General features: G+C 66.0%; 104 protein-coding genes and 1 tRNA gene (2 of these 105 only partly in view). 50 read left to right on the forward strand and 55 right to left on the reverse strand.

Annotated features, from left to right (window positions below; all coding sequences use genetic code 11):
* The 11 genes from ABIE19_RS02360 to ABIE19_RS02410 form a co-directional block, all read right to left on the reverse strand.
* Positions 1–291, reverse strand: the 5' portion of a protein-coding gene (locus ABIE19_RS02360) for a hypothetical protein (protein ID WP_354087511.1). Its footprint begins 54 nt before the window's first position; the window shows 291 of its 345 coding nt (coding positions 1–291); its start codon is at positions 289–291; its stop codon lies off the left edge, out of view.
* A gap of 12 nt (positions 292–303) precedes the next feature.
* Positions 304–1,419, reverse strand: a complete 1,116-nt coding sequence (gene flgI, locus ABIE19_RS02365) for a flagellar basal body P-ring protein FlgI (protein WP_354087512.1) — start codon at positions 1,417–1,419, stop codon at positions 304–306.
* A complete protein-coding gene (locus tag ABIE19_RS02370; protein ID WP_354087513.1) occupies positions 1,416–1,991 on the reverse strand; it encodes a flagellar basal body L-ring protein FlgH in 576 nt (191 codons plus the stop codon). The genes flgI and ABIE19_RS02370 overlap by 4 nt, the downstream gene beginning before the upstream one ends.
* Positions 1,988–2,542, reverse strand: a complete 555-nt coding sequence (locus tag ABIE19_RS02375) for a hypothetical protein (RefSeq protein ID WP_354087514.1) — start codon at positions 2,540–2,542, stop codon at positions 1,988–1,990. Before ABIE19_RS02375 ends, ABIE19_RS02370 begins: the two co-directional genes overlap by 4 nt.
* A 3-nt stretch (positions 2,543–2,545) precedes the next feature.
* Positions 2,546–3,313, reverse strand: coding sequence for a flagellar hook-basal body protein (locus tag ABIE19_RS02380; RefSeq protein WP_354087515.1), 768 nt, complete (start codon positions 3,311–3,313; stop codon positions 2,546–2,548).
* On the reverse strand, positions 3,310–3,870 hold the full coding sequence (locus tag ABIE19_RS02385) for a flagellar basal body rod C-terminal domain-containing protein (RefSeq protein WP_354087516.1): 561 nt from the start codon (positions 3,868–3,870) through the stop codon (positions 3,310–3,312). Before ABIE19_RS02385 ends, ABIE19_RS02380 begins: the two co-directional genes overlap by 4 nt.
* A 178-nt stretch (positions 3,871–4,048) precedes the next feature.
* Positions 4,049–6,085 (reverse strand): flagellar biosynthesis protein FlhA, encoded by a 2,037-nt coding sequence (locus tag ABIE19_RS02390; RefSeq protein WP_354087517.1) that lies wholly within the window; start codon positions 6,083–6,085, stop codon positions 4,049–4,051.
* A complete protein-coding gene (locus tag ABIE19_RS02395) occupies positions 6,078–7,151 on the reverse strand; it encodes an EscU/YscU/HrcU family type III secretion system export apparatus switch protein (protein ID WP_354087518.1) in 1,074 nt (357 codons plus the stop codon). Before ABIE19_RS02395 ends, ABIE19_RS02390 begins: the two co-directional genes overlap by 8 nt.
* Positions 7,148–7,903, reverse strand: a complete 756-nt coding sequence (locus tag ABIE19_RS02400) for a flagellar biosynthetic protein FliR (protein ID WP_354087519.1) — start codon at positions 7,901–7,903, stop codon at positions 7,148–7,150. Before ABIE19_RS02400 ends, ABIE19_RS02395 begins: the two co-directional genes overlap by 4 nt.
* Positions 7,904–7,905: 2 nt before the next feature.
* A complete protein-coding gene (locus ABIE19_RS02405; protein ID WP_354087520.1) occupies positions 7,906–8,145 on the reverse strand; it encodes a flagellar biosynthetic protein FliQ in 240 nt (79 codons plus the stop codon).
* 298 nt (positions 8,146–8,443) lie between these two features.
* A tRNA-Ser gene (locus tag ABIE19_RS02410) sits at positions 8,444–8,533 on the reverse strand.
* 146 nt (positions 8,534–8,679) lie between these two features.
* Here ABIE19_RS02410 and msrA point away from each other — a divergent pair.
* Entirely contained in the window at positions 8,680–9,342 is a 663-nt protein-coding gene (msrA, locus tag ABIE19_RS02415) for a peptide-methionine (S)-S-oxide reductase MsrA (protein ID WP_435521123.1), read from the forward strand.
* A gap of 2 nt (positions 9,343–9,344) precedes the next feature.
* Positions 9,345–9,686: an MmcQ/YjbR family DNA-binding protein gene (locus tag ABIE19_RS02420; RefSeq protein ID WP_354087521.1), complete on the forward strand. Its 342-nt coding sequence runs from the start codon at positions 9,345–9,347 to the stop codon at positions 9,684–9,686.
* 358 nt (positions 9,687–10,044) lie between these two features.
* Here the strand turns inward: ABIE19_RS02420 and ABIE19_RS02425 are convergent, their stop codons facing one another.
* From ABIE19_RS02425 to flgF, 8 genes are all read right to left on the reverse strand, one after another.
* Positions 10,045–10,773: a hypothetical protein gene (locus ABIE19_RS02425; protein WP_354087522.1), complete on the reverse strand. Its 729-nt coding sequence runs from the start codon at positions 10,771–10,773 to the stop codon at positions 10,045–10,047.
* 149 nt (positions 10,774–10,922) lie between these two features.
* Complete coding sequence (locus tag ABIE19_RS02430; protein WP_354087523.1) at positions 10,923–12,734, reverse strand: DUF885 domain-containing protein; 1,812 nt, start codon at positions 12,732–12,734, stop codon at positions 10,923–10,925.
* A 67-nt stretch (positions 12,735–12,801) separates the two neighbouring features.
* Positions 12,802–13,332, reverse strand: coding sequence for a hypothetical protein (locus ABIE19_RS02435; RefSeq protein WP_354087525.1), 531 nt, complete (start codon positions 13,330–13,332; stop codon positions 12,802–12,804).
* Positions 13,333–13,340: 8 nt separating this feature from the next.
* A complete protein-coding gene (locus ABIE19_RS02440; protein ID WP_354087526.1) occupies positions 13,341–13,781 on the reverse strand; it encodes a PDDEXK family nuclease in 441 nt (146 codons plus the stop codon).
* Between the two features lie 129 nt (positions 13,782–13,910).
* Entirely contained in the window at positions 13,911–14,645 is a 735-nt protein-coding gene (gene flgH / locus ABIE19_RS02445) for a flagellar basal body L-ring protein FlgH (protein ID WP_354087527.1), read from the reverse strand.
* A gap of 23 nt (positions 14,646–14,668) precedes the next feature.
* Positions 14,669–15,457 carry a flagellar basal body P-ring formation chaperone FlgA gene (gene flgA / locus ABIE19_RS02450; RefSeq protein WP_354087528.1) on the reverse strand — a complete coding sequence of 263 codons (789 nt, stop codon included), beginning with the start codon at positions 15,455–15,457 and terminating at the stop codon, positions 14,669–14,671.
* Positions 15,458–15,472: 15 nt separating this feature from the next.
* A complete protein-coding gene (gene flgG / locus ABIE19_RS02455) occupies positions 15,473–16,261 on the reverse strand; it encodes a flagellar basal-body rod protein FlgG (protein WP_354087529.1) in 789 nt (262 codons plus the stop codon).
* A gap of 14 nt (positions 16,262–16,275) precedes the next feature.
* On the reverse strand, positions 16,276–17,013 hold the full coding sequence (flgF, locus tag ABIE19_RS02460; RefSeq protein WP_354087530.1) for a flagellar basal-body rod protein FlgF: 738 nt from the start codon (positions 17,011–17,013) through the stop codon (positions 16,276–16,278).
* A 177-nt stretch (positions 17,014–17,190) separates the two neighbouring features.
* Between flgF and ABIE19_RS02465 the strand changes: the two genes are divergently transcribed.
* The 12 genes from ABIE19_RS02465 (at position 17,191) to ABIE19_RS02520 (ending at position 30,302) form a co-directional block, all read left to right on the forward strand.
* Entirely contained in the window at positions 17,191–17,844 is a 654-nt protein-coding gene (locus tag ABIE19_RS02465) for a flagellar basal body-associated FliL family protein (protein ID WP_354087532.1), read from the forward strand.
* 74 nt (positions 17,845–17,918) lie between these two features.
* The gene (gene fliM / locus ABIE19_RS02470) at positions 17,919–18,908 is read left to right on the forward strand and encodes a flagellar motor switch protein FliM (RefSeq protein ID WP_354088573.1); all 990 of its coding nucleotides are present in this window, start codon (positions 17,919–17,921) and stop codon (positions 18,906–18,908) included.
* A 1-nt stretch (position 18,909) separates the two neighbouring features.
* On the forward strand, positions 18,910–19,536 hold the full coding sequence (locus tag ABIE19_RS02475) for a DUF6468 domain-containing protein (protein WP_354087533.1): 627 nt from the start codon (positions 18,910–18,912) through the stop codon (positions 19,534–19,536).
* A gap of 163 nt (positions 19,537–19,699) precedes the next feature.
* Positions 19,700–20,668 (forward strand): MotE family protein, encoded by a 969-nt coding sequence (locus ABIE19_RS02480; protein WP_354087534.1) that lies wholly within the window; start codon positions 19,700–19,702, stop codon positions 20,666–20,668.
* A 147-nt stretch (positions 20,669–20,815) separates the two neighbouring features.
* Positions 20,816–21,592, forward strand: a complete 777-nt coding sequence (locus ABIE19_RS02485) for a DUF2726 domain-containing protein (protein ID WP_354087535.1) — start codon at positions 20,816–20,818, stop codon at positions 21,590–21,592.
* An 82-nt stretch (positions 21,593–21,674) separates the two neighbouring features.
* Positions 21,675–21,914: a DUF3297 family protein gene (locus ABIE19_RS02490; RefSeq protein WP_312063422.1), complete on the forward strand. Its 240-nt coding sequence runs from the start codon at positions 21,675–21,677 to the stop codon at positions 21,912–21,914.
* 81 nt (positions 21,915–21,995) lie between these two features.
* Entirely contained in the window at positions 21,996–23,432 is a 1,437-nt protein-coding gene (locus ABIE19_RS02495) for a M20/M25/M40 family metallo-hydrolase (RefSeq protein ID WP_354087536.1), read from the forward strand.
* Between the two features lie 170 nt (positions 23,433–23,602).
* Entirely contained in the window at positions 23,603–24,829 is a 1,227-nt protein-coding gene (locus tag ABIE19_RS02500; RefSeq protein WP_354087537.1) for a site-specific integrase, read from the forward strand.
* A gap of 762 nt (positions 24,830–25,591) precedes the next feature.
* The gene (locus ABIE19_RS02505) at positions 25,592–27,652 is read left to right on the forward strand and encodes a ParB/RepB/Spo0J family partition protein (protein WP_354087538.1); all 2,061 of its coding nucleotides are present in this window, start codon (positions 25,592–25,594) and stop codon (positions 27,650–27,652) included.
* Positions 27,653–27,822: 170 nt separating this feature from the next.
* Entirely contained in the window at positions 27,823–28,752 is a 930-nt protein-coding gene (locus tag ABIE19_RS02510) for a HEPN domain-containing protein (protein WP_354087539.1), read from the forward strand.
* A 207-nt stretch (positions 28,753–28,959) separates the two neighbouring features.
* A complete protein-coding gene (locus ABIE19_RS02515; RefSeq protein WP_354088574.1) occupies positions 28,960–29,076 on the forward strand; it encodes a YadA-like family protein in 117 nt (38 codons plus the stop codon).
* A 254-nt stretch (positions 29,077–29,330) separates the two neighbouring features.
* Positions 29,331–30,302, forward strand: a complete 972-nt coding sequence (locus ABIE19_RS02520) for a YadA-like family protein (protein ID WP_354087540.1) — start codon at positions 29,331–29,333, stop codon at positions 30,300–30,302.
* 716 nt (positions 30,303–31,018) lie between these two features.
* Here the strand turns inward: ABIE19_RS02520 and ABIE19_RS02525 are convergent.
* The 3 genes from ABIE19_RS02525 to ABIE19_RS02535 form a co-directional block, all read right to left on the reverse strand.
* Entirely contained in the window at positions 31,019–32,302 is a 1,284-nt protein-coding gene (locus ABIE19_RS02525; RefSeq protein ID WP_354087541.1) for a sugar MFS transporter, read from the reverse strand.
* A 38-nt stretch (positions 32,303–32,340) separates the two neighbouring features.
* Positions 32,341–33,471 (reverse strand): glycoside hydrolase family 5 protein, encoded by a 1,131-nt coding sequence (locus ABIE19_RS02530; RefSeq protein ID WP_354087542.1) that lies wholly within the window; start codon positions 33,469–33,471, stop codon positions 32,341–32,343.
* Between the two features lie 66 nt (positions 33,472–33,537).
* Positions 33,538–34,785 carry an MFS transporter gene (locus tag ABIE19_RS02535; protein ID WP_354087543.1) on the reverse strand — a complete coding sequence of 416 codons (1,248 nt, stop codon included), beginning with the start codon at positions 34,783–34,785 and terminating at the stop codon, positions 33,538–33,540.
* A 127-nt stretch (positions 34,786–34,912) separates the two neighbouring features.
* Here ABIE19_RS02535 and ABIE19_RS02540 point away from each other — a divergent pair, with 127 nt between their 5' ends.
* The 3 genes from ABIE19_RS02540 (at position 34,913) to ABIE19_RS02550 (ending at position 41,353) form a co-directional block, all read left to right on the forward strand.
* On the forward strand, positions 34,913–35,947 hold the full coding sequence (locus ABIE19_RS02540) for a LacI family DNA-binding transcriptional regulator (protein ID WP_354087544.1): 1,035 nt from the start codon (positions 34,913–34,915) through the stop codon (positions 35,945–35,947).
* Positions 35,948–36,069: 122 nt separating this feature from the next.
* On the forward strand, positions 36,070–38,787 hold the full coding sequence (locus ABIE19_RS02545) for a TonB-dependent receptor (RefSeq protein WP_354087545.1): 2,718 nt from the start codon (positions 36,070–36,072) through the stop codon (positions 38,785–38,787).
* A 70-nt stretch (positions 38,788–38,857) separates the two neighbouring features.
* Positions 38,858–41,353 carry a glycoside hydrolase family 3 protein gene (locus tag ABIE19_RS02550; RefSeq protein ID WP_354087546.1) on the forward strand — a complete coding sequence of 832 codons (2,496 nt, stop codon included), beginning with the start codon at positions 38,858–38,860 and terminating at the stop codon, positions 41,351–41,353.
* A 716-nt stretch (positions 41,354–42,069) separates the two neighbouring features.
* Here the strand turns inward: ABIE19_RS02550 and ABIE19_RS02555 are convergent.
* On the reverse strand, positions 42,070–43,170 hold the full coding sequence (locus ABIE19_RS02555) for a helix-turn-helix transcriptional regulator (RefSeq protein ID WP_354087547.1): 1,101 nt from the start codon (positions 43,168–43,170) through the stop codon (positions 42,070–42,072).
* 146 nt (positions 43,171–43,316) lie between these two features.
* Here ABIE19_RS02555 and ABIE19_RS02560 point away from each other — a divergent pair, with 146 nt between their 5' ends.
* The 3 genes from ABIE19_RS02560 to ABIE19_RS02570 all read left to right on the forward strand — a co-directional run bounded on the left by ABIE19_RS02560 (position 43,317) and on the right by ABIE19_RS02570 (position 46,617).
* Positions 43,317–45,299 carry a YadA family autotransporter adhesin gene (locus ABIE19_RS02560; RefSeq protein WP_354087548.1) on the forward strand — a complete coding sequence of 661 codons (1,983 nt, stop codon included), beginning with the start codon at positions 43,317–43,319 and terminating at the stop codon, positions 45,297–45,299.
* 162 nt (positions 45,300–45,461) lie between these two features.
* Positions 45,462–45,674 (forward strand): hypothetical protein, encoded by a 213-nt coding sequence (locus tag ABIE19_RS02565; RefSeq protein WP_354087549.1) that lies wholly within the window; start codon positions 45,462–45,464, stop codon positions 45,672–45,674.
* 784 nt (positions 45,675–46,458) lie between these two features.
* Complete coding sequence (locus ABIE19_RS02570; RefSeq protein ID WP_354087550.1) at positions 46,459–46,617, forward strand: hypothetical protein; 159 nt, start codon at positions 46,459–46,461, stop codon at positions 46,615–46,617.
* A 26-nt stretch (positions 46,618–46,643) separates the two neighbouring features.
* Here the strand turns inward: ABIE19_RS02570 and ABIE19_RS02575 are convergent, their stop codons facing one another.
* Positions 46,644–48,170, reverse strand: coding sequence for a peptidase S41 (locus tag ABIE19_RS02575; RefSeq protein WP_354087551.1), 1,527 nt, complete (start codon positions 48,168–48,170; stop codon positions 46,644–46,646).
* Between the two features lie 282 nt (positions 48,171–48,452).
* Between ABIE19_RS02575 and ABIE19_RS02580 the strand changes: the two genes are divergently transcribed.
* The 7 genes from ABIE19_RS02580 (at position 48,453) to ABIE19_RS02610 (ending at position 51,130) form a co-directional block, all read left to right on the forward strand.
* A complete protein-coding gene (locus tag ABIE19_RS02580) occupies positions 48,453–48,665 on the forward strand; it encodes a cold-shock protein (RefSeq protein WP_354087552.1) in 213 nt (70 codons plus the stop codon).
* Positions 48,666–49,167: 502 nt separating this feature from the next.
* A complete protein-coding gene (locus ABIE19_RS02585) occupies positions 49,168–49,506 on the forward strand; it encodes a hypothetical protein (protein ID WP_354087553.1) in 339 nt (112 codons plus the stop codon).
* A 4-nt stretch (positions 49,507–49,510) separates the two neighbouring features.
* Positions 49,511–49,759 carry a hypothetical protein gene (locus tag ABIE19_RS02590; protein WP_354087555.1) on the forward strand — a complete coding sequence of 83 codons (249 nt, stop codon included), beginning with the start codon at positions 49,511–49,513 and terminating at the stop codon, positions 49,757–49,759.
* A gap of 118 nt (positions 49,760–49,877) precedes the next feature.
* Positions 49,878–50,120 (forward strand): hypothetical protein, encoded by a 243-nt coding sequence (locus ABIE19_RS02595; protein WP_354087556.1) that lies wholly within the window; start codon positions 49,878–49,880, stop codon positions 50,118–50,120.
* A 48-nt stretch (positions 50,121–50,168) separates the two neighbouring features.
* Positions 50,169–50,369 carry a hypothetical protein gene (locus tag ABIE19_RS02600; RefSeq protein ID WP_354087557.1) on the forward strand — a complete coding sequence of 67 codons (201 nt, stop codon included), beginning with the start codon at positions 50,169–50,171 and terminating at the stop codon, positions 50,367–50,369.
* A gap of 278 nt (positions 50,370–50,647) precedes the next feature.
* Positions 50,648–50,830 (forward strand): hypothetical protein, encoded by a 183-nt coding sequence (locus ABIE19_RS02605; protein WP_354087558.1) that lies wholly within the window; start codon positions 50,648–50,650, stop codon positions 50,828–50,830.
* 12 nt (positions 50,831–50,842) lie between these two features.
* The gene (locus tag ABIE19_RS02610; protein WP_354087559.1) at positions 50,843–51,130 is read left to right on the forward strand and encodes a hypothetical protein; all 288 of its coding nucleotides are present in this window, start codon (positions 50,843–50,845) and stop codon (positions 51,128–51,130) included.
* Between the two features lie 400 nt (positions 51,131–51,530).
* On the opposite strand, the gene ABIE19_RS17485 is transcribed toward ABIE19_RS02610, so the two are convergent.
* Both ABIE19_RS17485 and ABIE19_RS02615 read right to left on the reverse strand, forming a co-directional pair.
* Positions 51,531–51,824 (reverse strand): DUF6894 family protein, encoded by a 294-nt coding sequence (locus ABIE19_RS17485; protein ID WP_435521124.1) that lies wholly within the window; start codon positions 51,822–51,824, stop codon positions 51,531–51,533.
* A 265-nt stretch (positions 51,825–52,089) separates the two neighbouring features.
* On the reverse strand, positions 52,090–52,386 hold the full coding sequence (locus ABIE19_RS02615) for a hypothetical protein (protein WP_354087560.1): 297 nt from the start codon (positions 52,384–52,386) through the stop codon (positions 52,090–52,092).
* Between the two features lie 233 nt (positions 52,387–52,619).
* Here ABIE19_RS02615 and ABIE19_RS02620 point away from each other — a divergent pair, with 233 nt between their 5' ends.
* Entirely contained in the window at positions 52,620–52,856 is a 237-nt protein-coding gene (locus ABIE19_RS02620) for a hypothetical protein (protein ID WP_354087561.1), read from the forward strand.
* 783 nt (positions 52,857–53,639) lie between these two features.
* Complete coding sequence (locus ABIE19_RS02625; protein WP_354087562.1) at positions 53,640–54,221, forward strand: hypothetical protein; 582 nt, start codon at positions 53,640–53,642, stop codon at positions 54,219–54,221.
* Between the two features lie 227 nt (positions 54,222–54,448).
* On the opposite strand, the gene ABIE19_RS02630 is transcribed toward ABIE19_RS02625, so the two are convergent.
* Positions 54,449–54,856, reverse strand: coding sequence for a hypothetical protein (locus tag ABIE19_RS02630; RefSeq protein WP_354087563.1), 408 nt, complete (start codon positions 54,854–54,856; stop codon positions 54,449–54,451).
* 488 nt (positions 54,857–55,344) lie between these two features.
* On the opposite strand from ABIE19_RS02630, the gene ABIE19_RS02635 reads away from it, so the two are divergent.
* Positions 55,345–55,500 carry a hypothetical protein gene (locus ABIE19_RS02635; RefSeq protein ID WP_354087564.1) on the forward strand — a complete coding sequence of 52 codons (156 nt, stop codon included), beginning with the start codon at positions 55,345–55,347 and terminating at the stop codon, positions 55,498–55,500.
* Between the two features lie 35 nt (positions 55,501–55,535).
* On the opposite strand, the gene ABIE19_RS02640 is transcribed toward ABIE19_RS02635, so the two are convergent.
* Positions 55,536–56,495, reverse strand: coding sequence for a helix-turn-helix domain-containing protein (locus ABIE19_RS02640; RefSeq protein WP_354087565.1), 960 nt, complete (start codon positions 56,493–56,495; stop codon positions 55,536–55,538).
* A gap of 610 nt (positions 56,496–57,105) precedes the next feature.
* On the opposite strand from ABIE19_RS02640, the gene ABIE19_RS02645 reads away from it, so the two are divergent.
* From ABIE19_RS02645 to ABIE19_RS02665, 5 genes are all read left to right on the forward strand, one after another.
* Complete coding sequence (locus ABIE19_RS02645; protein WP_354087566.1) at positions 57,106–60,918, forward strand: autotransporter domain-containing protein; 3,813 nt, start codon at positions 57,106–57,108, stop codon at positions 60,916–60,918.
* 184 nt (positions 60,919–61,102) lie between these two features.
* Positions 61,103–62,137 (forward strand): helix-turn-helix domain-containing protein, encoded by a 1,035-nt coding sequence (locus ABIE19_RS02650; RefSeq protein ID WP_354087567.1) that lies wholly within the window; start codon positions 61,103–61,105, stop codon positions 62,135–62,137.
* A 551-nt stretch (positions 62,138–62,688) separates the two neighbouring features.
* Positions 62,689–71,187, forward strand: a complete 8,499-nt coding sequence (locus ABIE19_RS02655) for an SdrD B-like domain-containing protein (RefSeq protein WP_354087568.1) — start codon at positions 62,689–62,691, stop codon at positions 71,185–71,187.
* Positions 71,184–74,813 (forward strand): hypothetical protein, encoded by a 3,630-nt coding sequence (locus tag ABIE19_RS02660; RefSeq protein ID WP_354087570.1) that lies wholly within the window; start codon positions 71,184–71,186, stop codon positions 74,811–74,813. The genes ABIE19_RS02655 and ABIE19_RS02660 overlap by 4 nt, the downstream gene beginning before the upstream one ends.
* Positions 74,814–75,987: 1,174 nt before the next feature.
* Entirely contained in the window at positions 75,988–76,056 is a 69-nt protein-coding gene (locus ABIE19_RS02665) for a hypothetical protein (protein WP_354088575.1), read from the forward strand.
* Here ABIE19_RS02665 and glyA read toward each other — a convergent pair.
* A complete protein-coding gene (gene glyA / locus ABIE19_RS02670) occupies positions 76,050–77,354 on the reverse strand; it encodes a serine hydroxymethyltransferase (RefSeq protein ID WP_354087571.1) in 1,305 nt (434 codons plus the stop codon). The two genes, ABIE19_RS02665 and glyA, sit on opposite strands and share 7 nt — an antisense overlap.
* Before the next feature lie 111 nt (positions 77,355–77,465).
* Positions 77,466–78,956: a MocR-like pyridoxine biosynthesis transcription factor PdxR gene (pdxR, locus tag ABIE19_RS02675; protein ID WP_354087572.1), complete on the reverse strand. Its 1,491-nt coding sequence runs from the start codon at positions 78,954–78,956 to the stop codon at positions 77,466–77,468.
* Between the two features lie 164 nt (positions 78,957–79,120).
* Here pdxR and ABIE19_RS02680 point away from each other — a divergent pair, with 164 nt between their 5' ends.
* Entirely contained in the window at positions 79,121–80,275 is a 1,155-nt protein-coding gene (locus ABIE19_RS02680; RefSeq protein ID WP_354087573.1) for a benzoate/H(+) symporter BenE family transporter, read from the forward strand.
* Between the two features lie 203 nt (positions 80,276–80,478).
* Here ABIE19_RS02680 and arsH read toward each other — a convergent pair whose 3' ends face one another.
* The 5 genes from arsH to ABIE19_RS02705 are packed head-to-tail and all read right to left on the reverse strand — an operon-like array spanning position 80,479 to position 83,506.
* Positions 80,479–81,225, reverse strand: a complete 747-nt coding sequence (arsH, locus tag ABIE19_RS02685; RefSeq protein WP_354087574.1) for an arsenical resistance protein ArsH — start codon at positions 81,223–81,225, stop codon at positions 80,479–80,481.
* Positions 81,222–81,659, reverse strand: a complete 438-nt coding sequence (gene arsN2, locus ABIE19_RS02690; protein ID WP_354087575.1) for an arsenic resistance N-acetyltransferase ArsN2 — start codon at positions 81,657–81,659, stop codon at positions 81,222–81,224. Before arsN2 ends, arsH begins: the two co-directional genes overlap by 4 nt.
* Positions 81,659–82,744 (reverse strand): ACR3 family arsenite efflux transporter, encoded by a 1,086-nt coding sequence (gene arsB, locus ABIE19_RS02695; protein WP_354087576.1) that lies wholly within the window; start codon positions 82,742–82,744, stop codon positions 81,659–81,661. Before arsB ends, arsN2 begins: the two co-directional genes overlap by 1 nt.
* Positions 82,744–83,166 carry an arsenate reductase (glutaredoxin) gene (arsC, locus tag ABIE19_RS02700; RefSeq protein WP_354087577.1) on the reverse strand — a complete coding sequence of 141 codons (423 nt, stop codon included), beginning with the start codon at positions 83,164–83,166 and terminating at the stop codon, positions 82,744–82,746. Before arsC ends, arsB begins: the two co-directional genes overlap by 1 nt.
* A gap of 7 nt (positions 83,167–83,173) precedes the next feature.
* Positions 83,174–83,506 (reverse strand): ArsR/SmtB family transcription factor, encoded by a 333-nt coding sequence (locus ABIE19_RS02705; protein WP_354087578.1) that lies wholly within the window; start codon positions 83,504–83,506, stop codon positions 83,174–83,176.
* 434 nt (positions 83,507–83,940) lie between these two features.
* On the opposite strand from ABIE19_RS02705, the gene ABIE19_RS17490 reads away from it, so the two are divergent.
* From ABIE19_RS17490 to ABIE19_RS02720, 4 genes are all read left to right on the forward strand, one after another.
* Entirely contained in the window at positions 83,941–84,180 is a 240-nt protein-coding gene (locus ABIE19_RS17490; protein ID WP_435521134.1) for a DUF6894 family protein, read from the forward strand.
* 1,017 nt (positions 84,181–85,197) lie between these two features.
* A complete protein-coding gene (locus ABIE19_RS02710; RefSeq protein ID WP_354087579.1) occupies positions 85,198–85,491 on the forward strand; it encodes a DUF736 domain-containing protein in 294 nt (97 codons plus the stop codon).
* A gap of 511 nt (positions 85,492–86,002) precedes the next feature.
* Positions 86,003–86,527, forward strand: coding sequence for a plasmid mobilization protein (locus ABIE19_RS02715; RefSeq protein ID WP_354087580.1), 525 nt, complete (start codon positions 86,003–86,005; stop codon positions 86,525–86,527).
* Positions 86,524–87,531: a relaxase/mobilization nuclease domain-containing protein gene (locus tag ABIE19_RS02720; RefSeq protein ID WP_354087581.1), complete on the forward strand. Its 1,008-nt coding sequence runs from the start codon at positions 86,524–86,526 to the stop codon at positions 87,529–87,531. Before ABIE19_RS02715 ends, ABIE19_RS02720 begins: the two co-directional genes overlap by 4 nt.
* On the opposite strand, the gene ABIE19_RS02725 is transcribed toward ABIE19_RS02720, so the two are convergent.
* The 17 genes from ABIE19_RS02725 to ABIE19_RS02805 all read right to left on the reverse strand — a co-directional run bounded on the left by ABIE19_RS02725 (position 87,532) and on the right by ABIE19_RS02805 (position 102,208).
* Positions 87,532–88,845, reverse strand: a complete 1,314-nt coding sequence (locus tag ABIE19_RS02725) for a type II toxin-antitoxin system HipA family toxin (protein ID WP_354087582.1) — start codon at positions 88,843–88,845, stop codon at positions 87,532–87,534.
* Complete coding sequence (locus ABIE19_RS02730; RefSeq protein ID WP_354087583.1) at positions 88,842–89,186, reverse strand: helix-turn-helix domain-containing protein; 345 nt, start codon at positions 89,184–89,186, stop codon at positions 88,842–88,844. The genes ABIE19_RS02725 and ABIE19_RS02730 overlap by 4 nt, the downstream gene beginning before the upstream one ends.
* Positions 89,187–89,365: 179 nt before the next feature.
* The gene (locus ABIE19_RS02735) at positions 89,366–89,989 is read right to left on the reverse strand and encodes an LPD7 domain-containing protein (protein WP_354087584.1); all 624 of its coding nucleotides are present in this window, start codon (positions 89,987–89,989) and stop codon (positions 89,366–89,368) included.
* The gene (locus tag ABIE19_RS02740) at positions 89,986–91,842 is read right to left on the reverse strand and encodes a type IV secretory system conjugative DNA transfer family protein (protein ID WP_354087585.1); all 1,857 of its coding nucleotides are present in this window, start codon (positions 91,840–91,842) and stop codon (positions 89,986–89,988) included. Before ABIE19_RS02740 ends, ABIE19_RS02735 begins: the two co-directional genes overlap by 4 nt.
* Positions 91,808–92,815, reverse strand: a complete 1,008-nt coding sequence (virB11, locus tag ABIE19_RS02745; protein WP_354087586.1) for a P-type DNA transfer ATPase VirB11 — start codon at positions 92,813–92,815, stop codon at positions 91,808–91,810. The genes ABIE19_RS02740 and virB11 overlap by 35 nt, the downstream gene beginning before the upstream one ends.
* Positions 92,815–93,948, reverse strand: coding sequence for a type IV secretion system protein VirB10 (gene virB10, locus ABIE19_RS02750; protein ID WP_354087587.1), 1,134 nt, complete (start codon positions 93,946–93,948; stop codon positions 92,815–92,817). Before virB10 ends, virB11 begins: the two co-directional genes overlap by 1 nt.
* Positions 93,945–94,769: a TrbG/VirB9 family P-type conjugative transfer protein gene (locus ABIE19_RS02755; protein WP_354087588.1), complete on the reverse strand. Its 825-nt coding sequence runs from the start codon at positions 94,767–94,769 to the stop codon at positions 93,945–93,947. The genes virB10 and ABIE19_RS02755 overlap by 4 nt, the downstream gene beginning before the upstream one ends.
* Positions 94,766–95,449 (reverse strand): VirB8 family type IV secretion system protein, encoded by a 684-nt coding sequence (locus ABIE19_RS02760; protein WP_354087589.1) that lies wholly within the window; start codon positions 95,447–95,449, stop codon positions 94,766–94,768. The genes ABIE19_RS02755 and ABIE19_RS02760 overlap by 4 nt, the downstream gene beginning before the upstream one ends.
* A gap of 213 nt (positions 95,450–95,662) precedes the next feature.
* Positions 95,663–96,583, reverse strand: coding sequence for a TrbL/VirB6 family protein (locus ABIE19_RS02765; protein ID WP_354087590.1), 921 nt, complete (start codon positions 96,581–96,583; stop codon positions 95,663–95,665).
* 1 nt (position 96,584) lies between these two features.
* Positions 96,585–96,812, reverse strand: a complete 228-nt coding sequence (locus ABIE19_RS02770; protein WP_354087591.1) for a hypothetical protein — start codon at positions 96,810–96,812, stop codon at positions 96,585–96,587.
* Entirely contained in the window at positions 96,809–97,534 is a 726-nt protein-coding gene (locus ABIE19_RS02775; RefSeq protein ID WP_354087592.1) for a TrbJ/VirB5 family protein, read from the reverse strand. The genes ABIE19_RS02770 and ABIE19_RS02775 overlap by 4 nt, the downstream gene beginning before the upstream one ends.
* Positions 97,531–99,906: a VirB4 family type IV secretion/conjugal transfer ATPase gene (locus tag ABIE19_RS02780; RefSeq protein ID WP_354087593.1), complete on the reverse strand. Its 2,376-nt coding sequence runs from the start codon at positions 99,904–99,906 to the stop codon at positions 97,531–97,533. The genes ABIE19_RS02775 and ABIE19_RS02780 overlap by 4 nt, the downstream gene beginning before the upstream one ends.
* Positions 99,899–100,234: a VirB3 family type IV secretion system protein gene (locus ABIE19_RS02785; RefSeq protein WP_354087594.1), complete on the reverse strand. Its 336-nt coding sequence runs from the start codon at positions 100,232–100,234 to the stop codon at positions 99,899–99,901. Before ABIE19_RS02785 ends, ABIE19_RS02780 begins: the two co-directional genes overlap by 8 nt.
* 174 nt (positions 100,235–100,408) lie before the next feature.
* Positions 100,409–100,711, reverse strand: coding sequence for a TrbC/VirB2 family protein (locus ABIE19_RS02790; protein WP_354087595.1), 303 nt, complete (start codon positions 100,709–100,711; stop codon positions 100,409–100,411).
* On the reverse strand, positions 100,708–101,322 hold the full coding sequence (locus tag ABIE19_RS02795) for a lytic transglycosylase domain-containing protein (protein WP_354087596.1): 615 nt from the start codon (positions 101,320–101,322) through the stop codon (positions 100,708–100,710). Before ABIE19_RS02795 ends, ABIE19_RS02790 begins: the two co-directional genes overlap by 4 nt.
* A 26-nt stretch (positions 101,323–101,348) precedes the next feature.
* Complete coding sequence (locus ABIE19_RS02800) at positions 101,349–101,642, reverse strand: helix-turn-helix domain-containing protein (protein ID WP_354087597.1); 294 nt, start codon at positions 101,640–101,642, stop codon at positions 101,349–101,351.
* 59 nt (positions 101,643–101,701) lie between these two features.
* A complete protein-coding gene (locus tag ABIE19_RS02805) occupies positions 101,702–102,208 on the reverse strand; it encodes an XRE family transcriptional regulator (RefSeq protein ID WP_354087598.1) in 507 nt (168 codons plus the stop codon).
* Between the two features lie 200 nt (positions 102,209–102,408).
* On the opposite strand from ABIE19_RS02805, the gene ABIE19_RS02810 reads away from it, so the two are divergent.
* From ABIE19_RS02810 to ABIE19_RS02835, 6 genes are all read left to right on the forward strand, one after another.
* Entirely contained in the window at positions 102,409–103,020 is a 612-nt protein-coding gene (locus ABIE19_RS02810; RefSeq protein WP_354087599.1) for a GntR family transcriptional regulator, read from the forward strand.
* Positions 103,021–103,093: 73 nt separating this feature from the next.
* Positions 103,094–103,330, forward strand: coding sequence for a hypothetical protein (locus tag ABIE19_RS02815; protein ID WP_354087600.1), 237 nt, complete (start codon positions 103,094–103,096; stop codon positions 103,328–103,330).
* A gap of 56 nt (positions 103,331–103,386) precedes the next feature.
* On the forward strand, positions 103,387–104,010 hold the full coding sequence (locus ABIE19_RS02820) for a lasso peptide biosynthesis B2 protein (RefSeq protein ID WP_354087601.1): 624 nt from the start codon (positions 103,387–103,389) through the stop codon (positions 104,008–104,010).
* The gene (locus ABIE19_RS02825; RefSeq protein ID WP_354087602.1) at positions 104,007–105,740 is read left to right on the forward strand and encodes an asparagine synthase-related protein; all 1,734 of its coding nucleotides are present in this window, start codon (positions 104,007–104,009) and stop codon (positions 105,738–105,740) included. Before ABIE19_RS02820 ends, ABIE19_RS02825 begins: the two co-directional genes overlap by 4 nt.
* Before the next feature lie 112 nt (positions 105,741–105,852).
* The gene (locus tag ABIE19_RS02830) at positions 105,853–106,353 is read left to right on the forward strand and encodes a pyridoxamine 5'-phosphate oxidase family protein (protein WP_354087603.1); all 501 of its coding nucleotides are present in this window, start codon (positions 105,853–105,855) and stop codon (positions 106,351–106,353) included.
* A gap of 186 nt (positions 106,354–106,539) precedes the next feature.
* The gene (locus ABIE19_RS02835) at positions 106,540–107,145 is read left to right on the forward strand and encodes a cysteine hydrolase family protein (RefSeq protein ID WP_354087604.1); all 606 of its coding nucleotides are present in this window, start codon (positions 106,540–106,542) and stop codon (positions 107,143–107,145) included.
* A gap of 554 nt (positions 107,146–107,699) precedes the next feature.
* Here ABIE19_RS02835 and ABIE19_RS02840 read toward each other — a convergent pair.
* Together ABIE19_RS02840 and ABIE19_RS02845 are read right to left on the reverse strand one after the other, a co-directional pair.
* Positions 107,700–109,178 (reverse strand): S41 family peptidase, encoded by a 1,479-nt coding sequence (locus ABIE19_RS02840; RefSeq protein ID WP_354087605.1) that lies wholly within the window; start codon positions 109,176–109,178, stop codon positions 107,700–107,702.
* A gap of 193 nt (positions 109,179–109,371) precedes the next feature.
* Entirely contained in the window at positions 109,372–109,653 is a 282-nt protein-coding gene (locus ABIE19_RS02845) for a hypothetical protein (RefSeq protein ID WP_354087606.1), read from the reverse strand.
* 289 nt (positions 109,654–109,942) lie between these two features.
* Between ABIE19_RS02845 and ABIE19_RS02850 the strand changes: the two genes are divergently transcribed.
* The 4 genes from ABIE19_RS02850 to ABIE19_RS02865 all read left to right on the forward strand — a co-directional run bounded on the left by ABIE19_RS02850 (position 109,943) and on the right by ABIE19_RS02865 (position 111,914).
* A complete protein-coding gene (locus tag ABIE19_RS02850; protein ID WP_354087607.1) occupies positions 109,943–110,239 on the forward strand; it encodes a hypothetical protein in 297 nt (98 codons plus the stop codon).
* A 218-nt stretch (positions 110,240–110,457) separates the two neighbouring features.
* Positions 110,458–110,634 (forward strand): DUF1328 domain-containing protein, encoded by a 177-nt coding sequence (locus tag ABIE19_RS02855; RefSeq protein ID WP_354087608.1) that lies wholly within the window; start codon positions 110,458–110,460, stop codon positions 110,632–110,634.
* A gap of 145 nt (positions 110,635–110,779) precedes the next feature.
* On the forward strand, positions 110,780–111,424 hold the full coding sequence (locus tag ABIE19_RS02860; RefSeq protein ID WP_354087609.1) for a YoaK family protein: 645 nt from the start codon (positions 110,780–110,782) through the stop codon (positions 111,422–111,424).
* 82 nt (positions 111,425–111,506) lie between these two features.
* A complete protein-coding gene (locus ABIE19_RS02865; RefSeq protein ID WP_354087610.1) occupies positions 111,507–111,914 on the forward strand; it encodes a DUF2177 family protein in 408 nt (135 codons plus the stop codon).
* Here the strand turns inward: ABIE19_RS02865 and ABIE19_RS02870 are convergent.
* Positions 111,911–112,405 carry the 3' portion of a DUF1295 domain-containing protein gene (locus ABIE19_RS02870; RefSeq protein ID WP_354087611.1) on the reverse strand. Its footprint extends 255 nt past the window's final position, so the window shows 495 of its 750 coding nt (coding positions 256–750); its start codon lies beyond the right edge, outside the window — the gene reads right to left on this strand; the stop codon is at positions 111,911–111,913. The two genes, ABIE19_RS02865 and ABIE19_RS02870, sit on opposite strands and share 4 nt — an antisense overlap.

Genomic DNA, 112,405 nt, shown 5'->3' on the forward strand with positions numbered 1-112,405 from the left:
TTCGACCAGGGCGCTGTAGCGGCCGGCCGTCGAAGCGGAGGTCGCCAGTTCCAGGTCAAGCCTCAGGCTCGCATCATGCGGCCAGTCGCTTTCGGCGGCGAAGCGGATCGGCGTCGCCTTGACGGCCTCGGGGCCGCCGGTCGCCGCTTGGGCCAGGGCGGCTTCGAAACTGACCCGCATCGGCCGATACGAAGGCGTGTTGGCGTTGGCGACGTTATTGGCGGTCGCCGCCGCGCGCGCTGAGAGGCCGTCCAGGCTTTTGGCCAGAATGGCGGTGGTCAGAGGGTCCACGTCGATGCGCTCCTATTGAACCACGATTTCGGCGTGCAGGGCGCCGGCGGCCTGCACGGCCTGCAGGATGGAAATCTTGCCGCGCGCATCGACGCCGAGGCGCGACAGGCCTTCCATGAGGTCACCCACGGTGGAGCTGGGGAAGACCATGGTGGCGTCCTTGCCTTCGGTCACGTCGATGCGGGTGTTGGCGACGATCAGACTGGACACGCCGTCGTTCAGACCGCCGAAGACCACGGGTTGCGACGCCTCGTTCCTCTGGCTGACGGAGACGCGGATGTCGCCCTGGGAGATGGCGACGCCTGAAATGCGCACGCCGGCCCCGGCCACCACCGTGCCGGCTCGCTCGTTGACCACGATGCGGGCCGCTTCCTCCGGCGTGATGCGCGTGTTCTCGATCAGGGCCAGAAGCCGGAAGCGGTCCGGCACGGCGGAGGCGTCGATTTGCACGCGATTGGCGTCGGTGACCCAGGCGCGAGCCGAGGTGGCGGCGTTGACGGCGTCCGCGACCTTGACCGCATTGCCGACGTCGGGGCGACGCAGCAGGAAGACCATGTCGGAGGAGCCCGCCTGCGGATTGGCGAGGCCGCGCTCTACGGTGGCGCCGCCCGTGATGACGCCTGCGGATGGGAAGTTGCGCTGTTCCGAATTCTGTTGGCTGGAGAATTGATGGCCGCCCACCACCAGGGCGCCCTGGGCCAGGGCGTAAGGGGTCTGATCCGCCGCCAACAAGGGCGTCATCAGCAGCACGCCGCCCGCCAGGCTGCGCGCGTCTCCGACCGAGGTGACGGTGACGTCGATGCGGTCGCCGGCGCCGGTCGCTGTGGGCAGGACGGCGGTGACCATGACCGCCGCGACGTTGCGGCTGCGGATATCGGCCGGATCGATATTGGCGCCCAGGCGACCGACGGCGTTGCTGATCGCCTGCTGGGTGACGGGATTGCGCGGGGAATCGCCCGTGCCGGTCAGGCCGGTGACCAGGCCGTAGCCGATCAGGGCGTTGTCCCGCCAGCCGTCGAAGCGACCCAGATCGCCGATGCGCACGGTCTGGGCCGCGGCGCCGGACGCGGCCGAAAAGGCCAGGCAGGCCGCGGCTAGGGTCGCTGAAATGATCCTGCGACGGCTCATGACAGACCCAGCCAGGCGAGCGCGCGATTGAGGAAGCCGGGGGAGGCGCTGCGCGACAGGGCGCCGTGGCCCGCGTAGGCGATCTCCACGTCGGCCAGACGCGAAGACAGGACCGTGTTGTTGGCCGACACGTCGGCCCGACGCACCCGACCCTGCAGCCGGATACGGTTGCGTTCCCCGTCGATGGCGATCGTCTGTTCTCCGACCACGACCATGTCGCCGTTATTCAGAACCTCATGCACGGTCACGGTGATCTGTCCCATCAGACGCCCTGAACGGCTGGCCTCGCCCCGGCCGTCGTAGCGGCCTTCGAGACGCAGGGCGCCGGATTCGTCGAAGTCGCCGCCGCTTGCGCTTCCGCCCAGGCGGGTGTCCTTCTGGCTGCCGCTGCGCGCGGACTGTGAAGCGCTGGACGCCTCCATGATCAGGACCGTCAGGGCGTCGCCGACGCGAGCGGCGGAGCGATCTCCCGCCAGGCCCGCGAAGCCCGGATCCATGACCTGGGCCGTCGCCGGCGAGGCCGCGAGGAAGGCGGCCAGCGGCAGAAAGCATAGGGCGGCGCGACGGATCATTGCGCGTCTCCTGGAACCATGACGCGAAGGACCTCGCCCTCGGCGGTGCGGACGAAGAGGGGCCGGCCGGCGTATCCGTTCTGGAGCGCCGTGGTCTCGCGCTGGACGACGACAGGGCCGACCGTCAGGCTGACGACGACGGGGCTTAGGCGGGGCACGACGGGGGCTGTTTTCGACCGTACGGCCTCGACGTCGCCGCGAGCGGTCGTCGAGGGCGCCTTGTCCGAAGTCTCCGCCCGGGCGGCGAGGCGCAGCAGGACCGATTTCGATGGAGCGGCGGCGGGCAGATAGGGGGTGAGCGCCGGGAGCAGGGCGCGAGCGCGGGCCGCGACGCTCGCGGACGTCGTCTCCACGGAGCGTCGGCCGTCGACGGGGCGCCAGATCACCAGGGCGGCGGCGGGAGCCCTCATCTCGGACGGCAGGGACGACAGGTCCGCCATGTCGCCGAAACGCACGGCTTCAGCATCGCCGTCAGCGGTGGAATGAAATACGAGGGACGCCGCGGGCGAAGAGGTCGCGAGGCTCAACGCCAGCAATACTGAAACCGTCATCGCCTATCGCTTCAACCCGTTGGCGATGGCCATCAGCTGGTCGCCGGCCTGCAGGACCTGGGCGTTGGCGGCGTAGGCGCGCTGGAGCATCAGCAGGGCGACCATCTCGCTGGAGAGTTCGACGTTGGAGGCTTCGACGGCGCCCTGCGCCAGATGTCCGGCGCCGTCCTCGCCCGGGACCATGGTCTTCAGGGCGCGAGGGTCGAGGGCTTCATAGAGGCCGTCTCCGATCGGTTTCAGACCGCGATCGGCCTGAACCAGAACCAGGTCGATCCGTCCGAGTTCGACCGGCGCCGTGCTGTCCGGCAAGACGGCCGTCACCACCCCTGTGCTGGAGATCTTCAGCTCCTTGGCGCCTTCGGGAATCGTGATCAGGGCGCGCAGGGGCAGGCCCGCCTGGTTGGTCAGCAGGCCGTCGGCGTCGACCGACAGGCGGCCGCCGCGCCACAGCAGAAAGCGGCCGTCGGGTCCGAGCACCTCGATCAGACCGTCGCCGTCGACGGCCAGATCAAGCGGTGCTCCGGTGCGACGGATTTCACCGCCGGTGAAATCTCGTCCCGCGTCCTCGGCCGCGACGCCGGCGCCGACCAGACGCTCGGCGGTGGTTTGCTTCAACGGATCGACGCCGGCCGTCGTCACCAGTTCGCCGAAACGAATCTGGGCCCGCTTGAAGCCCGGCGTATTGAGGTTGGCGATGTTGTTGGCCGCTATCTCCAGGGCGCGTTCCTGGGAGCGGAGGCCGGTGGCCCCGATTTGGAAGACGCCGTTCATGCGGGGCTCTGGCTGAAGGTGGTGATGACGCGCCCCATGAGGTCGTCATAGGTGTTGATCAGTCTCTGGCCGGATTCCGCGCGGCGCACGGCTTCCATCAGCGCCATCATTTCCTGGCCGAGGACGACGTTGGAGGTCTCCAGCCATCCCTGGCGGAACAGGCGGTCGGTCGCGGAGGTCATGTCGTCGCCGGTGAAGCGCAGGCCGCCGTCGGGACCCGCAGCCGCCACGGCCTCGCCCGGATCGAACAGGGCGATGCGGGCGATCGTCTCTCCTTCGACCAGGACGGCCCCGTCGGCGGCGATTTCGAAGTCGCGCGTCCCGGGGCGAATGTCGCCGCCGCCTTCCGCGACCAGCGTGCGTCCTCCGATGCCGGTCAGGCGACCTTCGGAATCCATCTCCAACTGGCCGTTGCGAGAATAGACCACGCCGTCGGCGCCCTCGAAGGCCATGTAACCGGAGGTTGCGAGCGCGAGGTTCAGAGCGGCGCCGGTCTCTTCAAGCTTGCCAAGGGTCAGGTCGAGGCGACTCGCGCTCGAGGTCGTTCCCGCGAGCATGGCGCTGAAGCTTGAACGCGCCCTGTACCCAGGCGTGGCCGCGTTGGCGATGTTATGCGCTACGTCCTCAGCGCGGCTGGTCGCACGCGAAAGAACCAAGGACGCTGACTGTACAAAATCCCCCATAGGTTGAAGCTAACAGTCACGCTTTTACCCCGCAAGCACGAAGAACGTCGTTCTAAACGCCTTCGACCTGAACGACGCCGAAAGAGGTCAGATCGACCGTCTGCGGGGCCTCCGCGACGGAGACGATCGACAGCTTGGGCAGGGCGCGACGGGTGAAGGCGCGCACGTGTCGGCGCAACTCCGCGCCGCAAAGCAGGACAGGCGTCAGATTCTGGACGGTCATTTCATCCGACAACTGCGCCAGGCGTCGCAGCGCCTGTTCGGCCAGCCTCGGGTCCAGCACGACAGGGCCGGCGCCGTCGGAGCGGCGGACGCTGTCCAGGAACTGGCTTTCAAGGCGAGGCGACAGGCTGAGAACGGCCAGGCTGTCATGCGCGCCTCGCAGGCTGCTGAAGATGCTGAAGCCGATTCTCTGGCGCACCTTCTCGATCAGCTCCGAATGGTCCTTCGTGTGACGGCCCACGTCGACGAGGGCGTCCGCGATCACATCGACCTGACTGATGGAGACGCCCTCGGCCAGCAGGCCCTGAAGAACGCGCTGGATGTCCGAAACCGTCATGACGGCGGGAACGAGCTCCTCGATCAGGCCGGGCTGGCGGGTCCGAACGCCCTCGAGCATGGCGACCACGTCGGCGCGGGTCAGCAGTTGCGGCTGGGCTGCGTTCACGATCTCGCCCAGGTGGGTCATGAGGACCGTGACGGGATCGACCAGGGCGTATCCGGCGGCGCGGGCGTCGTCGCGTTGCGTCTCGTCGATCCATACGCCCGGCAGGCCATAGGCTGGATCCCTGCCCTCGACGCCGGGGATGTCGATCTTGGTTTCCGCGCTTCTGATCGCGAAGGTCAGGTTGGGATGGATGCGGCCGCGTCCATGGCGTGCGCCCTGGATGACGACGTCGTACTCCTGATCTCCGATGCCGACCCCGTCGCGGAAGCTGATCGCGGGGAAGGCGAAGCCCGTGCGTTTTTCCTGATCCTCGCGCAGGGCTTGGATGCGGTCGCCCAGCAGCGGCTTGAGGTCCTGCCAGGCCTCGGACAGTTCGCGGCCCAGGACGATCTCGACGGCGGCGCCGGCCGAGCCGGTGCGGCGCTCGCCCTCGGCGGCGTGGGTGTCGATCTCGCTTTCGGACAGCTTTTGCGACGGCTTGCGGCGCGTCAGCACCCAGCCGCCGACGCCGACCGCCAGCAGGACGAGCGCCGGCCATTTCGGCATGCCGGGCATGGCCAGCAGCAGGACCAGAGCCCCCATCACAAGCAGGGCGATGCGCGGAACGGACGTCAACTGGGCCACGATTTCCGTGCTCAGGTGACGATCGGAGGAGGATCGGGTCACGATGATGCCCGTCGCCACCGAGACGACCAGGGCCGGAATCTGGGTGACGATGCCGTCGCCGATCGTCAGCAGGCTGAAGGTCTGGAGCGCCGCGTACCAATCCATCCCCATCTGGGCCACGCCGATGATCCAGCCGGCGATGATGTTGATCAGCAGGATGACCACGCCGGCGATGGCGTCGCCCTTCACGAACTTGCTGGCGCCGTCCATCGAACCGTAGAAGGAGGCCTCGCGCTCCAGGGCCTTGCGGCGCTGGCGGGCTTCGTTCTGGTCGATCAGGCCCATGTTGAGATCGGCGTCGATGCTCATCTGCTGGCCCGGCACGGCGTCCAGAACGAAGCGGGCGGCGACTTCGGACACGCGTTGCGCCCCGGACGTCACGACGATGTACTGCACCACCACCAGGATGAAGAAGACCACCAGTCCGACCACGAAGCTGCCCTGGACCGCGAAGTCGCCGACCGCTCCTATGACCTCGCCGGCATGGGCGTCGGTCAGGATCAGGCGCGTGGCGGCCACATTGAGCGACAGCCGGAACAGGGTGGCCACCAGCAGCAGGGACGGGAAGGTCGAAAAGGCCACGGGCTTTTCGACATAGAGGGTCAGCAGCAGGATCGTCAGCGCGAAGGCGAAGTTGGTGATGATCAGCAGGTCCAGCAGGGCCGGCGGGATCGGGGCGAACAGGACCACCAGGATCGACACGACGGCGCCGACCAGGATCAGGTCCTGATTGCGGGCGAACGGAGACTTAGTCATGGAGGCTTCCGGACCTGCGGTTTCGGTCAAGTGAGAGATAGAGGTCCGCCACTTCGCGGAAGGCGTCTTCCGGAATGGGGCGGCCTAGGGCGCCGCCTCGATAGAGACGGCGCGCCAGGGCGGGGGCGTGGATGACGGGCACGCTGCGGGCGAAGGCCATGCGCCGCAAGCGAAGGGCCAGGGCGTGGCTGCCGCGCGAGACCACGACCGGGGCGTCGCCGACGGCCGGATCGTAGCGCAGGGCCACGGCGAAGTGGACGGGGTTGACGATCACCATGTCCGCCCCCGGCAGGTTTTTCAGGCTCTGGCTCGTCTGCACGAACTGTCCATGCAGTTGCTTGCGCTTCTGGCGCAGCCGGGGGTCGCCCTCGCGGTCGCGATGTTCGCGCTTGATGTCGCGGCGGCTCATGCGCATCCGCTTCAGATAGTCTCGGCGCGCCAGACCCTGGTCCAGGGCGACGATCAACAGGGCCGCGCCGCAGGCGGCGGCCAGAAGACGGGACAGGGACGCCTGAACCGCGACGCCCAGGGACTGGGCGGACGTCAGGGCCGGCGCGGCCTCCACCGCCGCGCGCACGGCCAGTCCGGCGACGACGATATAGAGTGCCGCCTTGAAGACGGTCTTGGCGGTTTCGATCAGCATGCGCACGGAGAAGACGCGCTTCAGCCCCTTGGCGGGGTTGAGGCGATTGAAGTCGAACCTCAGGGGCTTCATCGAAAAGACGGGGCCGGTCTGCAGGAACTCCAGCACCAGAACCAGGGCGAACACCGCGCCCACGGCGGCGATCAGCACCGGCAGCAGGGGGCGAACCATCAGGGCGGCGATTTCGGCGTAGGTCTGTCCGCCTGTGGCGTCGACGGATACGGCGGCCAGAATCCGTCGCGCGCCGTCGCCCGTCACGGCGGTCAGCCGATCGCTTGCGAACCAGGTGAAGCCCACGGCGGCCGTCAGCGCGGCGAAGAAGCCCAGGTCCATGCCGCGCGCGACATTGCCCTCCTTGCGGGCGCGATCCAGCTTGAAGGCCGTGGGCTTTTCCGACTTGTCCTGCTCGGCGCCTTCGCTCATGCGAAAAGCTCGGGAATGACGGACAGCGCCATGGCGTTAAGGCGCAGGAGCAGGCTGGCCGACACGCCCAGGGTCAGGGGCAGGACGACCAGCAGCAACATGGTCTTCGCCTGAAAGCCCAGGACCAGGGCGTTCATCTGGGGCGCCGTGCGTGAAAGAAGGGCGATGCCGACGTCGGCGAGAAAGAGGGCGAGGATCGCGCCGCCCGCCACCCCCATGGCGGTCATGAAGGCCACGGCCGTGAAGGCGCCGATGCGCGCCGGAGAGGGGACGGTGAAAACGGATCCCGGAGGGACTAGGTCGAAGGTGACGGCGAACACCTTCAGAAGGTCGAAATGCCCGTCGGTCGCGAAGAAGGCGGCGCCGGCCAGCAGGGCGAACAGGGTCCCCACGAGCGGCGTGCGCGCCTGCGAGCTGGGATCCACTAGGGTGGCCAGGGCCATGCCCGACTGGACGTCCACCGTGCGTCCGGCGAAGTAGATGGCGGCGAAGGTCAGCTGGAAAGCCAGAACGATCAGCCCGCCCGCGGCCAGCTCCGTCATGCCGGCGGCCAGCAATCCGCCGGCGGAGAGCGGCGACGCGGCCTGAACCACGCCGGACGACGCCAGGGCGGCGCCCAGACCCAGGGCGATCAGGGCGCGCGCGACGCCGGGGGCGCGCACCAGGGTGAACGGCGGCGCGAAGGCCAGGACCGGCGCGATTCTCAAGGCGACGAGAAGGCTCGTCTGAAGCCAGCCGACGAGAGGGTCCATGCTTATTGAATGGTCGGGATGGTGCGTATGGCCTCAATCGCGAACTGGACCATGCGTTGAATCATCCAGGGGCCGACCAGGATCAGCATCAGGGCCGCGGCCAGCAGTTTTGGAATATAGCTGAGCGTCATTTCCTGCAGTTGGGTCGCGACCTGCAGGACGCTGATCACCAGGCCGACTATCATGACCACCGCCACGGCGGGGGCCGCAATGATGACCACGGACCACAACATCTGGTCCATCAATCCGAGCGCCTGATCCATGCTCTAAGCTGTACGCCTTACCCCAAACCCGGAGGCAAGAAGGCCGGATCGATCGCAAAAGGCAAGGGCGGCGTCGCATTTTCAGCGAACTTCGATCTCAGACGATCGGGAAGAAGCCGCCGTATCGACGTCCGCGCCGAGGCAATTGCTTTTCGCGCATCTGAGCCTCATCACCCAGCCGGCTCGGGACGCAGGAATTCAAGCCCTGAAGCATGGATGGCCGGCGGTACGGGTGAAATGGATTTTGCGGCTTAAGTGTCTGATTTTAAACGGATCGTGGCGGACAGAGAGGGATTCGAACCCTCGGTACGCTTTCACGTACACACGCTTTCCAAGCGTGCGCGATCGACCACTCCGCCACCTGTCCGTTTCCACGACGTCGCCGTGCAACCGCCGGACGGTCGATCCAGCGGAGCGAGGCTGATAGAACAGCCTGACCCCCTCGGCAAGCGCCCTGTGAGGCCCCATATGGGGTGAAGTCGATTTTGCCCCCGAATTTGCGAGATTTTTCTGATGTTGCTCCAGAAAGCGTCTGAACTGCCGACCGTCGAGACGGCCCTGCCGGGGCGGGATGCGCCGCTGGCGACCGACCAGAATCACTTTGTCCTGGGCCATGCCCTGAAGGGCCCCCATCCGGAGGGGTTCGAGACGGCGGTCTTCGGCATGGGCTGCTTCTGGGGCGTGGAGCGGGTGTTCTGGAAACTGCCGGGGGTGTGGGTCACGTCGGCCGGCTATGCGGGCGGGATCACGCCCAATCCGACCTATGAAGAGGTCTGCTCGGGCCGGACCGGCCATACCGAGGTGGTCCAGGTCGTCTTCGATCCGAAACAGATCGCCTACGGCGACCTGCTGAAGGCCTTCTGGGAAAACCACGATCCGACCCAGGGCATGCGCCAGGGCAACGACCGGGGCACGCAGTACCGCTCGGCGATCTATACGACGAACGCGGCCCAGCAGGCGGAGGCGGAAGCGTCGCGCGACGCCTATCAGGCGGCGCTGACGGCGGCGGGGCAGGGCGCGATCACGACCGAGATCGAACCGGCCGGTCCCTATTACTTCGCAGAGGACTATCACCAGGGCTATCTGGCCAAGAACCCGGCCGGCTACTGCGGCATCGGCGGGACCGGCGTGGTCTGCCCGATCGGCCTGGGCGTCGATCTGGGCGTGGAGGCCTGACCATGGATCGCGCGGGGGTGGGACGGGTCTGCCTGGCTTTGCCGGGGGCGGTGCTGGAGCACCCCTTCGGCGACGACCACGACGCCTACAAGGTCGGGGGCAAGATGTTCGTCATGGTCGGGGCCATGGGCGGGGTCTCGTTCAAGGTCTCGGACATCGCCTATGAGGTGCTGACCGAGAGCGGCCGCGCCCGGCCGGCGCCCTATCTGGCGCGGGCCAAGTGGGTGAACCTGCCGGACATCGGCGACTGGCCGGACGCGGACCTGGCCGACCATATCCGCTCGGCCCACGCGATCATCGTCGGCAAGCTGACGAAGAAGGCGCGGGCCGAACTGGGGCTGTAGTTTCCTCCCTGTCGCTTGGCGATGGGCAGGCGGTGCGACACGGCGGCAAGAGTGCGCCGACCCGGGTCGGTCGGGGCGGCGATGTCAAAGAACGCGCGCGGCCTGGCCGGGATCTGAATCGGGGCGAACAAAGGCGTCTCTCGAGCAAGAGCGCGTTTAGATTCAGTGGTTTGAGGGTTGCTGATGCGATGGCTGGCGACGGATCGCATCAGCGCTCACGCCATCATCGTCGGCAAGCAAACCGCTGGGGTCGTAGAACCTGATCGCTGATGATCTGCTTGGTGTTATGGAGGTGGATCTGCTGAACGTCCGCTATGGGTGGTTAGCGGAAATACGCGTTCTGGAAACGGCAGGCCGCCTAGTCGCAGGCCGAATGGGGGGCGTTACCGGGAGCGGTCCCGCAAATGTATCCCGCCATTTTGGCCGGATCGATTTCATAGCCGTGGAAGCCCCGGACCAAGTCCTCCTTGTTCGGAAGCGAGCCTGTCTGGGCGACCGGCACGCTCAGTGTCTCAGGCCAGCGCTCAACGGCCCGTGACATCAGTCGTTCACGGAAGCGCCGCGCCAGCGCAGGGTCTTCACCTTGGGTGAAGGATATCCACGCATGGCCTAGGTGAGACATGTCGGAGACATAAGCCTCGGTTTGGCGGAGATCACCGCCGCGATAGACCGTTGCCTGGATTGACCTGCGAAGTTCGGGTGACATCTCCGCCCAGCGCTCCATTTCCTTTGCCGTCTCGACATTGAGGTTGAGGCCCTCGGCTCTCGCCTCAGCGGTGAGGATGGTCAGGAAGTTGGCCCGGTCGACCGCAGAGGTCAGCGGCACCTCGAATGCAGCCACTGTCCTGAGGCTTTCAGACTGGGGGATAGGCTGGCAGGCTCGTATGCATCCGGCAGGCAATGAGATGGCAAGCAGCACCGCAGCAGTCGCGCCTATCGGGAAGTGCGACGAACCCGCTCGCCGTGAGAGCGGTCCCCATCGGCGCGCTAAAATCCAGACAAGCCAGACCACGAGCGTGCCGCCGAGCGTCGCCATGGCAGCGAAGCCGAGCACCGCTGGGATGATAAAGATGATCTCACTGCCCATTAGCGAATACCGCCTCGACCTAAGCGCTCCAGTCTAGTCCGTGGTGTCTGAGGTGGGCCAGAAATCTAGCACCGCTACAACTCGGCACGAGCAGGCTCGCTTGATGACCGCAACGGGTCGTTTGCGGCGGTCCAACTTTCGGAGGCGGCCTACCTGGCCTTCTGCTCGGCGATCCAGCGGTCCATGCGGGCGTCCAGCAGGCCGAGGGGCAGGGGGCCGTCGACCAGGAGGGCGTCGTGGAAGGCGCGCACGTCGAACCGATCGCCCAGTTCGCGCTCGGCCTTCTGGCGGATCTGGCGCAGGCGGATCTCGCCGATCTTGTAGGCCGTGGCCTGGCCGGGCCAGCCGATGTAGCGCTGCAGCTCGGTCTCGATGTTGTGCGGGGCCAGGGCCGAGTTGTCGCGGAAGCAGGCGCGGGCCTGCTCCTCGGTCCAGCCCAGCCAGTGCAGGCCCGTGTCCGCGACCAGGCGGCAGGCGCGCCACATCTCATAGCTGAGACGGCCGAAGCGTTCGTAGGGCGTGCGATAGATGCCCATCTCCTCGCCCAGGAACTCGGAATAGAGGCCCCAGCCCTCGATGAAGGCCGTCACGTCGGCGCCGCGCCTGTAATAGGGCTGGTCCGCCGCCTCCTGCTGCAGGGCGATCTGCAGGTGGTGGCCCGGTACGGCCTCGTGCACGGTCAGGGCGGGCAGTTCGTACAGGGGGCGCTGGTCCAGTCGGCCGGTGTTGACGATATAGCCCCCGGCCACGCCGTTCTTCATCGATCCGGGGTTGTAGCGGCCGGTGGTGTAGGTCGCCTCGATCTCCAGCGGGACCGGACGCACGCCGTAGGGCAGGCGGGGCAGGGTTCCGAACAGGGCGGGCAGGCGGTCGTCGGCGCGCTTGGCGATTTCCGAGGCCTTCTCCAGCAACTGTTCGCGGCTGGTCGCATAGAATTGCGGATCGGTGCGCAGGAAGTTCAGGAAGCCGGCGAAGTCGCCGGTCCAGCCGGCGGCGCGCATCTCCTCCTGCATGCGGGCGCGGATGCGGGCGACCTCCTGGCGGCCGACCTCGTGGACCTGGTCGGGGGTCATGTCCGTGGTCGTGTCGCTGCGCACCATGAAGGCGTACAGATCCTTGCCGCCGGGGCGGTGGACCAGGCCGGGCTCGACCGGCGCCTTGGGCAGGTAGTCGTCCTGGAGCATGGCGCGCCAGGCCTGACGGCGGGCGGTCACGGGCCCCTGGATCAAGTCCAGGGCGCGGCGGCGAAGGGCCTCCTGATCCGCCGCCGGGATATTGGACGGCAGGGTCTTGAACGGCTGCATCAGCACGTCGTCGGCGGGGGCGGCCTCCAGGTCGCGCACGGCCTGGCCCAGGGCGCTTTCGACGACCGATCGGGCCTGGATCATGCCGGTGGACAGGCCACGCCGGGCGTTGGCGACGGCGCCGTCGTAATAGGCGGGCGTCGCCTCCAGCCGGGCCAGCCAGGCGTCGGCGTCGGCGCGCCCGGCGATGCGGGTCGATCCGGCCAGATAGGACAGGAGCTGGCCGGGGCCGCCCTCGGAATCAAAGGCCAGTCGCGAGGTGTCGAGAGAGAGGCGCTCGATCTCGCGACGGATCAGATAGCGGGCGAAGTCATGGTTCAGCCGCTGCTCGGCGTTCAGGGCGGCGGCGTCCACGGCGTCCAGCCGTGTCAGCAGGGCGGTCAGGGGCGCGCGCCGCGCCAGTTCGCCTTCACGGCTGTTGTCGGGCAGGCGGGACAGGGCGTCGCGGTCGCCGTCCATGCCGGAACTGATCGGATCGACACGGCGCAGATAGGCCTCGTAGTCGGTCAGAATCTGCGCCAGGACCTCGGCCGCCGCCGGGGTCGACGTCTGGGTCTGACGCGCGGGCGCGGCGCCCTCCGTCGCCTCCCGGGCCAGGGCAGGCGTCGCCGCCGTGAAGGCCGCCAAGGCGACGCCGATCAGAAAAAGCTTGTCCATACTGTCCTCCCTCAAGCGGGTCGAACAGACAGGCCCGGGTCGCGCCGGTCAAGCTTTCCGGAGCATGTCAGCCCTGACTACAGAGGGCGAAGAAGCGGTCGATCTGCTTTTCGGAGCCGGGCTGGGCGACGAAGGGGGTGCGGTAGTCCGCGCCGTAGGGCGCCAGCCAGCCCAGGCGGCGGAAGCGCAGGAAGACGGGATCGGTGGCGCGCGCCTGGGCCGTCAGGTCCAGTCCCTCGTGCAGGGCCGAGGGCTCGGCCTGGGCCGGATAGGTCTCGGTGTCGCCGCCGGACTCCAGCGAGACGGCCTTGGGATGGCCCTGGGCGACGGTGAGCAGAATCTGCAGGGCGCCCGAACCGGGACGGCAGGACAGGTCCATGGGGGCGTCGTCGGTCTCCGCCACGCCGTAGGTCAGGCTGGCCTCGTCCGCGTCGGCGTTCAGGTGCCAGTCGTAGCCGGGCGTGGGCATGGGCGCGCCGCTGGAGGCGCCGGACAGGTTGGCGGCGGTCGGGGCGCAGGCCGTCAGGGCCGAGACCGCCAGCAATGCGGCGATCGGCATAAGACGGCGCGGGGCGGCGTGGGGCCGGAAGACGGACATGGGGCTCCTCAGCCTGTGCATTGTTCGGCGAAACGGCGCAGCTTGGGCAGATTCGGGCGGTCGATCTCCACCGTCGTCGACTGTTCCCCGGCGGCGACGGTCAGGACGCCCCCGGCCATGAAGGCGACGAAGACCGGCTGGTCCGTGCGCAGGCTGGTCTGCAGCCGGTCGCGCCGGGTCTGGACCTGGGCGTCGGCGCGGGCCGATCCGGCGGTGACCACGGCGAAGCCCTCGGCCGGGGCGGCGCCGTACAGCGTCACACGCACGATGCTGGACCCCGGCGCGCACTCCAGGGTGGCGCGCAGGCGCGGCGTGTCGGGGATCTCATTGGCCAGGACCAGGGGGCCGTCGTTCCCCGGATAGAGGGTCCAGGTCCAGGCCTCGGCCGCCTGCGTCGGCGGGGCCAGATGAAGCGCCAGGGCCAGGGCCGGCGCGATCAAGGCGGTCATGATTCATGCCCCCGCTGTCTCAGTTCCACCGTCGAACTGTGGTGAGGCCCGGCCGCATGCGCAATAGCCGAACCCGTTCCGCGTTCGCCGAACGAAACGCGGAAGCGGGAACCTGGGTTCACATGTCCGTCAGAAGGGGCTGAAGCGCTCGACCAGGGACTGGGCCGCGGGCGTGGCCTGCATCCGGCTGATGTCGCCGCGACCGCCGTAGCTGATGCGCGCCTCGGCGATCTGGGTGTGGCGGATGGTGTTGGCGCTGGAGATGTCCTCGGGGCGGACGATGCCGGCCACCGTCAGCTCGCGCACCTCGCGGTTGGTGCGCACTTCCTGCCGACCCTGGATGACCATGTTGCCGTTGGGCATGACCGCCGTGACCACGGCGGCGACGGTCAGGTTGACCCGCTCCGCCCGGTTGACGCTGCCCGAGCCCGAGGCGCTGACGTCGCCCTGGGTGCCGATCATGTTGGCCGGGTCGAAACCGCCGGGCAGGGCGCGGCCCAGGCTGTTCTCCAGGCCGAAGAAGTTGGTCACCCCGCCCGAGGCGCTGTTGGTGCGGTTGCGATTGGTCGAGTTCTGGGTCTGGGCGCGGTCGTTGATGTCGATGTTGACCGTCAGGATGTCGCCGACGCGGCGCGCGCGCTGGTCGCCGAAGAAGCTGCGGGCACCCGCGCGCCACAGGCTGTTGGAGCTGGCGGCGGCGGCCGAGGGGGCGGGCAGATAGGCCTGCTCGACCGGGACCAGGGCGGCGGGATAGCCGATCGGGGCCAGTTCCGGCCCCTTCACGGCCTCGATGGCGGTGGAGCAGGCGCCCAGTCCCAGGGCGGAGGCGGAGAGGGCGGCGGCGAGGATCAGGGCTTTACGCATGACGGGATCTTTCTGCTGCGCGCTCAACGGGCGGCGAACTGTTGCGGGTTGCGGCGGGCGGCCTGGGCGGCGGGGCCGGCGACGGCCCGGCCGGGCGCCACGGCCACGGCGTCGATGGTGCGGCCCGACTGCATGTTCAGCACCGGGACGGGATCGCCGGCCGAGGCGTCGCGCGTGGCCTTGCCGGTGACGGTCAGCTCGACCCCGCCGACCATATAGGCCACCTCGACCATGTCGTTGCGGGCGATGACCTGGGGCGCGGCCAGGTCGCGAACGGCGACGGCGGAACCGGCGCGCAGCGCGCGGCGGGCGGACAGGCCGATCACCTGCTCGGCGTCGCGCGGGGCGCCGCTGGGCGCCTGGTGCGCCTGGACCGTGGACCAGACGACGTCCTCGGGCTGGACCGTCTCCCCGGCGGACAGGCTGCGGGCGTAGGTCAGGACCTCGACCATGGCGCCGGCGCGGGCCGAGATGTCGGCCGACGCGGGCCGGGCGGAGTTCTCGGCCGAGAGGGCGCCGCCCACGGGCGCCGCGCCCTGGCGCACCACGATGCGGCGCAGGCCCTGCGGGTTGCTCCATTCCAGGCCGGCGCCGCGCGCCACGGCCTGGACCTGGGCCGCCTCGAAGACGACCGTGGCCCCGGCGCGACGTCCGACCAGCACCTCGGCGGCGGCGCCCGCCCCGTCGAACAGGTCGCCCAGGGTGACGCGGCCGTCGTCGTCGACGGGATGGGGGATCAGGTCGACCGGCCCGGCCAGGGCGGGCTGGGCGGCCATGAGAAGGACGGCGGCGAGGATCAGGGCGCGTTTCATGGCTCAGTCCCTTCCCTAGCTCTTCACCTGGGCCGAGACCGACAGCATCTCGTCCGCGGTGGTGATGACCTTGGAGTTCATCTCATAGGCGCGCTGGGCGACGATCAGGGCGGTGATCTCGCTGACCGCGTCGACGTTCGAAGCCTCGGTATAGCCCTGCATCAGGGTGCCGTATCCGACCTCGCCCGGGACGCCGACCGTGGCCGGGCCCGAGGCCGCCGTCTCCAGCAGCAGGTTGTCGCCGATGGCTTCCAGGCCCGCCTCGTTGAAGAAGGTGGCGATCTCCAACTGGCCCACCACCTGGGGCTCGGTCTGGCCGGCGGTCTTGACCTGGACCTGGCCCGACTTGGAGATGGTGACGTCCGTCATGTCCTGGGGAATGGCGATGGCCGGCTCGACCAGATAGCCGTCGTCCGTCACCAACTGGCCCTCGCCGTTGACGGTGAAGTTGCCGGCGCGGGTGTAGGCGATCTCGCCCGAGGGCATGGTGATCTGGAAGTAGCCCTTGCCGTCGATGGCGATGTCGTAGTCGTTGCCGGTGCGGCTGGGGCTGCCCTGTTCGGTGATGCGATAGACGCTGCCCGCCTTCACGCCGGCGCCGATCTGGATGCCGGTCGGGACCACATTGCCCTGGCTGGAGGACTGGGCCCCCATGCGCTCGACGTTCTGGTAGAGCAGGTCCTGGAACTCGGCCCGCTGGCGCTTGTAGCCGACCGTGTTCATGTTCGCGATGTTGTTGGAGATGACCTCCACGTTCAGCTGCTGGGCGGCCATGCCCGAGGCGGCGGTGCGAAGTGCGCGCATGTCTCAGTTCTCCCTTACGAAACCCGGCCCAGCCGCTCGACCGAGCGGCGCGACAGGTCGTTGGTGTTCTCGATCATCTTGGTGACGCGCTCGTAGGCGCGGCTGATCTCGATGAGATTGGTGATTTCCAGCAGGGTGTTGACGTTCGACGACTCCAGCATCCCCTGGCGGATCTGGGCGTCGGGGGCGTCGGCCGGCCGGGCGTTGGAGGTGTTGCGGTACAGGCCGTCGCCGGACTTCTGCAGCACCGACAGGGTGTCGAAGCGCACGGCGGTCAGGCGGCCCACCGGCTCGCCCTGCTGGGTGACGGTGCCGTCCGGCGCCACGCTGGCGGGGCCGCGTTCCGGGTCCAGGACGATCTCGCCGCCGTCGCCCAGAACCGGCAGGCCCTGCTTGGTCGTCAGCACGCCCTCGGCGTTGGTGGTGAAGCCGCCGTCGCGGGTATAGGCCTCGCCGGTCCCGCTCTGGACGCGGAAGAAGGCGCCTTCGCCCTCGATGGCGAAGTCCAGGGCGCGGCCGGTCTGCTTGACCGACCCCTGGGTGAAGTCGCGGCCCACGCCCTTGTCCAGGACGAAGCTGGCCGAGGGGCGGATGGCGTCGTTGCGGGCGCGCTGGCCGATCTCGGTCCCGACCATCAGCTGCTCGACCTTGAAGCCGCTGGTGTCGGCGTTGGCGATGTTGTTGGCCACGATGTCCAGCTCGCGGCGCAGGGTCATCTGGCGTGACAGTCCGATGTAGGCGGCGTTTTCCACGGGGCGGCTCCTTCGCCTCTCCTGTCGCAACGACCGTGCCATCATGGTTAATCCAGGCGTGGCAAGGGTTTGAGGACTTTTGACCCCTTCGGCGCCCGGCAGGATTTGCCGATCGTAAACGCCTCGTTAACCAAAACGGCCCATCTACGAGACTGCAAGGATCGGGGCGGCGTGCGCATGCTGAAATTGAAGCTGGGCAAGAAGAAGAGCGAAGCGCCGACGGGCGACGACGCCAATCTGCCCGCCGTGTCGGAAGGCGAGGGCGCCGAGGGCGAAGGCGCGCCCGCCAAGAAGAAGATTCCCCTGCTCTTCATCATCATCCCGGCGGCCCTGGTCGTCCTGGGCGGCGGCGGGGCCGCGGCCTTCTTCCTGATGAAGCCCAAGGCTCCGGCGGCCGAGGGCGCCGCCGACCACGGCAAGGCCGAGAAGAAGGACGAGAAGAAGAAGGACGAAAAGGGCGGCCACGGCGGCGGGGCCGAGGGCGAAGGCGCGGCGGCGGCGGGCGTGATCGCGGCCGGTCCGGACGGCGTGACCTTCTACACCCTGCCCGACATGATCGTGAACATTCAGTCGGCCGACGGCCGTCCGACCTATCTGAAACTCAAGCTGACGCTGGAGATGAAGGACGCCGCCCTGGCCTCCCACCTCCAGGCCGAGGCGCCGCGCATGCAGGACATGTTCCAGAGCTTCCTGCGCGAACTGCGTCCCGAAGACCTGGCGGGCTCGGCCGGCTCCTATCAGCTGCGGGCCGAGATCCTGCGCCGCGTCAACCTGATCGCCGCCCCCGGCAAGGTCGACGCCGTGCTGATCGAAGAGATGCTGGTGCAATAGGCATGACCGACGTCGTGGCGCCCGAGAACGAACTGGACCCCTTCGGCGGGACGGAAGTCGACCCCGGCGCGGTCATGTCCGAACGGGTGCTGAACCAGGACGAGATCGACAGCCTGCTGGGCTTCGACTCCGGCGGCGGCGACGATTCCGAGCGCAGCGGCATCCGCGCCATCATCAACTCGGCCCTGGTTTCCTACGAGCGCCTGCCGATGCTCGAGATCGTCTTCGACCGCCTGGTGCGGTTGATGACGACCAGCCTTCGCAACTTCACCTCCGACAACGTCGAGGTCAGCCTCGACACCATCAGCTCCATCCGTTTCGGCGACTATCTGAACTCCATCCCCCTGCCGGCCATCCTGGCGGTGTTCCGGGCCGAGGAGCTGGACAACTACGGCCTGCTGACGGTCGATTCCAACCTGATCTATTCGATCGTCGACGTCCTGCTGGGCGGGCGTCGCGGCACGGCGGCCCTGCGGATCGAAGGGCGGCCCTACACCACCATCGAGCGGGTGCTGGTGCAGCGGATGGTCGAGGTCATCCTGAACGACGCGCGCCAGGCCTTCGAGCCCCTGACCCCCGTCCACTTCAACCTGGACCGGCTGGAGACCAACCCCCGCTTCGCCGCCATCGCGCGCCCGGCCAACGCCGCCATCCTGGTCAAGCTGCGCATCGACATGGAAGACCGCGGCGGCCGGGTCGAGCTGCTGCTGCCCTATTCGACGCTGGAGCCGATCCGCAAGATGCTGCTGCAGCAGTTCATGGGCGAGAAGTTCGGCCGCGACAACATCTGGGAAGGCCACCTGGCCACCGAGCTCTGGACCACGGAGACGGAGGTGCGCTGCGTGCTCGACGAGCAGCAGATTCCCCTGTCGCGGGTTCTGAACCTGAAGGTCGGCGACACCCTGATGCTGAACGCCACGCCCGAATCCGACGTCTCGGTGCGCGCGGGCTCCATCCCGCTGACCACAGGCAAGATGGGCCGCAAGGGCCGCAACATCGCCGTCCGCGTCGAGGCCCCGATCACCACCGACGCCGCCGCCCGCATCACCCGAGGGAAAAGCTGACATGACCGGCATCATTCTCGATTCCATCCTGATGCTCCTGCTCGTCGCCGCCATCGGCTACGGCATCAAGCTGGAGCGGAAGCTGAAGGCCCTGCGCGAGGGGCAACTGGCCTTCGCCGGCGCCGTGACGGAGCTGAACGCCGCCGCCGGCCGCGCCGAACAGGCCCTGGCCACCCTGCGCGCCTCGGGCCAGGAGACGGACCTGCTGCACGACCGCATCATCAAGGCCCGGGCCGTGAAGCAGGAGCTGGAGGTGCTGATCGCCCGCGCCCCCGCCGGCCTGCCGCCGCGCGGCGCGACCCCGGTCGAGCCCCGGCAGGAGCCCGCCGCCCCGCAGGTCCAGGCCCAGGTTCAGGCCCCGATTCAGGCCCAACCGTCCGCCGTCGCCCCCCTGCTGGACGACGAGTCGCGCGCCCGCCGCATGGCCGCCCTGATGGAGCGGATCGAGGGCGCCCGCGCCGCCATGAAGACGCCGGCCCCCCGTCCTGAAGTGCGTCCTGAATCTCGCCCGGCCGAGAGCGCCGACCGCCTGGCCCCGGTCATGCAGGCCCTGGCCGCTAACCATGCTGCGCAACAGAGCTTAAACCGTGCCCGTCGTAGCCTGGACGAAGACCTCTTCGCCGCTTGATCTTTTAAGAGCCCCTATGTCCGGCGCGCGGCGCCGGACGACTTGAGGGGCGACGTTTCTTTTCTGGCCCCCATGTCCGACGCGCGGCGTCGGACGACTTGAGGGGCGAAGTTTTCGACCCTGTGCCTGTGCGGCGTCCGAACCGCCCTTCCCGAGTAGACCGATGAGCAAGCTGCCCCGTCTTCTGCCCCTGATCGCCGTCGCCATCGGCGGCGTCGTGGCCGTGCGCGCGGCGGGCGTGGCGCCGGAGCTGTTCCAGGGCGCGACCGCCTGGGCCCAGGAGGCCGTGGGCGGAGAGGGCAAGCCCGCCGAGCCCGCCGCCAAGGCCGCGCCCGCCGCCGCCGTCTGCGCCCTGACGCCCGAACAACTGGCCCAGCAGGCGGGCATTTCCCCGGCCGAACTGCGGATCATCCAGTCCCTGTCCAAGCGCCGCACCGAGCTGGACGCCCGCGACGCCGACTTCGCCACCACCCTGCCGCTGATGGTGGCCGCCGAGCAGAAGCTGGACGCCAAGCTGCAGGCGCTGGAGGCCTTGAAGGGCGAGATCGCGACCCTGGTCGGCCAGGTCGACGAGAGGGAAAAGGCCGAGACCGACCGCCTGGTCGCCGTCTATTCCGCCATGCGGCCCAAGGAGGCGGCGGCCGTCTTCGCCACCCTGGACGACAGCGTGCGCCTGCCGGTCGCGGCGGCCATGCGCCCCCGCACCCTGGCCGCCGTCATGGCCCAGATGCAGCCCGCCGCCGCCCGCGAACTGACCGAGAAGCTGGCCAAGCGCTTCCAGGCCCAGCAGTACGCCGCCCGCGCCGCCGCTGCGACCGTGCGGGTCGGGGCGGCCGCGACGCCCGCCGCCGTTCCGACCGCAGCCCCGGCCGCGGCCCTCGCGCCCGCCCCGACCCGCACGGCCGCGCCCGCCGCCGCGACCCCTGCCGCGACCCAACCGGCGACCCAGCCCGCCGCCCGCCGTCCGGCCGCCCAGCCGTCTTCGCGCCCCGCCCAGCAGCGACCCGCATCGGCGCGACCCGCTCAGGCCCGCCAGGCCGCCCCCGCGCCCGCCGCCGAGGCCGGCCCGCGCCCCTATGCGCCCGGCGACGCCGCCGCCCAGCCCGCGCCCGCCCGCCAATCGGTTCAGTAGGCGGGAAGGCGGCGTCTTCGCTCCTGATGGGGCGAGCCGCCGCATCGACCTGATGATGTTGTTGTGAACATCGTCGTTAATATAAAGCTCTTGGTAACGCCTGCGCCGCCTTGATTACGGTCAAGCTTGGTCGTGTGGAGGTGTTTCGTGCCCTTGAGTCTCGTGTTGATCGGATCGGTTCTCGCCGTGGTCGTCCTCGGCGCCCTCGGCGTCTTCCTGGCGGGAAGGGAGGCGGATAGAGGCCGGGCCAAGGCCGAAGCCCTGCAGGTCGAGCAGGCGCTCAAGACTGAAATCCTGCACAAGACACAGACGATCAAGGCGCTCGGACAGCGCGAGGCTGCCCTGATCGCCCAGGTGGATCGCCTCGAGGCTGCGGAAAAGAAGGCTCGCGAAGATGCACAGCAGCGCAGGCTGCGGGCCATCGAGAACGACGTCACCCGGCACGACAATCAGATGCAGAACGTCGAGGGATGCGCGCTGCGTCCGTCCCGGCCCGTGAACAGGGAAGCGTCCGCCGTTCTCTATGCCCTGGAGGAGTGGCTTGAGGCCAAGTGCAGGAGCGAGGGTAGAAACAAGAGATGGCGACTGGCGTTCGAGGTCTCGATGGCGGCTTTCGTCAGGACGGATTTCGGTGCGGACGCCGAGGTGCAGGAACGCGCCTTCAGCGCCTATCGCGGCAAGCGGGTGGACTTCCTGCTGATCGATGCGAACGGCCTGCCCATGCTGGCTGTGGAGTACAACGGAACCGGACACGACCTCTCCGACGACGCCGAGGACCGAATGAAGGTCAAGCGCCGCGTCTTGGAGCGTGTCGGCGTGCCCTTGCTGGAGATTCCCGCCAGGACGACCAAGGCGGAGATGAAGCGCATGGTCGACGACATGCTGAAGGTTTCGGCGGCGGCGCCTTTGGAAACCGTGTCCTGACCGTTCTCCGAGGGGCGCACGGTTGTCGCGCGGCGCCTGCGCGGCTATTCAGCGCGCTTCGATTTTCATGAGGCCCTTCGCCATGTCCGACGCCCTGCCTGATCGCCTCTCGGTCGATCCCGACAGCCCCTTCCACGACGCCGACCTGCTGATGCGCGGCGTGGGCATCCGCTTCAAGGGCGAGGAAAAGACCAATGTCGAGGAATATTGCGTCTCGGAAGGCTGGGTCCGCCTGGCCGTCGGCAACCGCGTCGACCGTCGCGGCAAGGCCCTGACGGTCAAGCTGCAAGGCCCGGTCGAGCCCTTCCTCAAGGGCGAGTGATTTTGGCGGGGACCTGAGGCTTTCGGTCGCAGGTCCCACCCGCTAACGTGCCGCCTCTTTAGTGAGTCTGGGAGGCGCTCCATGTCGTTCAACACCCGTCTGACGGCCGCCGGCGCGATCGCGCTGGGCCTGATCGCCACGCCGGTCCTGGCCCAGGACGCCGGGACGGTTCGCGCCGCCGAACAGGTGCGCGACCAGGCGCTGCAATCCAATATCGCCCTGGACTACGTCACCCAGGTCACGACCCGCTTCGGCGCCCGCCCGGCGGGTTCGCCGTCGGAGCAGGCAGCCGCCGACTGGGCCGCCGACTACATGCGCGCCCACGGCTTCCAGAACGTCCGCATCGAGCAGTTCCCCCTGGTCGGCTGGGAGCGGGGCGAGGAGAGCGCCGAACTCCTGGGCGCCCGGCCCCAGAAGCTGGTCGCCGCCGCCCTGGGCCACTCCGTCGCCACCCCCGCCAACGGCATCGAGGCCGAGATCGTCTTCTTTGACGGCCTGGACGCCCTGCTGGCCGCGCCGGTCGGCTCGCTGAACGGCAAGATCGCGGTCGTGGACGGCGGCCAGATGGTGCGGATGCAGGACGGCTCGGGCTACGGCCCGCTGTCGCGCCTTCGCGGCGTCGGTCCGACCGAGGCGGCCAAGCGGGGCGCCCTGGCCTTCGTCATGCGCTCGGCCGGTTCGGACGAGCATCGCATGCCCCACACCGGCACCACCCGCTATGTCGAGGGCAAGGTGCCGCTGCCGGCCTTCGCCCTCAGCGCCCCCGACGCCGACCAGATCGCCCGCCTGATCCGCATGGGCGAGACGGTGCGCTTGCGCCTGAAATCCACGGCCCGCACCTATCAGACCCACAGCCAGAACGTGATCGGCGACATCGTCGGCGCGACCCGGCCGGAGGAGGTCATCGTCCTGGGCTCGCACATGGACAGCTGGGATCTGGGCACCGGCGCCATCGACGACGCGGCCGGCGGCGCCATCACCCTGGCGGCGGCCAAGCTGATCGCCGAGCAGGGCCGCCCGGCCCGCACCGTGCGCGTGGTCCTCTACGGCTCGGAAGAGGTGGCCCAGCCGACCGACACCGGCAACGGCGGCGGCGCCTATCTGCGCAACATCGGCGCTTCCGGCGTCGAGAAGCACATTATCGCGGGCGAGAGCGACTTCGGCGCCGACCGCGTCTACGCCCTGGGCCTGCCGCCCGGCGCCCAGAACAGCGACTTCGCCCGGATCGCGGCGCGGGTGCTGCGTCCCCTAGGCGTCCTGCCCTCGCCGGAGCCTGAACTGCACGGCGGCGTCGACATCGGCCCCCTGGCCGGGGCGGGCGTGCCGGTCTTCGGCCTGGCGCAGGACGGGACCCGCTATTTCGACCTGCACCACACGGCCGACGACACCCTGGACAAGATCGACCCGGCCCAGATGACCCAGAACGTCGCCGCCTGGGCCGCCCTGGTCCGCCTGATCGCCGATTCCGATGTGGACTTCCGCGTCCTGCGTTCGGCGGCTACACAGGCTAGGCCGTGACGGCCTGACGGGGCGAGCGTGGCGAAACTGGTAGACGCAGCAGACTTAAAAACCCAACACCGTTGATTTGCGTAATAAAATCAATCTGTTGTAGCGTTTAAGCTCTTACACATGCCTTACACACTTGCCGGTCACGGCGAGGAGGGATTGTGTCTGAGACTCATACGCTCATGGACGGCAAGCTCCATGTGTACCGGCGAGAGAACAGTCGGTTCTGGCAGTGCGCCACCTATCTGAACGGTCGCAATCACCGGCGGTCGACTAAGGAGACGAACATCGCCTACGCGCGCGAGTTTGCGCGCGACTGGTATTTGGACCGTGTCGCGGAGGATCGTCTTCGACGGCGCGGAGGGCTGGTCCTGCAGCCTGAGCCGCCCGTCCGCTCCGAGCCTGTTCCGAAGGCCCAGCCAGGCGAGAAGACCTTCCGCGAAGCGGCGGCGGTTTTTGAACGTGAGTACGAAGCCATGACCCTCGGCGAGCGCAATCCGTCCTATGTGGCGGGCAAGGGCCGGGTGCTGCGCCTCCACCTCAACCCCTTCTTCGGCGACCTTCCGCTGTCCCAGGTCACCGCCGGGCGGATCCAGGAATATCGCCTGCACCGCGTCACGCCGCCTCCGGAGCCCGTTCGGGCGTGGAAACGGCCCAGCCGGCAGACCCTGCACAACGAAATGGTGTGCCTTCGTCAGGTGCTGAAGACCGCCAACAGAAAGGGCTGGATCGCGGCCCTCCCGGACATGTCGAGCCCCTATCGCGCCTCGGGCAAGATCAGCCACAGGGCGTGGTTCTCGCCTCAGGAATACAAGCGCCTTTACCAGGCGACCCGCGAACGCGCCCGCAATCCAAAGAAGGAGCGATGGCGCCAGGAATGCGAACAGTTCCACGACTATGTGCTGTTCATGGTCAACACCGGACTACGTCCTGACGAGGCGCAGCGCCTGCAGTTCCGGGATGTCTCGGTCGTCGTCGACGACGCGACGGGCGAGCGTATTCTGGAGATCGAGGTCCGTGGCAAACGGGGCGTCGGCTACTGCAAGAGCATGCCGGGCGCCGTCCTGCCGTTCCAGCGGGTGAAAAAGAGGAAGGGCGGCGAGGCGTCCGATCTCGTCTTCGGGCTCGTGCAGCGTGAACTGCTGAACGCGATCCTCGACGAGCTGGATCTGAAAAAGGATCGGGAAGGCAATCCGCGCACGGCCTACAGCCTGCGCCACACCTACATCTGCCTGCGCTTGATGGAGGGTGCCGATATCTATCAGGTCGCCAAGAACTGCCGCACCAGCGTCGAGATGATCGAAAAATACTACGCGTCCCATATCGCGAACACCTTGGACGCTTCGGCCATCAATGTCCGCAAGCAGAAGCCGGCCAAACGGCGGACGGGGAGCGAGGAGGCGACCTAGGTCAAAGCTCGTCTTGGCTCGCGCGCGAGACGTGGCTATAGATTCAACTCGGCTCGCGGGCGTGGCGAAACTGGTAGACGCAACGGACTTAGGCTGAGGATTGAGTGCGCCGGGGGAAATCCCGGACGTAGAACCGCTCAAATTCGGGGAACCCTGTGAAATGGCGATCCCGAGCCAAGCCCGTCACGCGTGACGGGAAGGTGTAGAGACTAGACGGGCGGCGTCTAAGGCCTTGCGGCTATGACGAAGGGATAGTCCAGACCACGAACGTCTTCGGGCGGCGGCGAAAGTCGAAGTGGTATGAAAATCCGTCGGGCATTGCCCATGCCGGTTCGACCCCGGCCGCCCGCACCACCGAGACCCGCCCGCCGAGAGGCCCGATCCTTCCCCGACGACCGCGCTTCGAACCCACGCACAGGTGTCTGGTCGAGGAGGCGCGGCCCGTTTTGCATCGGCCGCAGACCCCCTTCGTGAACTTGAGGGACGCTGGGCGTCGCCATGTTCCGCGACCGCCCGATCCAGCGCTAAGGGCTCCGCCCTCGCGCGGGCCAGGGTGCGCGGCTACGCCGCCGGATCGGCCGGTCTCCCCCGCCTTCCGCGCGGACGACAAGGGCGACGCCGGGCGAGGGCTGGAAGCTTGTGCAGGCCGGGCGATCCCCCTCCGGCCGATCCGCCCTGGCCCTTGCTACCCCGGTCTCGCCGACGGGCAGGGTTTCAGGCGCGCCTTCTGCGTGCCTGCAACCCTTGCCCAAGGAGGCAGACATGACGGCTCAATCCACCCAAGTCCCTATCCCTGCGGCGGCTGACGCCGCCGCTTGCGAGGCGGCGCTGGCGCCTGTGCACGGCGCGCAGATCGTGGTCCCCCTGAACCGATTGAAGGCGTCGCCCAGGAACGCCCGAAGGGTGAAGCATTCCGAGGCGAGCCTTGAGGGGCTGGCGGCCTCGATCCAGGCCAAGGGGGTGTTGCAGCCGCCCGTGGTCGAGATCGAGACAGACGCCGGGGGCGTCGCTACGGGAAACTACCTAGTGACCATCGGGGAGGGGCGGAGGCTGGCCCTGCGGCTGCTGGTCAAGCGCAAGGCGATCAAGCGGACCCATCCGGTCCGCGTGACGGTCGATCTCGAGAACGACGCCCATGAAATCAGCCTCGACGAGAACGTCACCCGCGAGGCCATGCACCCCGCCGACCAGTTCGAGGCCTTCCGGCGGCTCGCGTACGAGCGGGGCTACGGACCCGAGGAGATCGGCGCCCGGTTCGGCGTGACCGCGACCGTGGTGCGTCAGCGTCTGAGGCTCGGGGCGGCGGCGCCCGAACTGATGGCGGCCTATAGGGAGGGGGCGTTGACGCTGGACCAACTGACGGCCTTCTGCGTCAGCGGCGATCAGGACCGGCAGCGGCAGGTGTTCGAGCAGATGGGGGACTATAGGCCCGTCTACGCTATCCGCCGCGCCATGACCGAGGCCAAGGTCGCCGCCGACGACCGGCGGGCGCGCTTCGTCGGCGTCGAAGCCTATGAGGCCGAGGGCGGGTCGGTCTTGCGCGACCTCTTCACCGAGGACGGCGAGGGCTGGCTGGAAGACCCGGCGCTTCTGGACCGGCTGGTCGGCGAGAAGCTGCAGCGCCTGGCTGAAAACCTGCGTCAGCGCGAGGGCTGGAAATGGGCCGAGGCGATGTCGGACTACGCCGAGGTCGGCGCCCTGGGCCGGGTCTATCCGGTCGAGGCGGTCCGGTCCGAGGCGGAGACGGCGCAGATCGCGGCCCTGTCGGAGGAATATGACGCCCTCGTCTCTGGAACTGCTGCGGCGGACGCCCTCTCGCCCGAGGCGGACGCCCGGCTCGAGGCGATCGACAAGGCCCTGCAAGCCTTCGGTCCGGACTTCGACTATCCCCCGGAAGCCAAGGCGCGCGCCGGAGTCGCGGTCCTGCTCGGCCACGATGGTCTGGCCCGCTTCGAGCGAGGACTGGTCCGGGCCGAGGAGGCTGTGGAGAGGCGAGGCCCCGGTCTCGAGGCGGCGGATTGGACCGGCGGAGACGAAGGGGAGGATGCGGCGCCCTCCGCTCCGGCGGACGCGGAGGCGGACGAGGGCTTGGCCCCCCTGTCGGAACGGCTGGTGATCGATCTGACCGCCCACCGCACCATGGGGCTGCGCGATGCCGTTCAGGCCGATGCCGACCTCGCCCTGACGGTGGTCGTCCATGCGCTCGCCTTGCAGGTCTTCTATCCAGCGTGGGGCGTCTGGACGCCCCTGCAACTGCGGATGGCCGTGACCGGTCTGGAACGGCTGGCGCCGGGGATCGGGGACGGCCCCGCCGGAAGGCGGGTGGCCGACCGGCTGGAAGCTTGGGGCGCGCGGCTCCCGGAGGAGGCCCGCGACCTCTGGGCGGTGCTGGCCTCCCTTCCGCCCTCGGCGCTTCTGGACCTGATGGCCTGTTGCGCGGGCGTCGGCCTCTACGCCGTGCGCGATCCCCGCGACCGGAAGCCGGACGCCTGGGCCCATGCCGAGGCGCTGGCGACCGTAGTCGGCCTGGACATGACCGGGACGTGGTCTGCGACGGCGGCGTCGTATTTCTCCCGGGTGTCAAAGGCGCGGGTGCTGGAGGCCGTGGCCGAGGCGACCACGCCCGAGGAAGCCGTGCGGATCGCCGGCTTCAGGAAGGGCGACATGGCTGAGGCCGCCGAGCGTCTGGTCGAGGGCAGGGGCTGGCTGCCGTCCGTGCTGCGCACCGCCCCGGCGGTCGATCCAGACGTCCCGGAGCCGGAAGGGGAGGCGACGGAGCCGCCGTCCCCTGACGACGACGCCTATCGGTTCGCCGCCGAATAGCAGGCCTCAAGCTCGCCGCGCCCCTTTGGAGGCGCGCGGCTCCTTGTCAGGGCCATGACGGACGCGAAGGCGTTGGGACGCCTCGGAGCCCCCCGCCCGGCCGAGGCGGGCTGGGACGCAGGAGCGTATTCAGCCTTGCCGTGCGCCATCGTATCGCGGAGACTCCCGCCATGAAGAAAAGCCTCGACCATCTGCCGCCGCGCAAGCAGGCTGAACTCCGTCAGGTGGTCGAGACCGTGCGCGCGGCGTTCGAGGAGGCCGTTTCGACGCGGCGCGCGGACCGGCTGAAGAACGGCAAGATCCTCAAGATCATCCTCTATGGAAGCTATGCGCGGGGCGACTGGGTGCACGACCCGGTCGGGCGCTACTTCTCGGACTTCGATTTGCTGATCGTGGTCGATCATGAGGACCTGACCGACCACGAGTTCTGGCATGAAGCCGAGAACCGCACCATGCCGGTCGGCCCCGACATCCGCACCCCGGTCAGCCTGATCGTCCATTCGCTCGACGACGTGAACGACCAGCTGGATCGTGGGCGCTATTTCTTCGCCGACATCGTGCGGGAGGGGGTGGTGCTCTATGACACGCCGGGCGCCAGGTTGCACAAACCGGCGGACCTCAAGGCGCGGGTCGCCTTGGAAGAGGCTGAGCGGCACTATGAGAAATGGATGGCGAGCGCTGCTAGTTTCAAAAAGGTGGCGGCTCTCTGCGTCTCCGAAGGTGAGCTGAACTTGGCCGCTTTCAACTTCCATCAGACGGCCGAGCACCTTTATCATGCGGTGCTACTGGTCATGACGCTCTACAGCGGCAAGGCGCACAACCTTGCCTTCCTGCGCAAGAAGGCCGAGGCCATTGACGCCCGTTTGGCGGAAGCTTGGCCTCGCGAGACCAAGTTCGAGCGCCGCTGCTTCGAGCTTCTGCGCGAGGCCTATGTGAAGGCCCGCTATTCCGAGCACTACAAGATCAACAGCGAGGAACTGGCTTGGCTTACGGAGCGGGTGGGGGTTCTGCGCGAGTTGACGGACCAAGTCTGCAAAACTCGCCTCGCCGACCTGCGTGGCGCAGTCACGACTGACGATGGAGCGTTAGGTTCGCCGTAAGGCCTCCCAGCCAATGACCGTTGTTGACTCATTGCCGAAGTTGGGGAAGTCCGCTGCCTAGCAATGTCGCGGGGCCGCGGCGACAGCCAGCCGATCCAGCCCTCGCGCCTTGGGCCTTCGCGCAGCATTCCGGAGCGGCGGATCAGTTACTCAAGGAAGAGATCGAAGTCGCAATAGCGTCGGTGCGCGGGTTGGCGGAAAACCGCCCTGGCCATCGGCGCCTCGCGCCTGATGAGCAGCGGACGCGTAACCCTGCGTGGCAGCGCCAGCTTCTCGCGAGGGGGCGGCTCGGGCGGCGGCGTGGGGATCGCCTTCAACTTCTGATCAGACACACGTTCAAATGAAGGACGCCCGTGGCCTGATCGTCGCGGGCGTTTTCTATGCGCCACACGCGAATCCATTGCTTTCATTCATATGGATGAAGCGCGTTGCGAAATTCTGTCGTCGAAATGGATGAACGCCCCTGAGGCCGCCATGCCGTCAGTGCTTTGAAATTTCCAATCGAGGACGCCAGAATACTCATGACAAAGCTCGGAATAATCAAAACTGCATTGGTATCATCTGCAGCCAGCCTAACGATGATCCTGGGACTGGGCGTTGCGGGAACCGCGCAAGCCCAAAATGTCGGTCCTGGCACCACCCTCAGCCTGCCCTGCGCCGCAAATTTCGACAGTACCGCATGCGGTGCTGTGAGCGCCGCTACCGGAGAGAACAGCACCGCCATCGGAGCCGCCAGCGAGGCTTCCGCTTTGGATTCGGTTGCGCTCGGCACCCTTTCCTTGGCGGATCGAGAACACACAGTTTCGGTAGGCCGGGTCGGTGATGAGCGGCAGATCGTCAACGTCTCCAACGGGACTGAGGCTACGGATGCTGTAAATCTGGGCCAGATGGAAGCTGGCGACGCGGCGACCTTGGCTGACGCCAATGCCTACGCAGACCGGGTTGCCAATAACGCCTTTCTCATTGCAGCTAGTTATACAGACACTCGCGAAGCGGAAATCCGTAGGGGTATGGTCGCCGGTGACGCCGCGACGCTGGCGGACGCCAACACCTATACCGACACACGCGAGACTGCGATCCGCACGGATATGGCCGCGGGGGATGCGGTTACATTGGCCGCAGCCAATACCTATGCTGATGCCGGAGACGCGGCGACGCTAGCCAGCGCCAACACGTATGCCGACGCTGGAGATATCCGCACCTTGGCCAGCGCCAACGCTTATGCGGACGGCGTCGGCGCCCGAGCGCTGGGTCAGGCCAACGATTACACCGACGCCCAGACCGCCCTGCTGTGGCAGGGGCTGGGCGATGCAAGGGTGAGGGCGGACGCTGGAACCGCCAGCGCAATCGCAGCGGCGAACATTCCCCAGCCCTTCCAGCCCGGCGGCAGCACGGTCGGCGCGGCTGTGGGCTATTGGCGCGGTGAAAGCGCCTTGGCCATCGGCGCCTCACACCTGATGAGCAGCGGCCGCGTGACCCTGCGCGGCAGCGCCAACTTCTCGCGCGGCGGCGGCTCTGGCGGCGGCGTGGGGATCGGCTTCAACTTCTGATCAGACAAGGGACAGAGTGAAGGAAGCCCATGGCCTGACGGGTCATGGGCCTTTTCATGTAGCGGTTTCGACCCCGACCGGTCGTCCCCCCGCGGGGGGCAAAGCCCGTTTCCTCGTAGCCGGCATCGAGTGAAAGTCGGAGGCGCGAGGCGATCACCCAATCGACATGTCCGCGATAGGACTCGACGCGTTCGTCGGGCCGCCATCCTTTCGCCAGACGCAGGCTGACGCCGGCGCTGAGAGTGCTGCTGAAACCATAAACCTATTGCCCGTCCAACTGCCAGGCATAAGGCCGCGCCTGCCTGCCCGGGCCGATCGATCGGAAACCCCACGTGGCTATGTGGAGCCAAACAACTAGGCGCCTCTGGTCAGTTCGTGTGGACGGCTTGCGCCAAGCTGAACACGGTATCGGTAAGAGTCGGCGGGCGACAGAGCTATTCAACAAAGCGCCGTCGCCCACAACGGCACTGACCCGCAGCAATCGGCCTATCTAGAACTAACTGTCGGCTGCTGGCGCACCTGCGACATCGCCGCATGGCGAAGCCTGTCTCTTCTGAGACGGTCCGTTTGCCAGATATACCTAGGAGACAGCGATGCGGATGGGCGAGATTCAGGACTGATGAATTCCTCAGATCCCACAGCCCATCAGTGGGGCAAAGAGATCTGAACAGTCCTCCGCTGGCTGGATAGAGCACAGCGGTGTCGGCTCGCCTGGACTAGTGGATCACGGCCTGGCCTTGGTCCGATTGCGTCCGGACCGCGCGGGCGCAAGCCAAGGCGAATACGATCAGCACGACGTAGCCGACCAGGGGAACGAAGAAGGCGGGCGTGACCGCACCCGTCGCATCGGCGATCGCCCCGGCGATCGGGGGCAAAATAGCCCCGCCGATGATGCCGAAGACGAGCAGTCCAGAGGTGGCCGAAGCCGAGGCGCTCGACCGTTCCAGGGTCAGGCTGAAGATGGTCGGGAACATGATGGAGTTGAAGAAGCCGATGGCCAGCGCCGCGTAGGCGGCCGTGATGCCGTCTGTCTGGGTCACCAGCAGGGCGAGCGCTGCAGCGATCATGGTGCAGGCGGACAACAGATAGCCGGCGGGGATATGCGTCAGAAGCGCGCTGCCGACGAAGCGACCGATCATGGCTGCGCCCCAGTAGTACCAGCCCACCATATGTCCCGCCTCGTGCGGCGCCAGACCGAGGCCTTCCGACGAGCTGATGAAGGGGATGAGCAGGGCGCCGATGGTCACCTCAGCCCCGACGTAGAAGAAGATGGCGGCGGCCCCGAAAACGGCCCAGCCCGAGCGGAAGGCGGCGAGGGGCGACACCATGCCATCATGGGGGCGGTCGGCGACCGAGGCTTCGATCCGTTTGCGGGCTGTCCAGATGAAGACGGCCACAAGGGCGAAGAAGGCGCCGACAGCCAGGAAGGCCAAATCGATCGAGCGCAGGGATTCGCCGCGTGTGGCGGGTGAGATGACGGCGTCGGCGGCGAAGACACCGCCGGTCAGCAGGATGGTCGAGCCGATCACCGGACCGAGGGTGGCGCCCAGCGAGTTGAAGGCCTGGGAGAAGGTCAGTCTCAGGTGGGCTGTCCGGGGCTCGCCCAGAGACGCCGACAGCGGATTGGCCGCGACCTGTAGCAGGGTCACGCCGCTGGCGATGACGAACAGGGACAGGAGCACAAGGGCGTAGACATCGACGATCGTCGCCACCGGAACAAGGATGCAGCCCAGCACCATAGCGGCGAGGGCCGCGATGATGGCGCGGCTGTAGCCCAGCTTAGACAGGACCCAGCCAGCAGGAATGGAGGCGACGCCGTAGGCGATGAACCAGGCCGAGGCCGTCAGCATGGCCTCGGCCGTGCTCAGGTCGAACACGCGCTTCACCGCCTGGATCAGGGGGTCGATGAGCGCCGTGACGAAGCCCCAGGCGAAGAAGAGGCTGGTGACATAGGCGAAGGCCAGGCCGGCGGGCTGGCGTCGAACGGGCTGGATAGTCATCCGGGCGGGTTCCTTCAGATTGGGGGGGGGGGCGAAGCCTAGAGGCAGTCCGCGTTGAACCGCTCTTCGCCGGCCCAGGTGCAGGCGCCGTCGATGCAGTCGATCAGGTTGTGGGAGAAGCTGTTGGTGGAATGGTCGAAGACCTGGAACCACCCGCCGTCGTCCCAGACCGCCGTGGGCATGCCCATGTCCGCGGCGTGGGTCTGGTTGAACCGGCTGTAGAAGAGGCGGACGTTGTTGCAGTTCATGGTCGGCAGCCGGCTGTGCCAGCCGACGCCCCACTCGCCGATGTAGACCGGCATGCCGGCGCCGGTCGTGGAGGCCCAGCGCGCCATGATCTCCATCGGGCCGCGGATGTCGGCGTCAGTCCAGGCGTCGGCGTAGTCGCCCTGGTTGTCGCCCGCGAAGGCCCAGGGGTTATAGTGGTGGAAGGTCGCCATCAGATAGGGATCGCGGCCATCGCCGACCGCGGAGAGGTTTGGCCAGGTCCGGGCCATTTCGTCTGCGCCGAACCACTGGTTGCCGCCGATGATGATGATCCGTTCGGCGTCCCGGGCCCTGATCCTGTCATAGGCCCGCCCGGTCATGCGCCGCAGAACGGCCGGCGACATGGGATCATGGTTGGCCAGGTGGGGTTCGTTCAGGATTTCGAAGATCAGGCGGTGATCGCGGTCGCCGAACCGGTCGCTGATGTCCGTCCACAACTGTTCCAGGACATCGCCGCGGCCGTCTTCCTTCAGACGCTTCTCATGGTGGGCGTTGAGGACCACGTAGAGGCCCGGCTTGGACAGGGCGTAGTCGATGACCGCCGTCAGGGCCGCAAGGCGAGGTGAGGCGAGGTCGATGCGCCCTGTGTCGGGGTCCGCGAGGGTCGTTCCGCCGACATCCTCGGTCCAGGTGACGGGTATCCGCAGGTTGCGAAACCCGCGCGCATAATAGGCGTCGATCTTGGGACGCGCCGCCTCCAGAGTGGGAGGATGCTGGGTGTTGTCGAACATCTGGCCAAGGTTGAACCCCTTGCCCATATGCGCGGCGGCCTCGCGCGCGGTCGACGCCGACAGGCTCTGCGCGATAGACGGGGCGGTGGCCATCGCCGCGGCCGAACAGCCTGGCGCTATGGTCAGCACGGCGGCGCCGAGCATGGCGGCGCGAGCCCAGTTTTTGCTCATCGAATGACCCTCCCCACGCCGTTGTAGAGTCATGATTTTGAAATTGACAGCGCTGTCGTATGTTTTCTATCGCGCCATTCGGACGCCCGCCACGGCAAGCCCGCCCAGCAGGGCGACCCCGGCGGAGACGATCATCAGCATCGACCAGTCGGACCGGTCCGGACCAAGGGCGGCGATGGCCAGCACGGGCGCCAGAATCGCGGGGAGGGTGTTGGTGAGGTTCATCAGGCCGAGATCGCGGGCGGTGTGGCGCCGTGAAGGAAGGATCTGGGCGACGAGAGCGGTGTCCACGGTGGTGTAGAGCCCGAAGCCCAGGCCGTAGAAGACATAGCCGAGCAGGGGGCCTGGCCACTGGGGATAGAAGGCGAAGATCAGAAGCCCCCCGGCGAGAAGGGCGGCCGCCAGCAGGATGAAGGGCTTTCGGCGGCCGAAGCGGTCCGAGATCAACCCTCCGGCGAAGCCCGCCGCCAGGGTCAGGAGCGTCGAGAAGGCGATCAGCCGGGCAAGACCGCTCTCCACGGTCGATCCGGGGAACTGTTCTGCATATCGCGCATGATCGGCGAGGTAGAAGAGCATGTAGGCGCTGACCACGCTTGCCGAGATCTGGAAGCAGAACCGGGACGCCCAGACGAAACCGAAGTCGAGGTTCCGGCCCTTCCCCTGGGGCGAGGCGAGCGCGACGGCCTTCTTGCGCAGACGGGCCGGCGGCGCCTCTTTCCAGACGAGCAGGAGCGGAAGAATGCAGAAGGCCACCAACAGTCCCAGGACGATGAGGCGTGTCGGAATATCGGACAGGAACGGGGCGGCGATCAGAACGCCGCTTGCGGCGCCCATGGGGGCGGCGATGCCGATGAAGGCCGCCACCTGGCCCTTCTGCTCGTGGGGCACTAGGTCGGCGAAAATAGCGTGAAGCGGCGCGAACAGAAGGTTGAAGGCGAACTGGAAGGCCATGACGCCCGCCAGCAGCCCGACTGGCGTTGAGGCTCTGGCGATCAGGCCGTAGGCGAGAAGGACGCCGACGAGACCGCACAGAATCCACGGGCGGCGTCGCCCGAAACGGACCCGGGTGCGGTCGCTGGCCCAGCCGGCGGCGAGGTTGGTGAGGCTGGCGGTCACGGCGCCCCAGAGCGACACAAGGCTGAGAAGGCCGATCTTGTCGGCGGGGGCGAGGGCCTCGGCCTGCATGGGGGTCAGCAGGCTGAGAAGGGGGACGAAAGCGATGAAGGCCCCCACATAGGCCAGGGTCAGAACGGCGATGAAACGGGGGGCGACCCGCGCGGCGGGGGCGGGCTCGACGTCGTCAACAAGCTGCATGACGCGGAACTGTGACGATTGTCACGGGCCTTCGCGAGCGAAATCTTGCGGGTCCATCGGCAATCGCGGCATAGGACAGGTTCGAAGCGGCGACGGGTTGCGTTCGTCAGCAGGGGCGCTGACCAGAATGGCTGCGACAATTTATGATGTGGCCGCCCTTGCCGGCGTTTCCATCAAATCGGTTTCGCGCGTGCTCAACCGCGAGCCCAATGTCAGCGCCGCCCTTCAGGCCAAGGTTCAGGCCGCCGTCGTCAGCCTGGACTACCAGCCGAACCTGTCGGCGCGATCGCTCGCCGGCGCCTCCTCCTATCTGATCGCGGCCTTCGTTGACGCCGATTTGACGCTCGAACACTGGCGCAGCGGACGCGGCAACGACTACCTCAGCCGGCTCCAGTTCGGCGCCCTCGAGGAGTGCCGCAAGGCCGGGTATCACCTGCTCGTCGAACTGGTGGACTATGGCGCTCCCAGCCTTGAGGCTCGGCTCGTGGCCCTGTTGCGGTCGCTGCGGCCCGACGGCGTGCTGCTGACGCCGCCGAACGCCGATGATCCGACCGTGCTGGATGTTCTTGAGCGAACGGGCACGCCTTTCGTGCGGCTGGGTGCGGAACGGGATCTCGGCCGGGGCATGCGGGTCTTCATGGATGATCGTCAGGCTGCGGCGGACATGACCGCCCATCTGATCGGCTTGGGGCATCGCAGGATCGGCTTCGTCTCGGGGCCGGACGCCTATCCGGCTAGTCGGGCGCGACGCGAGGGATATGATCAGGCGCTTCAGGCCCATGGCCTGGTCGCCGAGCCGGACCTTGTGGTCGAAGGCGATTTCACCTTCGCGTCCGGCCGCAGGGCAGGAGAGGCGCTTCTCACGACCGACCCGCGGCCCAGCGCCATCTTCGCCAGCAACGACGACATGGCGCTTGGGGTTCTCAACGCTGCGGCCTCGCTCGGCGTGTCCGCGCCGGGGGGCGTATCGGTCTGCGGATTCGACGATACGCCCAGCGCCATGTTCAGCACGCCCCCCCTGACGACAGTCCGCCAACCCGTCGCGGAGATGGCGGCGGCGGCGACGCGGATGCTGCTGGAAGCGGCCCGGGACCCGGACCGGACCGTCGAAAAGATCGACTACATTCTCGTGGAGCGCGCCTCGACCCAGCCGCCGGGTTGATTTCGGTCCATCGTTGACAGCGCTGTCAAATGAAGTCAGGCTCAAGGTGGGAAACGGGCTCATCGCTAGATGTGTCGTCACGCTGGAGCTCTGAAGAACAGGGCCCACGGGGAGGGAAGACTATGATCTGCTTCAGACAATCGCTTCTGCTCGGCTGTGCCGCACTGGCGATCTCAGCCGGTTCGGCTCTGGCTCAGGACCAGGCCGCACAGCCGACCGCCACGCCGCAGGATGAAACCACCGACCTCGGCGACGTGGTGGTGACGGCCGAGCGGCGCGAACAGTCCCTGCAGGATTACGCCGGGGTGGCCCAGGCGATTTCCGGCAAGGACCTGCGGGCGGTGGGCATCGACCAGATCGAGGATCTGCAGTCGGCGGTGCCGGGCCTGTCGATCTCCAACCAGGAAGGCAACGTCCAGATCTACATCCGGGGCGTGGGCACCGCGAACAACACCGAACTGGGCGATCCCTCGGCCGCGACCCACCTCAACGGCGTCTATCTGCCTCGGCCGCGTGGTCTCGGCGGCATGTTCTTCGATATTGCACGCGTTGAAATCGCCAAGGGACCGCAGGGCACCCTACGCGGGCGCAACGCCGTCGCCGGAACCCTGAACATCATCCCCAACATGGCCCGCCTCGGGGAACGGCTGGGCTATGTCCAGGGCGAAGTCGGCACGCTGGACACCACGGGCTATGAGGCGGCCATCAACCTGCCGATCGGGGATGTCCAGGCCGTACGCCTGGCCGTCTACGGCGTGGATCGCGGCACGGCCTACAAGAATGTCGGGGATGACAAGACGCTCGATCCGACGGGCATCCAGGAGCTTTTCTCCGCCCGCGCCTCCTACCTCTATCAGCCCAATGACCGGTTCAAGCTGAGCCTGATGGGCGACTACGAGTCCGAACGCGGCACAGGCTATCCTGCGACCAATATCCGAAACGGCCTAGTCAACGGCGGAAAGCCGGATGATCTCGAACTGCGCGACGTCCTGTTCCGCGGCCCGCAGGGACTGGTCGAGAACGACAACTGGGGCCTGGCGCTGAACGCCTCCTATGACTTCGGCGGCGCAGTGCTCGAATATTCCGCCAGCCGTCGCAGCGTCGACTACTACCAGGTCAACGCCGCCAACGAGGGCGTCGTGCGCCCCGGCTACGGCGCAGCCAACGTCGACTACGACAACTTCGGCACCCAGTATTGGCTGACCCTGTCGGAGTCCGACATTCACGAGCTTCGGCTGACCTCGTCGCCGGACGCCAGGACCGTCTGGTCTACGGGTCTGTTCTATTTCAAGGAGGAACAGCAGGTCGGCTTCCTGTCCGTCGTCGACAAGGGTCAGTTCTACTCTGGCACGGAGTTCACCTTCCCCGACGTGAAGTCTGACTCCTTCGCCGCCTATTTCGACGTGACCTATCCGGTTTCGGACCAACTGCGCATCAAGGGCGGCTTCCGCTACACAGAAGAGAACAAGTCGCGTAACGGCGTCGGCGGCAACTGGGCGTTGGGCCTGGGTTCGCTGGACTACAACTGCTGCTTCAACTCCCGTCTGGGCACTGAGGGTTTCCGCCCGATCTTCACCGGACGTGAAAGCTATGTCGCGCCGACGCCTGGCAATAATCAGGAAGCGGCCAAGTATTTCATGGGCGCCTTCCGTCCCGGCGCGCGCGACACCTTCCTGGATCAGATCGCCGGCGTCGCCGAGGGCTCGCGTCCGAACGGCACCTGCATCAACCGTCCCGACATCCAGCCTGGCGGCGGCGGTCAGATCTGCCCGGCGGACGGCCAGCACAGCTTCTTCCAGATCTCGGCGCCGGGCGCCCAGAGCGGTTCGTATGAAGACTCGTTCAGCGATTACCGCGTCGGTTTCGAGTACGACTTCACGGACGACAACCTCTTCTACGGGGCGGTTTCCACGGGTCACAAGTCGGGCGGTTTCAACGACACCATCACGGTCAACGGCGTGGCCACCGCGCCGACCTTCGCGCCGGAATCGGTGACCCTGTTCGAACTGGGGACGAAGAACACCTTCCGGCCGGCTAGCGGCCGCATCGATGTGAACGCCAACGTCTTCTACTATGACTACGCGGATCAGGTCTTCCAGACCCTGGTGTCCCTGGGCACCGGACCGGGCGGAGCCAGCGCCGGCTTCTCGCAACAGAACGTCAACGTCGCCCAGTCCACGATCAAGGGCTTCGAGCTGGAGACACGCTTCGACCTGCCGTTCCGCTCGCGCCTGGACATCATCACCGCCTATATCGACGCCAAGGCGGACAGCGGCGCGCTGACGGACACGCGTGGGACCGACTACGGCGACGGCACGCCCAACTTCAACATCGACATCGCCGACAACGACCTGCCCAACGTCTCGAAGGTCAATATCAACGCCCACCTGCAGAAGACGGCGGACCTGTTCGGCGGTCGCGCGGACTTCCATCTCCTGGCCAACTATCGGTCGTCCTACTACCTGAATATCTACAACGAGGCCCCGGTCATCCAGTTTGCCGACAGGCCTTCGGACGCCGCCGGCCAGGCCGCCTATGACGCTTTCAAGGCTTCCATGGCGGGGACGACCGTCAATCCGAATGCGCCGTTGTCCAGTCCCTTCCTGCGCAGCACTTCGGCGCGGGACGGCGGTTTCTGGGCGCGCCAGGAGGGCTATGTGACTGTCAATCTGGGCGCCGGTTGGGAGCCGTCGAGCGGCCGCTATCGCATCGAGGCCTATGTGAACAACGTCTTCGACAAGACGGTCGTCGAGAAGCAACTGGTGTCGGACGAGGTGGTCAACGTCCTCTTCCTGAACCAGCCTCGCACGGCCGGCCTTCGTCTGCGCGCCAACTTCTAGTCTCCTGAACTGGGGCGGCGCTGGTCTTCGGATCGGCGTCGCCCGTTTTTTCTTCAGTACGAGGTCCCGCATGTCAGCGTCCCGTCGATCGCTCGTGTCCGCCATCGCCCTTGCGGCCGTTCTCGCCGGCTGCGCGTCCGCTTGGCCTTCGGCAGCCGAGAACGTCAGCGCCCAGGCCGATCCGGCCGTCTGGCCCAGGGCGGCCAGCCCCCGCGCGATCACAGACGCCCGCACCGAAGCCATGATCGACGGCCTGCTGGCCCGTATGACCCTGGAGGAGAAGGTCGGTCAGATCGTCCAGGCCGATATCGCCTCCATCACGCCGGAGGATCTGGCGCTCTACCCCATCGGGTCCATTCTGGCGGGCGGTAATTCTTCGCCGGGAGGCAATGAGCGGGCGCCTTTGGAAGACTGGGTGGCCCTGTCGCGCGCCTTCAGGGCGGCGGCTGCGGCGCGACCGGGGGCGGCGGTGCCCCTTATGTTCGGCATCGACGCTGTCCATGGACACAACAACATCGTGGGGGCGACGCTCTTTCCCCACAACATCGGCCTGGGCGCCGCGCGTGACCCCGACCTGATCCGGCGCATTGGCGAAGCCACGGCCCAGGAGGTCGCGGCCTCGGGCGCCGACTGGACCTTTGGGCCTACCCTGGCGGTTCCGCGCAACGACCGTTGGGGACGGACCTATGAGGGCTATAGCGAGCATCCGGAAATCGGCGCGGCCTATGCCGGGCCGATGACCCTGGGACTACAGGGCGAACTGGTCGAGGGACGCCCGCTGGCGGCTGACCGGATCGCAGGCTCGGCCAAGCATTTCGTCGCCGACGGCGGCACGCAGAACGGCGTCGATCAAGGCGACGCCGTGATCTCGGAAGCCGAACTGATCGCCATCCACGCCCAGGGCTACGTCCCGGCGATCAATACGGGCGTCCTGACGGTCATGGCCTCCTTCTCGAGCTGGAACGGCGAGAAGATCACCGGAAACCGCTCGCTCCTGACGGATGTGCTGAAGGGGCGGATGGGCTTCGAGGGCTTCGTCGTGGGGGACTGGAACGCCCACGGCCAGGTCGAGGGCTGCAGCAATGAAAGCTGCCCGCAGGCGATCAACGCCGGGCTGGACATGTTCATGGCGCCGGACAGCTGGCGAGGTCTCTACATCAATACGCTGGCCCAGGCCCGGTCGGGCGAAATCCCGGCGGCGCGTCTGGATGACGCCGTCCGCCGCATCCTGAGGGTGAAGGCCAAGCTGGGCGTCTTCGACCGGGATCGCTCGCTTGAAGGACGAACCGACGTTCTGGGCTCACCTGCGCATCGCGCGTTGGCGCGTGAGGCCGTGCGTAAATCCTTGGTGCTGCTGAAGAACGACGGCGTGTTGCCGATCCGTGCAGGCGCTCGCGTCCTCGTCGCTGGGACCGCCGCTGATTCCATTGGTCAGGCCTCGGGCGGCTGGACCGTGACCTGGCAGGGCACGGACATCACCAACGCCGACTTCCCCGGCGGAACGTCGATCTGGGCCGGTCTGCGCGAAGCGGTGACCGAGGCGGGCGGCGTCGCTGAACTGAGCGAAGACGGCGACTACGTGCAAAAGCCTGATGTCGCCGTCGTGGTCTTCGGCGAGACGCCGTACGCCGAGTTCCAGGGGGACATCGAGACGCTCGACTTTGGTCCCGAAGAGCCCCTCGCCCTGTTGCGCCGTCTCAAGGCTGCCGGAATCCCCACTGTCTCCGTCTTCCTCAGCGGGCGTCCGCTCTGGGTCAATCCGGAGATCAACGCCTCGGACGCCTTCGTCGCGGCCTGGCTTCCCGGTACGGAGGGCGGCGGGGTCGCCGACGTGCTGGTCGGGGGCTCGGGTGGGCGCAAGCCTGTCGATTTCACAGGCCGGTTGTCCTTCTCCTGGCCGCGTTCGTCCGATCAGAACGTTCTCAACTTCGGTGACGAGAACTATGCGCCTCAGTTTGCTTATGGCTATGGGCTGAGCTACGCAAAGCCCGAGACTGTCGGCCCGTTGTCGGAAGACGGCGCCGCGACCATCACGAGAAGCAATCTCGACCGATATTTCCGCGACGGACGCGTTCAGTCGCCCTGGTCGCTTCTGCTCCGCGACAGCGGCGGCGATGCGCGGGTGGGGCAGGCGCTGTCGTCGGCCAGTCCGAGAGGGAACCTCTCGGTCCGCTCGACAGACGGAGCAGCCCAGGAAAGCGCCATGGCGCTTTCCTTCTCGGGAGAGGCGGAGGCCGTCATCTTCGGGCCGGCCGTGGACCTGTCTCGCCAGCGTAACGGCGACATGGTGCTTACAGCCGGGGTCAGGCTCGAAAGCCGGGTCGCTGGACCTGTTGAGCTGGGCTTCGGCAAGGATCGGATCGATATCGCGCCGCTGCTGCGTGACGCCAAGATCGGCGAGTGGCGGACGATTAAGATCAGGCTGGCCTGTTTTGACGCTGAGGCGGCAGGTCTGACGGCGGTGGAGACCCCCTTTGTCCTTGGCTCAAAGACCCCGCTCCGTATCTCCCTGGCGGACATCGGCCTCGTTCCCCACGACGCCGAGGCGATCTGTCCCTCGAGCTGAGAAAAGAACTCACTAAAGCGGTGAAGCCATGCGCCGGGACAAGCCCCTTTGGGGCGGACCTAATCGCCAGGGTCCAGGTGAGATTAGGGTGTTGCAATGTATGGACCGGAAGCTGGCCTCGAGGGCTGCCGGCATCTTCTGCTGGCGGCGCAGGGGCTGCCTGGGCCTCGACGACGATGGAATCGACTTCCACGACTGCCGGCGCCGCACCGAGCGACGGGGTCGCGACGGTGACGCCGAGGCCGTCGAGGGTGGAGAGGTCGAGGTAGCCTGACTGGGGCGCAGCGCCTGCAGCGGCAAGGCTCACAATCTTGCCTTCCTGCGCAAGAAGGCCGAGACCATTGACGCCCGTTTGGCGGAAGCTTGGCCTCGCGAGACCAAGTTCGACCGCCGTTGCTTCGAGCTTCTGCGCGAGGCCTATGTGAAGGCCCGCTATTCCGAGCACTAGAGGATTAGCAGCGAGGAACTGGCTTGGCTGACGGAGCGGGTCGGGATCCTCCACGATCTGACGGACCAAGTCTGCAAAGCTCGCCTCGCCGACCTGCGAGGCGCAGTCGCCGCTGACGATTGAGCGTCGGGTTTGCCGTAAGGCCTCCAACCCAATGACTGTTGTTGGCGCAAAGACGCCCGGATTTCGGCTGACTCAGACTCGTTCAATAGGGCGCTCCAGGGAAGTTCAGGCGCTGGCTTATTCCAAAACTACAAGCTGTCACGACCTAATCGTTCCGCACATTTGCGATCGGAATCTGGGCAAGCAGTTGAGCCAGATCCGCCATCCTCGACACGCCCGTCTTGGCCAGAACCGAGCGAACCTGACTGCGCAGCGTCGCCATGGATACGTCGCGCGCCACGGTGATGTCTCGCGGCGTCATTCCCGTCGCCAGCTCACTGACCAGACGGGCTTCGGCCGGACTGAGATCGAACAGGCCGTTGAGCAGTTCCGGCAACGGCGCGGCCTTCCGCTCGAGTAGGGACACCACCATCAAGGCCTGTCCGCCGGCAAAGATATCCTGCGCCGCGCCCCGTACGGGAAGCAGATGGATCAGCAGAGGAGGATGGGACCCGTCCGGCGCGGCGGGAATTGGGATGGACAGGCCGCCCGGCGGCGCATCCCGATTTCCGATCCGTTCCAGCCCTTGCCGGAAAACTTGGTTCCGCGCCCGATCCCGGATGGCGATCCGGCCCAGCGCAGTCGGCGACAGGATTATGCTCAGGCTGTCGAGAAGGGCGTTCGACCCGATGACTTTCCCGGTCGGATCGACTACGGCCGCCGCCAGACCCAGCCGCGCCAAGGTTTCTGTCATGGCGCTGGCGCGTTCCAGGCCCAACCGCGCGGAGATGAACATGGCGCGGTGCAGGTCGGGCCTCAGGCCATCCAGGGCGGCGACCTCGCCAGCGCTGTATGCGCCTTGATCCCGCATCCGCGCCAGTACAAAGGTCACCTGATCGCCGCTAGACAGCGGGATGACAGTCGCCAACCTCTGGCCGAAGCCGCGCGCGGCCAGGGGGGCCCAGACCGCATCAGCGACCGCCTCTTCCTCGCTCAACACATCGTCTACGGAGCTGAATGCCCCGGGTCGTGTATCCAGAGTCCAGCGAACGCTAGGGCTCATCCGCCAAGCATCGGATTGCAGGAAAGCCTCCAGCAGGTCGCTGGTCATGTCGGTGGAGATGCCCCGCGGGCTGAAACGGTCGCTGAATACGAACAGCGAGTTGGATCGTGAGTTCGAGATCCGGTTCATCCCGTCCAACGCCCCTGACCATTTCTCGGGGATCAACGCCGATTCATAGATGTGGTCGAGCAGGGTGTCGGACATTTCTTTTCCGCTGCGCCTGCCCCGCCCTAGGCAGGGGGCGACAAGATGACGGGTAGGAGTTTCGGCGCTGCGCATCCTTCACCTGGATGATGCGACGGTCAGGAGTCGATCCTAGCAGTTTTCCCAGATTTCGCTGGGAGAGTTCGATGATCAAGTTCCAACAGTCACGTGATACGCGCTGGGTGCTCCATGGTGCGGCGGCCGCTCTGGCTTTGGCAACGGTCGCAATGGCTGACACTGCTGATGCGCAGTCCACCTGCAGCCAAGCCGGCTTTGGGGTAAACGAGGATCCCGGCGAGCAAACCACGGAGGGAGAGAGCCAGACCGCCTGTGGTTCTCTCGCGAACACGAACGGCGGTGTCAATGCGACCGCCGTCGGTTACCGCGCCACTGCAAGCGGTGGTAACGGCAACACCGCAATCGGCGGTGAATCGAACGCCTATGGAACGGGCGCAGCCGCAAACACCTCGGTAGGATCTTATTCGACGGCACGGGGCAACGGCAGCAGCAACTCCGCTTTCGGAACGGGCGCGGACAGTTCGGGCGCAGACAGCTCGAACATCGCCATAGGCAGCGGCGCATCGGCGAGCGGCGACAACGGCTCAAGGATCGCGATCGGCACAATCAGCGCCGCTGGCGGTCAGAATGGCGTGGCCATGGGCTTCAACGCCCGTGCGGACGGATCCTTCTCGGTGGCTATCGGGGCCGGCTCGACAGCTACCGAGGCCATGACGTTCTCGGTCGGGTCAGCGGCGAACCGTCGCCGGATCGTGAACGTCGGAAACGGAGCGATCGCTGCAGGCAGCGCCGATGCGGTGACGGGCGACCAACTCTTCAGCACCAATGGCCGCATTTCGGCTTTGGAAGCCGGATCTGGCGCCGCCCTCGGCGTCGCCCAAGCGGCGCAGGCCGCCGCCGAGACGGCCCGGACCGAAGCCGCCTCTGCACAGACAACAGCGAACGGCGCGCTTGCACGGGCCTATATTGCCGAATCCACGGCCATCACCGCTCTCGCCAACGCCGCCACGGCCCAGGAGACGGCCGATACCGCGATCAATCGCGGCGACTCTATGGGGGAAAGCTTGGCCCAAGCTCTCGGCGGCGGCGCGACCTATGACACCATCAATGCCGTGGTGACCGCGCCCAGCTACGGCGTCGGCGGTGTCTTCTACAGCAACGCAGGCGACGCTTTCGCCGCGATAAATGCCACGGGGACCAACCACTTCCGCACCGACGGGTCGCTGGGCCTCGCCCAGGCCACCGGCGTCGGCTCGACCGCAATGGGTGGTGCGAGCGTCGCGTCCGGCAGTCGCTCGACAGCGGCCGGCGCCGGAGCTCAGGCGTCGGGCAATTCTTCCGTGGCGATGGGCGATGCGGCCCGCGCGACAGCCGCCGGCGCGGTCGCCATGGGCCAGAACTCGGCCGCGACGGGCGTGAACGCGATCGCCATCGGCGCTGGCGCGACAGCCACCGGTTCGGTCGCTGTCGGAGCCGAGGCCAGCGCGGCGAACGGCGGCGCGGCATTCGGGGACGGCGCCATCGCCACCGGTCTGAACGCCACCGCCGCAGGGCCAAACGCGCAAGCTTTGGCCGACAACAGCGTCGCCATCGGAACAGGCTCCATCGCCTCCGAGGCCAACACCCTTTCTGTAGGCTCGGCGACCAATCAGCGTCGCGTGACAAACGTGGCGGCCGGTCTAGCGGCGACGGACGCCGTGAATGTCGCCCAGCTTGGGGCTGCGAACGCCTCCGTCGCGGCAGCCTTGGGCGGCGGTGCGACGGCGGGCTCGACCGGCATGATCAGCTCCCCCCGCTATGAGCTTTACATGGGCACGTTTGACAACGTCGGTTCGGCCTTAGTCGGCGTTTCCAACTTTGCGTCGGACGCGCGCCTGGAGGCCCGTCGCGGGATCGCCGCCGCAATGGCGATGTCCTCGGCTCCGATGCCCTCGGCCCCGGGCAGGACCAGCTGGACCGTGAACGCCGCCGAGTTCAACGGGGAGACCGCTATCGGCGGGTCGATCGCACACCGCATCGGAGGTGGGGAGCGGCCGCTCGCCATCTCGGCGGGCTTCTCCCATTCAGGCCGTGAAAGCGCCTTTCGGGTCGGGATGAGTGGAGAGTTCTGACGCGGCTTTCCGAAGTTTGGCACGGACACTGCCACCCTTCTGTTGCGAGTGGGTCGTTTTGGACGATGAGATATTTATCCCTTCGGTGACGGGGCCGAACCAACCCGACATTCTCGACCTAAAGCGGTGCAGGAGGCGACCATGTCAGAAACGACACGAACCGTGGTCCGCGCCAAAGCGGGCGTGAAGCTGGAGCGCGTGGAGCAGGCGGACAAGAACGAGGTCAGTTTCTGGCTGACAACCCATCGTCTCCAGTCGGCGCGCTTGATCTTCAATGAAACGGAAGCGAACCGCGCCTATGCGCTTGAGGTGGAGGCGTTTCTGAAGGATCCGGTCATCCTCAATCTAATGAAGACCGGACACCTCGAAAGCTAAGCCGACTTCTCAGCCTGCCCGATCTCACGTTCAAGCAAATCGCAAAGGCGCAGGGCGGCTTGAGCGTGCTGGTGTTCTCGCGGTGCAGAATCTAGATCGGAGAGAATATTCTCGCTGAGCCCGTGAAGAAACTGATCTAAATTCTTGGCCCAGTCAGGGTCTCGGTGCGCTAGCGTACGACATAGGACCAACTCGAGTACGTCAAGCCTCGCGCGCGTGGCCTCCAAATCTGTGTCCACGTCGCTCTCCTAAGTAGGGGGGTAAGGCTCTCACCATCGAACGCCGGTGTCCACCCTGCTACACCAACCGAAGCATTCGGCGGCCGCCTCGCCGGCTTCAGTGACCGTGAAGTCGGAGGCGCCGTGGACGGCGATCAAGACTTGGATTGATGTCCAACCGGCCGAGGTCCTGTCGAAAACCGCCTTCCACCTCGTCGCCGTGGCCGATTTGGCTCGGAACAGCCCGCCGAGGGGCCTGCGGACCTAGGGATTGGACCGAACCACTCTGGTCGTCGCACTGGAGACCGAAGCCAAGCGGGCGATGGACGAACGCGAGGCCGCCATGGCGGAGATGGCTATGTGCACCACCTACCGCCGAGCTGTCGGCGCGCGGCCGTATGTCGACCGCCCCCGATGTCACGCGAGGGGTCGTATGCGTGCGAACCGGTTTTTGCCCTTTAGGTTGCGTGAGACCAACTGAGCTGGAGGCACTCTTTCGTGTAGCGCCGCTGTAGGAACAAGTGCGCAGCACGCTGCTTCCTTGGTGTGATCAAACGGAGAACACCATGACCGACGTCCAGCAACAACCAGAGCAAAATCCTGACAACGACCAGGATCCCGTCAACCAACCCAAGCCGGATCAGGACAACGATCGGGACACAGGCGGGCAGGACGAGGATCCCGCCAATCAGCCTGAAAATGCGGATAACTTGGACAACGACTGATCCGGATTGAACAAAGGCCTCGCCATTCATGGCGAGGTCCCATCCCCGGAGATGCCAATGCCTGAGGCCAGCCCTTGCACCCAGGTCTGAAGCGCTTGTTCATCCGCCATGCCGCCAGCGAAAACATGAGCTGGAACCTGCGGTTCGTTGTTGCCTCGAGCCCTGCCGCGATAGACCTTCATCGGCACCCACACCTTGGCCAGACCGCTAGGTAGGGCGTTTTCGCGCAGTTCCATGTAGACCGTATCGGCGTTCGTCTCCCGACCGATCTGGACGGCGCCCAACGTCTTCCACAGATCGACGGCGTCCAGGCAAGCCGACCCGCAACGGAAGTCTGTCAGAACGTAGACGTTGCCCTTCATCGGATTTTCCGGGGGGACGGCGTAGGTCGGCGGGGTTTCCTGCGGGGTGTGTTCTCGCCACAGGGGGGCGCCGGCGGCCATCGCGCCCTGCATTCCATCGATTGCATTGTTCGCCCAGGCGATCATCTGGGGGTCGCCGTTGGCCGCTTTCAGTTGATCCCGGAGGGTCCTGAGACCCGCGATGTTGGTTTCAGACGCCCGCCAATCCACACTCTCGATAGGAGCCATGAGATGGGTCGTCGCCCAGTCTCCGCCCCAGAGGGTCAGCGCTAGCCGTGCGCTCCAGTGCGAAGAACCGCCGCCGTTGTCGCGAACGTCGAGAACCACATAGGGAGCGGCGCGTAGACGAGCCTGGTTTTCCGCCGCCTCCGCCAGCAGGGCCGTCAGGGCCGCGTAGGCTTCGGAATTGGGATCGCCGTTGAACGACGGCATCGACAACCATATGCCGCCGTCATCCAACGTCTTCAGGCCGAAAGGAGGCGAAACCCGTTGGGTGAGGGCGGTGCGTCGCGCGCCGAGGTCCTGGGGTTCGATCGCTCGCCAGGTCAGGCGGTAGGATCGTTCGACGCCCTGGACCTCAAAGCGGCACCCCGACATCTCGGGGGTCCACGGATTGCTGGCGCTCATGAAGACCCAATCGCCGAACTGGAGCTTCTGCGCTTCAAGGAACCAGCGACCGCGGAAGGCGCCGACGCGGCGCTCGGCCAGGGCGGCGGCGTCCACGCCGTCGCAGGCGATCAGCTTGGCGCCCAGGGGCGGGCTGTCGCCATCCGCCTCGTCCCGGCTGGCGACGACCTGCTCGGCGCCGTCATAGAGGGTGAGGAAACCCGGCCAGCGCGTCGGGAACCCGCCTGGATTGGTCAGGCCGATGTCCACATGACCGTCGTCAAACCCGGCGATCAGGCCGCGCATGGTCCACCACCAACCGCCGACGTCCGTCGTCGTCTCCGCGCGTTCACGCGCCTCGGTCAAGCCTGCCTCGACGCGCTGACGGAAAGCCGGATTGCGATCGTCGTGCATGCCCGGATGGGTTTCTTCGATGATGCGGCCCACGGCGTCGACATCGTCTTTCAAGGTCGCGGACCAGTCGCGTGGGGAGGTCATCCACTCCGGCGTGGCCTGCTGGGCCCAGACCGGCGGCGCCACAAGCGCCAGGACCGCGGTGCACAGTCCCCATGGCCGCAGATTCATTTGAAAGTCCCTCCATTGGAGCGCGGAAGCTAGAGGGTGCGATTCGAAAAGCAATGACGGTCGGCGCGATGTTGGGGGATAGATGGAGCATCGACGCCGCACGGCGCGGGTTTCTCCTGCCTTGCGTTGGCAGTCTCGCCTTCCCATATCCTATTCGTCGATCTCCTTGCGTAACGCTGCCGCCCTTTGCATTGCGCGCCGAGGTTCAAAGCCGATCCCATTCAGACCCGACAGGCCGACGAGGGGTTTTCCCTGCGGTCAACGCCAGACGGAGGTCTCCAAATGGCTACCGGCACAGTGAAATGGTACAATTCCACCAAAGGTTATGGGTTCATCGCCCCCGATGACGGCAGCAAGGATGTCTTCGTCCACGCTTCCGCTGTTGAAACCTCCGACTTCAGCTCCCTGAGCGAAGGGCAGAAGATCAGCTTTGAATTGGAACGAGACGCCCGGAGCGGCAAGGAATCCGCGGGCCGCCTTACCGTCGCGCCCTAAAATCCCGCCTGGACGATAAGAGACGATCCGGTCGCCGCCGACAGGCGGCGGCCGTGGTCGCTCGGGCCAGGCCGCCTTCCTTCAATCAGCAGGCGGAAGCCGTGTCCGGCGGATATCGACGACCAGCGCTGGTCAGCCGAGACGTTGCGCCGGGAACGTCGCAACCATGCACCTTCCGAGAGGATCCACCCATGAAGCCTCTGTCAGAAATGCTTCCGACAATGAGCGACGCCGACCTGTCGTCGTTGCGTGTCAACGCCGAGCGGTTGATCCAGTTGGGCTTGCCCGGCCAAATCGCCGCCGCTTCCGACGTCCTTCCGCTTATCGATGCTGAAGCGGCGAGGCGAGCCGCGCTTCCTAAACCGCCTTCCGCGCCGCGCGTTCGCGCCCCCAAGAAGAAGGTTGCGCCAGCGACGGGGCACCAGACCGCGCTTCCTCCGCGGTCGTCCTGACGGTGAAGGACGATCGCTTTGTGGGGCCCGCATTGATCGAGGAGAGCTTCGTGCGCCTGTACGCCCATGACTTCATTCAGATGGCCGTCAAATCCGAGCTCGGTCAGGATGTGGATGCGGCGCTTCAGCGACGCTTGGTCGAAGCCCGCTCCCACGCCGCCTTGATGGACGCCCGGAAGGGCTCGGGGCATCTGACAGCGCTCATTGAACGAATACGCGATGAAGCGCCCCGCTTTGACGGACGCGCCATGCTGCGCGGGACCGATCCGGGCATGGCCGCTCAACGGCGTCATCGCTTCCTGACGAAGGTCGCCGATGCGCTGGTTCGACCCATGACCAAACCTTCCTCGTCTCTCCGCGCGATCTCCGTCCCAACTCGCAATAGGTAGGTCCATGGCCGTCGAGACCGTTCATATCGTCCAGACCTATGTGCAGGGCAGGGGCAAGAGCTTGAAGGCCGAGCAGCCGGCGGGCTGCAAGACGGCCGAGGAAGCTCGGAGGAAGGCGGAACGCCTGGCGCCCCTTCGCCTCGGGGTCATCGCCTATTCGGTGTCCGCTGATACCGAGATGGGCGACTATGATGAAAGCCCGACGATCCTCTTCAAGGCCGGCGAACTCCCGCCTCCCTGGTGCGAGGAATGACGGGGGCGGACGCTTGCAGTGACGCTGGCATTCCCGCCTTCGTCACCATCTACGAAACGTCGATCCCCAGACCGACCATGTGGTCGGCGTCATGCGCGGCCCTTCGGAGGGTTCGACCATGACCAAACTCGACGCCGTCGCCGCAACGAAATTACTGGACGGAGGGAGCGCCATCACAATGGCGGCTCATGTCGTCGCCCTCCTCCCTCACGGGGGGCGGCGTGTTCGGCTCATCAACGGCCATGATCTGGATGTGTTGCCCGCGCTTCCTCACGGTCGGGCCGCGACATTGATCGGCGACATCGTGTCCATTCGGCTGGCGCCAGGTCAGCTCCATGGGTGGCGTCTGGTTGAAACGTGAGACGAACCTCAACTTGCAGTTGATCCGCTGATCTTCAGGAGAAGGCACATGCATATCGTCCAGCGCGCGTTCGAGATCGCGGATTCCGACAGGGCCTGCCTGAAGGTCAGCGACATTCTTCAGGCGCTGTTTCAGGAGGGATATGGGACCGGCGGCCGCGTGCATTTCGAGGGAAACGCCATTCGGACGCAGTTGCGCACGCGGATCGAAAAGAGGATCGCCGCAGAGAAGGCCGCTTCCGCGATCTAGGCTCTCATCTTCTCGCTGGATGCAAACCCGGAAGCTTCGGTCTTGCGAAGACGGAAACGCAGCGGCCCGGTTTCTGATGCTGAGGATCGATCAAGAGCCGAGCCGGCGCCAAGGCTGGCCGCTTCGTTCGAATATCTAGCCTGCTATGCGAATAGGCGCCCGTTTGTTTGCCTGATCGTGTTAGAGTCAGTTATCGCTGGCTGACTATTCGGGCGCCGGCGGCAGAGAGAGACCGGTAGCGCACGCCGCACACTCCCGCCTGTGGAGGAGGCTGCATCGTGATTGTCTATCATATCTATCAATTCGGGCTGGCGAGCGAGTTGATCGGCGCGCCGTCGTTGGCGTGCTCTTCCGACGAAGGTGCAATCGCCGAGATGAATTCCAACCGGTATGCCGCTCCAGCGCTGGAACTCTGGCAAGGCCAGCGCCTGCTCGTGCGTAAACACTACCCTCCAGTCTGAAGGAATACGCCGATGGAATCGGAGAACCGACCAAGCGAGGCGGCTGAGCGGGCTGAACGATACGCGCCGAAACCAACTGGAGGCGCGTGGCGGGCCGGCCTTAACGGCGCCGTGGTGGCCCTTATCGGCGTCTATATAGTCGGCAGCTTCTACGATGTGCCGCTTCGCTTCAGTTTTCTGGCGGCCGTGCCGATCGTGATGATTGCTTATCTGGTCGTATATATCGGCTATCGTCGTGCACGCGGGCGCAATCGTAAAGCTCAAGCGGATGAGATGAGGCGCGGTAACGAGGTATTGTAGGAGCAGAGGGTCTTGATCGGGAATATTGACCGTGCGGCCGACGAAAGCGGCGACATGATCAACATCACAGCGACATGATTCCTAAAGGCGACGACCTTGCGGAGCAGCTGCATGGCGAGGGAAAAGGACTCGCAGGAGGCGGGTGGGTCGTTCGAAAGAGAGAGGCGAACAAGGTGTATAGTATTGGAGTGAATCGATCATATAAATCGCCCGCATAATTTTGTAAATCAATAAATTCTCACATATATCTCTTGATGAAATTTAGAGCATATAGGTTTGAGATTACATTAAATTCGCTAATTGCGAGTAGTCTGCGGGATGTTTATGCGATCTTGATTTTTAAATTTGCTAAATTCATATCATTGAGTGATTTGAATGCTGCGTAGAATTTGGGTTCTATTTAAGTATTTATTGCAAAGCTTACCTTCAAATTGAAGAGTTCGTGCCCTACGGCATCTGAAATCGTCATCGACAATGATGCTCCATCGGGCATGACATTGCGATCATTTCTGAGAATGTCGCCGAGCATTCTCACGGCCTGTGCCTGCGCATCTGCCATGCAATCGCAGTCTACCTCCCACTTGGGAACGCTGACAGGTTGGGCGTTCGTTTCAAAGACAAAAGTTGTCATGTAGTGAGAAGCGGTTGCGCCGCCATTCGTTGCATCACGAGCGCCAGGGCACCTAAACTCCATCTGCCGATCATCCGCACCAACCCCTCTCTAGCTGGTCGCTACTGCCCGCAACTCGTTCCATTCCAGCAGTCGAACCGGCCAGGGGGAATGCCCCGTCTCTAGCGAAGCCTTAAAGCTCGACCCCGGAAGACGCTGGGAGTCGTTTGCACTGCCATTAAACGCGGCGTCGAAAATCTAACGCCGCGCTGAAAACGCCGATCCGTCGTCGGGCCTTCGCCTTCCGCAACGAGGCCCGCCCTGGGTTCAGAGAAGGCCTGTTCCGTGCCTACGCCGCTGCCTCGGTCATTTCGCCGGCCATCGCGGCGACGACCAGCAAGCTTCCTCCGACCAGATGGGGAGTGTCGTCTGGAGATACTGGAGGAAGGCAGATGAAGCGCGCGGCCTTTTCGCCATTCCTCAGAAACAGGTGAATTTCGACATGCTCGCTTTGGGCGCTCAGTCTCTCCGCAATGTCTTTGGCGGCCTCTTCAGCGGCGCGTCCCCGCGCAAACATCCGGGGCTCCGTGTCGTCCACACGGACTGCCCAGGCTTTACCAAAGGGTTCAACAACGACGGTTCGCATCGAAGCAGCTCCAGTGAAGATTGAAGGCGGTCGCTATTTGGAGCGCGGCGGCGACCCTTCAAGGGGCTGAATCGCAAAACATAGACGCTTCCCCTTAGGTCCGGCCCGATACCATGGGTGTTCTGACATGCGTTATGGCTCACAGTCGCCCTTCCACGCAGTCATTGAGACCGATTCTGAACTCTGGAACCTGACGCTGGGCCATTGACGTTTCCTTCCGGCTAGGAGGAACCATGACTTTCACTCAGCTCGAACCAACCCTACCGATCCGTGTGGAAGGAAAAGGCGATGGATACGCCTTCGCAGTCATCGACTATGGCCAAGAACACAATCTGATCTGGGTAACGGCCATCAATGAAACCGGCGAAATCTGGTGCGCGCCCAATCCGAAAGTGCGCATGATGACTAACTGGACAATGGGACGCAAAAAAACACCTTCCTCCACTGCTGAGGCTGACGCTGGATCCTGATCCAGCCATTCCTGTGGGGCCGACCACGGGCCAGGTAGGGCACGAAGAAAACGTCGCGCTCAACTCGGGTCCGATGGGCATGACGGCGGTTCAGGGCGTGACCTTCTCGCATTTCTCGAGTTTTTCGGGTGAGCATCATCTCTATTGCCTATGAAGCGCCGTGGCGCTTGAAATGGTCGAGGTCGCCACCGCCTTTTAAGCTGGCCGATCGCTAGGTCGATTTCAGCATAGCTGAATTGGCCCGTCATCAGATCCGTCACCAGATCCACGTCTCGGGCGTCGAGAGTGTAATGCTCGGGCGGCGCCGTTTAGGTTTGCCCTGGAGTGTGTGACGACACCAGAGCTTTGCCCGCCAGCAGGGCGAACTTGAGTCGGGTCTTCTTCATATGGATTTCTCGTCCGCCGTTTGGCGGGCCGACGACGCGTTCTTGCCTTCGTGTTGCGTGAACGCTCGTTCTAATGGGGGAGGTGGTTTCAGGCCCGGGAAGCTCGGCTTCCAAGCCTCCTCTCATGGGGGGCAGTCTGCACGCTATTGCACGAATGAGTAAGGGGGAACGGCAATAACATCAGGTGAGCTCGTCCTGGGTCGAGCAGCGGACCATGGTAGCCTCCTAAAGTCTAGCTTATCAGCATATTTGACTAAGCAAATAAGCTCGCGCGTTTGAGGGATGTCGAGCAGAGGTGAGGGGAGCAATATGTCGGCAATGTGGTCATCGCCGCATTGGCTCGCCCATCAACAGATGTGGCGAATTCCTTTTCAAACACACTTATTCGGAGGCTATCATGCGTGCTCTTGCTATTGCGGCGGCTGCCGCTTTGCTTGCTATCCCAGCTGTGTCCAGCGCACAGACCAACGTAACCGTGACCACCAGCGTCACTGACTTCTGCGGCATCGGATTGGCCAATGTGGCCGGCGGCAATGCGGCCGTCGCCAACGGGGTTCGTCAGAAAGTCACCACTCTGCGTATGTCGTGCAATTCGGCCACCGGCGCCAAGCTGACCTCGAGCGCTCAGAATGGCGACTTCAAGTCTCCGGCCGGGGTCCTGATCAACTACGACTGGGATCTGGTCGTCCAAGGCGTGCCGAGCCTCGGCTTCGCCGCAGTCGACACTTGGCCCGGCAGTCCGGCGATCGTCACCAACTCGGGCGGTTACAGCCAAGCCTTGGCTGACGGCCTCTTCGCGGACCTCTTCCTGAACCTCTGCTACAACGTTCCCGGCGGCCCGGGCGCGGGTGGAACCCAAGGCGATCCGACCAATCCCGGCTCTTCGGGTTGTGCGGCAGCGCCTTCCGGACCTGGTGCGGCTTCGGCGCCCGCTGGCACTTATACGGAAGTCTTCACGTTCGCGCTGAATCCGGCCTGACCGGGAGGCAGGCGGGGAGCCGATGGAGCGGCTCCCCGTTTTTGCGCGCGCCGATCTGCAGGGGGGATACAGTCGTCTGGGCGTCGCGGCGAAGGCTTGCAGCCCGGCGCTAGATAATACGCCGACCGATGATAATGGGTTCGGAATGATCGATCTGAGAATCGCGGTGTTCGCTCGAAAGCCGTTTCTGCCCATCGAAGGAAGCTGGTGGCCAGGCAGGCTGCGGTTTAACCGCTCCAGCCCCTTTCTGCGGTATGGTCGAACTCACCCTTTCCAAGTGAAACGCTGATGCCGTCAACGATCAGTTTGGCTTTTGCCCCAGTATGGGTTTCTTCCATGGCGGCGGAGAGCGCTGCCTCGATGGCGCTCGCGCGATCAAGATAGTCGCCGATATGGCGGGACGCCCGGCGGACTTCCCAAACGCCGCTGCGAGGTTTCACGCAAATCGGCACTTCATCGTTTGATTCAATCGCAGAGGTCTGAGGAAGCGATAGGGGCGTGTTCACATGGGCGCGCACATACGGTCGCTCTTGATTGAGCTTCAGAACCTGATGGACGAAGGCTTCGGCATAATCCTCGGTGTCCGTGTGTTCGTGTTGATAGGACCGCCGTCCTTGGGGCGAGAAGGCCGCCATAATGCGATCTCGAAGCGGTTCGTCGGCGAGAGCTAAATCCGCCAAGAGGAACTGAAGTATGCGCTCATGCGCGAGAACGCGCCGTTCTAAATCCGTGTTCTGAGGGGGCATTGTCTTTGGAAGATGTCAAATCTTCCTCTCGTTTCAGCGCATATCCGAGAAGGCATGTAGGCGCTTATGGTGAAATATAGGGGAGAAAATCTAAGAAACTAGCTTTCAGAGAATCCAAATTCCTAGATTTCTATCGTCGTATTCCCTGTAGATTTAGTGCTGAGGGATCTGAACAACGGTCTTTTGGGAATCGCCAGGGCTTTGGCGCGGCCAATACGAAGGAGCGGATTCGGCGGGCCTATGGCTTGGCTTAGGGATCACCTTCGCGTGTTTTGCAGCGGAACTGCTTCCGGAGGGGGGACGCGGACTACGCGCCAATGGAACGTGCGCCAACAGGGCGCGCTCTCTTTGGTGAGCCTCAGAGAGAAAGAGACGTCATGAACGATCCCAACCCGAGAAAACCTGAACAGGACGATTCCGAGCCGGATCCGGAAGGTTCCGAGCCTCCTCCCCTGGAGGATATCCCTCCGGGCGGAGGCGGAGATGAGATCGGGGAAGAGCGTGTGCCTGAAAAGATGCGGACATCACCTTGAGGCGGAAAATGAAGACGAGCTGACGCCAGATGGATTTATGCCGCTCGAGACAACGCCATAATCTGAGCCAGCCGCGGCGTAAGCGGCGCGCTGAGCATCATTTCTCCGCCCTCGCTGGCCGCCTTGGGTCCGAAGTCGCGCAGCAGATGCTGTCGCACCACTTCCGCCACATCGTCGTCTTCGACGAATTCAGGCCGTTGCATGAGAGCCGTCGCATAGGCGTCGTCGGCGGCACGGTCCCGCGACAAATCGCCCACACGCTCGAAGATGATCGAATAGGCGGTGGGAATGCGTAGGGAACTGCAAGCGGCGATCAGCAGCCCATCCATCAGGACGATCTTCGGCATAGGCACGACGTTCAGAATGAGGAAGGAGGGCACGTGGCGCACGCTGTCGCTGGCGATGGCGAACACCTGCCCTTCGACCGGGGACATGGACCCGCCGTAGCGGATGCCGTCCGCACCGAGTTCGAAGCGAAGCTCGTCGTCCTCGATGCGGATGATCCCATGTTGCTGGCAGAAGCATCCCGGCTGGAACACCGAAGCCTGAGTGGTGCGCCAAAAGCCCTCATAGGCGGTCAGATGCGAATCCACTGCGTTCCGCACCATGTCTTGCAGCGCTCCGGAGAGGCCCGACCCGCTCTTCGTTCTGGCGGCGACGGCTGCGTCCACGCCGAACAACGTCGCGAACTCGGGCAGGCTGCGATCCCAATCGAGAAGCGTCAGACCGGGTCGTTTTTCGGCCAGAAAACGCGTCAGCCGTTCCAGATTGTAAGCGGAGGGCCGCACGCTGCCCGACGCCCAGCGTCCGACCAGCGATTTGTCGACGCCCATTTCCAAGGCCAATCGGCCACGGCTCATGGAGAGCGCTTTCAGCGCCAGGGTAAACCGTTTTGCGAAATCGTCAGGCACCTGACTTACTCGACGATCGCAAAGCGCAGGAGTGGGGCTGAGAGCAAGCGGGTTATGCTCCTTTACGATGTCGGCGGACTGCAAGATCGCCTCCTGGGCAGCTTGATCGCTCTTGGAGCCGACCGGGCGGTCCGGACGCAAGCATCCGACGAGATATCAATGATGACGTATCCGTGCGTGCATCGATCGTATCGTCCGTACCGAAGGGGGCGGTCCAACCGCCGCAAGCTTCGTCGAGGCGCGGGGATCGCCGGTTGAGCATCGGCCGATCGCTTCAGCGGCGCAGCCTGAGTTTTCTTCGAGTCTCCTGTTGCAACCGTTGCATGGAAGCGAGGTCGCACGGCGACGGTCGATGCACCTCGTCTTGCATCGGCGGCGACCTACCGTGGCGGCGTCCGTCGTAGCGCCGTGTTCGTCCGAAATTCGAACCTGATCGCGCCGGGGCGGGGCACCCAATCAGGAACGAAAGATCACCTTCATGGCTTCGCTGTTGCCTCTTTTCCCAGCTCCCGTTTCGCGGCGTCGAACGTCGTCGAGTCTGCGACGGACCGTATCTGGCTTTGCTCTAATGGTCGGCTCGCTGGGCCTCACGGTCCTAGCCTCGCCGGCCAATGCCCAATGCGTTGAGAACCCCGCGGACGTCTATACCTGCTCGGGATCGTTAGATGCGACCCAGACCCTGAGCGGGCCGACCGTGTCGATCACGACCACCCCCGGCTTCACCGTCGACACCATCTCGAACGGCGGCGGTTCCAGCTTCGAAGTGAACGGCCAGGGCACGGTCAGCTACATCGATATCGAAGGCTCGCGACTGGCTGGCGGCGGCGCCTATTTCACCTCTGATGCCGGAGACTTGGTCATTGTCTCGAACGGCGAGATCGATTCCGATCTGGGCCTGCAGGGGTTGGGCCTTCAAACGTTGAACGGCGGCGACATCAACGTCACCTGGAACGGACATATCGACAACTCGAGCGGCGAGGGCGTCCGCGTCACTGGCACGGGCGACGTTAACCTGCTGCTGTCGTCGGTCTACGCGCAGGACGGCGGGATCGAGATCAACCAGAACGGCCCCGGCGGGGTGAGCCTGATCGCCACGGGCGACGTGACCAGTGTGAGCGCCCGCGGCGTCGTGGTCACGACGGGTCTGGATTCGACGGGAGACATCTCGTTGGACCTGAAGGGCGTCGCCGCCTCCGGTCGTGGCGTCAATGTCATCAATCGCGGTTCTGGAGACACCTTCATCCGGGCGACAGGTCCAATTTCTGGCGTCCTCGGCATCCGGGTGACGAACGATCCGGGCTCCGGCGAGCTGTTCGTCGATGTCGCAGACCTCAGCGGCGTCGACGCCGCCTTCTTCGGCAACAACTATGGTACGTCCGACACCTTCATACGGACGCGCGACGTGTTCTCCGAGAGCACCGGCCTGCAGACTCACAATGACGCCACGGCGGGCGATCTCACCGTCATTACCCGCAACGTCATAAGCGGCAGCACCGGTATCTCTGTCGCGAACCAGGGAACGGGCGACACCTCGGTGACGGTTGAAGGGAGCGTGGTGTCAGCCGGCGGCGGCGTCTACGCCTTCAATGATCTCCTCGCCCAAAACCTGTCCATTTGGACCCAGGATGTTCGCGCGGAATATACAGGCGTCAGCGCTTCCCAGGACGGGAGCGGGGCCGTCAACGTCAAAACGGATGGGACAGTCGTCAGCCTAGCAGGGACGGCCGTTAAGGTCAGGACCGGTGTTCAGGCTACGAGCGCAACCGTGACGGCGGGGCAGGACGTCATCGGCCGCGATTGGGGCGTGCTCGTCGATCATTCCGGCTCAGGCGGAGTGGTGGTGAACGCCGCCGGCGACATCATCGGTCAACTCGAGGACGGCGTTTGGGTCCAGGCCGGGCCGGCGTCCGGCTACGTGACGCTGGATTTGCAGGGGGTGACGGGGGACGATCATGGCGTCCGGGTCGAGAACGCCGGGCTCGGCGGAACCGTCATCCGGGCGGCGGGCCCCATCCTGTCGAACGAAACCGGCCTCTATGCAGAAAATGAAGCGGGCTCGGGCGAAATGCTCATCGACGTCGCAGATGTGACCGGCATCGACGCGGCGATCGTCGCGATCAGCAACGGCATTTCGAACACCTTCATCCGGACGGGTGATTTGATTTCTGAAGGCACGGCTCTGAGCGTGGACAATGGAGCGTCTGCAGGCGGTCTGACGGTCTTCACGGGCAATGTGTCGGCCAATGCGGCCGGCATCAGCGTTGATAACGGCGGAACCGGCCAGACCTTGGTCGTCGCCGAAGGCGTGGTGACGGCGGTCCAGGGGGACGGGGTCAGCGTCTCGAACAGCCAACTTGGCGAAAGCTTGCGCATCGATGTCGATACGGTGATGGCCGGTGATAACGGCGTGTCCGCCAGCCATACGGGAACCGGCGTCGTCACGGTCAACACCTCGGCCTCGGTCATCGGCGCCGGCGGGGACGGGATCCGTGTCTACGCCGCCGCCCAGGGCACGGGCGTAACGGTGACCGCCTCGGCTGTGACCGGCGGCCAGAACGGCATCGCGGTCAACAACTTCGGCGGCGGCGATACGGTCGTACGGTCGACGGGTTGGGTGGTCGGCGATCAGCAGGACGGCATAGCTGTCAACAACGGCCAAGATGCGGGCGATCTCGTCATCGAGGCCATGCACGCGGTCGGCGCCATGAACGGCGTTTCGGCCCTCAATCAAGGCTCCGGCCAGACCAGAATCACGACCCACGGGCTGGTTCAGGGCGCTGATGCTGGCGTGAACGTCTCTTCCCTGACCGGCGGCGATATCCTGATCAGCAACTTCGGCAGCATCCGCGGCGACCAGGACCTGCCGACCGCGCGAGCGGTGCGCGGCTCCGGCGGGACGATCACGTTCGAGAATGCCGGCGTCCTGCTCGGCACGGTCGAGCTTTGGGGCGACAGCTCGCTTGTAAGCAACGCCGATGTCTGGAATAGCAGCAACGGTGAAAGCCTGTTCTCGGGCGCCGACGACCAGGTGGTGAACCTCGACGGCGGCCTGATCTTCGCGGCCGGCGACGCCTTCACCGCGGAAACCACGCGCTGGACTGGTCTCGAGCGTTTCGACAATGCGGGCGACCTGCGGTTGATCGACGGCGGCGCCGGGGATGCGCTGGAAACCTCGGCGGCTTCCGTCTTCCAGACGGGTTCGATTCTGGCTGTCGACTTCGGCGGCGTGGCCTCCGATGTTTTCCATACCGAGGGTACGCTGGATATCGAGGCCGGCTCCAAACTGGCGCTCAACCAGGTCGGCGCGCTGACGCTGCACCATCGCTATGTGGTCGCCGAAGCGCAGCAGGGCGTGACGGGCGAGTTCGACTTCGACGACCTCTTCCTGACCGCCTTCGCCGGCCTGCGCGACGGCTATACGGCGACCGAGGCCTATGTGGAGTTCGCCCAGCTGCGCGCGCTGGCTGAGGCGGGGCTGACGCCGAACCAGAAGGCCGCCGCAGGCGGCGCCGACAGCTTGCCGGACGGAAAGCCCCTCAAGGACGCCCTGCTGATGCTGCCGTCGGACGACATCGCACGTTGGGCTTTCGATCAACTGTCTGGAGAAGTCCACGCGACCGCTCGCGCGGCGACGTCGGAAGACAGCCGTCTGCCGCGCGATGCGGTGCTGGACCGACTGGCTGAGACCGACCGCTCGGGGGCGGTCTGGGTCCAGGTGTTCGAGGGCGGCGGCGTCAGCGACGGGAATTTCAACGCTGCGCGCGGTGAGCGCGACGTGCGCGGCGTGATGGCGGGTGTTGACCGATCGGTCGGCGCAAACGCCACCTTCGGGGCCGCCATGGGCGTCCTGAAGTCCGAAATCGAGGTCGAACGCCGCGCCAGCGAAGCCGAGGTTGAGAGCATCCACGGTCTGGTCTACGGCGGCGTGAACATGGGCACCTGGCGTGTTTCGGGCGGGGTCGGCTACGCCCGGACCGTCACGGAGACGCGGCGGGCGATCGTCTTCCCGGGGTTCCAGGACACGCCTGAAGCGGATTACGACGGTTCGGTGCTGCAGGGCTTCATGGAAGCCGGTTATCGCATGCCTGCGGGTGATGGCTGGGCCGAGCCCTTCGCCAGTCTGGCGGCAGTGCGTGTGCAAGGCGACGCCTTCGTGGAAAGCGGTGGAGACGCAGCACTGGCGGGTGAGAAGATCAACCACGACGCGGTGATCTCGACCCTCGGCCTTCGGTTCGAAGCCAACCCGACAGGGCGCTTTTCGGTCCGCGGCATGACCGGCTGGCAGCGGAACTGGGGTGATCTGGATCCGGTCGGCCGCCACCGCTTTAACGGCGGCGACGTCTTCGAAGTTCTGGGCGCCGCTCAGTCCGAAAATGCTGCGGTGGTCCGGTTGGAAGCCCGTTGGCGAATGGCGCCGCGCATGGAGTTCGGCCTGGGCTACGGCGGCGTCATCGGCGGACAGGGCGGCGACTACGCGGTCACCGGGGCGTTCAAGGTCGTCTTCTGACGCCTTGGTTCCGGCGGCCGGGTCTTCGTTCCTGAACCCGGCCGGGCCCTCCGGACGGCGCATGGCCGTCCGGAGGGTTCGATGCGTCTCATGATATCGTTGTCTGAGCGAGACGTCGGGCGTTAGGGTCCGGACAGCCGCGTCTGGCTTTCGTGGCCAGCTTTGCGGCAGGGAGGCGACGGTAATGGCAGGGGCTCATCCAGCGGGCGATCCGATACCGCACAGCCTGTTCGACAGCGCCGGCATGAAAGGCCAGGAGGCGCTAGCCACCTGGCGAGAAAGCATGGATGCGATCTATGACGTTCGTCTGTGCGTCGACCACGCGGCATTTCAGGTTCGCGCTGAAGCCTACCATTTTGGCGAGGTGGTGCTCACGGCTTATCGGTGCCTCGCGCAGACTTTCGATCGGTCACGGGCGCGGATCGGACGGGACGGCGTGGATCACTATACGCTCCAATTCTGCCTTTCAGGACGGCATGGTCGGCGTGACGGCGTAAGGGGCTCGGAGGCCGGGCTGGGCGATTTGCTCATCGCCGACCTCGCTCAGCCGCATGCGACCGCCACAAGCGATTTCGACAGTCTTAACCTGACCATTCCCCGCAGGCTCCTGGCGCCGCTTCTCAGCGCCCCGGACGAGCAGAACCTTCGGATCATTTCGGGCTCGGCGCCCTTGGCCGGGTTGTTTCGCAATCATCTGATCGGCTTGTTCGCCGCCGCTCGAACCATGAGCGCCAAGGAAGCGGAGGCGCTTGTCGCTCCGACGCTCGGGCTTGCGGCGGCGGTCCTCAATGCGGCCGCGCCGGAGAATAGGGGGAGGGTGCTCGACCCTATCCTGGCCGCACAGATCCACCGTTTGCTCTCCGACCAGGCGGCGGATCCGACGATCACCGCCGAAGGCGTCGCTGAGCGCTTCGGCATATCTCGCCGCAAGCTTTACTATCTGCTGGAACCGCATGGCGGCTTCACGTCCTGTCTGCGAGAACGCCGGCTTGATCTGGCCCACGCCATGCTTCGGGACCCCATGCAGCGCGGAAAGAGCATTGATGAGATTGCGCAAAGCTGCGGGTTCGCCTGGCGAACCAACTTCGCGCGAACCTTTCGCGCTCGCTTCGGCGTGACGCCTCGCGAGGCGCGCTCTCTCGCGGGTCAGCATGAAGCGCCGCCGACCGGCGATCTGACGAAGCAACACATGTGGGAATGGATTCAGATGTTGCGCTGATGGGGACGATTACCCGAGCGTTTGAGGACGCGGCTATGCAGGTCAGGTCAGCTTACTGGTGGGAGTGCTGCCGCTGATCACGGCTGATGAGCGCTTCGCACTTTAAGGCGCCGCCGCAATCAATCTGTTCATCCCAGATCTGCCGCGCCTGTTAGTGGACATCGACCTCGCCAGAATGGTGTCAGGCCTGGTCCGGCGCCGCGTTTGCGTCGCCGATATCGACGGCGGTTTGCAGACCCCAGCCTCAAGGCGGTGATTTAGCTGTGACGTCCTTGGCAATGGGAAGGAAACGGATGCTCAGCAAGAGTGTCATTTTGTGTAACGACGATACTAATGTAAAATCATGTAAAATCAAATACTTAATTACATTTCGAGCGTGGCCGTATTGACCTGTGAGAGCTAAGGCCAAGGTTCAGTCGGCCTGAACGGGGGGCTGCATTCATGGTCCTGCCTACGTGGCGGGCGTCGGCAGGTCGGACCTCGAGCGAGGCCGTCCTCTTCCGCATGGTGCGTCGTCTTCCTGTCCGAGGCCGAGCCGGAGGCTTGAAGACGTGCGAAACCTGTTTGACCTGATGAAGCGTTCGCTGCTGCGCATGACGCGGATCGCGGCGCCTTTGGCGATCCTCGTGACGGCCGGTTCGGCCTTTGCTGCGGATCTTCAGGTTTCCAACTACAGCTGGACGCCCGACCCGGTGGCCAACGGCGCGACGGCGACCTTCTCCATCCGCGTCACGAACAACGGACCGGAGACCGTCGACGACGCAGTCGTCACGGTGGACGTTCCGGCCCACTTCACCGTCCAGCCCGGCGCCTTCCCCAGCTATTGTGCGCTGAGCGGCGCCGTCGGCTCGCAGAAGCTGACTTGCAGCCTGCCGCCGGCCTTTGTCCCGGGTCTCGGCAACAGCCGAACCTTCGAATATTCGGCCGTGGCGACGACGACTGGCTCGCGCACGACCATGGCACGCATCTCCAGCGTTACAAATACAGACACGAACGCGTCCAATGACAGCTTGAGCGTTTCGCCGGCCGTCCAGACGGGCGCCGACCTGTCGGTGACGAAGACCGACAACGAACCGGACAACTCCATTCCGGGCGGGGGCGTGCTGACCTATACGCTGACCGCCGTCAACGACGGGCCTGATGCGACCGCGGCGATTAGGGTCACGGACAATCTGCCTGCGGCCAGCGACCTGCAGTACCTGTCGGCGAACGGGACAGGTTGGAGCTGTTCGCACGCTTCGGCGGTCGTCACCTGCAACTACACCGGTGCGCCCCGGACGGGGACCCTGCCTCCCATCACGGTCCGGGGCAGGGTCCTGGCCAGCGGCGGCACAGTCACGAACAACGCTTTTGTGGGTTTGACCAGTCCGCTGGTCCTGGATCCTGATCCGGCGAACAATGTCGCGACCCCCGTGGTGACGACGATCGAACCAGGCGCGGATCTTGCGGCGAGCAAGACCATGCCGTCGACCGTCATTGTCGGCGACACGGTCAACATCGTCATCGGGGTGCGCAATACAGGTCCTCTGACGGTGGCGGGTGCCAAGGTCGTCGACGTCATCGCGGCCGAATTCGAAATTCAGACGCCGTTGCCGGCGGGATGCGCGGCCGTCGGACAGACCGTCACCTGTACGGCGGGAAGTCTGTCGACCGGCCAGAACCAGACGTTCCCGATCTCGGTGAAGGCGTTGAGCGCCACCGCCGGGACCGCGACCAATTCGGCCGTGACGACGCCGCCGCCCGGGATCACGGATCCGACAGCGGGCAACAACACCGCCAACGCCACCTACCGGATCGTCGATCCCAGCTCGGATCTGAGCATCAGCAAGGTCAAGGGACCCAATCCGGTTTCGGCCGGCCAGGTGATGACCAGCACGATCCGGGTGACGAACAACGGCCCGTCGCTTCTCACCTACGACGCCGCCAATCCGTTGCGGGTGCGGGATGTGGTCTCGGCCAATGAGACCTATGAATCCGTCGATGCGCCCTGGAGTTGCGTCCAGAACGGCGTCGAGATCATCTGCACCCTGGAAGGCCCTGGAACGCTCGCGGTCGGTCAGAACAGGCTTCTGACCCTGCGGACCCGCGCCGGCGCCGGCGCCGACCTGGACCTGACCAACACCGCCTGCACGGGGACGACAGGCGGTTCCGGAGCCTTGCCCGTTGACGGCAACACCCTGAACGATTGCGCCAGCGCCGGCACGCGTTCGACGCCGGACGCTGCGGACCTGAAGATCGTCAAGGAAGTCAGTCTGAACCCGGCGGGACCGTGGAGCCAGGCGCCGGCCCTGGTCGTCGGCGACGCCGTCGACTCCTTCTATATCCGCCTTGTCGTCAGCAACGAAGGCGGCGATGTCGCTCGCACCGTCAATGTCGTCGACAACCTGCCCAACTTCATCGACGGCGGCGGCTTCACGACGGGCTTCTCGGTCGTTTCCGCCACCGAGGGCACGCCTTCCTATACGGCGTCGAACGGTCGGATCAGCTGGTCGGTTAGCAATCTGGCGGCCGGAACGTCCCAGACGGCGATCGTCAGGATCAATCGCCCCGTAGAAAGCGGCCTGTTCAACAATCTCGCCACGGTGACGTCGCCGAACACGACCGAGACCAATCTGGCGAACAACGAATCCACCGCCAGCTACGACATCGTCCCGATCACCGATATCGAGGTGAACGCCAAGTCCGTGTCGCCTAACCCTGCTCAGGTCGGCGTGCCGGCCACCTATACGATCAGCGTGCGCGGCAATGGTCCCAATCCGGCGGCCAACGTCGTCGTGACGGACACGATCGATCCGGCGCGCTTCGAATTCATCGGCAGTCCCACCACCACCAAGAGCGGCGCGACCTGCAGCCTCGCGGCCGTAACGGGCGAGATTTCCTGCAACATGGGAGCGGTCGCACGGGGTGAAGCCTACCAGATCCGTCAGCAGGTTCGTCCGCGCTTCCCCTTCGGCGGCGCGACCTCCGGCTTCCCGATCAGCCATACCAACACCGCCCAGGTCGTCACCCCGACGAAGGACACGAATGCTGCGAACAACAGCAACTTTGTCACTCACAACGTCTCGGCGCCGACCATGGATCTGGCGATCACCAAGCAGGAGCCGAGCGCCGACTTCGACCCCATGCCCTATGGCGAGAACCTGGTTTACGACCTTCGCGTCACCAACTTCGGCCCGTCGCGCGCCAGCAATATCGTCATCACCGACACGCCGGTTCCGCCGGCAGGCTACAGGCTGACCCTGGTCGGCCAGCCTCAGGTCAATCCCGTCGGCGCCACGGGCGGCATGACCCTGTACACGCCGCCAGCGGCGGGCTGCGCCACGGCGGGCTCTGTTATCGAGTGCCGCCTCCACACGTCGGACGCCAGCCGCAATTATCTGGACCCCCTGCGCCAGGTGGTCCTGCGCCTGACCATGAAGGCGGAACCTGTCGATCCGGCGACGCCGCCGCCTTCGGGGCCTCTGACCTTCGAGAACCGCGCGCATGTGGTTTCGCTGGAACAGGACAACACCACGGTCAACCAGGCCGACAGCCAACTGGACAACAACTCGGCCATGCAGACGACGACGGTCATTCCGTCGACCGACCTGGAAGTGGTGGAGAAGACGCGCGTCACGCCGGCGCCGATCCAGATCAACCAGCCGGTCGAGTACCGCATCGTCGTGCGCAACAACGGCCCGTCGCCGACGTCACAGATCCGCGTCTCGGACCAGCTTCCGGCCGGCTGGGAGCGCGTGAACGTCGCCGGTCAGTGGGAAGACGCGGTGGTCGCCGCGGGGACGACCACGATCTCCAATATGACCTGCACGGGCAGCAACAAGATCAACTGCGTCCTGAACGGCGTCTTCCCGGGCAACGGCGATCTGATCACCTTGACCCTGCACGCCAAGGCCAAGGCTCCCTTCACGGGGCCTCTGAACACCAATCTGACGAACACGGCCGAGATCAAGCCGGGCCTCGACGGCTCGAACCAGGAGATCAGCCGCGACACGGTGACGACCAATAATACGGACACGGAAACCACCCAGGTGGTCCAGTCGTCGATCGCGGGCACGGTCTATCGCGACGACAACCTGAACGACGTGGTCGACGGCGGCGAGGGCATGTCGGGCGTGACCTTGACCCTCACGGGGACGGACGCCTTCGGCAATACGATCACGGCGCGCACCGCCGTGACGACGAGCGGCGGCGGCTTCGTCTTCGATCGCCTGCCTGCTGGAACCTATCAGATCGTGGAGACCCAGCCGTCCGGCGCGCTCGACCGCAATGAAACCGCGGGCACGGCCGGGGGGACGGTCAACAACGCCGCCTACGGCAGCACGGCCGCGACCAACACCATCTCGGCCATCGCCCTGCCGGCGAACACGGTGGCCACCGGCTATCTGTTCCAGGAAATCAGCCCGGCCCAGGTTTCCGGCTATGTCTATCGCGACCTGAACAACAACGGCATGCGCGAGGCGGGTGAAACCGGCTTCGCGCCGGCGGACTTCGCTTCGTCGCCGCATATCCGTCTGACGGGGACGGACTATGCCGGGAATACGGTGAACCTGACGGCCTTGGTGGCCGCGGACGGCCGCTACGCCTTCGCCAACGTGCCGCCTTCGGGGGCCGTGGAATATACGGTGACCCAGTTGGTTCAGCCGAACGGCGCGTCCGACGGCTTGGACGCCAACGGCGGGGTCGTGATCGCCGGCTCGCGCGGTCGTGCGGCGCCGGAAGGCTTCGGCATCGGCCTGGTGGGGCCGGCCGCCGACCTGACAGAACGCAACTTCGGCGAACTGCCGACCTCGACCCTGGGCGGCATGGTCTTCCTGGATCCGAACGCCGACGCGGCGCGCGCTTCGACGGAGACGACCGGCCTGGCCGGCGCGATCGTGCGCCTGACCGGAACCAACGACCTGGGCCAGGCGGTGGACTGCTCCATCACCACGACGGCTTCGGGTCAGTATGCCTTTCCCAATGTGACGGACCCTTCGCCGGTCTGCCAGGTCCTGAGACCCGGCGACTACACCCTGGGGATCACGCCTGCGCCGGGTCTGACCCATACGGGCGCCTATGTCGGCGCTCTGGGCGGAACCTCGAACGGGGTGACCGGTCCGAACGCGGCCTCGCCCGGCGCAAGCGCGCTTTCGGTGACGAACATCACGGTCGCCGCCGGTTCGACGGCCTCCAACTATGACTTCGGCGGGACGGGCCAGGGCCTCAGCGGCTATGTCTACATCGACCGCGACGCCAGCGGCCTGCGTGATACGGGCGAGGCGGGCATCCCTGGGGTGACCATGACCCTGTCGGGCGTGACCGCCAACGGACAGAACGTCTGCGACCTGGCGGCCTGCACGGCCGTGACCGACGCCTCGGGCGCCTTCATCTTCCTGGGCGTGCCTGGGGCGAACGCCGCCGGCTACACCCTGACGGAACAGGCGCAGAACACGGCGCCGCTGTCGAACTTCTCCGACGGCCAGGAAGCGGTCGGCAGCGTCGGCGGCGTCGTCGGAAACGACGTCATCAGCGGCATCGTCCTGCCGACCGGCGGCCTGGGCGCCAACTACGCCTTCGGCGAACTGTCGAGCTCTCTGGCAGGCGGCGTCTTCATCGACGCCAATGACGACGGCGTGCGTCAGCCGAATGAAACCGCTCTGTCGGGCGTGACGGTGACCCTGTCCGGTCGGACGGCGGACGGCCAGGACATCTGCGCCTGGCGCGCGGCCCTGGACCCCAGCCGGACCTGCACGGTCACGACCGGCGCGGACGGTTCCTATCGCTTCGACGACCTGCCGAAGGGAACCTATGCCCTGACCGAGGACCAGCCGACCCTGTACGCCGACGGCCGCGAAGGCGTCGGCAGCGCGGGCGGCGCGGCGCCGAACACGATCTTCGACGCCAGCCCGGCGGCCAACGCCATTACCGGCATTGATCTGCAAGCGGGTCAGAAGGGCGTGGACTATGTCTTCGGCGAGCGCGCCGTGGTCATCACCGGGACCGTCTACAAGGATCCGCAGCGTGACGGCGTGAACGGCGGCGGCGAGCCTCCCATTCCCGGCGTGAAGATCGAGCTGATCCAGAACGGCGTGGTCATCGCCACGGCGACGACGGGTTCCGATGGAACCTACAGCTTCATCGACCTGCCCAGCGGGGACTACACGATCCGCGAAACCCAGCCCGACGGCTACGGCTCGTCGACGCCCAATGAGGTGACGGTGAACCTAACGCCGGGCGCGGCCCAGGTCGTGGACTTCGGCGAGACGGTCAGCAGCATGGCGGGCCACGTCTTCGTCGACACCAGCAACGACGGCGTGCGCCAGTCCGGCGAGGCCGGGATCGAAGGCGTGCTCGTCACCCTGACGGGCGTGGATGCGGCCGGAAACCCGGTCACGCGCACCGCGACGACGGATGCGACGGGCGAGTGGTTCATCGACGATCTTCTGTCGGGAACCTATCACTTGGTCGAAACCCAGCCCCAAGGCTACGCCGACGGTCTGGACAGCGCGGGCTCGGTCGGCGGAACGGTCGAGGCGAACGCCGACCGCATCCACGACATCGCCCTGCCGACCGGCGTGGATGCGATCGACTACGCCTTCGGCGAGCGCGGTCAGGGTCTGGGCGGCAAGGTCTATGTGGACGTGAACCTGGACGGCTCGAACGGGCCGGAGGATCGCCCCCTGGCCAATGTGGTGGTCGAACTGCGCAAGCCCTCGGGCGAGCTGGTGGCCACGACCACGACCGGTCCGGACGGTTCCTACAGCTTCGGCGACATCCGTGGCGGCGACTATGTCGTCGTGGAGATCCAGCCGGAGGGTTACGGCGAAGGACCGGAAAACCCTACCAACCGCGTGCCGGTGACGATCTCGCCCGACCAGACGCCGCCGGCAGTCAACTTCGGCGAGCGGACGGGCTCCCTGGCCGGACTGACCTACAACGACACCAACAACAACGGCGTCCATGACGCGAACGAACCGGTCATCGGCGGCGTCGTCCTGACGCTGACGGGCGTGGACGCGCGCGGCGAAAGCGTCACCCGCACGACCGTCAGCGGTCCGGACGGAACCTATCGTTTCACCGATCTGCCGGGCGGGACCTATACGGTCACGGAGACCCAGCCGGACGGCTATGACGACGGCATCGACACGCCCGGCACGTCCGGCGGCGTGTCCGACGGCGGCGACGCCATCACCGGCGTCGTCCTGGCGCCGGCGGCCGAGGCGACCGGCTATCTGTTCGGCGAGCGCGGGGCGGCTGCGGCCATCTCCGGCTCGGTCTGGCTGGACATGAACCACGACCGCGCCCGCGATGCGGGCGAGTCGGCCCAGGCCGACTGGACGGTCGAGCTCTACCTGGGAGACCTGCTGATCGGCACGGCCCGCACCGGCGCCGACGGCGGCTACGCCTTCGCCGGCGTGGCGCCCGGTTCCGGCTACGGTCTGCGTTTCCGTCACCCGCAGAACAATGCGGTCTATGGCGGCGCGCGACCGAACGAGACGGGCGCGAGCTTCGTCGAGGGCGTGGTCTCGGCATCCAACGCGGGCGGCGCGACCCTGACCGACCGCGAGCTGACGGCCATCACCCTGAAGCCGGGCGCGACGATCCCGCAGCAGTCTCTGCCGCTGGATCCGTGGGGCGTGGTCTATGACGCCGTGCGCCGCACGCCGGTTCAGGGCGCCGTGGTCGAGATCAGCGGTCCCGCCGGCTTCGATCCGTCCCTGCACCTGCTGGGGGGCTCGGCCTCGGCGCGCCAGACGGTCGACGCCCTGGGGCTCTATTACTTCCAACTGACCGGATCGGCCCCCGCGGGCGTCTACGCCCTGTCGGTGACGCCGCCCAACGGGACTTACAACCCGATCCAGCCGTCCAGCATCCTGCCGCCTTGCGCCGGACCGCTGACGGTCAACGGGACGCCGGACCCCATGCTGGTCTCGACCAGCAACGGCCCGCCGCCCGTGGGTACGGCCGAGACCTGCGTCACCGGAACCCTGACGACCGGCTATGTCCTGTCGCTGAACCTGACGCCGGGCCTGTCGGCCAATGTCGTGAACAACAACATCCCCCTGGATCCGATCCTGGAGGGCGCGATCGAGGTCACCAAGACGACCCCGATGGTGAACGTGGTTCGCGGCGGCCTCGTCCCCTATGTCATCACGGCCCGCAACACCCTGGCCGGGACGGTGCCGGGCGTGACCCTGACGGACCGTACTCCGGCCGGCTTCCGCTATCGCGAGGGCAGCGCCCGCATCGACGGCGTGGCGGTCGAACCGATCCAGAACGGACGCCTGCTGACCTGGCCGAACCTGACCTTCACGGCAGGCGAGACCAAGCGTCTCGAGCTGATCCTGGTGGTCGGCGCGGGCGTGGTCGAAGGCGAGCACACCAATGTCGCCTTTGCGGTCAATCCGACGGTCGATCAGATCATCTCCAACCTGGCCGAGGCCACGGTGCGAATGATCCCCGATCCGGATTTCGACTGCACCGACATCCTGGGCAAGGTGTTCGACGACCGGAACGGCAACGGTGTTCAGGACGAGGGCGAGCCGGGTCTGCCGGGCGTCCGCCTGGCGACCGCGCGCGGCCTGTTGATCACCACGGACGCCGAGGGCCGGTATCACATCACCTGCCCGATGATCCCGAACGAGGACCGCGGCTCCAACTTCATCGTGAAGCTGGACGACCGGACCCTGCCGACGGGCTACCGCGTCACCTCGGGCAACCCGGAGACGGTGCGCCTGACGCGCGGCAAGTTCGCCCGCCTGAACTTCGGGGCGAGCCTGCACCGCGTGGTCCGCCTGGACCTGAACGGCGACGCCTTCGACGGCGAGGCCCTGCGACCGGAGTTCGAACAGCAGTTCGAGGGACTGATCGCGACCCTGGCCGAGCATCCCTCGGTCCTGCGCCTGGCCTACGCCGTGCGCGGAGAGGATGCGGACCTGATCAGGGATCGCATCGCCCAGGTCCGCCGCCGTCTCCAGGATCGCTGGAACGACGAGCGCGGCCGCTACCGACTGGTCGTCGAAGAGGAGACCGTCATCCCGTCCACCTCTCATGAGGGAGGCGTGCAATGATCCGCGCGTCGAACAAGCTGCTGACCGCCCTGCTGATGGGCGGATCGGCGATCGCTCTGGCCACGGGCGTGCAGGCCCAGGACGCCGCTTCCGGCGAGCGTCAGGTCTATTGCGGACAGGACACGGATCGTCCGTGCGGTCCGGTGGCCGATGACGCGGCGGTCGAGCGTCGCGGCGTCGGCCCCAATCTGGAGCGGACCGATCGCGGCGCCCCGACCCCGTTCCGCGTGAGCGTGGACGGGGAGGGCGGCGACTTGCGCGCCGACCGCCAGCGCCGTCAGGACCTGGCCCTGGCGGGGGCGGACGTCCGCGTCCAGGCCACGGCCTTCGACCTGCGTCCGCTCCTTAGCATCGTGGCCGATCAGCCGGTCGTCCGCGCCGGGGACACGGTGCGTTTCTTCACTCTCAGCAACTATGCGGCCTATATCGACCGTGCCGAGGTGCGCGTCTTCCGTGCCGACCAGAGCGTCGAGGAAGCGCCCCTGACCGTCATCCCGGTACGGATCGGCGACGTGGCCTCATGGACGACGGATCGCGACCTGCCGGGCGAGCATCGCTATCGCTACGTCCTGCGTGTCTACGGCGCGGACGGTCGACATGACGAGACGGCGGCGACGACGCTGGACGTGACCCATGCGGTCAATGTCACCAAGCCGGATATTCACGCCGGGCCTCTGTTCGAGAACATGCGCGTCGTTGACGCCATTTCCGTCAAGGGCGCCGCCGTGACCGTCAGCGGCGAGGTCGAGGACCCCGCTACGCGCGTGACCGCCTTCGGGGCGCCGGTGCCGGTCGACGCCGCCGGCCGCTTCATGATGCAGCAGATCGTGCCCGCCGACACCGCCGCCGTGGCGGTTCAGGTCGCGCGCCCGGGACAGGTCCCGGTCGACCTCATGCGCGAGATCGTCCTGCCGCGCACCGACCGCTTCTTCGTCGGCATCGCCGACGTCACGGCGGGCAAGCGCAGCTTCGACGCCGCCAAGCACGAACTGCTGGGCGACGCGGGCGACCACCGCGACGACTTCATCGACGGTCGCCTGGCCTTCTATTTCAAGGGCGTGGTGCGCAACGACTGGCGCCTGACGGCCTCGGCCGACACGGGCGAGCAGCCGCTGAAGGATTTGTTCGACGGTTTCCTGGAGAAGGACCCGCGCGCGGTCCTGCGCCGCCTGGACCCGGATCGGCACTATCCGGTCTACGGCGATGACTCGATCACCGTCGAGGACGCCCCGACCTACGGCCGCTTCTATGTCCGAGGAGAGAACGAGAACACGCACGCCATGTGGGGCGTGTTCCAGAGCCGCCTGGACGGCAATGAACTGATCCGTCACCAGCGGACCCTTTACGGCGCCGACCTGGGTTGGCGTAGCCTGGCCGTGACCGAGGGCGGCGAACGCAGGACGGAGGTCACGGCCTTCGCCGCCGATCCCGGCACCATCGCCAGCCGCGAGGACTTCGCCTCGACCGGGGGCTCGGTCTACTTCTTCCGCAACCGCGACATCGCCCCGGGTTCGGAGCGGGTCTTCCTGGAGGTTCGCGACAAGGACTCCGGCCTGGTGCTGGAACGGCAGGAACTGATCGCCGCCCGCGACTATGAGATGAACTATCTGCAGGGCAGGGTGGTGTTGCGCCAGCCGCCGCCGATGACGGCGGGCTCCGACGGCTTCGTGCGTCAGTCGTCCCTGGCCGGGAATCCGGTCTGGGTGGTGGCGACCTATGAATACGCGCCGGGCCTGACGCGGCCCGACGCCTTCACCACGGGCGGGCGGGCGCAGCACTGGCTGACCGACCGTCTGCGGGTCGGCGGCAGCGCCTATCATCAGGGCGAGGACCAGGCGTCCCAGGACCTGTTCGGCGCCGACCTGCTGTACCGTCATGCGCCCAACAGCTTCGTGAAGCTGGAGTTCGCCCAGGCGGACGGGCCGGGCGACGGCGCCTATCTGTCCTCGACCGGCGGCTATGACTTCACTCGGGTTCAGACTGAGGCGGATAAGGCCAATGCCGTCAGCCTGACCTTCGCCGCTCAACTGGACGAACTGGGCCTGGAGCGCGACGGCCGTTTCGCCGGCTATTGGAAGGCGCGCGAAGCGGGCTTCTCGGCGCCCGGCGAACTGACCTTCGGCGAAACCCTGGATCAGTACGGCGGGGTCTTCGATGTCGCTCTCAGCGATACGTTGCGCTTCCAGGCCAAGGGCGACGTCACCGACGGCCGTCTGACGGAACGCCATGCGCTCGAAGCCGGCCTGCGTCGCGAGACGGCGGCGGGCTGGTTCGGCTCGGTCGGCGTCCGCTCGGACAAGCAGCAGGGGCAGCGCACGCCCTATAGCCCGCTCTATGTTCCGCCGCCCAGCGAGGGAACGCGGACCGACGCGGCCGTCACACTGGGCTATCGCCATTCGCCCGATCCGCAGTCCAATCTTGAACAGTGGGACGCCCCCTGGGCCGTCTGGACCTTCGTCCAGGCGACCCTGGACCACGACGGCGGCCGCCAGTCGAACGACCGCTTCGGTCTCGGCGGCGAGTACCAGGTCCACGACCGCCTCAAGTTCAAGGGCGAGGTTTCGGACGGCGACATGGGGCTGGGCGCCGATGTCCGCGTCGACTTCCCGATGACGGATCGCGGCAGCCTCTATCTGGGCTATGCCCTGGCGGGAGAAAACCCGGACGCCATGACCGGCGGTCGTCTGGGCCGACTGACGGGCGGCGCCCGTCAGCAACTGGGCCAGAAGACCACCCTCTTCGCCGAGCAGCGCTATGACCATGGCGACGGCCCGACGGGTTGGACCCAGGCCTATGGCGTGGACTTCAGTCCCATCGAGGCCTGGACCTTCGGCGCCCGCTACGAGACCGGCTCCCTGTCCGACGCCTTAGGTCAGGCGATCGACCGCATGGCGATCGGCGCCACGGCCGACTACGGCGGCGAGCGTCTGCGCTGGGCCTCGGCCCTGGAATACCGCAAGGACGAGGGCGACACGGTCGGCGAGCGGACTACGGTCGCCACCCGCAATCAGGTCACCTACAAGGCCACGCCGTCGCTGCGCCTGTTCGCCAAGGCCAATATCTCCCTGTCGAACTCCGACCAGGGCATGGCCATGGACGCCGACTACTACGAACTAGCCCTGGCCGGGGCCTATCGTCCGGTGAACGATGACCGTCTGAACCTGCTGGCCAAGTACACCTATCTGGCCGACCTGCCGTCGCCGGCCCAGGTGGACGCCCTGGGACAGAACCTGGACTACGCCCAGCGCAGCCACATCGCCGCGGTGGACGGGACCTATCAGCTTACGCCGCGTCTGGCGGTCGGGGCCAAGGTGGCCTGGCGTCTGGGCGAACTGCGTCCCTCGCGCGATGAAAGCGCGCCCTGGTTCGACAGCGAGGCGGTCTTCTGGGCCGTTCGCGCCGACTATCAGGTGGTGCGTCGCTGGGATGTCCTGGTCGAGGTGCGCGAACTGTCGATCAAGGAAGCCCACGACAGCCGTCTGGGCGCCCTGGTCGGCGTCTATCGCCACTTCGGCGACCACATGAAGCTGGGCGTCGGCTACAACTTCACCGACTATTCCGACGATCTAGGCGACCTCAGCTATGACGAGCGCGGCTGGTTCGTGAACCTGATCGGCAAGTTCTGATGCGGTGGGGCGCACAGCTGAGATAGACTCGAGCGATAGATGGGCTTTGGCGAACGGTGTGAACCTTCGCCCGCTTTGACCCGGGTATCTTTCAGCATGGACTCTTGCATCTGTCCGGCGGACTGTGATGCGGCATCCTCAGGGGTTCTGATAATTCTGCGCTCTTAGGCGCTGAACATCATGGGAAGTGCGAGGTATCGCCCAAATCCTGCTCCCGCAGCCAAGATCAAGAAAAGAGGTCAGACCCAAAGGCCTGGCCTTTTTTTGTTTGGTTAATTTCCCGCGCGCGAAAGCTCACTGTGACGCAGGGGGTGCAGTGAAGTGTTGGTTGGCAATGGGCTCGAGTATTTGGGTCCTGTCGCCGCATATCGAGTTTGTGCAGGTAGTCCAACGTCTGCTTTTGGCGCAGGCCAGACGGAACGAGAGTAGGATCAACGGGGCAGGGAGGCCGACTCTGGGAGGTTGGCCATCCTTGACGATCGAAGGGCGGATCGAACTCGACGGCGTCCATTTCCGCCATCGTGAGGAGGGGCTCGAGGCGATGCGGCCTAGCGGCATCGACGCCAAATGAGCATCTTGCAGGACAGGCCGCTTCATCAAGGTTTCGTCAGTTCAATGTCGTAGCTTTGGCCAAAGGGTTCGCAGCAACAACAAAATGCCTTCCCATGCCAGCCCAAGCAGGCCGCCGGCGAGGAAAAAAAGGGAAATCAACATCAGCCACCCCATCACCGTCATGGTGTAGAGCGCGCCGCCGATATCAACGCCCAGGACGAGACACGTTTGAGGGTAGCCCTCGTGCAGTTCGCAGCTGTTCAAATCCGCGATGAAGCCTGCAAGCGCGACCGAAGCAAGGGGGGCAATCCCGACTACGATCATGAGTATCTGCGTCAAAATACGTGCGCGGGTGGTCATCTTTGCCTCGATTTCGTCATTGTCGGAGCCAAGCGACTGCCGTCGTACGGTGCTCGCCCCGGCGATCCTCCGAGGGTCGCCGCCGGCTGCGGTCAGTGGGTCGCGGAGGAGCTTGAAACCGGCGATATGCGCTCTGTGAGATTGTCGCTCACATAAATGCTCCATCTGTTCCGATACTGGATGATTATGCGATACTTCGCTGCCTCGTACGAGCCGCAGGGAAGGGTGTTGGCGGCGGCGGGCGCTGGACGCCGCCAGTCGGCTGTTTCGGACGAAGGGCTTCAAGGCGGCGAGCGTGGCGGAGGTCATGAAGGCTGCCGGGATTCAGTAGGGCAGAGGGAAGCGCGCGGCCAAGCGCGCGACGCGCGCGCTGATCGCGGCCCGTTCCTGATCCAGCGCGCCTATACGAACGGCTTGTAGCGTATCGAGGATCAAGCCGGCGATCTGGCGATATTCCTCCGGACCGAAGCCGCGCGACGTTCCCGCCGCGCTGCCGACCCGGATTCCTGATGTCACCATCGGCCTCTCCGGATCGTTCGGGATCGCGTTCTTGTTAAGCGTGACGCCGATAGATTCGAGAGCCTTTTCAGCTCGGTCGCCGGTTACACCCAGAGGCCGGAGATCGACGACGGCGAGGTGGCAATCTGTGCCGCCGGACGTGATGGTCAGACCGCCCTCGGCGAGGGCTTGTGCGAGAATACGGCAGTTGTCCACGACATTGCGTGCGTAGGTTCTAAACCTCGGCTGTAGCGCTTCGCCGAAGGACACGGCCTTGGCCGCTATGACGTGCATGAGGGGGCCGCCCTGAAGGCCTGGGAAAATCGCCGAATTGATCTTCCTGGCCATCTGGGCGTCGTTGGTCAGGACAAAACCCCCGCGCGGACCGCGCAAGGTCTTGTGCGTGGTCGAAGTGACGACATGGGCGAAAGGAACGGGAGAGGGATAGACGCCTCCGGCCACCAGTCCGGCGAAATGCGCCATGTCCACGAGCAGGACGGCGCCGACTTCATCGGCGATCTGGCGGAATCTCTCGAAATCCAGGGTGCGAGGATAGGCCGATCCGCCCGCAATCAGCAGTTTCGGGCGGTGCCGCCGCGCTGCCTCGGCGACTTGGTCCATGTCGATGCGGTGGGTGAGCGGATCAACACCATAGCTGACGACGTTGAACCACCGACCGGACATATTGATCGGGGCTCCGTGGGTGAGGTGACCGCCTGCCTTGAGGTCGAGACCGAGAATGGTATCGCCCGGATCGAGCAGCGCCAGAAAAACCGCCTGATTGGCCTGGCTGCCCGAATGGGGCTGAACATTGGCGTAGGCGCTGCCGAACAACTGGTTCAAGCGATCGACGGCCAGATCTTCGACGACATCTACATTGGCGCAGCCGCCATAATAGCGCCGATGCGGGTAGCCTTCGGCGTATTTGTTGGTGAGGACGGAACCCTGGGCCTCCAGCACGGCCCGGCTGACGAAATTCTCGGAAGCGATGAGTTCAACGGAGGCGCGCTGGCGGTCTGTTTCGTCAGCAATCGCAGCGAAGATGGCGGGATCCGATCGGCAGAGGCTTGCCGCGCCCTCCTCGCCGCTGAGGTGGGGCGGGGCGACGCGATGTGCAAGCAGGGCTTCCATGGCAGATCTCAGTGGCGGCTGTTGGGATCAACCCCCTCTAACAGGCCATCGGTCTGCTTAACCCCTCCATTTTCAATAATAATGGCAGACCACTTTTTGTGGCGGAGGACCTTATTTTCGCATGAGGCCGTGAAACGCGCTGGCGAGCCGCCTGACTGCGGCCTCGAGTTCAGCCGGCGTGTAGGCGGCGAACCCCATCAGAAAACCGGGCAGACCGCGGCCCGACGCATACAGCCCCGATAAGCCCAGCAACTCCACGCCGACGTGACGGGCGGCGTCGATGGCGGCGCGCTCCGACAGGTCGCAGGTCAGCATGCAGGCCATCTGTAGCCCGCCGATCGGAGGGCGGGGCTCGACGAATGGCGAAACATGCTCGCGCAACAGACGAGTGAGGACGGCAAGCCGATCGGCGTAGACGCCCCGCATCGCGCGGACATGGGCGCCGAAATGACCGCCCTCGATGAAGCGGGCGAGCGTCAACTGCGCTAGAGAGGCCGTGTGGCCGTCGAGGAGCGTGCGCGCCACCGTCATCGGCTGGACGAGCTGCGGCGGCAGGACGGCGTAACCGATCCGCAGACCGGGGAAGAGGGATTTGGTGAAGGTGCCGATGTAGAGGGTCCGCTCATATGGATCGAGACCCTGGACGCAGGCAGTCGGCCTGCCTTCGTAGTGAAACTCGCTGTCGTAGTCGTCTTCGATGATCCACGCCTGATGACGGGCGGCCCATTCAATCAACGCCAGGCGTCGATCAAGCGTCAGTGTCGCGCCGGTCGGAAATTGATGAGAGGGGGTCAGGAAGACGGCCCTAGCCTTGTGCGGATTGCTCAGGAGTCGATCCACCATGAGGCCGTGACGATCGACGGGGACGGGCAGGCTTTCCAGACCCGCCGCATCAAAGGCCTTCCGCGCGCCATAATAGGCGGGGTCCTCGATGAAGATGCCCTCTCCCGGATCAAGCAGCATGTTGGCGCATAACGTCAGGGCCTGTTGCGAACTGGTCAGGACGATGACCCTATCCGCAGTGGCGCGTGCCCCCCGTTCCAGGTTCACATAGTCCGCGATGGCGCGCCGAAGCGGTGCGGCGCCTTGAGGGTCCCCGTGAAGAAGCGCCTGGGCGCCGGTCTCTTTTAATACCTGTCTCTGCAGGCGTTCCCAGAGCGGGAGCGGAAAGCTGCGCGTCTCCGGCAGGCCTGGCGCAAACGGGAGGGGAGCAAGCTGTTCACGCACGCCGCCGCTGCCGAATACGGCGGCGCCGCGCTTGCTGAGGTTCGGCGCTAGGTTGCGCGTAAATCGGGCGCGCGTCGGAAGGCCGCGACCGGGCCGGAACTCTGTCATCTCCGCCACGAAACTGCCGCTGCCGATGCGTCGGTCGATGAAGCCCTCGGCGTGAAGCTGCGCATAGGCGGTCTCGATCGTATCGCGAGATACCTCGAGCGATAGGGCAAGCGCACGCGAAGCGGGTAGCGGCCTGCCAGGTCCCAACGCCCCGTCAAGGATCAGTTGGCGGATCGCCCGCTGAATCCGCGCGTGGAGCGGCATGGCGGCATGGTCGGGGTGGGCGAGCCAGGCCTTCACGGATTCGAGTTGGGAATGCTTGAACAAGTGGTCTGGGTCTTCTTGGAAAATTGGAAGGATCAAGCAGTCCATTGGGTGGCTAGTTGTCAAGCCTGCCCTCGGCTCCGGGCTCTACGGCCCACATCCCAAAAGAGACTATGTCCCCCTGTTCCAGCTCTTCTCCGCTACGGTGGAGCGACCTCGCTCATCCAGTGATCGCCGGCCTGATCTCCGTCATCGTCAACTATGGCGGAACCTTCATCCTGGTGTTTCAGGCGGCCAGGGTCGCGGGCCTCAGCCCGGAACAGACCGCGTCCTGGGTCTGGTCCGTCTCTATCGGGGTGGGACTGACGGGCCTCTATCTCAGTTGGCGCTATCGTGAGCCCATCATCACCGCCTGGTCGACGCCGGCGGCGGCCTTTCTCGTCACTGCGCTCGCCGCCGCCCCCTACGCGGAAGCGATCGGCGCCTACATGATTTCTGCAGCGGCCTTCGTGGTTCTCGGAATGTCAGGCTGTTTCGACAGGGTCGTCCGACTGGTTCCGCCCGGGATTGCTTCGGGTCTTCTCGCCGGCATTCTGCTGCAGTTCGGCGTCGGAGCCTTTGCCGGGGCGACGATCGATCCTCTGCTGGTCGGAATCCTGTTCCTCGCCTATGTCCTGCTGAAGCGCTTTAGCCCGCGCTATGCGGTCGTCGGCTTGTTGGCGCTGGGCCTTATCTTCCTGGCGGCTCAAGGGCGCATCGATCTTTCCGGGCTCCGGTTCCAGCTGGCGGCGCCTGTTTTCACCAGGCCGGAGTTTTCACTGAACGCCCTCCTGAGCATTGCGCTGCCGCTGTTCCTGATCACCCTGACCGGTCAGTACATGCCCGGGATGCTGGTGCTGCGGAACGACGGCTTCAAGACCAGCGCAAGTCCGATCGTGACAGTGACGGGCCTCGGGTCGTTGATCATGGCGCCGTTCGGGTCTCATGCCTTCAACATTGCGGCTATCACGGCAGCGATCGCCACAGGCCATGAGGCGCATGAAGATCCCTCCAAACGTTGGGTGGCGGGTGTGGCGGCAGGCGCCCTCTATGTACTGGTAGGCGTGTTCGGCGTGACCTTGGCCGCAGTCTTCATGGCCTTTCCGGCTACCTTTATCGTCGCCTTGGCCGGCTTGGCGTTGCTGGGTACGATTGGCGGGAGCCTCGCGCGGGCCATGGCCGAACCGGCGTCTCGTGAGGCGGCGCTGATTACCTTTCTCGCGTCCGCCGCCAACATCAAACTGCTCGGCGTCGGCGGAGCCTTCTGGGGTTTGGTGATCGGGATCGTCGCCCATGCAGCGCTTCAGGTCCCAAGATGCGCCGATGAAAGATCACCAGGGTGATCCCAGTCGTATCGCCCTTGCCTTGGCCATGGACGACCCGTCGGAATGACCAGACCCGCTTCACCGCCTGGATCAGCGGGTCGATCAGAGCGGTGACGAGGCGTCCGAGAAGGGAGGCCGTGCAGAGCCATAGGCTCGCATATTGTGAGCGCCTTATTGGGGCCGTCCGATGTGCGGCGAGGACCCGTGGACGCTAATGGCGGCTAAGCCGACCTGATCGCGATGGCGGACAGGTCGTTGGCCGCCTCGATCGGTACGCGTGACGCTTTCCGCTCGGAATAGCGATCGACCAACTGGCCGCCATGGGCGCGGGTCAGGACGGTGAAGCGCACCAGTTCCTCCATCACATCGACGATACGGTCGTAGTAGCTCGACGGCTTCATCCGGCCGTCGTCGTCGAACTCCATGAAGGCTTTTGCCACGCTGGATTGGTTGGGGATGGTGATCATCCGCAACCAACGGCCGAGCAGGCGCAGCGTGTTGACCGCGTTGAAGCTCTGTGAGCCGCCGGAGACCTGCATGACCGCCAGGGTGCGGCCCTGGGTCGGGCGCATACCGCCCATGTTCAGCGGCAGGTGGTCGATCTGAAGCTTCATGATCCCGGAAATCTGGCCGTGGCGCTCGGGGCTGCTCCAGACCATGCCTTCCGACCAAAAGGCGTGCTCGCGCAGTTCGTGGACGGCGGGATGATCGTCGTAGTCGATCTGATCGGTCAGAGGCAGATCGGACGGATCGAAGATGCGCGTCTCGCAGCCCATGAAGCGCAGCAGGCGCGCCGCCTCCTCGACTGCCAAGCGTGAGAAGGAACGATCCCGCAGCGAACCGTAGAGCAGCAGGATGCGCGGCGGGTGATCGTTCGGACCGAGGCCCAGCGCCGGCTGGCGGGAAAGGTAAGCTTGGTCGAGCGCGGGCAGGTGGCCAGGATCAGGCAGGTCGCGAAGGCGGGTCATTGGGAACGCATATCCTTGGACATGAAGGTCGCGGAGGCGGGACACAGGCCGCTGAACTGCCGGGAGGCGGCGATGGGGGCCGGCGCCGCTGAACGCGGCAGGACGGCGTAGCCATGCCGCTGGAAGAAGGCCGTCGCCGAGGTCGTGAGCAGGTACAGCGCCGTCGCCTTCTCGGCCGCCCTGGCTTCCAGCCAAGTCAGCATCATCGAGCCGTGGCCTTCGCCGCGACGGTTATTCATGACGACGATGGAGCGGATGAAGGCATCCGAGCCGATCTGCTCGAGTCCGCCGTAGCCGATCAATCCGGCGTCGTCCTCGAAGCGGTGGAAGCGCCGACCGGGCTCATGGAGATCATCCGTCGGCAGGCTGGCCTCCTCCAGTGCGGCGATCAGGTCGGGGGTGGGCTTGGGCAACTCCACGACGTTGAATCCCATCAGCAGGCGTCCTTCTTCGGGGCGGTCGCGGGGAAGTAGCGGCGGCCCAACCAGAAGGCGACCGACACCAGCAGGATCAGCACCGGCACTTCGACCAGCGGGCCGATGACCGCCGCGAAGGCGACCGGCGACGCCAGCCCGAAGGCGGCGATGGCGACGGCGATCGCCAGCTCGAAATTGTTGGAGGCGGCGGTAAAGGCCAGGGCTGTGGTGCGCGGGTAGTCCGCCTCGATCAACCGGCCCATCAGGAAGCTGACCACGAACATGACGCAGAAGTAGATCGTCAGCGGGACAGCGATGCGCAGGGCGTCCAGCGGCAGGGCGACCACCTCGCCGCCCTTGAGGCTGAACATGGCGACGATGGTGAACAGCAGGGCGATCAGGGTGATGGGCGCGATGCGCGGCAGGAAGCGCGTTTCGTACCAGTCGTCCCCCTTCCTCGCGACCAGTGCGCGCCGCGTCAGGAAGCCGCCGAGGAAGGGCAGGCCCAGGTAGATCAGAACGGCGCCGACGATGGTCCAGACGCTGACGTCCACCACGCTGCTCTCCAGCCCGAACAGGGGCGGCAGCACGGTCAGGAACAGCCAGGCGTAAAGGCTGAAGAAGGCGATCTGGAAGATCGAGTTGAAGGCGACCAGGCCCGCCCCATACTGGTTGTCGCCGCGCGCCAGCTGGTTCCAGACCAGCACCATGGCGATGCAGCGGGCCAGGCCGATGAGGATGACGCCGGTCATGTATTCGGGCTGGTCGCGCAGGAAGATGACCGCCAGGGCGAACATCAGCACCGGCCCCAGCACCCAGTTCTGGAACAGGGACAGCAGCAGCACGCGCTTGTCGGCGAAGACGCGCGGCAGTTCCTCGTACTTCACCCGCGCCAGCGGCGGATACATCATCAGGATCAGGCCGATGGCGATCGGGACGTTGGTCGTCCCGACCGACAGGCCGTCGATCCAGGCGGGGAGCTCCGGTACAAGCGTGCCCAGCAGCACGCCCAGCGCCATTGCGGCGAAAATCCACAATGTCAGCCATCGATCCAGGAAGGACAGGCGGCGTTTCGGCTGCTCAGCAATCCCGGCGTCGACCATCAGCGGACCCTCCGGCCCTCGGCGTCGACGACCACCTCGCCGTCCTCCTTGGTGAAGGGCTTGAGCCCGTCAGGCGGCAGGAGGTCCAGCACCGCCTCGGACGGCCGGCACAGCTTCACGCCCAGCGGCGAGACGATGATCGGGCGGTTCAGCAGAACCGGATGGGCGTCGATGGCGTCCAGAATCTGGTCGTCGGTCAGATCAGGATCGCCGAGGCCCAGTTCGGCGAAGGGCGTGCCCTTCTCGCGCAGGAGGTTGCGCAGGGAAACGCCAATGCGCTGGACCAAGCCCAGGATCATGGCGCGGCTGGGCGGCGTCTTCAGATACTCGACGACGTGGGGCTCGATCCCGATGTGGCGGATCAGGGCCAGGGTGTTGCGCGACGTCTCACAGGCGGGGTTGTGATAGATGACGACGTCCATGGGGTCCTCAGACGCGGCAGGGCGCGAGGTCGGCCAGCGGCTCGCACAGTTCGGCGCGGCCCTGGCAGCAGTCCTTGAGCAGGAACAGGACCAGCGCCTGGAGGCGGTCCAGGTCAGCCCGGTAGATGATGGACCGGCTGCGGCGCTCGGAACTAATCAGGCCAGCGCGGGACAGGACCCCAAGGTGCGCCGACATGGTGTTGGCAGGCACGGCGAGCGCATCGGCGATCTCGCCGGCGGGCAGGCCAGCAGGTTCGTGGCGCACCAGCAGGCGGAAGGTCTCAAGGCGCGTGGGTTGCGCCAGAGCAGCGAGGGCGAGGATGGCGGTTTCTGATTCCATAATTCCAAGATAATAGAATTATTGGGGGCGTCAACAAGGCCAACCAAAATCTCAGCTTTCGGCGTGGGTCCCCGTGTCCGCAACGAGCGGACTTCATTGAAAAAGGCGGCCTCGGGGAATTGCGCGCTGATTCACTCTGGTCGTTGAGGCTGGAGGTGCAACGGTGATGGGCGAACGGCGGATCGATCTGTCGGCCCTGTTCTACGTGTCGGCTGCGTGCGCGCTGGAAGGGAGGAATTGATAATGGACGTCGATTGTTTTTCCCGGGACGCCAGACATCCAGCGTTGAATTTCGACAGACGGGAAACCGTCATGCCTAAGATTGTTTGGTTGATTGGATCGCCATTCTGCCGCTCTTCCGTGGAGGGTTGCACATCATCAAGGCGCAGACGGCAGAAAGGCTAATGTGCGTGCGCCGCGCGAAGGGGCTCGCCATGCCCAGATATTTCTTTCACTTGCGCCATCTCACTGATCTGGCGACCGACCATCAGGGGATCGATATGGACCTCGAGGCCGTGTCTGCATGCGCCTTGTTCAATGCTCGGAGCATCATTAGCCACGATGCACGGTGCGGGTTGATTGATCTGCGTCCTCGAATTGACGTCGAAGATGAGCACGGCCGACCAGTCCACTCGCTCTCATTCCGCGACGCCGTGACGATCACGAGGGAATAAGGTCGATAGCAGGAGGCGGGGGCGACCCGGCGCACCGCTCAGCCTCGGGGCTAGTTGCACGGCCGGGCCGCGTTCTCTCCCTCGAGAACTGAGTTCAAGCGCCGACAGGCGTCTTTTGGTTCCTGCTCAGATCACCTGAGCGCTGCTATCAGAGATAGAGCGGCGGTCAGGTTTTCAGAGCGACAGCCAGGATAATTCCGCTCAAGACGACGGATAGGGCTTCAAACAGCGTCGGCCGCCAAAGCGAATATGGACTCTTTTTCTTCGACATCCCAAGCCCCCGTTAGATGCTGTTGCAAGGGGCCCCAGGCATCTGCTCCGAGCAAGTGCGTAATTCTACGAGGTTGCGCCGAAGCGGGACTGCATCTGGTTGAGTACCGCTCAGATTGGTTCTCGCGAGCGGGCATTAATCTGCACTTCGTTCTCGCTGCTTTTCCGTCGCTGCCTGCGTAGGCTTATCGTAATCTTCTGCCTCGCGTTTCAACGGCTTAAGAAACAGGCCCTTTTCGGGCGTAAGGCCAATGAGCGCTCCTGACGGACGCGAGCCTGATCAGTCGGTCGTTCCGCAGGCTTGTCGAACAGATATCGTCGCATCTGGCTCAACACCCGAAACCGCGCCGACCCGCTCTCAGCTCTGCCTTCAGCGGGTGTTGACGTTGCGACGGCTTCCTGGTTGCGGCGCCGACCTGGGACGGCGGCTGGGTCTGCGACAAGCGTATGGCGTCTAATCTGGCGGTATCCGGCGAGGCGGTCATTGTCTCTTCTGTTTCTCGCGCCGACCGGCGCGGCCTCTCGAAGGGCGGATCTGACCGATTCCCGGTCGGCTGGCGCAACCGCTCAATCGACTTTCTTCCCCGGCCTGACGGCCTTCCTCGCGAAGCAAGAAAGTCGCTTCTTCCGGTCCTTCGCTTCGCTGCGGGGGGTGGCTTCGCTCTCCCTGCGCGCCGTCCGGGCCCCGCTCTCCCGATCGCCATCGAGGCCGCGGCAGGCGTGGCCCGAAGCAAAGGAGAGACTGACATGGCTTCCATCGGCACCTTCACCGCTCAAGGCGACGGCTACACCGGTTCGATCAAGACCCTCACCCTCAACGTCAAGTCGGCGGTGCTGCGGCCCACCGAAAAGACCGACGACAAGGCCCCCGACTTCCGGATCTTCGCCGGGCAGACCGAGTTTGGCGCGGCCTGGAAGAAGACGAGCCAGCAGAACCGCGAATACCTCTCGGTCAAGCTCGACGATCCCAGCTTCCCAGCGCCGATCTACGCCTCCTTGGTGGAGGTCGAGGGCGGACACAGTCTGATCTGGTCCCGCTGACCAGGAACCGCGGCGGCGCGGGACCGCGCCGCCGCGCCTTCTGTCTTACGATCCGTTTCGAGGGGGCGCCATGGCGCGCGGCCTTGCCCGACCGAGCAGGCGTGGAAGCGGAGGGGGGTCGCCTTCAGCCCGCCGTGGGCCGTCTCGAAGGTCGGGTTCGGCGTGTTCCCTCGGCGCGCCTTCTCGCGACGACAGTCAGGCGCGGAAGGCCAGTCGGGGCCCTGGTCGCCTTGGGAGGCGGGGCTCCGGAGAGCGGCTGCGAGGCTCTCCCGAGGCGGGCAGGCGATAGGGGGTGAGCTAAGCGCTTCGCGATGGGCGATGAATAATAACGACGGGCGAGGGGCGAAGGTCCCGCCATCCGGTTGGGGCGCCCTTCAGGGCGGCGGGCGAGCGGCCGGAACCGGCCGCCGAGGGGAGGGCGGGCAGACCCGTAGGCCTGCGGGGCGAAGGGGGGGGCTGTCTAGGGCAGGATAGGCTTTGCGCCGGCAATGTCTGACGGACACCCTCTCCCATGGATCGCCTCTCCCTTCGCGTTACTCCTGATTTGATCCGCCGCTTCGACGCCGCGGCGGCGGATCAGGGCGGACGGTCGCGGTTGCTGCGGCGGCTGATGGAGGGGGCGGCGCAGGGGGCCTTTCCCGAGGGCCCGGCGGCCTCGCCGGAGCCGAGGTCGTGCAAGCTGACTGTGCGGCTGACCGAGGTGGAGATGGCGCTCCTGCAGGCGGAGGCGGCGTCGGTCGGCCTGTCGCGGACCCAGTGGTCCGTGTCCTTGATCCGGCGTCGGCTGGAGGGAAGGGCTCAGTTCACTCCGCCTGAGGCCGTCGCCTTGATCGAGTGCCGGCGCCACCTACGGCGCATCGGCGTCAATGTGAACCAGATCGCCCGCGCCCTGAACACGGCCGTGATGGAGGGGGCGGTCCTGGGGTTGGAGATGGCGCAGCTGGACGCGCATCAGTTGGAGCTTCGCGGTTGGGTCGAGGCGCTCGGCGAGGCCTTTGAAGGCAATCTGGCCTACTGGTCGGAGCCTGTCCCATGAGCGACTTTCGACCGCCCTCAGGGTTCGAGGACGTGCTGCGTCCGCCGGTCGATCTGCGACGGGCGCGGCTGACGCCAGCGGTCTTGGGGCGGATGCGCGGGGCTGGTTATGGGGAGGCCGCCGTCCGGTTCGAGCGCGTCGCGCGGCGTGTCCCCGAGGTGATGGTCAAGATCACCGGGCGGACCCGGGACGGCGCCCACCTGGGCGCCCACCTGGCCTACATCAGCCGCAACGGCGCCCTGGCGCTGGAGGGGCCGGACGGCGAGCGTCTGGATCGGGCCGGGGTGCGCAATCTTGCAGACGACTGGGCCGCCGAGCGGGCGATGGAGCGGGGGCGACGACGGGATGCGCCGGCCTCGCTTTCGGTGGTGTTGAGCATGCCGGCGGGAACGGACCCTGGACGGCTGCATGACGCGGCCCGCGCCTTCGCCGGCGAGGCGTTCGGCGATCGCTTTCCCTATGTCTTCGCCCTGCACGACGAGGGGCGTCATCCCCATGTCCACCTCACGGTGCGGATGCTGGGGCGAGATGGTGAGCGGCTGAACCCGCGCAAGGCCGACCTGCAGCTCTGGCGCGAGCGTTTCGCCCATGCGCTACGGGAGCGATCGGTGGAGGCGGAGGCGACGCCGCGTCGGGCGCGCGGGGTGACGCGCAAGGCCGAGCGGACGCCGGTTCGAAAACTGAGGGAGCGGTTCGAGGCGGGGCGGGGTGCGGCGCCGCGGGTGCTGCAAGACGCTGTCAGGGATGCGAGCGAGAAAGATCCAAGCGCGGCGCCCTGGCTGGCGGCGTTGCGGGCGCGGCGAGAACGGATCGTCCGGGCCCTGTCGGCGGAGGCGGTCCGGCTTGGATTGTCGGCGAAGTCGGAGGATCGGCGTACGGCCGAAAAGGTCGTCGACTTCCTCAAGGCTCTGCCGCCGGTTGAGACGCGGCGCGAGGCGATCCAGCGCCGGCTCGAGATTCCGGAGCGTAAGCGGCGGCCGCCGGACGACGGACGGTCGCGGTGATCAGGCGGCGGGCGGCGCGAGGTCGAGGCGCAACGCCTTGCCGATACGTTCGGCGTCCGGCTCGAACACTCCGGCGTCCTCGGCGTAGATCAACCAGTCGCGGACTCGTGCGGCGATCTCGGAGATCAGGCCGAGCGCCTTGCGCCGTTTGAAGCCGCAGTGGGCGCCGAAGATGATGAGGTCCTCAAGATCGAAGTCGTCGCGCTTGCCGTTCAGGCTCATCTGGTGGGCGTTGGTCCAGTCGCCGGACGGGTTCCAGGCGTAGGCGACGTCGAAGGCCGGAGACAGTCTCCAGGCGCCGGAGCGATCCATCAGGAAGGCGATGTTCTTCACGTGGTCGTCCTGGTTGCGGATGAAGAGGTTGAAGACGGCGCGGCGGAACTGCTGTTCGAGATCGACGGCGTCCAGATCGAGTAGGCGGATCGTCTCAATCGCCTGTTCGTAGCTACAGGCGCCGGCGGCGTTGAAGTCGTAGTGACGCAGGGCGGCCAGGGACTGCATGTGGACCTTCTTCCCGGTCGGCGTACGATCGAAGCGACGGGTCATGAAGTGGCTGCGACCGCCTTCGCGGTGGAGGCGGCACTCGGACATGTCGATGCCGGCGTCGCGCGCCATGAGCGAGAAGGCGTATTCGATCATGCCGAACCCTTGCGGATCGGCCAGTTCCTTGTCGCGGTTGTTGCTGACGCCGTCGAACTTCATCAGCCAGTAGCCGAAGCCCGTATCCGCCGAGACCTGTCCGGAGCGGAACTCGCCGGTGTCGGGATTCCAGGCCAGGACGGCTTTGGCGCGAGCGCCGCCGGCGGAGGTGCCGACGCGCAGGATCTCCTCCAGGGCAGCCTGATCGTCCTCGCCGCCCAGTGCGCCGTGCATGTCCTTGCGCATCGACAGAACCTGGCTGGCGAGATCGACCAGTTCGGCGATGTCGAGGCGACGCGAGCGGCGGCTTGTCTGGCCTTGGGTCGGATGGAACTCCAGGGCGCCCATGCCGCGTTCGCCGATATAGCAGAGGCGCTCGACGGGGTTGAAGGAGGCGGCGGTCCGGTTCTGGCGCGCCAGCCATTCATTGATCAGGGCGTTGCCGTACTTGTCGGGCAGGGAGTCGGCCAGAAGGCCGGGCAGGCCCTTGAAGGCGGGTCGGGGCAGTTCCGGAAAGGCGTAGGGCGCTTCGGTCAACGGCATGACCAGGGGCGCGACCTCCCGGGCGCTGAGCGCGAACTCCGGAGTGTACTGGAAGACGCCATAGCCCTCGGCCTCGAGCCAGGTGACGGCGCCGATGTCGCGGCCCCAGAGGCGGATGGCGGCGTCCGTCATTCTTCATCTCCCCAGGTCCAGGGTTCAGCCGGCTTGGCCCCGGCGCCGGTCGCCCGGCGCCGTTCGGTCGCGGCGGCCAGGCGCACCCGATCCACCGGCCGGACATCGACCGGAGGCGCCAGGGTCTCGATGCGGTCGCCGAGGCCGAGGGCGTCCATCACGCGCAGCAAGGTGTCGAGAGAGGCGTTCTCTCCGGCCTCGAGACGTCGCAGGGTGTTGATCCCGACGCCTGCGTCCTCGGACAGCTGGCGCTGGGTCAGGTTGCGGGTCAGTCTCTGCGCCGCGAGACGCTCGCCCAGTACTCGGGCGCGCCGTACGAGGTCCGTTTCCGCTTCGGCCATGTTGGAACCCTTATATGGGTGACTGTGAGGGTATTAAGCACTAGTACCCCGTAAATGGGTGTTTACGTACATTGTTGCGAACAATCCAGTTAAAACCCGTATGTGGGTGTTTGCGAGGATACTAAGGCTCAATCACCCGTATATGGGGTGTTGCGCTTTAAAGCGGCTTGGTACGTATCCTAGCGGCTTCTATCCGTGTTTCGAGGGCGTGACCGTTCGGAGGGTTCACGGTCCCGTCTGAGCGATACAAGCGCCGCGGCGCGGTTCAGCAAACGATGCCGAGCCTCCGGATCCGACACCAGTTTACGGACGACGCCGGCGGCCATCTTCAGGCGTCGATCCAGATCCACGGTCGGCGCCCTGGCGGTGTTCAGCGCGGGAGACGTCTCGCCGGCCGCCTGCCGGTCGCGCTCCCGAGGTCGATATCCTGAAACCTCAAGCCCCTGAGCTCGAGCCTGGATCCAGACATCCCGACGAAAGGCCTCGTCACCCTCCACACGGAGCCGGGTCCAGCCGCGATGGCGGGCCACCTTGAGCATGTCGCCAATCGTGTCCGGATAGGCATGAGGCGTGCTCAGTCGTCGTCCATGATCCCGGAAGGCGGGCTCGGTCGCGCGAGGGTCGCGGAAAAAGGCTTGCGGCCGACCTTGGCGGTCGCGTTCGATCAGATAGCGGTCGAGCAGGGCGGACGGCATGTCGCCCTTGAGGATGGATCGCTCGCTCTTCTCGCCGTGTCGGGCCCGATCGGGACCGAGATGATTGTCCGGGGCCGGCCCGCCAGTGGCGGGAAGGGGCGCTCTCATGGCTCACGCTCCAGAACGGGAGGGTCGGTCAGGGCCCGATCCAGCCAGGCCTCCATCTCCGCTTCCGAGGCCCCGGCGGCCGGAGGCGGGCAGCCTTCGTCGGTGAAGGCGCGAATGACGGCGTCGAGCTCCATGTCAGTCTCCGGTTGGTCGTGAGGGGGGGGCGCGGCGGTCGAGGGGGAATGGGACGTCGGGGCTGCGATCGGGAGCACGGCCGGGAGGACGGGCGCCGGCCTGAGGCGGCGCACGAAGGTCCGCTCGCGGTAGTAGCGGATCTTGCGGCCCCGAACCGGCGGCAGGCCCGCCTTGAGGATGATCAGGTCGCGGTCCGACAACTGCATCAGTTCCTGGGGCAGCATCAGGGCCCGGCGTTGCTCGGAGACGGTGAGGGTCCGCCGACCGGCGCCCAGACCGCGCGGCCGGCTCAGACTGCGGCTAGCGTAGGTGTAGAAGCCGAGTCGGTCGCTCAGTTCCTGGGCCACGCGGAGCTCCTTGGGCGCGAACACCACCTCCAGCCCGCAGTTGGTCAGGATCTCCTCGGTGACGTCCGGCCCGTAGAGAGCGCGCAACTGCGACGGGCTCTGGATCACCGGCAAGAGGCGCAGGCCGTATCCGGCGACCCAGGAAAAGGCATGGGCCAGCAGCGGAGCAGGCCCCAGCCGGGCGAATTCGTCGAGCAACACCAGCACCGGCCGGTCTTTAAGGCCGGGGAGGGATCGGCTGCTCAGGTCCACGAGTTGCTGGAACAGCAAGCTGTACAGGGGCGCGACGCGAACCATGTCGGCAGGGCTGGCCCCCAGGTAGAGCGACAGGCCGCCGCGTCGGAGATCGCGCAGGTCGAAGTCGGAGGCGGAGGTGGCGGCGTCGGCGAGCGGGTTGAGCCAAAGACCCATGCGGGTGGTGATCGACTGACGGATCGAGGCGAAGGTGTTTTCGCTGGAGGCGCAGAAGTCCGACAAGGCCGAGACGCAACCGGCGGGCAGAGGGCGGCCCGCCCGGTGGCGGGCCTTGATCAGTTTGGGAAACCGTTCGCGCGGGTCGCCATGGGTGAGCTGACGGAAGATTTCGCCCAGGGTGAAAGGCCGTTCGGCGGTCGCCGCGACCCAGGCGCCGACCCCGATGAATCCGGTTCGCGCCGCTTCTGACCAGAAGGGATCGGTCTGCGGCGGCGTCGGGAAGAGCATCAAGGCCATGCGCTGCAGCTCGTCGAGGACGGCCAGGGCGTCGGCGCGCTCCATGTGGGCCAGGGGGTTGAAGCGGGCGGTTCGGCCGTCGCGGGCGAGCGGGTCGAACAGCAGGACCCTTTGTCCGGCCTCGATCCGGAAGCCGGCGGTGGCGGCGTAGTTCTCGCGCTTGATATCGAGGACCACCACCGAACCCGGCCAGGTCAGGAGGTTGGGGATCACCACCCCCACGCCCTTTCCGGTGCGCGTGGGGGCGTAGAGCATGACGTGTTCCGGCCCATCGGCGATCAGGAAGTCGCCGCCGTCGCGGCCCAGCACCAACCCGGTCTCGGCGCGGAGGCCGGCGCGTCGCTGTTCCGAGACCGAGGCCCAGCGCGCATCCCCGTGCAGGGGGCGACGGCGGGAGGCGATGGCGGCCGCGATCAGGATCATGCCGGCCAGGCTGGCGATGAAGAGGCCGGCGAGGATCCAGCGGCCGACCCGCGGATCGTCGCGATAGTACCAGAACCAGGCGGGAACGCGGGCGGGCTCGACCGAAGGGGAGAGCTGGCCGAGGCCGGCCAGGGCGACGACGGCGGCGAGGCCGAGGAGGAGGGCGATCGTCACGAGCGCGCCCAGAAACAGCGCCGCCGCCCTAGCCGCCGGAGGCGCGCTTGCGATGCGGGTCATGCCAGACCTCCGTCATCAGGTAACGGCCGTCGACCTTCTTCATCTGGACCACGATATCGACCATCAGGTGCAGCAGGCTGCGGATATCCTCGCGGGGCAGGTCGCGGCCCCCTTCGGATTCGCGCACCAGCAGGGTGAGCTGTTCGAAGGCCAGGGCGGCGGAGTCCGCGTGCACGGTGGTGATCGATCCAGGATGGCCCGAGTTGACGGTGCGCAGGTAGAAGAAGGCCGTGCCGTCGCGCAACTCCTGCAACAGGATCCGGTCCGGTCTCATGCGCAGGGCGCTTTCCAGCAGGGCCTTGGGTCCGATCCTCGCGAGACCCTGACCGTCCTTGGCGTAGAGGAGATGGACGGCGTTGCGGTGTGGGACGACGAGTTCGCGCGTGTCCTCGATGGTCAGCAGCCGCTCATCGGCCGGAATCAGCTCCACCAGCCCCTTGGCGAAGGTGGTCTTGCCCGAGCCGGTCGCGCCGGAGATGAGAATATTGCGCCGGCTTTCCACGGCCAGCCGGAAGAAGCCGGGCCAGTCCCGGGCTTGCCGCAGGACCGTGAGGGCGGCGTCCACGGGGTCCGCCTCGTCGCCGGTCATGACCGCCGTCGCAGCGAAAAGGCCTGCGGCTTCGAAGTCCTTGAGGCCCATGTGACGGCTTGTGGGTTTGCGGATCGTCAGGGAGACGGCGCCGCTCGGCACGGCCGGGGGAAGAACGATCTGGCACCGTTCGTTGCCGGGCAGGAGGGTGGAGCAGATCGGGTGTTCGGCGTCGATGTCCTGCCGGGTGAAGGCCGCCGCCGCCACGGCCAGGGTGCGCAACCAGGCCTCGGTCAGTGCGGGGACGCCGCGCCATCGCCATAGGCCGGCGGCTTCAACCCCGACCTCGCCCGGGCGGTTGACGACCAGTTCCGTGACCTCCTCCGGCGCCAGGAAGGGGCGGAGCGGCGCGAGATAGTGGTCGAGGACGGCGGTGTCCTCCATCAGCGCGGCCGAAGGCGATAGACGCCCGCGAAGCTCAGATCCTGGGCGACGAAGATGGAGACCTCGGCCCCCTGCGGCTTGCGTAGCGTCGGCGGAATGCCGATCGAGTTCTGCAGGGCGACCGCGGCGGCGTCGGACGGGACGCGCGCCGAGGCCTGGAAGTCGCCTCCGCCGCCCGCCGCTGCATAGACCCCGTCATCGACGATCGACAAAAGGAGCGCGCCGCCGAATCGGTCCCAGAAACGGGTGTCGATCTCGCCGTCGAAGCCGGAGCGGCCCAGGGCGTCGGTCGCGGGCGAGGCGAGGGCCACCGCCACGCCCGTCGGGGTGACGGCTCGGGTCCAGAGCACGAACAGTCGCCGTCGCCCGGATTCCAGCCCGCCGCGATACTCGCCGAGAACCTTGGTCCCGCGCTCCATGAGAACCACGGCGCCGTTGTCGGAGTAGACATCGCGGGACACCAGGCAACTGACATAGCCCGGCGTGGAACTGTCCATGGCGGTCTGCAGGATGCAGGGCAGGCTGGTTCCAGCGACGATCAGGAGGTTGCGATCGGGGAGACGGCCGGCGTCGGCCTGGCCGATGGGGCTGAGGCGGCGAAGGTCCTCGAGCGAAGAAGGCGTCCGGTGAGGGGCGGCGGGCGAGGGAGTCGTGTGATCGGCGCCGACCGGGGTTCGGCCTGAACGGCTATAGGCCAGCAAGGGGGCCCGCTGCGCGCTCTCGGCCAGGGCGCGCCGCTGGTCCGCCGCCGAGACGCTTGAGGGCGCGGCGGTGCTCGCTCCCGCAGAGCGTTCGATCGCAGGCACAGGATCTTCTCCATCGACCAGGAGCGGCGCATTCGGATCTTCCGCGGCCTGGGCGAGAAGGGGCGGCTCCGGACGGCGGGCCGGCTCAAAGGGCGCGCCGGAGCGCGCCGGTTCGGGGGCAGTCGGGGATTTGCGGTCCCGGGCGTCGCCCCTGTCCCAGGTCGCGAAGAGGAAGACGCCGCAACCGGCGGCGAGAGCGGCCAGGGCGGTCATCTGTCCCTCGTGTCCGCCCAGGCGTCCCGCGATGGGGGAAACGCCACGGTCCTGACCGGTCGGCGGAACATCGGGCTGGTCTGATCTCGTTTGCAGCGGCGGCTCGACGGTCATGGCCGACCTCCCGTGAGCTCGCGCTCGACGGTTGGAGAGGCGGCCCCGTTGGACACGGAGGCGCCGCGGGGATCGAAGGCCTCGTTGAAAATGCATAGCACCGAGGATCCTCGACGCAGGCGCAGACCGCGCGCCGTCCCGTGGATGACGACGAACTCGCCCCGGACGTCATAGGGGATGAGCCGTTCAGCGCCGTCCTCGCCGACCTCGAACAGGGCCGGCAGGGATTGGGCGCCCGGGAAGCGCAGGAGGGTGAAGCGACCGTTGTCGCTCACTTCACTGGGCTGAAGCCGGCTGTCGCCCTGGACCGAATAGGCGAGATTGCGCGGTCCCTGGATCGCACCCTGCTGCAGCTGCAGGCTGATGAGGCGTTGTTCCGCCAGGTCGGCGGATCGAACGAGGGCGGCGGCGGCCCGGGCCTGATCATCCTCGGGGTAGAGGAAACGGATCTGATAGGCGATCGACGCCCGCCCGCCCGGATCCCGCGCGGCCAATTCGAAGGCGTAGTGCCGGGCCTGTCCGGCGCGGTCGGTGACCACGAGAAGATTGGTGGTCTGGTGGCGTTCGCGCGGCTTGAGGAAGAGGACCGAGCCCTCTGCCGCGACCTCCCAGGCCACGCTGTCGCCGATGGCGACGTGCCGGATGGTTTCCTCGGAGGAGAAGATGATCTGGGTCGCGGTCCGGAAAGCGCCGGCCACGCGGTAGACCTCGCCCGGCGCATAGACGAGCTCACGCATGCGCGCATCGGTCGGTTCTCGGGCGAGTGCGGGGTCGGCCAGCGCCAGGGCTGCCAGACCCAAGGCGAGGGCGAGGGTTTTCATCGGATGACCTCCGGGTCGGCGCGATAGGAGACGACCTGGAACCCCAGGGGATTGCGCAGCCGGTCCGCCTCCGTCATCGGCGCGCGGGTCCAGGTGAAGGCTATGGTGGCGATCCAGTCGGTTTCGACGACCTGACGGGCGTGACGGACGGTGCGCCGGAAGCGGACATTGGCGACGTCGGCGTTGATGAAGCCGATGGCGCGGATGGCCACCGCGGCCTCGCCGTCGGGGCCGTAGAGATTCTGAGGGCTCTGAGGGTTGGAGCCTCGGTAGAGATCGGCCCAGCGGGTCTGTTCGCCGGGCGCCGAGAGGATGGACACCATGCGGAAGGCGTCCTCGGCCGCCGGGTCCAGATAGCCTTCCCGGGCGCGCACATATTGGGCGAGGAAGTATTTGCTGACGGCCTCGTCGTAGCGCGCCGGCCCCTGGTCGTCCGACAGACCCCTGACAACGTCCACCGCCCCGGTCGACTGATCGACGCGGATGACGAAGGGCTCGCTGGTCTTCAGCGGCGTCAGGGCGATGACGGCGAGGCTTGAAGCGATCGCGAGCAGGGTGGCGGCCCCGGCCGCGATCCAGGCGAAGCGCCGCGAGCGCAGGGCGGAGGACAGGCGGTCCTGATCCCAGCGCCGGGCCTGGGCGAAGTAGCGTTTCAGCTCGTCGGAGGGGACGCCGGTCATGCGCATCCCCCTGGCCGCGGGATTTCAGCCTCGGCCGCTGTCTGGGTCGGCGGCGACGCCGCAGGGGCGGGCGACAGCACGGAGCCATGGGGGTTGGCGGGTCGTCGAGACGCGCCGTCGCAGGTCGGCAGGGGCGGGGCGGGCAGGGAGGCGCAGCTCCCGAGAAGCACGGCCCACAGGAGGACTGAGGGCAGAGGGCGGCGAAGAGACATGTCAGGCTCCGTTCGGTCGGATGGTTCCACCGCTTCTGGGCGGCTGGCGGCCGGCTTCCTGGGGGGCGCGACCGCCGCCCGAGCCGCCGGCTCCCAGGGTTGCGGCGTTGGCGAAGTCGGCCAGGCCGGCGCTGGCGCCGCCGGCCACGCCCGCGGCTATGGCCGGGGTCTGCAGGAAGAAGATCGCGCCGAGCAGGCATAGGGCGATGAAGATGAGGCCGCCGATCATGGGGTCGGCGCCTTGGATCGAGCCCCATTGATCCCTCACCAGGGAGAGGACGAGCTGGACGATGACGATCATCAGGGCGAAGAGGACGAGGTAGTTCACCGCCTGGCTCAACCAGCCGAAGAAGAAGCGGCGGGTGGCGTCGAACAGGGCGCAGGCGATGAAGATCGGACCCAGGGTCACGAGCAGGGCCAGGGCCAGTTTGGCGACCAGGACCACGCCGAAGCCGAGGGCGGCCGCCAGGGCGCCGATGATGAAGACCGCCGCCGCGATGACATAGGCGCCGGAGTTGAAGGGCGAGGCGTTCCGGGCGATGTCCTCGCCAAGCCAGGCCGCATAGGCGAAGAATTGGTCGAAGGCGGCGCCCACGTTCGGCGCCTCGGCCCCGCTGACGGCGCGGGTCAGGACATTGGGCAGGCCGGTGAAGAGCGGCTCTGTGACGAAGCTGGAATAGGCGGTCGTCGTCGCCAGGGCGTAGACCAAGGCCAGCTTTATCGAGCGGACGGCGAAATCCATTACCGGCTCGCTGATGGCGCCGCGCAAGACGGCGAAGCCATAGAGGATCACATAGAGGACGAGGGCTATTCTCAGCGGTCCTTCAACCTCGGCGATCACGGAGGAAAGACGGCTGCCGAGGAATTCGTTCAGGCGGTCGTCGATGAAGTCATAGCTCGGTTCGAAGACCCGGAACGCCATGTCAGGGCTCCCGAATGGTCTGGGCGTAGGCGGCCATCCGCGCTCCACGTCGAGCCTCGGCCAAGCCCTGGCGAGCGGCGTCGCAATCGCGGTCCGTGCGACCCGCCTCGCAATCCGCAATGACCCGGGCGGCGTCCTGAGGCGCACGCGCGAAGCTTTCGGCGTCGCGTGGCGGCTGGGAACAGGCCGCGAGAATGAGGAGGGCGAGGAAGGCGGTCCGGCGGATCATGGGAAGGCCCGCTCATAGAGAGCCTGGCGCGCCGCCCTCGCCGCTTCCGCCTGTTCGCGGGCGCGCTGTTCCTCCAGTCGGGCTTCCGCAGCCTGGGTCAGGGCCAAGCCCTGAAGGCGGAGCTGTTCGTTCTGGATCAGGGCCTGTTCGGCCGCGAGCCGGGCCTCGAGATCCAGGACGGCGCGGGCGTTGGGGGCGGCGTCCAGGGCCCGGCGGAGGGTTTCCAGGCCTTCGAGCCTCCGGTCTGAGGCCTGGCTCACGGCTTCCCCGATCGCCAAATCCCGGGCTGTCCGGGCCCCGGCGCGTTCGAGGCTGTCGCGATAATAGGTCTCCGCTGTCGCAAGGTCGCCGGACGGCGGGGTGTAGAGGCGGGTCTCGCGGCGGATGGCGGCGGCGCGATCCGCGAGATCGCCGAGCGCCGTCAGGTTTCCTTCCGCCGCCGTCCGCAAGGCGCGAAGGTCAGGAAGGGGGGTGCGGACTTCGGACTGACCGAGGACGCCGGCCAGGGCGTTGACGTCGGAGACGGCGTTCAGGCTGTCGAAAAGGGCCTGGCCCTGTTCGATCTGCGCCTGCAGGACCCGCAGTTGCTGCAGGGCGGTGCGGGCGTCCTCGACAAGTTTGGCGTAGGCGGTCGGGTCGTGGACGATGTGCTGGGCCTGGACCGCGGGGGCTGCGGACAGAAAGGCGGCGCCGATCAGGGCCGCGAGCGGACGTGCTTTCATGAGGCTCTCCTTCGGGCGTGGAAGAGATCGCGCCATTGCGCGTAGTCATCGCCTGTCTCGGCGCGGAGCCGGTCAAGCAGGGCCACGGTCTCGGTGCGGCCGGACAGGATCGCCAGAGCGTCGTCCATGCCGCCAAGGTCGAGTTCGACCACCACGCTGTCGTGCCCCTGCTTGACCAGGAAGCGATGGGACGCGGGCGTCAGGATGTCCCGGACCAGGTGGAACTCGGTCTGGCTCAGGCCGAAGCCGTCGACATAGTCGGTCGCCTGGGCATGGGCGTTGGGGAGGAAGATCTTGGTCGCGCACTGTTCGAGGACGGCGTGGGCGATCGGGGACCTGAGGACGTCGGCGGGCGACTGGGTGCCGAACACCATCAGGGCGTTCTGCTTACGCCAGGTCTTGAGACCGTCCTGGGCGAGATCGGTGAAGGCGGGGTCGCCGAGGACCTTCCAGAACTCGTCGATGTCGAGGATCAACCGCCGCCCGTCCACGCGCTCGGCGATGCGGTGGAAGAGGTAGAGCATGGCGGGGGTCCGGACCTCGTCATGGTCCAGCACCTCGGTTATGTCGAAACCGACGAGCGGGGCCTCCAGGCTCAGGGCGTCCTCGTCATTGTCGAGGACCCAGCCGAGCGGTCCCCCGCGTCGCCAGCGCTCGAGCCGGGCGCCGACGCCTTCCGCGTCGCCCTGGCCCAGAAGGCTTCTCAGGGCGGCTATTGATCTCTGTCGGCGGGGGAGGGCCTCCAGCGCCGCGACGCCGTGATCGATGGCGCGGGCCTGGGCGACCGTCAGGGTTTCGCCCGAGCGGCTGACCAGGGTCCGGACCAGGCGGACCAGGAAGGCGCGATTGCGGGGCGAAGGCGGCAGGGCCTTGAAGGGGGCGAAGCCGGTCGGCTCTCCATTGGCCAAGGCCAGATAGGTCCCGCCGCTGGCGCGCACGAAGATCTCGGCACCCCGGTCCTTGTCGATGAAAATCTGTTGGGCGTCGAAGCGCTCCAGCTGAGCCAGCATGAAGTTCTGCACGACCGTCTTGCCGGAGCCGGACGGGCCGCAGATGAAGCTGTGGCCCAGATCGCCGACGTGGAAGTTGAAGTAGAAGGGCGAGCCCGCGGTCGTCCTCAGGGCCGCGACGGCGGGCCCCCAGTGGTTTCCGGCCGCCTTGCCGACAGGATGGGCGTGGAGGGGGGCGAGCGCGGCGAAGTTGCGCGAGGTGATGGCTGCGGGGCGGGTGCGTCGGGCGAAGGCCCCCGGAAACTGGGACCAGAAGGCGGCCTCGAGGCCGAGGTCTTCACGCGCGACCACCAGGCCTGAATCCGCCAGAAGGGCGCGCGCCTTGGACAGGTGATCCGCCAGTTCCGTCGGCGTGTCGCCATAAATAAGGACCGAGGCCTGGTGTTCGCCCATGACGAAGCGGTTGCTCGTCAGTTCGTCCAGCGCCTCCGACAGTCCGGCGATCTGGGATTCGGCTCGGTCGCGGGCCGAGACCATCTGGTTCTGCTTGCGCTCCATCACAGCCCGGGCGGAGGCCTTGGACAGGAAGGCGAAGGACTGGGTGACGACGAAGCTGAAACGGGCGCTGAGCAGGCCGTTCCATAGGCCCGGACGGGTCGTGGCGGGATATTCCTTGATGGCGAGGACGCCGGCGTAGCGGGCGGCGGCCACGTCCCTCAGCTCGAGGGTTTCGCGGCCGAAGATGGCCCGGGTCGTATAAAGGGCGGCGCCGAGATGGCCGTAGACGATCGGGGCCGGGGATCGGCGTCCCGTCAGGACCAGACCGATGATCTCCATGGGTTCCGAGAACCAGAGGCCGTTCCGCTCATAGAGACCCATTCGGCGCGGAGCGTAGCGGTCCAGATACTGGGCGAGGTCGCGCCCCGCCTCCTCGATCCGGCGTAGAGGGACCAGGGCGGAATCCGGGTCTTCGCGACGAGCAGCGCGCAGGCGTCGCATCAGAGCGGCCGTTCTCCGGGACGGATCGCGGCCCGGGTGCAGGACCAGGGTGACGAAGAGCTCATTGATCCAGAGCGGCTTGGCGGCGGTCCGGGCGTCATAGGCCGCGCCCAGCTCAGTGGCGAAGCCGGATCGGTAACCGGTTGAGGGTTCAAGCGCGACGCGGCGACGGATCAGGTGATGCCAGACGGCGAACTGCTCGTCGGCGAGATTGCGCCAGGCCTGGTTGAGCTTGACGTGCCAGTCGTTGAGGTCGCGGGCGTCCGCGGTCTCGAAGCTCGCGCCCTCGATCCTGAACATCAGCATGAGGGCGCCGCTGTCGAGGGCCACGACATGGTCGTTGAGGTGCCGCGCATAGGGCAGGTTCGATCGGGCGTCCCCCTCACGCCCGAGGCGGCTGGCGCTGATCCCGCCCTCAGCCACGGGTCAGCTCCGCGGCGCGGTGGCGACGGACGAGAGGAAGCGGCGAGGGCGAACTTCCGCCCCAGATGGCGCCGTTGCGCGCCCGCCCCTTGGTGTCGACATAGAGGAAGAGAAGCCGGAAGGCGTTGTGGTCGGTCCGGCAGACGGCGCGAAACACGAGGTGAAGGACGGGCGCGACGAGCAGATAGACCAGGCTGCCTCCAATCAGGAAGACGAGCCCCGAGACGATGACGTTGACCCCCATGGCCTCCATGGGCACGCCCAGGATCATGGCGGGACGCGTGCAGGCCAGGAAGAGCGGGTCTTCGGCTAGGCGCTCCTCAGCCATGTCCGCCTCCGAACAAGAGACGGGCCGCGCCGAGAGCGATGCTGAGGCCGCAGCCCAGGCCGCCCAGGATCTGGGCGAAACGCAGGGGTGAGATCAGCCGTCGGCCAAGCGCCAGTCCGAGGATGGAGGCGGTTCCTGCAGCGCTGAGGACGAGGAGGGAAGCGGCCGGGCTCATCAGGCGCCGCCGGTGATCAGATTGACGATCTCGGCCGCGCCGAAGACGACGATGATGCCGAGCACGACGATGGCGGCGCGCCGGAGATCGAACAGGCCGAACATCCAGAGGATGCCGACCACCACGACGGCCAGCACTGCGAGGAGGCGCGCCGTATTGCCGGTCAGCATGTCGACCACGTTTTGCAGCAGGCCTTCGACATTGGCCGAGGCGAAGGCCGGCTGGACCAGCAGAAGGCTGGACACGCCGACGATGAGGCCGAGGGCACCGAGCCGTCGTGCGCGGGCGGTGTGAGCAGTCATCTCTGACCTCCCTGTGAATGGTCGGTGGATGCGAAGACAAGGCGCTCAGCCGAACGCGCGCGCCCGAAGACATCCCAGGCGGCGACGGACGGCCGCGGCGCGGCGGCAGGCGCCGAAGGCGCAGAGATGTCGGAGAGCGCCTCGACAAGACCCAGGACCTCGGCGGCGGCCTCGACCCTGGCGACATAGCCGTTGCGAAATCCTCGGCTCGGGTGGCCCGTGTTGTATCGCGAGAAGGCGACCCTCAGGCTTTGCTGAGGTGTTTCATTCGGCTGCGGTCGGTAGCCGGCCTGCAGAACCTGAGCGGCGGCCGCGAGGTTGCGGCAGGGATCAAAGGCGGTTTCCGGGGTCAGGCCGAGCCAGTCCAGGTTGTCGCTGTTGATCTGGGCCACCCCCAGATCGAGGTTGGCGCCGCGCTGAAGGAGGTCGCGCGTGATCCGGGCGGCGTCGCCGGCGTCGCGGGGGCGCCGCGCCGGACGCGGACCGCGATTGACGCCTATCGCCAGAGGATCGAACCGGCTTTCCGCATAGGCGACCGCGGCCAGGGTCTCAGGCGCCGTCTGGGGGGCGCAGGCCTGGGCGAGGAGGAGTATGGCGGCGAGGTTCAGCACGTTCGAGCTCCGGCTTGGAGCGCCATTCAGCCTTGCCGGGGCTTCAGCATCGACCCGTTGGTCCCCCGTCGCAGGTCTACGGTGGCGTCATCTCGGACGCATGGCGCGGCGGCCGCGTGGCGCGCCACGGCCTGGATGCGCGTCCTTACGCCCAGACCTCGGCACGCCTCCGCGAGATGTTCGTCGATCGTGCGGGGGGAAAGGCCCAGGACCGCGCCGATCTGGGCGGACGTCAGGCCGTGAGCGGCCAGGTCCAGGCACTGGCGCTGGCGGTCCGTGAGGGCGCTCGTGGGGGATGTGGAGGAGGAGGGCTGGCGCATGGGGTCAGCACATCCGGGACGTCGTCTTGCGGCCAGCCCGCAACTTCGCGGGGTGAGATTTACGGCGCCTCCTTGCCGGTCGCGGACTCATCCTCTGCCAGATCCGGGGGAATCAGTTTCTCGAGCCTCTGTTTCAACCAGGCGCTGGCGGCTTCGTCGCGACGGACCGCCTGCAGGGCCAACTCCTTGAAGGCCCGGGTGACGGTGTTGATGATGGTGCGTGCATCCAGTTCGCTGATCCCGTCCCCCATGTCCTCGTCCAGGGCGTGCAGTGCCACCACGAGAATCTCCACCAGCTTGTTGTCGGCCGCCCGCAGGGCGAACTCCGGCGATCCGAAGGCCATGGCTGCGAAGATGGCGTAGGGGTCCGAATCCGTAACCCGCGCAAAGCGGTGGATGCGTTCATGATGGACCTTGCCCTTCCCGGCTTCGAACAACTCATAGGTCCGGGGCCGCATCCCCATCTTCTCGGCCACATCGACCGTCCGCATGCGGCGGCGCATCCGGATCATGCGAAGCGACGCCGAAAGCGTGGCGGCTTGGGATTGGCGTTTTTCCGGTCCCATGGTCCGTCTCTCTCCCCCGCTGGCGAGACGACCTGATCCGATCCCCGACGCCTCCGCAGGTTGAAAAATGGGCCAGTGCTGACTCAAATGAAAGTCGGGAAAGTAACGGTCCCTGAGAACTTACGCCTGAGCGAAATTATTATTCGTTTATTGGCGGGAGCGGCGTGAATATCTTTTTGGGGGGAGAGGCGGTCATGAGAATGCGCGATCCCTATGGTCAGGCGCTGTCGGCTTTGGCGGGCTTCGCCGGGGAGGGGCGTTTCGGTTCGGGCATGCCGCTGGTCATCACCAGTCTGGCCCACGAGCTGGGGCTGAGCCCCACGCCGGTCAGAGAAGCGCTCGCGCGGCTCGCCGGCGAGGGCCTCGTCGAGCACTGGCCCGGGCGAGGCTATTTCGCACCGAGCCTAGCCGCGACCGATGTCGCCGAACTCTACGACTATCATCAGCGCCTTGTTCTCTGGGCGATTGATCTCCCGCCTGTGGCCTCGGTTGAATTCGTTAAAGCGCCTAACGGGTCGCTCCTTGAGCGCCTGGAGCAGGTCTTCGCCTGCGTGACGGCGCGATCAGGAAATCGGATCCTGATCCGCACTCACCGTCTGGCCGCTGCACGCCTACGTCCTATTCGTCTGGTAGAGGCCGCGGCGGCCCCTCTTGAGCCCGAACAGGTGGCGGGGCTTGAAGGCCTGCTCAAGACCGGCCGGGCGCTTGAGTTCAGAGCCGCCCTGGTCCGTTACCATGAAGATCGAATGTCGGCTTCGATCAGCATTGCAAACGCCATGCGGCGGTCGGATGAAAGTATAGAGCGAATATAGCTTTCATATAGAGGAGGGTCGGCGCTCCATCGTCGGGCCGACGCATTCCGCGTCGGTTCACGGAGGTATCGTCATGTTGAAGACCCTTTCAGGCCTGATCCGCCTCGGATCGGCTGCCGTTCAGACCCGTGCCGAGATCGGCACTGAGAAGGCCGAGCTCAACCCCGTCTACCGCTACGACGACCTCGGCGCCCGCGCCGACATCCTGCGTCTCGGCGGCGCCGAGCAGCGGACGCGCGCGGATTCGCCCGATGGTCGCTTCGAACTCATCCCGGTCCAGCGCTGGGAAATGAACGGTGCGGCCCGCTGATATGGCCGAGGACGTCGCTCTCAGGGCGGCGTCCTCACATCCCGTGGGAGATGACGATGACGGCTGGGCTCAGACCTGACGTGCATGTTGCGGCGGTGGGCGAGACTCTAATCATTCTGGATCTGGCCGGAGACGAATACGCCTGCGTGCCGGGGGCGGGAGCGGCGATTGGATACGGCGAACTCATGGATGACGTGACGCTTTCCATTCTTAGCGAGGCGGGGCTTCTAACGACGGAGCCCGTCCCGGAGCGTCGGCCGCCGCCCCGGCGGCCGACGGCGACGGTCATTTACCAACGCCCCGAACGCCCGCCCACGATCGCCATGTGGGTCGGAGCCGTGGGGTCGGCCTTGGCGGTCCGAGCGATCCGAAAAGGAGCCGGGGTGGCCGCCTATCTCGCGCTCGCAGACGGGCCGGAGGGCGACCGGACGCGGGCTTCTGTCGCGGAAGCGGCGCGAGCTTTTTGGCGGATGGCGCCCTGGCTGCCGATCGAGGGGGAATGTCTGGTGCGGTCGGCCCTGCTGATGCGGTTTCTCAAGCAAAGGGGACTGGAGGCCGATTGGGTGTTCGGCGTGCGTCTGTGGCCCTTCATGGCTCACTGCTGGGTTCAGTTGGACGACCTCTGTCTGAATGACGATGTCGAGCGGCTGGCCGCCTATACGCCGATCTATCGACGATGAGACCTTCAGACAGCGGCTATCTGATCATCCAGTCGCCAGGAGGAGACGCCGAGGATCGCCATGTCCTGGAAGCGGGGCGTCGGGGCCTGAAACAGGCGGGGTGGCGCTCCGCCTTGGCCGTCGAGGACCTGGAAGTCTTCGTGGGACCGCGGCGGCCGCCCAAGGTGCGCCTCATCCACCGTCGCTGCGTCCTCGTAGGAACTTATCGACCCCACGGGCAGGCTCTTTCGGCCCTGATCGGCGGCAGCCGCAGTCCCGAGGAACTTGCTCGGGCGGCCGCGGGCGGCGGCTGGGGCCGGTATGTGCTGGCCTGGCGGACAGACGCCGGAGACCTCGCAATGCTGCGGGATCCCAGCGGAGCCGTCGATTGCCTGACGTGGCGAAGAGGCGGGTTGAGACTGACCGCCGACCAACCTCCGCCGGAAGCGGATGTTCTTCTGCCGGCGACGCTGGCGATCGACTGGGAGCGCCTCGGCGAGATCGCCGAACAGCCTGGTCTGGTGAGCGATCAGCCGCCGTTGAAAGGTCTGACGGCGGTGGCCCCAGGAGAGCATGCGGTCGTCGGTCGAGCCCTGGTGCGGCGGCCCGTCTGGCGACCTGCAGACATCTGGCGGACGCGTCGCGTCGATCCTTCGCCCCAGGCGCTGCGGAGCGTGGTGGATGAGGCGGTGGCGGCGGAAGCCGATGGACAGGAAGGCCTGATCGGCGAAATCTCGGGCGGCCTCGACTCGGCCGTCGTGTCGAGCAGCCTGGCTGCTTCCGGTCGAGCCGACGCGGTCCGCTTCGTCAACTATTATGGAGATTGGGTCGAGGGCGACGAGCGCGCCTATGCCCTGGCCGCCGCGCGGATGAGCGGGCTTTGCCTGGAGGTGGTTCGAAAGCCTGTTGCGCCGATCACGCTCGAACAACTCGAACCCCTGGGATGGGGCGTCCGTCCCGCCTTGCAAGGAGTCGATACGGCCTACGACCAGGAAATGGCGGATCGACTGCGAAAGGCGGGTGCGACGGGACTGGTGACCGGCCAGGGCGGGGATGCTGTCTTCTTCCAGGCGCCGGATCCTCAGGTGGCCGTCGATCGGCGCCGGCGCAGGGGGTGGAAAGGGGTCGAACCCGGATACTGGGCCGAGGTCGGGCGCTGGACGAGACACTCGATCTGGTCCGTCGCGGCCGTGGCCTTGGGAGGCGGACGAGCGCGTCCGGCGCGCGGACGCGATCATCCCTGGCTGGAAAACTGCGATGACCTGCCGCCTGGCAAGCGAGGTCAAATCCTCCGACTAGCCAATTGTCAGCTGTTTTGGGGAGACTGTCAGCGCGCAAGGGCTGCCGACCTCGTCCATCCCCTGCTCAGTCAGCCCGTGATGGAACATGCCTTGGCCGTGCCCGCCGACCAACTCCTAGCGGGCGTACGCGATCGAGGACTGGCCCGTCTCGCCTTCGCCGATCGTCTGCCGACCCTGATCGCCGAGCGACGGGACAAGGGCGACCTGAGCGTCTTTTATGGTCATGTCCTTTTGTCGAGCCTGCCGGTGCTACGCCCCTTCCTCATGGAGGGACGGCTGACGGAGCATCGGCTATTGGATCGAGTTGAACTCGAGCGCGACCTGTCGCCTCAGCGGCTGATGTGGAGCCCTGACGGCAATCGTCCCCTTCTGCTCGGAGTGCTCGAATCCTGGGCGCGACATTGGGGCGACCGGATCGAGCGGAGGCGGGCGGAGGGAATCCGCCTTTGACGCCGAGACGGCGGCCGACCGAGCGCCCAGAAGAGTTCGGCAAGCAGGCCGGTTCGGGAGGAACCTGTCCCCGGGGGATCGGTTGATCAGAGACGAAAAAAGGAGAGGTTTCATGAGCGATCAACTGACGCCGATCGAAGCGGAAAAGGCTTTTTGGAAGAGCTTGGAGAAGTCGAACGCTGGCATGCTGGGTATCGACAGGCCGGGCTATCACCATCAACCAATGACCGGCTTCGGCGAGCCGGAATCCGGAGCGATCTGGTTTTTCACGCGCGACGACACGGACTTCGCCCGTGACGTCGCCGACCGGGGTCAGACGGGGATGTTTTGCTATCAGGCCAAGGACGAACAGCTGCAGGCCTGTATTCATGGGCGTCTAGTGATTGATCAGGATCGCGAGCGCATCGACCGCTACTGGAATCCCGTCGTTGCGGCCTGGTATCCAGAAGGCAAGAACGATCCTCACCTGACGATGATCCGTTTCGACGGCGAGGATGGACGGGTCTGGGTCTCCGACAAGGGCGTGCTGGGCTTCGGCTATGAAATCCTTAAGGCCAACCTTACCAAGAGCACGCCCGATGCGGGCGGGGTCGCGGACGTGAACCTGGCCTGACGTCCTGAGCGTTCCTGACTTAATGTCGGGTTTCCGACACAGGACCAGCCCGAGGTATGTAGGTGTGCACGGGATGGCCGGTCTGAGAGCCTGGGCTTGGTATTGACGCAAGGGTCTTTGCCTAGACCAGTGAAGGAGGCTGCGAACGGTCCTGGAACCGGTCCATTGGCCGGGACTTGTCCCTCTATGGCTTCCGGCATTCAATTCGGCCCCATTCACGCCAATGCCGTGCATCTATGCGTGGACATGCAGCGCCTGTTCGCCGAGGACACGGCTTGGCGCACGCCCTGGATGCCCCGCGTCCTGCCGGTCGTGATGCGGCTGTGCGAACGAAAGGCGGAACGCACCTGCTTCACCCGCTTCATACCGGCGCGCACCCCCGGCGAAGGGCAGGGAACCTGGCGGCGTTATTGGGAAAGATGGGCCTCCATCACGATTGAGAACCTTGGCGCGGACAGGGTGGAACTCCTGCCAGAGCTTCAGACCTTCGTCCCGCCCGCCAGGGTCTTGGACAAGGTCTGCTACTCCCCATGGATCGGGACCGGCTTGGCCCGCACACTGTTCTCCAGCGGGGTCGATACCTTGGTGGTGACGGGCGCGGAGACGGACATGTGCGTCCTGGCCGCCGTACTGGGCGCCGTTGACCTGGGCTTTCGCGTGGTAGTGGTCGCCGACGCCATATGTAGTTCGTCGGACCAGTCTCACGACGCCTTGCTGGGCCTCTACCACCACCGTTTCGGCCAGCAAGTGGAGACGGCGGAATGCGCCGAGGTTCTAGAAGCCTGGGATTAGACAGTCTGGTCCAAGAGGCGCGCAAGGACAGGCTCGAAACCCTGGGTGTCCTGACCCGGCAGCAGATCGGCTGTCTCCCCCGTCTCATAGAGCGCGATCAGACTCAGATAGACATAGGAGGCCCGGCAGACCGTCGGCCTGTTTCCCAGGGCCGCGGGACACCGCCTTCATCAACATCTTCAAGGCCCCGCTCCGTCAGGCCTAGGCAACGCCCTTGTCGCGACTTCGGCTCCCGAAAGCTTGTCCGATGACTTTCTCAACTGAGAAAGCGTTTGAAAGACCGGGAGGCGCGCGCCTCAGTGCGTTCCGCTGCGGCCGCCCGCTGAAGATAGCCGTCGCTGCTTGGAACCGCCTCTGTCAGCGAGGCCTTTACCCTGGTGCGCGGATCGTGAAGGTGACGCTTCGATCCGCGTCTTCCTTTGGAGGGAAGCGCCCATCGCCGATTTGCGCATCGGCGATGGGTCGTCCTGGAAACAATGGCCTCGCCTGCAAGACAGGCCTGAGGGACGGCGAAATCTGAGGCGAGGCCAGAGCGTCATCGAGCCCGTCCGATGCTAGTCACTGTCTTTGAGATGCGCGATCCAGTTTTCGATGCCAGTCGTATCGGCAATCGGTCCGGCCCAGACATGGGTTGGAACTGCGGGTTCGTTGTTGGCGCGCAATCTTTCCCTATAGACCTTCATTGGCACATAGGCGGTGGCGCGGCCGCTCGGCAGCGGGACGTAGCGGATCTCGTTGTACAGGGTGTCCGCTGAGGTTTCCTGGCCGACCTGAACGGCGCCCAAGGCCGTCAGGGTGTCTACCGCGTCCAGACAGGCGGAGGAGCAGCCGAAGTCGGTCAGAACATAGATTTTACCGGCTACAGGATTCTGCAGGGTTGTCGTCGGAGCCGGAGACGGCGCCTTCGGTTCGTGGAAGAGGAGCTCGCCCTCCGCCATCGCCGATCGCATGCCGTCGATGAGCGTGTTCAGATAGGCGAGCGTCTCGGGCTGGCTGCTGAACTGGGCCACATAGCTTTCCAGCTTAGCCAGATTGTCCGCCGAGGCTCGCCAATCGACCGTCGCATCATCGATCACACGGGCGTCGACATAGTCCGCGCCCCAGATCGTGCGCGCCAAAGAGGTCAGCCACGTCGAAGATCCGCCGTTGTTGCCGCGCAGGTCGAAGACAAGCACAGGCGCGCCGCGCAATTGAGCCACCCGGGTTTCGGCGTCCGCCAGCATGTCGGTCAATCTCTCGCCGCCCGCCGTCCGCGGGTCGGCTCCAAAGTCGCCGAGTTCGAGCCACATCCCCCCGCTCCACGGCCGTATCAGCGTGGAAGCGGTGAACCGCTCCCCGTTCGCCGTTGCAATGCCGGCGTCCCGGTCTGTCGGGTCGAGCGGCCGCCAAGTCAGGGTATGGGTGGTCCTGCGACCGTCCACATCAAACCGGCATTGTCGAGCCCGCTGAACATAGGGATTGCCTGCATCTACAAACGTCCAAACGGCGTGGCTGACGCGCGTGGCGTGCAGGGACCAGCGCCCGACCTCGCGCCCGATCATTTCGTAGCCCAAGGCTTCCGCCGACCGGCCGTCGCAGTCTTCCAGCACGGCTCCCACAGGCGGCGCGGCCGTGTCGCGACTATAGACCACCTCGTAGCGTTCTCCCGCTTCACCGGACCGCAGACCGACCAGGAAGCCGGGCCATTGGACGACGACCGGCTCGCTGCTGTCCTCGATCTGCGTCAGCCCCAGGTGGCCGTCGTTGAAGGAGGCCGCATACTCGGTCAATGCGGCGCGCCAGGCGGCATAGCTGTCTGCCGTCTGGGCGCGATCGAGCGCCAGCGCCAATCCAGCTTCAAGCGAGACATTGAACGCCGGATTCGCAGCGTCGATCGGACCAGGGTGGTTATTCGCAATCAGGTCGTGGAACGCCTGCGCATCTTCTCGCAGAGCTTGGCCCCAAAGAACGGGCTGCGTTCTATCTTGAGCCGCCGCTCCTTCAGCGATCATTGCTGAAAGGCTCAACAAGGCGACCGTGATGGCTTGTCTCATGGAAACTCCCCGAACTGATCCAAGGGTGAGATCTCGACGGGGCGCCGGCTACTTAAATTTCGGTCATACGTATCGGATTCCAGACAGCATCCCTGAAGTGATGAAGGTCCGCCCTCCGAAGAGAGCGGGCCTTGAATGACGGGTCGGAGGCTGGGGCGATGCTAGTTGGGCCGCACTCACGCGGACGGCATGGCTAGTTCGCGGGCGTGACTGAGCGGGCGGCTTCGCCCACATTGTCGGCGGCCTCGCCCACGCTTTCAGCGGCTCCGGCGATCGCATTGGATTCGATCTGCTTGTTCTGGCTCATGTTCAGCAGGAAGTAGCCGACGACCGCGACCAGGAGCAGGCCGATGACGAGAGCGATCACGCCGCCCATGCCTCCGCCCCGCCGCTCCACGATCACCCGCTGACCTTCGGTCGTGGTGGTGCGCTCGACCGTGCCGTCTGCATGCTCGACTGTTTTTTCCGTGGGCATCAGATGTCCTCCTCGTTCGATCCTTTTCCAATCGAACAACGGGCGTGAGGTTCCCGACGAGGGCGTCCTCCGCCCGTCCCGCAACGGTCGGAGGACGGCGGATATCGTTTCCAGGAGCTCCATTCGTTAGGAAGTCGCGGGACTGTAACGGCAGCCGACAGGGCTGGGTTCTTGTTCGCCATCTTGCGACACGGAGAAAGGAGAAAGCGCAGTCTCCATAGCCCCCCTTGAACGGTCGCCGATGCTCTCCAGATAGCGACCGCCTTCAAACTTCACTGGAGATGCTTCGATGCGAACCATCGTTGTTGAGCCCTTTGGCGAAGCCTGGGCGGTCCGTGTTGACGACATGGAGCCCCAGCTGTTTACGCGCGGACGCGCAGCGGAAGAGGCCGCGAAAGACACTGCGGAGAGATTGAGCGCAGCAGGCGATCACGTCGAAATCCACCTGTACCTGAGGAATGGAGAAAGGGCCGCACGCTTCATATGCCTGCCGCCGGTATCGTCGGACGACACGCCGCATCTGGTCGGAGGGAGCTTGCTGGCCGTAGCCGGCGCGGCCTGTGAAATGACTGAAGCAGCCGCGTAGGAACAAGGACAAGCCGCTCTTCCGATAGAGCGGGCGCTCTCTCAAGCAAGCCATGCATTGCTCCAGCGTCGTCCTCGGAGCCGTAGCTTCCGAACATCCGGTAGCGCCGTTTGGAATGAACGGAACAGTCGAGTCACGGGCGCGTTGGTCGACGAGTGGAACGATCGGCATGGAGGTGTCGATGGTCTCGCCGTCATCCACATTCCAGAGGACCGTCCATGTTACGTTGGGCCATCATCTTCTTCATCATCGCCCTGGTCGCCGCCGTGCTCGGCTTCGGCGGGATCTCGGGCATGTCGTTCGAGATCGCGAAATTCATCGCCATCATCGCCGTCATTCTCTTCGTGGTTTCGCTGGTGGTGGGCGGTTTACGCGGACGTGGGCCGCGAATTTGACGCGTCGTTTCAGCGGTGCGTGAAAGGCCCCGGTCATCGCCGGGGCCTTTTGCTATCGGCTTCTCAGGGCAAAGGAGAGTACGAAGCGAAGGGACGAAAGTCGGCTTGCCTAGGTCCCCGAGTGCAGCATGATAGCCATCGCACAATGAACCGACTTGACCTTCGATCGAGAACCCTCGCGGCCTGCCTCTCCGCCGTCGCAGGCTTTGTGGATGTCGTCGGCTTCCTCATGACTGGCGGCTTCTTCGTCTCATTCATGAGCGGCAATTCGACCAGGCTAGGCATCGGACTGGCCGGAGGAGCTTCTGTAGCGGCGGTGGCTGGTGGATTGATCCTCTCGTTTGTCGCCGGCGTGGTTCTCGGAGCCAGCCTTGGTCGGATCGCAAGAGCGCAGAAAGAGACCGCCATCCTTGCACTCGTTACCGTGCTGTTGGTGCTCGCTATCCTGGCGCATTGGATGAATCTTGGCGTTCTCGCCGCAATGCCGCTCGCTCTCGCCATGGGAGCGCAGAACGCCGTATTCGCAGAAAACGGCGAGGTCAGTATAGGCTTGACCTATATGACGGGCGCACTGGTCAAACTAGGCAAACGATTGACGGTCGCGCTGTGGGGCGGCGACAAATTGGGGTGGTTGCCATACTTGCTGCTCTGGTCAGGACTGCTCGCCGGGGCGATTTTGGGCGCTCTATCCTTCGCGCATTTCGGTCCCAACGCCTTGGCTTTCGCCATCGCTGCGATGATGCTTCTGACTGGCCTCTCAGTCGCAACTCGCCGAAACCTCCAATCCTAGAATCTATTTCCCCTTGAATGCGGGGAACGATCCGTTCGGTCGTCGCCGACGTATTTCGCTGAAACGCTGACGGAGCCGCGCCATGAACCTAGCGATCGCCTATCTTCTGACTCTGGTCGTCTTCGCCGTCATCGACACGGTTTGGCTGGGAAGCATGGGGAACCGACTCTATCGCCCTCTTATCGGGTCCGTGTTGGCGGACAACTTCCGCTTGGCTCCCGCGGCGGCCTTCTACGCCCTGTACGCCGCCGGCCTGACGATCTTCGCCGTCCTGCCCGGCCTTGCAGACGGCGGATGGAAAAAGGCGCTCCTATGGGGCGGTCTCTTTGGTTTTTTCGCTTACGGGACCTATGACCTGACCAATCTCGCCACGCTCAAGACTTGGAGCCTGAAGCTGTCGCTGATCGACATGGCTTGGGGCGTCTGCGTCAGCGCAGGGTCGTCGTCGATCGCCTGCGCCCTCGCGATGCGGCTGCTTCGCGCGGTCTAGGGCTTCGGGGGGCGGGGAAAGAAGCGACTGGTGCGCCGGGCGTAGGCCGCGAAGGCCTGGGGGCGCGACCGGCGCATATGAGCCTCCAGCAGGGGGGCGCCCGACACCTCGGTCAGCAGCCAATAGATGTAGGCGGGGCCGCTCAAGGCCAGCCAGCCGAAGGTCCAGGAACCGTCGAGGTCGATGGCGAAGACCGGCCAGGCGCACCACCCCAGCCATTCGAAGAAGTAGTTGGGATGCCTCGACCACCCCCAGAGGCCGATGTCGCAGACGCGGCCTCGGTTGGCGGGATCGGCCTTGAAGGCGGCGAGCTGGCGATCGGCCACGGCTTCGCCGATCACGGCGGATAGGAAGACCAGGGCGGCGATCCCGTCCTGCAAGCTCGGTCCGGCCGCGGGATTCCGCGCCGCCGCCAGCAGGCTGAGCGTGAGGAAGGCGGCGGCGCCGGCCTGGAGCATAAGAAAGCCGAACATCTTCGTCTGGAAGCGGTC

The organism is Brevundimonas faecalis (assembly GCF_040549405.1).
Taxonomy (GTDB): Bacteria; Pseudomonadota; Alphaproteobacteria; order Caulobacterales; family Caulobacteraceae; genus Brevundimonas; species Brevundimonas faecalis.

Excerpts from the sequence above, each read along its gene's own strand:
- ABIE19_RS02855 (WP_354087608.1), top strand. The coding sequence starts at position 110,458 with ATGTTACGTTGGGCCATCATCTTCTTCATCATCGCCCTGGTCGCCGCC.
- ABIE19_RS02535 (WP_354087543.1), bottom strand. The coding sequence starts at position 34,785 with ATGCAGCTTGTTGACGACGTCGAGCCCGCCCCCGCCGCGCGGGTCGCC.
- ABIE19_RS17490 (WP_435521134.1), top strand. The coding sequence starts at position 83,941 with ATGCCCAGATATTTCTTTCACTTGCGCCATCTCACTGATCTGGCGACC.
- ABIE19_RS02400 (WP_354087519.1), bottom strand. The coding sequence starts at position 7,903 with ATGGACCCTCTCGTCGGCTGGCTTCAGACGAGCCTTCTCGTCGCCTTG.
- ABIE19_RS02660 (WP_354087570.1), top strand. The coding sequence starts at position 71,184 with ATGATCCGCGCGTCGAACAAGCTGCTGACCGCCCTGCTGATGGGCGGA.
- ABIE19_RS02625 (WP_354087562.1), top strand. The coding sequence starts at position 53,640 with ATGCGTGCTCTTGCTATTGCGGCGGCTGCCGCTTTGCTTGCTATCCCA.
- flgA (WP_354087528.1), bottom strand. The coding sequence starts at position 15,457 with ATGAAACGCGCCCTGATCCTCGCCGCCGTCCTTCTCATGGCCGCCCAG.
- ABIE19_RS02825 (WP_354087602.1), top strand. The coding sequence starts at position 104,007 with ATGAGACCTTCAGACAGCGGCTATCTGATCATCCAGTCGCCAGGAGGA.
- flgH (WP_354087527.1), bottom strand. The coding sequence starts at position 14,645 with ATGCGTAAAGCCCTGATCCTCGCCGCCGCCCTCTCCGCCTCCGCCCTG.
- ABIE19_RS02755 (WP_354087588.1), bottom strand. The coding sequence starts at position 94,769 with ATGAAAACCCTCGCCCTCGCCTTGGGTCTGGCAGCCCTGGCGCTGGCC.
- virB10 (WP_354087587.1), bottom strand. The coding sequence starts at position 93,948 with ATGACCGTCGAGCCGCCGCTGCAAACGAGATCAGACCAGCCCGATGTT.
- ABIE19_RS02395 (WP_354087518.1), bottom strand. The coding sequence starts at position 7,151 with ATGAGCGAAGGCGCCGAGCAGGACAAGTCGGAAAAGCCCACGGCCTTC.
- ABIE19_RS02475 (WP_354087533.1), top strand. The coding sequence starts at position 18,910 with ATGACCGGCATCATTCTCGATTCCATCCTGATGCTCCTGCTCGTCGCC.
- ABIE19_RS02730 (WP_354087583.1), bottom strand. The coding sequence starts at position 89,186 with ATGGCCGAAGCGGAAACGGACCTCGTACGGCGCGCCCGAGTACTGGGC.
- ABIE19_RS02440 (WP_354087526.1), bottom strand. The coding sequence starts at position 13,781 with ATGACCGCCTTGATCGCGCCGGCCCTGGCCCTGGCGCTTCATCTGGCC.
- ABIE19_RS17485 (WP_435521124.1), bottom strand. The coding sequence starts at position 51,824 with ATGGAGTTTAGGTGCCCTGGCGCTCGTGATGCAACGAATGGCGGCGCA.
- ABIE19_RS02385 (WP_354087516.1), bottom strand. The coding sequence starts at position 3,870 with ATGCTCGCGGGAACGACCTCGAGCGCGAGTCGCCTCGACCTGACCCTT.
- ABIE19_RS02520 (WP_354087540.1), top strand. The coding sequence starts at position 29,331 with ATGATCCTGGGACTGGGCGTTGCGGGAACCGCGCAAGCCCAAAATGTC.
- ABIE19_RS02405 (WP_354087520.1), bottom strand. The coding sequence starts at position 8,145 with ATGGACCAGATGTTGTGGTCCGTGGTCATCATTGCGGCCCCCGCCGTG.
- ABIE19_RS02610 (WP_354087559.1), top strand. The coding sequence starts at position 50,843 with ATGGAATCGGAGAACCGACCAAGCGAGGCGGCTGAGCGGGCTGAACGA.
- arsH (WP_354087574.1), bottom strand. The coding sequence starts at position 81,225 with ATGACCCGCCTTCGCGACCTGCCTGATCCTGGCCACCTGCCCGCGCTC.
- flgI (WP_354087512.1), bottom strand. The coding sequence starts at position 1,419 with ATGAGCCGTCGCAGGATCATTTCAGCGACCCTAGCCGCGGCCTGCCTG.
- ABIE19_RS02575 (WP_354087551.1), bottom strand. The coding sequence starts at position 48,170 with ATGAATCTGCGGCCATGGGGACTGTGCACCGCGGTCCTGGCGCTTGTG.
- ABIE19_RS02840 (WP_354087605.1), bottom strand. The coding sequence starts at position 109,178 with ATGAGACAAGCCATCACGGTCGCCTTGTTGAGCCTTTCAGCAATGATC.
- ABIE19_RS02615 (WP_354087560.1), bottom strand. The coding sequence starts at position 52,386 with ATGCGAACCGTCGTTGTTGAACCCTTTGGTAAAGCCTGGGCAGTCCGT.
- ABIE19_RS02465 (WP_354087532.1), top strand. The coding sequence starts at position 17,191 with ATGCTGAAATTGAAGCTGGGCAAGAAGAAGAGCGAAGCGCCGACGGGC.
- ABIE19_RS02390 (WP_354087517.1), bottom strand. The coding sequence starts at position 6,085 with ATGACTAAGTCTCCGTTCGCCCGCAATCAGGACCTGATCCTGGTCGGC.
- arsN2 (WP_354087575.1), bottom strand. The coding sequence starts at position 81,659 with ATGGGATTCAACGTCGTGGAGTTGCCCAAGCCCACCCCCGACCTGATC.
- ABIE19_RS02590 (WP_354087555.1), top strand. The coding sequence starts at position 49,511 with ATGGCCGTCGAGACCGTTCATATCGTCCAGACCTATGTGCAGGGCAGG.
- ABIE19_RS02835 (WP_354087604.1), top strand. The coding sequence starts at position 106,540 with ATGGCTTCCGGCATTCAATTCGGCCCCATTCACGCCAATGCCGTGCAT.
- ABIE19_RS02830 (WP_354087603.1), top strand. The coding sequence starts at position 105,853 with ATGAGCGATCAACTGACGCCGATCGAAGCGGAAAAGGCTTTTTGGAAG.
- ABIE19_RS02600 (WP_354087557.1), top strand. The coding sequence starts at position 50,169 with ATGCATATCGTCCAGCGCGCGTTCGAGATCGCGGATTCCGACAGGGCC.
- ABIE19_RS02790 (WP_354087595.1), bottom strand. The coding sequence starts at position 100,711 with ATGACTGCTCACACCGCCCGCGCACGACGGCTCGGTGCCCTCGGCCTC.
- ABIE19_RS02635 (WP_354087564.1), top strand. The coding sequence starts at position 55,345 with ATGAACGATCCCAACCCGAGAAAACCTGAACAGGACGATTCCGAGCCG.
- ABIE19_RS02435 (WP_354087525.1), bottom strand. The coding sequence starts at position 13,332 with ATGTCCGTCTTCCGGCCCCACGCCGCCCCGCGCCGTCTTATGCCGATC.
- ABIE19_RS02505 (WP_354087538.1), top strand. The coding sequence starts at position 25,592 with ATGACGGCTCAATCCACCCAAGTCCCTATCCCTGCGGCGGCTGACGCC.
- ABIE19_RS02380 (WP_354087515.1), bottom strand. The coding sequence starts at position 3,313 with ATGAACGGCGTCTTCCAAATCGGGGCCACCGGCCTCCGCTCCCAGGAA.
- arsB (WP_354087576.1), bottom strand. The coding sequence starts at position 82,744 with ATGGTCGACGCCGGGATTGCTGAGCAGCCGAAACGCCGCCTGTCCTTC.
- ABIE19_RS02850 (WP_354087607.1), top strand. The coding sequence starts at position 109,943 with ATGCGAACCATCGTTGTTGAGCCCTTTGGCGAAGCCTGGGCGGTCCGT.
- ABIE19_RS02570 (WP_354087550.1), top strand. The coding sequence starts at position 46,459 with ATGACCGACGTCCAGCAACAACCAGAGCAAAATCCTGACAACGACCAG.
- ABIE19_RS02800 (WP_354087597.1), bottom strand. The coding sequence starts at position 101,642 with ATGCGCCAGCCCTCCTCCTCCACATCCCCCACGAGCGCCCTCACGGAC.
- ABIE19_RS02775 (WP_354087592.1), bottom strand. The coding sequence starts at position 97,534 with ATGAAAGCACGTCCGCTCGCGGCCCTGATCGGCGCCGCCTTTCTGTCC.
- ABIE19_RS02710 (WP_354087579.1), top strand. The coding sequence starts at position 85,198 with ATGGCTTCCATCGGCACCTTCACCGCTCAAGGCGACGGCTACACCGGT.
- ABIE19_RS02530 (WP_354087542.1), bottom strand. The coding sequence starts at position 33,471 with ATGAGCAAAAACTGGGCTCGCGCCGCCATGCTCGGCGCCGCCGTGCTG.
- ABIE19_RS02525 (WP_354087541.1), bottom strand. The coding sequence starts at position 32,302 with ATGACTATCCAGCCCGTTCGACGCCAGCCCGCCGGCCTGGCCTTCGCC.
- ABIE19_RS02760 (WP_354087589.1), bottom strand. The coding sequence starts at position 95,449 with ATGACCGGCGTCCCCTCCGACGAGCTGAAACGCTACTTCGCCCAGGCC.
- ABIE19_RS02595 (WP_354087556.1), top strand. The coding sequence starts at position 49,878 with ATGACCAAACTCGACGCCGTCGCCGCAACGAAATTACTGGACGGAGGG.
- ABIE19_RS02815 (WP_354087600.1), top strand. The coding sequence starts at position 103,094 with ATGTTGAAGACCCTTTCAGGCCTGATCCGCCTCGGATCGGCTGCCGTT.
- ABIE19_RS02370 (WP_354087513.1), bottom strand. The coding sequence starts at position 1,991 with ATGATCCGTCGCGCCGCCCTATGCTTTCTGCCGCTGGCCGCCTTCCTC.
- ABIE19_RS02720 (WP_354087581.1), top strand. The coding sequence starts at position 86,524 with ATGAGCGACTTTCGACCGCCCTCAGGGTTCGAGGACGTGCTGCGTCCG.
- ABIE19_RS02540 (WP_354087544.1), top strand. The coding sequence starts at position 34,913 with ATGGCTGCGACAATTTATGATGTGGCCGCCCTTGCCGGCGTTTCCATC.
- ABIE19_RS02715 (WP_354087580.1), top strand. The coding sequence starts at position 86,003 with ATGGATCGCCTCTCCCTTCGCGTTACTCCTGATTTGATCCGCCGCTTC.
- glyA (WP_354087571.1), bottom strand. The coding sequence starts at position 77,354 with ATGGAAGCCCTGCTTGCACATCGCGTCGCCCCGCCCCACCTCAGCGGC.
- ABIE19_RS02805 (WP_354087598.1), bottom strand. The coding sequence starts at position 102,208 with ATGGGACCGGAAAAACGCCAATCCCAAGCCGCCACGCTTTCGGCGTCG.
- ABIE19_RS02845 (WP_354087606.1), bottom strand. The coding sequence starts at position 109,653 with ATGCCCACGGAAAAAACAGTCGAGCATGCAGACGGCACGGTCGAGCGC.
- ABIE19_RS02490 (WP_312063422.1), top strand. The coding sequence starts at position 21,675 with ATGTCCGACGCCCTGCCTGATCGCCTCTCGGTCGATCCCGACAGCCCC.
- ABIE19_RS02765 (WP_354087590.1), bottom strand. The coding sequence starts at position 96,583 with ATGGCGTTCCGGGTCTTCGAACCGAGCTATGACTTCATCGACGACCGC.
- ABIE19_RS02740 (WP_354087585.1), bottom strand. The coding sequence starts at position 91,842 with ATGACCCGCATCGCAAGCGCGCCTCCGGCGGCTAGGGCGGCGGCGCTG.
- ABIE19_RS02550 (WP_354087546.1), top strand. The coding sequence starts at position 38,858 with ATGTCAGCGTCCCGTCGATCGCTCGTGTCCGCCATCGCCCTTGCGGCC.
- ABIE19_RS02545 (WP_354087545.1), top strand. The coding sequence starts at position 36,070 with ATGATCTGCTTCAGACAATCGCTTCTGCTCGGCTGTGCCGCACTGGCG.
- fliM (WP_354088573.1), top strand. The coding sequence starts at position 17,919 with ATGTCCGAACGGGTGCTGAACCAGGACGAGATCGACAGCCTGCTGGGC.
- ABIE19_RS02770 (WP_354087591.1), bottom strand. The coding sequence starts at position 96,812 with ATGATCCGCCGGACCGCCTTCCTCGCCCTCCTCATTCTCGCGGCCTGT.
- ABIE19_RS02425 (WP_354087522.1), bottom strand. The coding sequence starts at position 10,773 with ATGGGCAGTGAGATCATCTTTATCATCCCAGCGGTGCTCGGCTTCGCT.
- ABIE19_RS02860 (WP_354087609.1), top strand. The coding sequence starts at position 110,780 with ATGAACCGACTTGACCTTCGATCGAGAACCCTCGCGGCCTGCCTCTCC.
- ABIE19_RS02555 (WP_354087547.1), bottom strand. The coding sequence starts at position 43,170 with ATGTCCGACACCCTGCTCGACCACATCTATGAATCGGCGTTGATCCCC.
- ABIE19_RS02705 (WP_354087578.1), bottom strand. The coding sequence starts at position 83,506 with ATGGAATCAGAAACCGCCATCCTCGCCCTCGCTGCTCTGGCGCAACCC.
- ABIE19_RS02420 (WP_354087521.1), top strand. The coding sequence starts at position 9,345 with ATGGATCGCGCGGGGGTGGGACGGGTCTGCCTGGCTTTGCCGGGGGCG.
- ABIE19_RS02495 (WP_354087536.1), top strand. The coding sequence starts at position 21,996 with ATGTCGTTCAACACCCGTCTGACGGCCGCCGGCGCGATCGCGCTGGGC.
- ABIE19_RS02580 (WP_354087552.1), top strand. The coding sequence starts at position 48,453 with ATGGCTACCGGCACAGTGAAATGGTACAATTCCACCAAAGGTTATGGG.
- ABIE19_RS02735 (WP_354087584.1), bottom strand. The coding sequence starts at position 89,989 with ATGAGAGCGCCCCTTCCCGCCACTGGCGGGCCGGCCCCGGACAATCAT.
- ABIE19_RS02480 (WP_354087534.1), top strand. The coding sequence starts at position 19,700 with ATGAGCAAGCTGCCCCGTCTTCTGCCCCTGATCGCCGTCGCCATCGGC.
- ABIE19_RS02560 (WP_354087548.1), top strand. The coding sequence starts at position 43,317 with ATGATCAAGTTCCAACAGTCACGTGATACGCGCTGGGTGCTCCATGGT.
- ABIE19_RS02865 (WP_354087610.1), top strand. The coding sequence starts at position 111,507 with ATGAACCTAGCGATCGCCTATCTTCTGACTCTGGTCGTCTTCGCCGTC.
- ABIE19_RS02785 (WP_354087594.1), bottom strand. The coding sequence starts at position 100,234 with ATGGCTGAGGAGCGCCTAGCCGAAGACCCGCTCTTCCTGGCCTGCACG.
- ABIE19_RS02620 (WP_354087561.1), top strand. The coding sequence starts at position 52,620 with ATGACTTTCACTCAGCTCGAACCAACCCTACCGATCCGTGTGGAAGGA.
- virB11 (WP_354087586.1), bottom strand. The coding sequence starts at position 92,815 with ATGGAGGACACCGCCGTCCTCGACCACTATCTCGCGCCGCTCCGCCCC.
- arsC (WP_354087577.1), bottom strand. The coding sequence starts at position 83,166 with ATGGACGTCGTCATCTATCACAACCCCGCCTGTGAGACGTCGCGCAAC.
- ABIE19_RS02810 (WP_354087599.1), top strand. The coding sequence starts at position 102,409 with ATGCGCGATCCCTATGGTCAGGCGCTGTCGGCTTTGGCGGGCTTCGCC.
- ABIE19_RS02650 (WP_354087567.1), top strand. The coding sequence starts at position 61,103 with ATGGCAGGGGCTCATCCAGCGGGCGATCCGATACCGCACAGCCTGTTC.
- ABIE19_RS02510 (WP_354087539.1), top strand. The coding sequence starts at position 27,823 with ATGAAGAAAAGCCTCGACCATCTGCCGCCGCGCAAGCAGGCTGAACTC.
- ABIE19_RS02820 (WP_354087601.1), top strand. The coding sequence starts at position 103,387 with ATGACGGCTGGGCTCAGACCTGACGTGCATGTTGCGGCGGTGGGCGAG.
- ABIE19_RS02725 (WP_354087582.1), bottom strand. The coding sequence starts at position 88,845 with ATGACGGACGCCGCCATCCGCCTCTGGGGCCGCGACATCGGCGCCGTC.
- ABIE19_RS02430 (WP_354087523.1), bottom strand. The coding sequence starts at position 12,734 with ATGGACAAGCTTTTTCTGATCGGCGTCGCCTTGGCGGCCTTCACGGCG.
- flgG (WP_354087529.1), bottom strand. The coding sequence starts at position 16,261 with ATGCGCGCACTTCGCACCGCCGCCTCGGGCATGGCCGCCCAGCAGCTG.
- ABIE19_RS02500 (WP_354087537.1), top strand. The coding sequence starts at position 23,603 with ATGGACGGCAAGCTCCATGTGTACCGGCGAGAGAACAGTCGGTTCTGG.
- msrA (WP_435521123.1), top strand. The coding sequence starts at position 8,680 with ATGTTGCTCCAGAAAGCGTCTGAACTGCCGACCGTCGAGACGGCCCTG.
- ABIE19_RS02630 (WP_354087563.1), bottom strand. The coding sequence starts at position 54,856 with ATGGCGGCCTTCTCGCCCCAAGGACGGCGGTCCTATCAACACGAACAC.
- ABIE19_RS02375 (WP_354087514.1), bottom strand. The coding sequence starts at position 2,542 with ATGACGGTTTCAGTATTGCTGGCGTTGAGCCTCGCGACCTCTTCGCCC.